Annotated in this window: 103 protein-coding genes and 3 pseudogenes (1 of these 106 running past the window's edge); 49 read left to right on the top strand and 57 right to left on the bottom strand. The window is 67.7% G+C overall.

Features of this window, described 5'->3' with window-relative positions; translation table 11 throughout:
• From ACZK5D_RS10385 to ACZK5D_RS10310, 16 genes are all read right to left on the bottom strand, one after another.
• On the bottom strand, positions 1-1,070 hold the 5' portion of the coding sequence (locus tag ACZK5D_RS10385) for a YhjD/YihY/BrkB family envelope integrity protein (protein ID WP_463665237.1). 115 nt of this gene lie to the left of the window's left edge; only the first 1,070 of its 1,185 coding nucleotides appear in the window; its start codon is at positions 1,068-1,070; the stop codon falls past the left edge of the window.
• A 40-nt stretch (positions 1,071-1,110) separates the two neighbouring features.
• Positions 1,111-1,659 carry a MerR family transcriptional regulator gene (locus ACZK5D_RS10380; RefSeq protein WP_463665236.1) on the bottom strand — a complete coding sequence of 183 codons (549 nt, stop codon included), beginning with the start codon at positions 1,657-1,659 and terminating at the stop codon, positions 1,111-1,113.
• A gap of 172 nt (positions 1,660-1,831) precedes the next feature.
• Positions 1,832-2,296 (bottom strand): bifunctional nuclease family protein, encoded by a 465-nt coding sequence (locus ACZK5D_RS10375; protein ID WP_458994028.1) that lies wholly within the window; start codon positions 2,294-2,296, stop codon positions 1,832-1,834.
• A gap of 13 nt (positions 2,297-2,309) precedes the next feature.
• Positions 2,310-2,993, bottom strand: a complete 684-nt coding sequence (ftsR, locus tag ACZK5D_RS10370) for a transcriptional regulator FtsR (RefSeq protein ID WP_458994027.1) — start codon at positions 2,991-2,993, stop codon at positions 2,310-2,312.
• Positions 2,993-3,481: an FHA domain-containing protein gene (locus ACZK5D_RS10365; RefSeq protein ID WP_458994026.1), complete on the bottom strand. Its 489-nt coding sequence runs from the start codon at positions 3,479-3,481 to the stop codon at positions 2,993-2,995. The genes ftsR and ACZK5D_RS10365 overlap by 1 nt, the downstream gene beginning before the upstream one ends.
• Before the next feature lie 84 nt (positions 3,482-3,565).
• Complete coding sequence (locus ACZK5D_RS10360; protein WP_463665235.1) at positions 3,566-4,312, bottom strand: DUF881 domain-containing protein; 747 nt, start codon at positions 4,310-4,312, stop codon at positions 3,566-3,568.
• A complete protein-coding gene (locus ACZK5D_RS10355) occupies positions 4,305-4,637 on the bottom strand; it encodes a small basic family protein (protein WP_458994024.1) in 333 nt (110 codons plus the stop codon). The genes ACZK5D_RS10360 and ACZK5D_RS10355 overlap by 8 nt, the downstream gene beginning before the upstream one ends.
• Before the next feature lies 1 nt (position 4,638).
• Positions 4,639-5,397 carry a DUF881 domain-containing protein gene (locus ACZK5D_RS10350; RefSeq protein WP_463665234.1) on the bottom strand — a complete coding sequence of 253 codons (759 nt, stop codon included), beginning with the start codon at positions 5,395-5,397 and terminating at the stop codon, positions 4,639-4,641.
• Between the two features lie 17 nt (positions 5,398-5,414).
• Positions 5,415-6,002, bottom strand: a complete 588-nt coding sequence (locus ACZK5D_RS10345; protein ID WP_458994022.1) for a CDP-alcohol phosphatidyltransferase family protein — start codon at positions 6,000-6,002, stop codon at positions 5,415-5,417.
• A 4-nt stretch (positions 6,003-6,006) separates the two neighbouring features.
• A complete protein-coding gene (locus ACZK5D_RS10340; RefSeq protein ID WP_463665233.1) occupies positions 6,007-7,050 on the bottom strand; it encodes a glycosyltransferase family 4 protein in 1,044 nt (347 codons plus the stop codon).
• The gene (locus ACZK5D_RS10335; RefSeq protein WP_463665232.1) at positions 7,047-7,862 is read right to left on the bottom strand and encodes an LpxL/LpxP family acyltransferase; all 816 of its coding nucleotides are present in this window, start codon (positions 7,860-7,862) and stop codon (positions 7,047-7,049) included. Before ACZK5D_RS10335 ends, ACZK5D_RS10340 begins: the two co-directional genes overlap by 4 nt.
• Before the next feature lie 7 nt (positions 7,863-7,869).
• Positions 7,870-8,406: an HIT family protein gene (locus ACZK5D_RS10330; RefSeq protein ID WP_463665231.1), complete on the bottom strand. Its 537-nt coding sequence runs from the start codon at positions 8,404-8,406 to the stop codon at positions 7,870-7,872.
• Complete coding sequence (thrS, locus tag ACZK5D_RS10325) at positions 8,399-10,435, bottom strand: threonine--tRNA ligase (protein WP_463665230.1); 2,037 nt, start codon at positions 10,433-10,435, stop codon at positions 8,399-8,401. Before thrS ends, ACZK5D_RS10330 begins: the two co-directional genes overlap by 8 nt.
• 82 nt (positions 10,436-10,517) lie before the next feature.
• Positions 10,518-10,802, bottom strand: coding sequence for a GNAT family N-acetyltransferase (locus ACZK5D_RS10320; protein ID WP_463665229.1), 285 nt, complete (start codon positions 10,800-10,802; stop codon positions 10,518-10,520).
• A 9-nt stretch (positions 10,803-10,811) separates the two neighbouring features.
• Positions 10,812-11,297: a Cys-tRNA(Pro) deacylase gene (gene ybaK, locus ACZK5D_RS10315; protein WP_463665228.1), complete on the bottom strand. Its 486-nt coding sequence runs from the start codon at positions 11,295-11,297 to the stop codon at positions 10,812-10,814.
• Complete coding sequence (locus ACZK5D_RS10310) at positions 11,254-12,132, bottom strand: EamA family transporter (RefSeq protein ID WP_463665227.1); 879 nt, start codon at positions 12,130-12,132, stop codon at positions 11,254-11,256. Before ACZK5D_RS10310 ends, ybaK begins: the two co-directional genes overlap by 44 nt.
• 167 nt (positions 12,133-12,299) lie before the next feature.
• Here ACZK5D_RS10310 and ACZK5D_RS10305 point away from each other — a divergent pair, with 167 nt between their 5' ends.
• The gene (locus ACZK5D_RS10305) at positions 12,300-14,060 is read left to right on the top strand and encodes a hypothetical protein (RefSeq protein ID WP_463665226.1); all 1,761 of its coding nucleotides are present in this window, start codon (positions 12,300-12,302) and stop codon (positions 14,058-14,060) included.
• A gap of 9 nt (positions 14,061-14,069) precedes the next feature.
• On the opposite strand, the gene ACZK5D_RS10300 is transcribed toward ACZK5D_RS10305, so the two are convergent.
• Positions 14,070-14,513, bottom strand: a complete 444-nt coding sequence (locus tag ACZK5D_RS10300) for a PTS sugar transporter subunit IIA (RefSeq protein ID WP_458994013.1) — start codon at positions 14,511-14,513, stop codon at positions 14,070-14,072.
• 131 nt (positions 14,514-14,644) lie between these two features.
• Between ACZK5D_RS10300 and ACZK5D_RS10295 the strand changes: the two genes are divergently transcribed.
• The gene (locus tag ACZK5D_RS10295) at positions 14,645-16,519 is read left to right on the top strand and encodes a beta-galactosidase (protein ID WP_463665225.1); all 1,875 of its coding nucleotides are present in this window, start codon (positions 14,645-14,647) and stop codon (positions 16,517-16,519) included.
• Positions 16,520-16,527: 8 nt separating this feature from the next.
• Here the strand turns inward: ACZK5D_RS10295 and ACZK5D_RS10290 are convergent, their stop codons facing one another.
• Complete coding sequence (locus ACZK5D_RS10290; RefSeq protein ID WP_463665224.1) at positions 16,528-17,478, bottom strand: aldo/keto reductase; 951 nt, start codon at positions 17,476-17,478, stop codon at positions 16,528-16,530.
• A gap of 52 nt (positions 17,479-17,530) precedes the next feature.
• Positions 17,531-18,931, bottom strand: a complete 1,401-nt coding sequence (gene lpdA, locus ACZK5D_RS10285; protein ID WP_463665223.1) for a dihydrolipoyl dehydrogenase — start codon at positions 18,929-18,931, stop codon at positions 17,531-17,533.
• Positions 18,932-19,021: 90 nt separating this feature from the next.
• Here lpdA and relB point away from each other — a divergent pair, with 90 nt between their 5' ends.
• The gene (relB, locus tag ACZK5D_RS10280; protein WP_463665222.1) at positions 19,022-20,560 is read left to right on the top strand and encodes a type II toxin-antitoxin system RelB family anti-toxin; all 1,539 of its coding nucleotides are present in this window, start codon (positions 19,022-19,024) and stop codon (positions 20,558-20,560) included.
• Positions 20,561-20,566: 6 nt separating this feature from the next.
• On the opposite strand, the gene pdxY is transcribed toward relB, so the two are convergent.
• Positions 20,567-21,421 (bottom strand): pyridoxal kinase PdxY, encoded by an 855-nt coding sequence (gene pdxY, locus ACZK5D_RS10275; protein ID WP_458994008.1) that lies wholly within the window; start codon positions 21,419-21,421, stop codon positions 20,567-20,569.
• A 106-nt stretch (positions 21,422-21,527) separates the two neighbouring features.
• Between pdxY and ACZK5D_RS10270 the strand changes: the two genes are divergently transcribed.
• Both ACZK5D_RS10270 and ACZK5D_RS10265 read left to right on the top strand, forming a co-directional pair.
• Entirely contained in the window at positions 21,528-22,298 is a 771-nt protein-coding gene (locus tag ACZK5D_RS10270; protein ID WP_458994007.1) for a glycerophosphodiester phosphodiesterase family protein, read from the top strand.
• 57 nt (positions 22,299-22,355) lie between these two features.
• The gene (locus ACZK5D_RS10265; RefSeq protein WP_458994006.1) at positions 22,356-22,697 is read left to right on the top strand and encodes an RNA polymerase-binding protein RbpA; all 342 of its coding nucleotides are present in this window, start codon (positions 22,356-22,358) and stop codon (positions 22,695-22,697) included.
• On the opposite strand, the gene ACZK5D_RS10260 is transcribed toward ACZK5D_RS10265, so the two are convergent.
• The 3 genes from ACZK5D_RS10260 to lnt are packed head-to-tail and all read right to left on the bottom strand — an operon-like array spanning position 22,691 to position 25,574.
• A complete protein-coding gene (locus ACZK5D_RS10260; RefSeq protein ID WP_463665221.1) occupies positions 22,691-23,236 on the bottom strand; it encodes an FxsA family protein in 546 nt (181 codons plus the stop codon). The genes ACZK5D_RS10265 and ACZK5D_RS10260 overlap by 7 nt on opposite strands.
• Positions 23,237-23,244: 8 nt before the next feature.
• Positions 23,245-24,024 (bottom strand): polyprenol monophosphomannose synthase, encoded by a 780-nt coding sequence (locus ACZK5D_RS10255; RefSeq protein ID WP_463665220.1) that lies wholly within the window; start codon positions 24,022-24,024, stop codon positions 23,245-23,247.
• On the bottom strand, positions 24,021-25,574 hold the full coding sequence (lnt, locus tag ACZK5D_RS10250) for an apolipoprotein N-acyltransferase (RefSeq protein ID WP_463665219.1): 1,554 nt from the start codon (positions 25,572-25,574) through the stop codon (positions 24,021-24,023). Before lnt ends, ACZK5D_RS10255 begins: the two co-directional genes overlap by 4 nt.
• A 52-nt stretch (positions 25,575-25,626) precedes the next feature.
• Between lnt and ACZK5D_RS10245 the strand changes: the two genes are divergently transcribed.
• Positions 25,627-26,517, top strand: coding sequence for a 5'-3' exonuclease (locus tag ACZK5D_RS10245; protein ID WP_463665218.1), 891 nt, complete (start codon positions 25,627-25,629; stop codon positions 26,515-26,517).
• On the opposite strand, the gene metW is transcribed toward ACZK5D_RS10245, so the two are convergent.
• The 5 genes from metW to ACZK5D_RS10220 are packed head-to-tail and all read right to left on the bottom strand — an operon-like array spanning position 26,507 to position 31,188.
• Complete coding sequence (gene metW / locus ACZK5D_RS10240) at positions 26,507-27,109, bottom strand: methionine biosynthesis protein MetW (protein WP_458994001.1); 603 nt, start codon at positions 27,107-27,109, stop codon at positions 26,507-26,509. The two genes, ACZK5D_RS10245 and metW, sit on opposite strands and share 11 nt — an antisense overlap.
• A complete protein-coding gene (gene metX / locus ACZK5D_RS10235) occupies positions 27,106-28,248 on the bottom strand; it encodes a homoserine O-acetyltransferase MetX (protein WP_463665217.1) in 1,143 nt (380 codons plus the stop codon). Before metX ends, metW begins: the two co-directional genes overlap by 4 nt.
• Before the next feature lie 55 nt (positions 28,249-28,303).
• Positions 28,304-30,028, bottom strand: a complete 1,725-nt coding sequence (locus tag ACZK5D_RS10230) for a potassium channel family protein (RefSeq protein WP_463665216.1) — start codon at positions 30,026-30,028, stop codon at positions 28,304-28,306.
• A 2-nt stretch (positions 30,029-30,030) separates the two neighbouring features.
• Positions 30,031-30,429: a DUF6394 family protein gene (locus ACZK5D_RS10225; RefSeq protein ID WP_458993998.1), complete on the bottom strand. Its 399-nt coding sequence runs from the start codon at positions 30,427-30,429 to the stop codon at positions 30,031-30,033.
• 45 nt (positions 30,430-30,474) lie between these two features.
• On the bottom strand, positions 30,475-31,188 hold the full coding sequence (locus ACZK5D_RS10220; RefSeq protein ID WP_458993997.1) for a VIT1/CCC1 transporter family protein: 714 nt from the start codon (positions 31,186-31,188) through the stop codon (positions 30,475-30,477).
• 85 nt (positions 31,189-31,273) lie between these two features.
• Between ACZK5D_RS10220 and ACZK5D_RS10215 the strand changes: the two genes are divergently transcribed.
• The gene (locus tag ACZK5D_RS10215; protein ID WP_458993996.1) at positions 31,274-31,453 is read left to right on the top strand and encodes a hypothetical protein; all 180 of its coding nucleotides are present in this window, start codon (positions 31,274-31,276) and stop codon (positions 31,451-31,453) included.
• Positions 31,454-31,459: 6 nt separating this feature from the next.
• Here the strand turns inward: ACZK5D_RS10215 and ACZK5D_RS10210 are convergent, their stop codons facing one another.
• From ACZK5D_RS10210 to ACZK5D_RS10200, 3 genes are all read right to left on the bottom strand, one after another.
• Positions 31,460-32,740 (bottom strand): O-acetylhomoserine aminocarboxypropyltransferase/cysteine synthase family protein, encoded by a 1,281-nt coding sequence (locus ACZK5D_RS10210; protein ID WP_458993995.1) that lies wholly within the window; start codon positions 32,738-32,740, stop codon positions 31,460-31,462.
• Positions 32,741-32,872: 132 nt separating this feature from the next.
• Positions 32,873-33,568 (bottom strand): alpha/beta hydrolase, encoded by a 696-nt coding sequence (locus tag ACZK5D_RS10205; RefSeq protein ID WP_463665215.1) that lies wholly within the window; start codon positions 33,566-33,568, stop codon positions 32,873-32,875.
• Positions 33,569-33,636: 68 nt separating this feature from the next.
• Positions 33,637-34,968 carry an L-serine ammonia-lyase gene (locus ACZK5D_RS10200; protein WP_463665214.1) on the bottom strand — a complete coding sequence of 444 codons (1,332 nt, stop codon included), beginning with the start codon at positions 34,966-34,968 and terminating at the stop codon, positions 33,637-33,639.
• A gap of 186 nt (positions 34,969-35,154) precedes the next feature.
• On the opposite strand from ACZK5D_RS10200, the gene sqr reads away from it, so the two are divergent.
• The 3 genes from sqr to ACZK5D_RS10185 are packed head-to-tail and all read left to right on the top strand — an operon-like array spanning position 35,155 to position 37,600.
• Positions 35,155-36,636, top strand: coding sequence for a type III sulfide quinone reductase, selenoprotein subtype (gene sqr, locus ACZK5D_RS10195; protein WP_463665213.1), 1,482 nt, complete (start codon positions 35,155-35,157; stop codon positions 36,634-36,636).
• Positions 36,637-36,647: 11 nt separating this feature from the next.
• Positions 36,648-36,965: a TusE/DsrC/DsvC family sulfur relay protein gene (locus ACZK5D_RS10190; RefSeq protein WP_463665212.1), complete on the top strand. Its 318-nt coding sequence runs from the start codon at positions 36,648-36,650 to the stop codon at positions 36,963-36,965.
• 14 nt (positions 36,966-36,979) lie between these two features.
• Entirely contained in the window at positions 36,980-37,600 is a 621-nt protein-coding gene (locus ACZK5D_RS10185; RefSeq protein WP_463665211.1) for a DsrE/DsrF/DrsH-like family protein, read from the top strand.
• Positions 37,601-37,657: 57 nt separating this feature from the next.
• Here ACZK5D_RS10185 and ACZK5D_RS10180 read toward each other — a convergent pair whose 3' ends face one another.
• The 3 genes from ACZK5D_RS10180 to ACZK5D_RS10170 form a co-directional block, all read right to left on the bottom strand.
• Entirely contained in the window at positions 37,658-37,801 is a 144-nt protein-coding gene (locus ACZK5D_RS10180; protein WP_182799952.1) for a GPGG-motif small membrane protein, read from the bottom strand.
• A gap of 27 nt (positions 37,802-37,828) precedes the next feature.
• The gene (locus ACZK5D_RS10175) at positions 37,829-38,239 is read right to left on the bottom strand and encodes a CsbD family protein (protein ID WP_458993989.1); all 411 of its coding nucleotides are present in this window, start codon (positions 38,237-38,239) and stop codon (positions 37,829-37,831) included.
• 122 nt (positions 38,240-38,361) lie between these two features.
• Positions 38,362-38,988, bottom strand: coding sequence for a sigma-70 family RNA polymerase sigma factor (locus ACZK5D_RS10170; RefSeq protein WP_458993988.1), 627 nt, complete (start codon positions 38,986-38,988; stop codon positions 38,362-38,364).
• A 130-nt stretch (positions 38,989-39,118) separates the two neighbouring features.
• Between ACZK5D_RS10170 and ACZK5D_RS10165 the strand changes: the two genes are divergently transcribed.
• On the top strand, positions 39,119-40,036 hold the full coding sequence (locus tag ACZK5D_RS10165; protein WP_458993987.1) for a TIGR01777 family oxidoreductase: 918 nt from the start codon (positions 39,119-39,121) through the stop codon (positions 40,034-40,036).
• A 25-nt stretch (positions 40,037-40,061) separates the two neighbouring features.
• On the opposite strand, the gene ACZK5D_RS10160 is transcribed toward ACZK5D_RS10165, so the two are convergent.
• The gene (locus ACZK5D_RS10160; RefSeq protein WP_458993986.1) at positions 40,062-41,525 is read right to left on the bottom strand and encodes a CYTH and CHAD domain-containing protein; all 1,464 of its coding nucleotides are present in this window, start codon (positions 41,523-41,525) and stop codon (positions 40,062-40,064) included.
• Positions 41,526-41,596: 71 nt separating this feature from the next.
• Here ACZK5D_RS10160 and ACZK5D_RS10155 point away from each other — a divergent pair, with 71 nt between their 5' ends.
• The 8 genes from ACZK5D_RS10155 to ACZK5D_RS10120 all read left to right on the top strand — a co-directional run bounded on the left by ACZK5D_RS10155 (position 41,597) and on the right by ACZK5D_RS10120 (position 48,226).
• Positions 41,597-42,406, top strand: a complete 810-nt coding sequence (locus ACZK5D_RS10155; RefSeq protein ID WP_458993985.1) for an ABC transporter ATP-binding protein — start codon at positions 41,597-41,599, stop codon at positions 42,404-42,406.
• Positions 42,403-43,077, top strand: coding sequence for an ABC transporter permease (locus ACZK5D_RS10150; protein ID WP_458993984.1), 675 nt, complete (start codon positions 42,403-42,405; stop codon positions 43,075-43,077). The genes ACZK5D_RS10155 and ACZK5D_RS10150 overlap by 4 nt, the downstream gene beginning before the upstream one ends.
• On the top strand, positions 43,074-43,766 hold the full coding sequence (locus ACZK5D_RS10145) for an ABC transporter permease (protein WP_458993983.1): 693 nt from the start codon (positions 43,074-43,076) through the stop codon (positions 43,764-43,766). Before ACZK5D_RS10150 ends, ACZK5D_RS10145 begins: the two co-directional genes overlap by 4 nt.
• Positions 43,767-43,788: 22 nt before the next feature.
• Positions 43,789-44,730 carry an ABC transporter substrate-binding protein gene (locus ACZK5D_RS10140; RefSeq protein ID WP_463665210.1) on the top strand — a complete coding sequence of 314 codons (942 nt, stop codon included), beginning with the start codon at positions 43,789-43,791 and terminating at the stop codon, positions 44,728-44,730.
• Between the two features lie 149 nt (positions 44,731-44,879).
• Positions 44,880-45,632 carry an amino acid ABC transporter ATP-binding protein gene (locus tag ACZK5D_RS10135; protein ID WP_463665294.1) on the top strand — a complete coding sequence of 251 codons (753 nt, stop codon included), beginning with the start codon at positions 44,880-44,882 and terminating at the stop codon, positions 45,630-45,632.
• Between the two features lie 81 nt (positions 45,633-45,713).
• Positions 45,714-46,577 carry a glutamate ABC transporter substrate-binding protein gene (locus tag ACZK5D_RS10130; RefSeq protein WP_463665209.1) on the top strand — a complete coding sequence of 288 codons (864 nt, stop codon included), beginning with the start codon at positions 45,714-45,716 and terminating at the stop codon, positions 46,575-46,577.
• A 69-nt stretch (positions 46,578-46,646) separates the two neighbouring features.
• Entirely contained in the window at positions 46,647-47,294 is a 648-nt protein-coding gene (locus tag ACZK5D_RS10125) for an amino acid ABC transporter permease (protein ID WP_463665208.1), read from the top strand.
• Complete coding sequence (locus ACZK5D_RS10120) at positions 47,291-48,226, top strand: amino acid ABC transporter permease (RefSeq protein WP_463665207.1); 936 nt, start codon at positions 47,291-47,293, stop codon at positions 48,224-48,226. Before ACZK5D_RS10125 ends, ACZK5D_RS10120 begins: the two co-directional genes overlap by 4 nt.
• 30 nt (positions 48,227-48,256) lie before the next feature.
• Here ACZK5D_RS10120 and ACZK5D_RS10115 read toward each other — a convergent pair whose 3' ends face one another.
• Entirely contained in the window at positions 48,257-48,931 is a 675-nt protein-coding gene (locus ACZK5D_RS10115) for a potassium channel family protein (protein WP_463665206.1), read from the bottom strand.
• Complete coding sequence (locus ACZK5D_RS10110) at positions 48,921-50,264, bottom strand: TrkH family potassium uptake protein (RefSeq protein WP_458993977.1); 1,344 nt, start codon at positions 50,262-50,264, stop codon at positions 48,921-48,923. Before ACZK5D_RS10110 ends, ACZK5D_RS10115 begins: the two co-directional genes overlap by 11 nt.
• A 191-nt stretch (positions 50,265-50,455) precedes the next feature.
• Between ACZK5D_RS10110 and ACZK5D_RS10105 the strand changes: the two genes are divergently transcribed.
• The 10 genes from ACZK5D_RS10105 (at position 50,456) to ACZK5D_RS10060 (ending at position 59,724) form a co-directional block, all read left to right on the top strand.
• Positions 50,456-50,659: a cold-shock protein gene (locus tag ACZK5D_RS10105; RefSeq protein WP_458996536.1), complete on the top strand. Its 204-nt coding sequence runs from the start codon at positions 50,456-50,458 to the stop codon at positions 50,657-50,659.
• A 204-nt stretch (positions 50,660-50,863) separates the two neighbouring features.
• Positions 50,864-51,397, top strand: a complete 534-nt coding sequence (locus ACZK5D_RS10100; protein WP_458993976.1) for an HdeD family acid-resistance protein — start codon at positions 50,864-50,866, stop codon at positions 51,395-51,397.
• Positions 51,398-51,791: 394 nt separating this feature from the next.
• The gene (locus ACZK5D_RS10095; RefSeq protein WP_458993975.1) at positions 51,792-51,944 is read left to right on the top strand and encodes a hypothetical protein; all 153 of its coding nucleotides are present in this window, start codon (positions 51,792-51,794) and stop codon (positions 51,942-51,944) included.
• Between the two features lie 31 nt (positions 51,945-51,975).
• Positions 51,976-52,371: a hypothetical protein gene (locus tag ACZK5D_RS10090; RefSeq protein WP_458993974.1), complete on the top strand. Its 396-nt coding sequence runs from the start codon at positions 51,976-51,978 to the stop codon at positions 52,369-52,371.
• A gap of 102 nt (positions 52,372-52,473) precedes the next feature.
• Complete coding sequence (locus ACZK5D_RS10085) at positions 52,474-53,748, top strand: MFS transporter (protein ID WP_458993973.1); 1,275 nt, start codon at positions 52,474-52,476, stop codon at positions 53,746-53,748.
• Positions 53,749-53,852: 104 nt separating this feature from the next.
• Positions 53,853-54,944 (top strand): S1C family serine protease, encoded by a 1,092-nt coding sequence (locus ACZK5D_RS10080; RefSeq protein ID WP_463665205.1) that lies wholly within the window; start codon positions 53,853-53,855, stop codon positions 54,942-54,944.
• Positions 54,945-55,031: 87 nt separating this feature from the next.
• Positions 55,032-56,306, top strand: coding sequence for an acyltransferase family protein (locus ACZK5D_RS10075; protein WP_458993971.1), 1,275 nt, complete (start codon positions 55,032-55,034; stop codon positions 56,304-56,306).
• A 28-nt stretch (positions 56,307-56,334) separates the two neighbouring features.
• Complete coding sequence (locus ACZK5D_RS10070; RefSeq protein WP_458993970.1) at positions 56,335-57,051, top strand: M50 family metallopeptidase; 717 nt, start codon at positions 56,335-56,337, stop codon at positions 57,049-57,051.
• A 96-nt stretch (positions 57,052-57,147) separates the two neighbouring features.
• Positions 57,148-57,951 carry an alpha/beta fold hydrolase gene (locus ACZK5D_RS10065; protein WP_458993969.1) on the top strand — a complete coding sequence of 268 codons (804 nt, stop codon included), beginning with the start codon at positions 57,148-57,150 and terminating at the stop codon, positions 57,949-57,951.
• 618 nt (positions 57,952-58,569) lie between these two features.
• Complete coding sequence (locus ACZK5D_RS10060) at positions 58,570-59,724, top strand: tyrosine-type recombinase/integrase (protein WP_463665204.1); 1,155 nt, start codon at positions 58,570-58,572, stop codon at positions 59,722-59,724.
• 367 nt (positions 59,725-60,091) lie between these two features.
• Here the strand turns inward: ACZK5D_RS10060 and ACZK5D_RS10055 are convergent, their stop codons facing one another.
• From ACZK5D_RS10055 to ACZK5D_RS10040, 4 genes and pseudogenes are all read right to left on the bottom strand, one after another.
• Positions 60,092-61,999, bottom strand: a complete 1,908-nt coding sequence (locus ACZK5D_RS10055; RefSeq protein ID WP_463665203.1) for a hypothetical protein — start codon at positions 61,997-61,999, stop codon at positions 60,092-60,094.
• Positions 61,992-63,320, bottom strand: a complete 1,329-nt coding sequence (locus ACZK5D_RS10050) for a lipase/acyltransferase domain-containing protein (protein ID WP_463665202.1) — start codon at positions 63,318-63,320, stop codon at positions 61,992-61,994. Before ACZK5D_RS10050 ends, ACZK5D_RS10055 begins: the two co-directional genes overlap by 8 nt.
• On the bottom strand, positions 63,320-64,822 hold the full coding sequence (locus ACZK5D_RS10045) for a WD40 repeat domain-containing protein (RefSeq protein WP_463665293.1): 1,503 nt from the start codon (positions 64,820-64,822) through the stop codon (positions 63,320-63,322). The genes ACZK5D_RS10050 and ACZK5D_RS10045 overlap by 1 nt, the downstream gene beginning before the upstream one ends.
• Positions 64,823-64,894: 72 nt before the next feature.
• A pseudogene (locus tag ACZK5D_RS10040) lies at positions 64,895-65,395 on the bottom strand (WD40 repeat domain-containing protein); the annotation flags it as partial.
• Between the two features lie 754 nt (positions 65,396-66,149).
• Between ACZK5D_RS10040 and ACZK5D_RS10035 the strand changes: the two are divergent.
• The 5 genes from ACZK5D_RS10035 to ACZK5D_RS10015 all read left to right on the top strand — a co-directional run bounded on the left by ACZK5D_RS10035 (position 66,150) and on the right by ACZK5D_RS10015 (position 69,762).
• Entirely contained in the window at positions 66,150-66,980 is an 831-nt protein-coding gene (locus ACZK5D_RS10035) for a tyrosine-type recombinase/integrase (RefSeq protein ID WP_463665201.1), read from the top strand.
• 262 nt (positions 66,981-67,242) lie between these two features.
• Positions 67,243-67,485, top strand: coding sequence for a helix-turn-helix domain-containing protein (locus ACZK5D_RS10030; RefSeq protein WP_463665200.1), 243 nt, complete (start codon positions 67,243-67,245; stop codon positions 67,483-67,485).
• A 276-nt stretch (positions 67,486-67,761) separates the two neighbouring features.
• The gene (locus tag ACZK5D_RS10025) at positions 67,762-69,048 is read left to right on the top strand and encodes a site-specific integrase (protein WP_463665199.1); all 1,287 of its coding nucleotides are present in this window, start codon (positions 67,762-67,764) and stop codon (positions 69,046-69,048) included.
• A gap of 95 nt (positions 69,049-69,143) precedes the next feature.
• Positions 69,144-69,374, top strand: coding sequence for a FitA-like ribbon-helix-helix domain-containing protein (locus tag ACZK5D_RS10020; RefSeq protein WP_463665292.1), 231 nt, complete (start codon positions 69,144-69,146; stop codon positions 69,372-69,374).
• Positions 69,361-69,762: a type II toxin-antitoxin system VapC family toxin gene (locus tag ACZK5D_RS10015; RefSeq protein WP_463665198.1), complete on the top strand. Its 402-nt coding sequence runs from the start codon at positions 69,361-69,363 to the stop codon at positions 69,760-69,762. Before ACZK5D_RS10020 ends, ACZK5D_RS10015 begins: the two co-directional genes overlap by 14 nt.
• A 42-nt stretch (positions 69,763-69,804) precedes the next feature.
• On the opposite strand, the gene ACZK5D_RS10010 is transcribed toward ACZK5D_RS10015, so the two are convergent.
• The 4 genes from ACZK5D_RS10010 to ACZK5D_RS09995 all read right to left on the bottom strand — a co-directional run bounded on the left by ACZK5D_RS10010 (position 69,805) and on the right by ACZK5D_RS09995 (position 72,054).
• Positions 69,805-70,458 (bottom strand): hypothetical protein, encoded by a 654-nt coding sequence (locus ACZK5D_RS10010; protein ID WP_463665197.1) that lies wholly within the window; start codon positions 70,456-70,458, stop codon positions 69,805-69,807.
• A gap of 57 nt (positions 70,459-70,515) precedes the next feature.
• Positions 70,516-70,794: a GNAT family N-acetyltransferase gene (locus tag ACZK5D_RS10005; protein ID WP_463665196.1), complete on the bottom strand. Its 279-nt coding sequence runs from the start codon at positions 70,792-70,794 to the stop codon at positions 70,516-70,518.
• 340 nt (positions 70,795-71,134) lie between these two features.
• Positions 71,135-71,416 carry a MazG nucleotide pyrophosphohydrolase domain-containing protein gene (locus tag ACZK5D_RS10000; protein ID WP_463665195.1) on the bottom strand — a complete coding sequence of 94 codons (282 nt, stop codon included), beginning with the start codon at positions 71,414-71,416 and terminating at the stop codon, positions 71,135-71,137.
• 104 nt (positions 71,417-71,520) lie between these two features.
• Positions 71,521-72,054 (bottom strand): hypothetical protein, encoded by a 534-nt coding sequence (locus tag ACZK5D_RS09995; protein ID WP_463665194.1) that lies wholly within the window; start codon positions 72,052-72,054, stop codon positions 71,521-71,523.
• A gap of 215 nt (positions 72,055-72,269) precedes the next feature.
• On the opposite strand from ACZK5D_RS09995, the gene ACZK5D_RS09990 reads away from it, so the two are divergent.
• Entirely contained in the window at positions 72,270-72,788 is a 519-nt protein-coding gene (locus tag ACZK5D_RS09990; RefSeq protein ID WP_463665193.1) for a hypothetical protein, read from the top strand.
• 436 nt (positions 72,789-73,224) lie between these two features.
• On the opposite strand, the gene ACZK5D_RS09985 is transcribed toward ACZK5D_RS09990, so the two are convergent.
• The gene (locus ACZK5D_RS09985) at positions 73,225-73,572 is read right to left on the bottom strand and encodes a hypothetical protein (RefSeq protein WP_463665192.1); all 348 of its coding nucleotides are present in this window, start codon (positions 73,570-73,572) and stop codon (positions 73,225-73,227) included.
• 1,087 nt (positions 73,573-74,659) lie between these two features.
• On the bottom strand, positions 74,660-74,842 hold the full coding sequence (locus ACZK5D_RS09980; protein ID WP_463665191.1) for a hypothetical protein: 183 nt from the start codon (positions 74,840-74,842) through the stop codon (positions 74,660-74,662).
• Between the two features lie 2 nt (positions 74,843-74,844).
• Here ACZK5D_RS09980 and ACZK5D_RS09975 point away from each other — a divergent pair, with 2 nt between their 5' ends.
• Positions 74,845-75,123 carry a hypothetical protein gene (locus tag ACZK5D_RS09975; RefSeq protein ID WP_463665190.1) on the top strand — a complete coding sequence of 93 codons (279 nt, stop codon included), beginning with the start codon at positions 74,845-74,847 and terminating at the stop codon, positions 75,121-75,123.
• 653 nt (positions 75,124-75,776) lie between these two features.
• Here the strand turns inward: ACZK5D_RS09975 and ACZK5D_RS09970 are convergent.
• Positions 75,777-75,953, bottom strand: coding sequence for a hypothetical protein (locus ACZK5D_RS09970; protein ID WP_463665189.1), 177 nt, complete (start codon positions 75,951-75,953; stop codon positions 75,777-75,779).
• Between the two features lie 292 nt (positions 75,954-76,245).
• Positions 76,246-78,891, bottom strand: a complete 2,646-nt coding sequence (locus tag ACZK5D_RS09965) for a DEAD/DEAH box helicase (protein ID WP_463665188.1) — start codon at positions 78,889-78,891, stop codon at positions 76,246-76,248.
• A gap of 109 nt (positions 78,892-79,000) precedes the next feature.
• Between ACZK5D_RS09965 and ACZK5D_RS09960 the strand changes: the two genes are divergently transcribed.
• From ACZK5D_RS09960 to ACZK5D_RS09950, 3 genes are all read left to right on the top strand, one after another.
• Positions 79,001-82,408 (top strand): helicase-related protein, encoded by a 3,408-nt coding sequence (locus ACZK5D_RS09960; RefSeq protein ID WP_463665187.1) that lies wholly within the window; start codon positions 79,001-79,003, stop codon positions 82,406-82,408.
• Positions 82,409-82,538: 130 nt separating this feature from the next.
• Positions 82,539-85,307, top strand: coding sequence for a DUF1156 domain-containing protein (locus ACZK5D_RS09955; RefSeq protein ID WP_463665186.1), 2,769 nt, complete (start codon positions 82,539-82,541; stop codon positions 85,305-85,307).
• 87 nt (positions 85,308-85,394) lie between these two features.
• The gene (locus ACZK5D_RS09950; protein WP_463665185.1) at positions 85,395-88,766 is read left to right on the top strand and encodes a Swt1 family HEPN domain-containing protein; all 3,372 of its coding nucleotides are present in this window, start codon (positions 85,395-85,397) and stop codon (positions 88,764-88,766) included.
• A gap of 80 nt (positions 88,767-88,846) precedes the next feature.
• Here the strand turns inward: ACZK5D_RS09950 and ACZK5D_RS09945 are convergent, their stop codons facing one another.
• Entirely contained in the window at positions 88,847-92,215 is a 3,369-nt protein-coding gene (locus ACZK5D_RS09945; protein ID WP_463665184.1) for an NACHT domain-containing protein, read from the bottom strand.
• A 219-nt stretch (positions 92,216-92,434) separates the two neighbouring features.
• On the opposite strand from ACZK5D_RS09945, the gene ACZK5D_RS09940 reads away from it, so the two are divergent.
• Positions 92,435-93,511 carry a hypothetical protein gene (locus ACZK5D_RS09940; protein WP_463665183.1) on the top strand — a complete coding sequence of 359 codons (1,077 nt, stop codon included), beginning with the start codon at positions 92,435-92,437 and terminating at the stop codon, positions 93,509-93,511.
• A gap of 17 nt (positions 93,512-93,528) precedes the next feature.
• On the opposite strand, the gene ACZK5D_RS09935 is transcribed toward ACZK5D_RS09940, so the two are convergent.
• Positions 93,529-93,756 (bottom strand): hypothetical protein, encoded by a 228-nt coding sequence (locus tag ACZK5D_RS09935; RefSeq protein WP_463665182.1) that lies wholly within the window; start codon positions 93,754-93,756, stop codon positions 93,529-93,531.
• Here ACZK5D_RS09935 and ACZK5D_RS09930 point away from each other — a divergent pair.
• Together ACZK5D_RS09930 and ACZK5D_RS09925 are read left to right on the top strand one after the other, a co-directional pair.
• Complete coding sequence (locus tag ACZK5D_RS09930) at positions 93,745-93,936, top strand: hypothetical protein (protein ID WP_463665181.1); 192 nt, start codon at positions 93,745-93,747, stop codon at positions 93,934-93,936. The two genes, ACZK5D_RS09935 and ACZK5D_RS09930, sit on opposite strands and share 12 nt — an antisense overlap.
• Positions 93,937-94,031: 95 nt before the next feature.
• Positions 94,032-94,175, top strand: coding sequence for a hypothetical protein (locus ACZK5D_RS09925; RefSeq protein WP_463665180.1), 144 nt, complete (start codon positions 94,032-94,034; stop codon positions 94,173-94,175).
• A gap of 109 nt (positions 94,176-94,284) precedes the next feature.
• Here the strand turns inward: ACZK5D_RS09925 and ACZK5D_RS09920 are convergent, their stop codons facing one another.
• Positions 94,285-95,676 carry an ISNCY family transposase gene (locus ACZK5D_RS09920; RefSeq protein ID WP_463665179.1) on the bottom strand — a complete coding sequence of 464 codons (1,392 nt, stop codon included), beginning with the start codon at positions 95,674-95,676 and terminating at the stop codon, positions 94,285-94,287.
• A gap of 924 nt (positions 95,677-96,600) precedes the next feature.
• Here ACZK5D_RS09920 and ACZK5D_RS09915 point away from each other — a divergent pair.
• The 7 genes from ACZK5D_RS09915 (at position 96,601) to ACZK5D_RS09885 (ending at position 109,046) form a co-directional block, all read left to right on the top strand.
• On the top strand, positions 96,601-97,323 hold the full coding sequence (locus tag ACZK5D_RS09915) for a nuclease-related domain-containing protein (protein WP_463665178.1): 723 nt from the start codon (positions 96,601-96,603) through the stop codon (positions 97,321-97,323).
• A 195-nt stretch (positions 97,324-97,518) separates the two neighbouring features.
• A complete protein-coding gene (mobF, locus tag ACZK5D_RS09910; RefSeq protein WP_463665177.1) occupies positions 97,519-103,227 on the top strand; it encodes a MobF family relaxase in 5,709 nt (1,902 codons plus the stop codon).
• A gap of 258 nt (positions 103,228-103,485) precedes the next feature.
• A complete protein-coding gene (locus ACZK5D_RS09905) occupies positions 103,486-104,535 on the top strand; it encodes a LacI family DNA-binding transcriptional regulator (protein ID WP_463665176.1) in 1,050 nt (349 codons plus the stop codon).
• A gap of 182 nt (positions 104,536-104,717) precedes the next feature.
• Positions 104,718-106,031 (top strand): ABC transporter substrate-binding protein, encoded by a 1,314-nt coding sequence (locus ACZK5D_RS09900; protein WP_463665175.1) that lies wholly within the window; start codon positions 104,718-104,720, stop codon positions 106,029-106,031.
• A gap of 68 nt (positions 106,032-106,099) precedes the next feature.
• A complete protein-coding gene (locus ACZK5D_RS09895; protein WP_463665174.1) occupies positions 106,100-107,017 on the top strand; it encodes a carbohydrate ABC transporter permease in 918 nt (305 codons plus the stop codon).
• A gap of 11 nt (positions 107,018-107,028) precedes the next feature.
• Positions 107,029-107,922, top strand: coding sequence for a carbohydrate ABC transporter permease (locus ACZK5D_RS09890; protein WP_463665173.1), 894 nt, complete (start codon positions 107,029-107,031; stop codon positions 107,920-107,922).
• A gap of 26 nt (positions 107,923-107,948) precedes the next feature.
• A complete protein-coding gene (locus ACZK5D_RS09885; RefSeq protein ID WP_068752801.1) occupies positions 107,949-109,046 on the top strand; it encodes a glycoside hydrolase family 172 protein in 1,098 nt (365 codons plus the stop codon).
• Between the two features lie 609 nt (positions 109,047-109,655).
• On the opposite strand, the pseudogene ACZK5D_RS09880 reads toward ACZK5D_RS09885, so the two are convergent.
• The 5 genes and pseudogenes from ACZK5D_RS09880 to ACZK5D_RS09860 all read right to left on the bottom strand — a co-directional run.
• Positions 109,656-109,998: pseudogene (locus ACZK5D_RS09880) on the bottom strand (IS30 family transposase); the annotation flags it as partial.
• Between the two features lie 706 nt (positions 109,999-110,704).
• Positions 110,705-111,620, bottom strand: a pseudogene (locus ACZK5D_RS09875) (IS5 family transposase).
• Positions 111,621-111,666: 46 nt separating this feature from the next.
• Entirely contained in the window at positions 111,667-113,016 is a 1,350-nt protein-coding gene (locus tag ACZK5D_RS09870; RefSeq protein ID WP_463665172.1) for a hypothetical protein, read from the bottom strand.
• The gene (locus ACZK5D_RS09865) at positions 113,013-114,062 is read right to left on the bottom strand and encodes an ABC transporter permease subunit (protein ID WP_463665171.1); all 1,050 of its coding nucleotides are present in this window, start codon (positions 114,060-114,062) and stop codon (positions 113,013-113,015) included. The genes ACZK5D_RS09870 and ACZK5D_RS09865 overlap by 4 nt, the downstream gene beginning before the upstream one ends.
• 8 nt (positions 114,063-114,070) lie before the next feature.
• Positions 114,071-115,343 (bottom strand): sugar ABC transporter ATP-binding protein (locus ACZK5D_RS09860; protein WP_463665170.1); only part of this gene is annotated, 1,273 nt, incomplete at its 5' end.

Below are 115,343 nucleotides of genomic sequence, written 5' to 3'. Positions count from 1 at the left end.
ACGTCCTGCCGGACCGGCCGCGCCGGATCCGGTGGCGGCAGGGTGACCGGATCCGCCCGGCGTAGATCGTCGAGGCTCCTGGTGGCCGCCCACCTGCGTGAGGCCTGATGCGACGCCGCCACGGTCTCCTCCGCGAGGTCGATCCCGGCGTGGTCGGTCACCTCGGAGGTCCGCCCGGCGTGGCTCGTGGCAAGCTCTGCCGCCCACACCTCGTCTGTGCCGATCCAGGCGGCGGACATGAGGATGATGGTGGCGAGCAGATTCAACACCAGCATCAGGACGATGACGGGGCCGAAGATGGCCGAGGCGGGATTGTTGGAGAACAGGCCCACGAGACGTCCCGCCACCTGCTGGAGCGCCGTGATGAGGACCGCGCCGATCAGGGTCCCGATCAGCCAGACGCGGGGCCTCGCCCGCTTCCGGGGCATCGCCACGAACAGGAAGGCGATGAGGATCCAGCTGGCCAGGAGCGTGAGCACGACGCTCACGGCCTGGAAGAGGAACTCGATCCCGGGAAGATGGCTCCAGCCCAGCCACTCGATGACCTGCCTGGAGAATCCGCCCCCCACGGAGGCCACGCCGAGGCTCACCCCCACGCACACGAGGAGCCCGAGGAAGATCACCAGATTGAGCGCGATCTCGACGAAGAAGTTGCCCCTCCGTGCCGCGTCGGCGAACTTCTCCGACCACATCACCCGGACGGCGCGCTTGAGGTTGCCCACCCAGTTCGAGCCGGAGTAGGCCGCCGTGACGACGGCCACGCTCGCCACCGAAGCCCAGTTCTTGAAGGCGTGATCCACGACCTTCCCGAGGCTCTTCGAGAGGTCCGTGGCCCCGAGCTCGGCATCCAGGAGATCCTTTACCTGGTCGAGCAGGTCTGGGCGCAGCACGGTGAGCGTCATGCCCAGCATCGAGAAGGCGAACATGACGATGGGCACCATGGAGAGCACGGAGAAGTAGGTGATGCCGGCCGCGAACTGCGGCCCCAGACGCTTGTTGTAGCGGTTCATCGCGGCCATGGCGTGGGCAACCACAGGCCGCTGCATCACCCTGGCGATCCAGTCCTTCACGGACGAGACCTTACCGGCGGCTACGCTGCGCCGGGAGGCTTCAGACGGCTCGCGTCCGCCGTCGGGCCGCGAGCTCATCAGAGGGGTCCAGGGTCTCGGCCGTGCGCTCGCCGGGGAGCGCGGCCAGGGTGCCCTCCAGCTCCCGCCAGACGCTGCTGACGGAGATCATGAACATGCCCTGACCACCGCGGCTCAGGTCGAACAGCTCGTTGGCTGAGGTCACCTCGTAGACGCTGAACCCGTCGCTGACGAGCGTGAGCTCGGTCAGGTCGTCGACGCCGCGGGCGTGCAGGTGATCGATGGCCACCCGGATCTGCTGCAGGGAGATGCCGATGTCCAGGAACCGCTTGACCACGCGCAGCAGCAGAATGTCGCGGAAGGAGTACAGGCGTTGGGTCCCGGAGCCCTCAGCGTTGCGGATGGACGGGACCACCAGCCCGGTGCGGGCCCAGTAGTCGAGCTGCCGGTAGGTGATGCCGGCCACGCGATGGGCGATCGGGCCGCGGTAGCCGGTGTCGCTGGGCACGGGCGCGAAGTCGCCGTCGAAGAGCAGGGCTTGAAGCGGCTCAGCCTCTGGCGTCTCAGTCACGTTCCCTCACTTCTTCCGCGGCGTTGGTGCACCGGCAGACCCGACGCTAATCGGGTGCGCGTCGAGAGCGGGACGACACGCTCGAGCATGCCGGAGAAAGTTCGCGGGCGCGGCCGGCCGTGGCCCGCTCCGGGGCCGGTGTCGAATCCCTCGAATGGGGTCTGACCAGGCATTATTCGTCTTCGAAGTCGTCGGCGTTGACGCTGTCGAGGAACGCCCGGAAGGCCTCAACCTCGTCGGTCTGGGCGGCCTCAACCTCAACCCCTACTTCATCCATGAGGGCGGCCGGGCACTGGATGGTCCACCCCAGGCGTACCGCCACGGCGACGCAGTCGCTCGGCCTCGCGTCGACGACGTGCTCTCCGAGCCGCAGCTCTGCCCGGTAGACCCCCTCCTCCATGCCGGTCACGACGACCACGCCCCCGTCGGGCGCGATCATCGGGAGCAGGGTCGCGAGGAGGTCGTGGGTGAGGGGCCGGGCGGCAGCCGTGCCGTCAAGGCCGCTGGCGATCGCCGCGGCCTCGATGTTGCCGACCCAGATGGGCAGGCACCGCGACCCGCCCTGCTCCTGCAGCAGGAGCACCGCCGGCTCGTCCGGCGAGATGAGGCGGATGCCGAGGACGTCGAGACCGATCATGGGCTCAGCCTACTCAGTGGATCTGGCCGTGGAGGAGGGCTGCGTGGGCCTGCATGACAACCCGGTAGAGGTCGACGACGACCTCCTGGGGGGGTCCCGACCGGCGCCGGTACTGGTCGAGCGCCTGTTCGACGACGGCCGCCTCCATCGCCGCCGCCTGCTGCATCACCCTGAGTTGCCGGAGGTCCACGCCGTAGCTGACCAGCTTCTTCGCCGAGACAGCCAGGGCCACCGCCTCGCGGCCGTAGAGCTGGGACCCTCGGCGCGGCTGAATGATCTTGAGGCGCTCGAGATGGATCAGCGACGCCTCGCCGAGTCCCGATTCGGCCAGGACCTGCCGACGCGTCAACAGCCCCTGCGCGGCGGAGACGCGGGCCGCCTGGCGGGGTTCGGAGGCCGGCTCGTCGTCGGTGGACGACGGGGTGGCGAGCGATGCGGGCTGTTCCCCGCGGTCGAGTGCGTCGAGTTCCTCGCGGATGACCTTGAGCGGGAGGTAGCGGTCACGCTGCGCGCGCAGCACGTAGAGCAGCCGGTCGACGTCCTCCTGGCTGAACCGCCGGTAACCCGAGGGCTGCTGACGGTCCGGAGAAATCAGACCCTCCGTCTCGAGATACCTCAGCTTGGATACGGAGATGTCCGGGAACTCCGCCCGGATCATCTCCAGTACGCGGCCGATGGTGCGCGCCGCGCCAGGCATCAGCTCAGACCGGGCTCACTCAGCGAGATCGTGGCGCGGTACTTCCCGATCTGGATCTCGTCGCCCTCGCGGAGCACCGTCCGCCCGTCGAGCAGAGTGCGGTTGACGTAGGTGCCGTTGAGGCTGCCCAGGTCCTCCAGGTAGAGCTTGCCGGCGCTGCGCACGAACTTCGCGTGATGCCGCGACACGGTGATGTCGTCGAGGAAGATGTCCGACTCCGGATGCCTGCCCACGTTGGTGATGTCGTTGTCGATGAGGAACCTGCTCGAATCACCCGGGCCGCGGTTGACCACCAGAAGGGCGTTGCCCGCGGCGAGCGTCTTGGCCTCCGCCCGCTCCTGGTCCGTCAGCTCGACCACGGGCCGGTCGTCTGCGGTGACCGGGATCATCGTCGTGGTGTCACCCGTCGGGTCTGCCAGGGGGGCCCCGCACACACTGCAGAACCGCGCCTCCGATGAGCTGTCAGATCCACACTGTCGGCACTTCATGAGTCAACACTCCTGGTTCGTCATCGACGGGGCGCTTGGGACTTCTACGCTACCTGAGGAACTTATCACCCGCTATCAACTGCGTTACCGCGGTCTGGCGAACTCGTTCTCCCCCGGGGTGGCCACGGAGTCGATCGCGACGGACTCCTCCTGGGTGATGGTGACCCGCCCACCCACGCGCTCGCCCTCCACCTCGCTGACGAGGCCGCCACGGAAGCGCGCGCCCGCCTCGAGGGTGGCGGGGTCCCCGATGGCCTCGATGAGGTAGGGGGCCTCGAGGGTGACCCCGTCGGCGGTGAGTATGCCCGCCTGATCGGTGCCGAACCAGGACCGCATCACCAGACGCACGGTGTCGTTGAGCTCGATGACCTCTGCGCCCGCATCGCGCAGCTCCTCGACGGCGTCGAGCAGCAGCTCGGCACTGACCCGGCCCTGCGGGTCGTCTATCTCGATGCGCACTCCCGGGCCGCTGACCGGCACCGTGCCGGCGATGATCTGTGCCTCCTCCAGCCGCCGGGCCGCCTCGGCCCGCGCGGCCTCGTCGCGGTCCGCCCCGCTCAGGAGTTCGGAGCGTGCCTGCTCGAGGTCGCGCACCTCGTCCTCGAGCCGTCGGGTCTCCGCGGTCACGTTGTCCAGCAGCTGGATGAGGTCAGCCTGGCGCACGTTGGCGAACTCGGGCTGGTTCGCCTGGGAGCGCAGCGTCACCACCACGATCAGCGCGGTGAGGAACAGGGCCACGCCGACGGCGAACTGGCCCCGGCTGGGCCGGAAGAAGGCCTTCAGCAGGGCCCCCGGGGGGCGACGGGGGGTGGCGCGCCTCGGCTCAGGCATGGAGCAGCGCCCGTCGGATGGCGGCGGCGTTGGTGAAGATGCGGATCCCGAGGACGACGACGACGCCGGTCGACAGCTGCGATCCGACCCCGATCTGGTCCCCGACGAAGACGATGAGTCCTGCGATCACCACGTTCGACAGGAAGGACACCAGGAACACCCGGTCCGAGAAGATCCCGTCCAGGTAGGCGCGGGTGGCACCGAGGATGGCGTCGAACGCGGCCACGATGGCGATGGGGAGGTACGGGACCAGGACGGGAGGAAGGGTGGGCTGCAGGAGCAGACCCACCACGACGCCGGCCACCAGGCCCAGGATTGCGAACACGTCAGTTCTCCTCGTCGCTGGTCGTGGCGTGGCGGATGGCCATGCCGGGATCCGCCGGGAGGTCGAGGTCACCGTCGGACGCCTCGATCTCCATGGTGAGCCCGTAGTTCATGGTGAGGAACTGCCACCAGGCGGCGGCCGGGGTCTCGTTGAACCGGGCCGGGAGCGTGCCCGGGTCCCCGATGACCTCAAGGCGGTAGGGAGGGCTGAGGGAGACGAAGTCCACAGTGATGGCCGCCCCGGCCGCCCGGATCGGGGTCAAGGCGCTCAGCCGCCTCCCGTTGATGGACACGGCTTCGGCGCCGGCCTGCCACAGCCCGTTGACGAGGCGGCTCAGGTCGCTGTCGAGCACGAGGCCCTTGGCCTGTGTCGCGGCGGGCGCGTCGTCCACCGTGACGACGATCCCGGGACCCGTCACGGGCAGGGTGCCGGCGGCCAGTTCCGCCTCGGCGAGCCGTTGCCGGTCCTCGGGGGAGCCGAGCGCGCCCCCTGCAAGCTCGCGGACCTCCGCCTCGAGCTGCGCCGACTGGCTGGTCAGCTCGTCCTGGCGGGCCCTGGCTGCGGCCACCCGGTCCAGGAGTTCGGAGCGCTGGGTGGCGGCGGCCCCGGCCCCCCGGGTGGTCTGGAGAACGGCGACGGTGAGGAGGACGGCGACGAGCGCCACGCCGACCAGGAGCCGCCCGCGTCCCACCTGGGGGCTCGTCTGCAGCCGGTATTCGGGCTCGAGCGCACCCTCCTGGAGGTCGGTGAGCAGGCTCATGCTGGCGTCGGGACGCCTCACTGAGCGCTCCGCTGCAGCCGCACGGTCTCGCGGACGTAGAGCAGGCCGGCCGCCCAGTAGACGAGGGCACCGAGCGAGCCGAGGACCCAGCCCGCGTAGTGGGCCCAGGCCAGGTCGAGGGAGGTGGGAGAGCCCAGCAGGATCAACGGGAGCGCCAGCAGGAGCAGCATGGTGCCGGCCTTGCCCACGATGTTGACCGGCAGGGCCAGCATCCCGTGGCGCCGCAGAGCCGGAATCAGCGCCGCGAGCATCACGTCGCGGGCCACCAGGATGACCACGAACCACCACGGGACGATCCCGCGGACGAGGAGGACCACCACCGCGGCCAGGATGTAGAGCCGGTCGGCGATGGGGTCCAGGCGGGTGCCCAGCCGGCTTCGCTGCTTCAGCCTGCGGGCGAGGTAGCCGTCGAACCAGTCGGTCACGCCGAACACGGCCAGCATGATGACCGCCGCCACGTCCTGCCCGTCCAGGATCAGCCAGCAGAACACCGGGATGCCGAGGAGACGGATGAACGACAGGACGTTGGGCACCGTGAGGACGGCGTCGGTGTCCCAATCGGGGACCACGGGCGAACTGGTCACGCACTCAGCCTACGTCAGCCCCGTTGCGCCGCGCCGCCACGCGCCGGTAGGCGGCGGCGATCTGCGGCCCGACGACCGGCCACGTGTAGCGCTCGACGAGGCGGCGCGCGGCGAGCGGATCGACGGGGTCGGCGAGCCTGCGGAGCAGGGCGGCACGGGCGGAGGCCTCGTCGTCGACCGGGAACCAGGACACGAACCCCGGGTGGTCCACGACGTCGCGGAAGGCGGGGAGGTCCGAGGCGACGACGGCGCACCCGTGGGCGAGCCCCTCGACCAGGATCATCCCGAAGCTCTCCCCGTACCGGTTGGGGGCCACCAGGACGCTGGCGGAGTGGAGCATGCGGGCCTTGTCGTCGTCGTCGAGCTGGCCGAACTCGTGGACGACAGGGTCGCCGTGGCCGCCGGGACCGACGGCCACGAAGTCCGCCTCCGGCACGCGGCGCGCCAACGCCTGGAAGAGCGGGTACCCCTTGCGGGGTTCGTCGAGGCGACCGAGGAATGCGACGGTCGGCCTGCCGAGCCGCCGGCCCGACGCACCGGGCGCCGCGATGGCGTTGGGGATGACGACGGCGTCGACGCCAGTCAGGGCCCGCGCCGTGGCGGCGGCGGCCTTCGAGACGGCGATGGAGATCCGGTCCGGGAGCAGCGCGGCCCGCGGCCGGACGAGCGCGGCGAGGGGCCAGGGGTCGAAGGATGCGTGGTGAGTGACGACCAGCGCGCGGGCGGCGCGCGCCGCGGCGAACGCGGCCCCGGGCGTGAGGGGCTCGTGGACGTGGACCACGTCGGCCCCCTCCACCGCTGCGGCAGCCAGGCGGGACTGGCTGGGACCGACTGCCAGCTGCGCCACCGAGCCGTTGAAGCGGAAATCCCGCGGGGCCCCGAGCAGCGTGACCGGCACACCCCGGTCCCGGTGGACCGTCCCGGGGGCCACGACGACGGGGCGGTGGCCCTCATCCTGGAGCCACCGGGCAAGGCCGAGGACGTGCGTCGCCACTCCCCCGGGCCGGTCGAGCGAGTAGGGGCACACCAGGGCCACCTTCAGCGTCACAGGAACACCCGGCGAAGCATCAGCCAGTTCTCGGGGCTGCGCCGCACGGCGGCCGCGAACCGGTCCACCACGCCGCGCATCATCGCCTCGGGATCCTCCCCCGCGACCGGGTCGGACACCTCCAGCCGCAGCCGGTTCCCGTGGAAGGCCGTGGTGACCACACGGAGGTCGGCGCCGGTCCGGCGGGCCAGCAGCGCGGGCCCGGCGGGCACGCTGACCAGCCCCGAGCCCGGCCATGGCACCTTCACGCCGCGCGAGGAGAGGTCCCGGTCGCTCAACAGGCACACCAGCCGCCCGGCACGCACGTCCTCGGCGAGCGCCGCCATGAGCTCGGGCCGGTCAACGGCGTAGATCTCCATCCCCATGCCGCGACGGGCGTCGCGGAACCGCTCGAACAGCCCGTCGGGCAGGCGTTCGGCGACGCTGACCACCCGGATGCCCACGCGGGCGGCCCACGCTCCGGCGAAGTCCCACGAACCCATGTGCGGGAGGGCGACCACCAGGCCGGGGCCCGCCAGCGACGAATGCAGCTTGGCCTCGTCCTCGGCGCTCACGTCGATGGTGGCGAGCACCTCGCCGTCCGACCATCGGGCCAGGCGGAGGGACCACAGGGTGTTGCGGAGCCAGTTCTCGACGAGGAGGCGCCGCTGCCGCCCGGTCGGCCGGCGCCCTGTCGCACGTTCGATCGTGGTCTCCCAGGCCGCAACGCCCTTCAGCGGCAGCAGCGCCGCCACCGGTGCGATGCCACGGGCCAGCGCGTCGCCCCAGGGGCGCGGGAGCCGTGCCCCGACGGCCCAGAGGGCGCCGCTCATCCCCACGTCAGGCGTGCCAGGCCTCGGCCAGCAACGACCTGGCCTCGCCGATCAGCTGGGGCAACGCACGGGTCTGGGCGACGATCGGCAGAAAGTTCATGTCGCCCGACCACCTCGGGACGATGTGCTGGTGCAGGTGCATCCCGATGCCGGCGCCCGCCACCGCCCCCTGGTTGATGCCGATGTTGAACCCGTCCGGCCGCGACACCTGACGCACCACCGTCATCGCCCTCTGCGTGAGCGCGGCCACGTCCGTGGCCTCCTCCCGCGTCAGGTCGGTGTAGTCGGCCACGTGCCGGTACGGGCAGACGAGCAGGTGCCCGGGCGCGTAGGGGAACAGGTTCATCACCACGTAGGCGTGCTCGCCGCGCGCGACGATGAGCCCGTCGGCGTCGTCGCGGCGCGGCGAGGCGCAGAACGGGCACTCATGGTCGTGCTTGGGCTTGCCGTCGCCCTTGATGTAGACCATCCGGTGCGGGGTCCAGAGCCGTTGGAAGGCGTCGGGGACCCCGGCGAAGTCGTCGCTCGTCTCCGCCTCAGGCATCGGCCGTCGGGGACGCGTTCGAGCGTGAGGCGATGAACTCGACGATGGTGGCCACCGCCTCGGCGGCGGGCACCCCGTTGCGCTGGGAGCCGTCGCGGAAGCGGAAGGACACGGATCCGGAGTCGCGGTCGTCGCCGCCGGCGATCAGGACGAAGGGCGCCTTCTCCTTCGAGGCATTGCGGATCTTCTTCCCGAAGCGGTCGTCGGAATCGTCGAAGTCCACCCGCACGCCCTTCGAGCGGAGCTGCGCGACGATGTCTGCCAGGTAGGCGTCGAACTCGGCTGCCACCGGGATGGCGATGACCTGCACGGGCGAGAGCCAGGCAGGGAAGGCGCCGGCGTAGTGCTCGATGAGCACGCCCATGAACCTCTCGATCGAGCCGAACTTCGCCGAGTGGATCATCACCGGCTGCTGACGGCTGCCGTCCGGGGCCGTGTACTCCAGCTCGAAGCGCTCGGGCTGGTTGAAGTCGTACTGGATGGTCGACATCTGCCAGGTCCGGCCGATGGCGTCCTTGGCCTGGATCGAGATCTTGGGGCCGTAGTAGGCGGCGCCGCCGGGGTCGGCGACCACGGGCAGCCCGGACTCCAGGGCGATCGCGTCCAGGATGGCGGTGGCCTCTGCCCATTGCTCGTCGGAGCCGATGAACTTGTCCTTCTTCTTGCCGTCCTCGTCGCGGGTGGAGACCTCGAGCACCACGTCGGTCAGGCCGAAGTCGTTGAGCAGGGACAGCACGAACCTGAGGAGGTGGCGCACCTCGTCGGGCGCCTGCTCCTTGGCGCAGTAGCTGTGGGAGTCGTCCTGCGTGATGGACCGCACCCGGGTCAGACCCTGGACCACGCCTGACTTCTCGTCGCGGTACACGGTCCCGAACTCGAAGAAGCGCAGCGGGAGGTCGCGGTAGGAGCGACCACGGGAGGCAAAGATGAGGTTGTGCATGGGGCAGTTCATCGCCTTGAGGCGGTAGGCCTGTCCACCGCGGACGACGTTGCCGTGCTCGTCGCGCTCGGCGTCCTCCAGAAGGGGCGGGAACATGCCCTCGGCGTAGTACGGCAGGTGCCCGGAGGTGTAGAAGAGCTCCTCCTTGGCGATGTGGGGGGTGCCGACGTAGTCGAAGCCCTCCTCGATGTGACGGGCGCGGACGTAGTCCTCCATCTCGCGCTTGATGACGCCTCCGCGGGGATGGAACAGCGGAAGCCCGGAGCCGACGATCTCGTGGAAGCTGAACAGGTCCAGCTCGACGCCCAGCTTGCGGTGGTCCCGCTTCGCCGCCTCCTCGAGGCGCATCCGGTACGCCTGAAGGGCGTCCTTGGTGGGCCAGGCGGTGCCGTACACCCGTTGCAGTCCCGCGTTGCGCTGGTCCCCGCGCCAGTAGGCGGCGGACGTGCGGGTCAGGGCCCACCCGTTGCCGAGGTAGCCGGTGTGGGGGACGTGCGGGCCGCGGCAGAGGTCCTTCCAGGCCACGGTGCCGTCGCGCCGCACGTTGTCGTAGATGGTGAGCTCGCCGGCCCCCACCTCCACGCTGGAACCGTCATCGGCCGATGATGACGCCTTGTCCGCGACGAGTTCGAGCTTGAACGGCTCGGCGGCGAGCTCGGCGCGTGCCTCGTCGTCGGTGACCACCCTGCGCACGAAACGCTGCCGCTCCTTGACGATCTGGCCCATGGCCCTCTCGACGGACTTCAGGTCCTCAGGGGTGAGCGGCGCCGTCGCGAAGTCGTAGTAGAAGCCGTCGGTGATCGGCGGGCCGATGCCCAGCCTGGCCTCGGAGAAGAGCCCCTGGATGGCCTGCGCCGTGACGTGGCCCGCCGAGTGACGCAGGATGCTGAGACCGTCGGGGCTGTCGATGAGGACGGGCTCGACCTCGTCCCCGGCGGCGAGTTCGCGTGCGAGGTCGCGCAGCTCACCCCCCACGCGCATGGCGACGACGCTGCGATCCTCACCGAACAGGTCAAGGCCCGTCATGGTGGTGGTCAGCGTCACCTGTTCCGCGTCATTGTTGCGGCGGACGGTGATGGCTCCACTCATCGGGGCTCCCTGGGGTGTGTCGGTGCGGTTGGCTGACGCCCATTCTGCCCCTCCGCGCCGTGGCCGTCATCTCAGGGCTTGCTCAGGCGCGAAGATCCCAGAAGTCCTCATGCCGGTGGATGTACTTCGCGATGAAGGGACAGGTGGGGCGGACCTTGAGCCCAGCCTCGCGGGCGTCGGAGAGCGCGAACTCGACGATGCGGTTGCCGTGCCCGTTGCCGCCGTGGGCCGGGTCGACCTCTGTGTGGTACATGTCCACGACGCCGCTGTCGGTGCGGTAGTCGATCAGGCCGATGAGCTCATGGCCCTGAAAGAGCTCGTAGCGGTTGGCGGCGGCGTTCTTCGTCAACGTGAGGTTCTCGGTCATGCCGCGAGACTACCCGGCGGCGATGGGGCCGACGGTGGCCCGGGTGAGCCTGACCAGGTCGTGCGCGGCGAGCTCGACGTCCAGGCCCCGGCGGCCGCCCGAGACCAGCACCGTGTCGTGACCCATCGCGGACTCGTCGAGCACCGTGGGCAGGGCTCGCTTCTGGCCGACGGGGCTGATCCCGCCCACGACCATCCCCGTGCTGCGCTCCGCCACGGCGGGCTCGGCCATGACCAGGCGCTTCACCCCGACGTGGGTGGCGAGGGCCTTGAGGTCGAGTGTCCGGTCCACGGGCACGATGCCCACCACCAGGGCGCGGCCGTCGGAGGCCAGCAGGGTCTTGAAGACCCGCGCCGCCGGGACGCCGAGGGCGGCGGCGGCCTCCATCCCGAAGTTGGTGGATCGCGGGTCGTGCTCGTACTCGTGGACGCGGTACGTCACCCCCGCCGCGTCAAGCGCCTTCAGCGCCGGGGTGGCTCCGTGCGTCCTGGCCATGGGTCTCCCTTCGGGCGGTGCGGATGGCCCCGATCGACGCGGCGATGACGGCCGCCATCGCCAGCCACTCGACCGGATGGAGCAATTCTCCCAGCACCACCCAGGCGAAGAGGGCGGCCGCGGCCGGCTCGAGGCTCATCAGGATGCCGAACGTTCCGGCGGCGATGCTGCGCCGGGCCCGCAGCTCGAGGCCGTACGGGATGACCGTGCTCAGGAGGGCCACCAGAGAGATGACACCGAGCACCCTCGGGTCTGCCAGCGCACCGTCGGCCAGGGCGAGGCCGGGGCCGGCGAGCGTGACCGCTCCGATCAGTGAGCCCACCGTCAGGCCGCTGGTCCCCTCCCATCGCCGGCCGAGCGGCCCCGCCAGCACGATGTAGCAGGCCCACAGGGCGCCCGCCCCCAGCGCCAGGGCCATGCCGATCAGGTCCGGGACCGTGGGGCCGGACCCCAGCAGCACGACGCCGACGGCGGCCAACGCCACCCAGATCAGGTCCACCGCCCTGCGCGAGCCCAGCACCGCCAAGGCCAGGGGGCCGACGAACTCGAGGGTGACGGCGAGGCCGATGGGGATCCGGGCGAAGCTGAGGTAGATGAGCAGGTTCATCCCGGAGAGGCACAGCCCGTAGCCGGCCGCGACCAGCCAGTCTCCACGTGACCGGCCCCCGAGGCGGGGGCGGGCGATGAGCAGGAAGATCAGGCTGGCGACGGAGCCGCGGAGGAAGGCCAGCGTGGCCGGATGCGCGGCGTCGAACACGCCCTTGGCCAGTGCCGCCCCGAACTGCACCGATGCGATGGCGATCAGCACCAGGACGACGGGATGGGGGCGGCTCACTCCGGCGAGCCTATCGACCCGCGCCCATCGCCGCCGTCGGCGGGCCCGGCACGGGGCGGCGGCCACTCACCTTCGGGTGCGGGCTGCATTCACCATCGGCCAGACCTCCGATGAGGGTCGGGGTAGACGGCTCGGGGTCCCTCGCCTCAGGTCTACCTTGAGGGCTCGTGAACAGGAAATCCGCGACCGCCCCAGCACTGGTTCTGGCGGCCCTGCTGCTGGCCCTGGGCTCTCTCCCCGCCCCGGCGGGTGCCGAGACGGTGGGCATCCCCAGCGGCCTCGACGAAGCCCGGGGCTGCGTCTACAACGGTTTCCCCTACGCCCCCACCGCGGGAGTGATCGCGGCGGGGCCGCACTGCTTCTCCACTCCTGACGATTCGGGCCGTCCCGTGGTGGCGGGGGTCGACCCCTCGAAGACCGCGGCGGACCTCGCCTCGATTCAGGGGTGGTCCCCGCTGCATCCTGATCACTACGTCGCGCGGGGGACCTTCGCCACCAGGTTGATCGGGGACGCGCCTCGGGCCGCGAACTCGGCGGCGATCGCGACGTTCGTCTCCGACGCCCTCCCCCGGATGTACCTGCCCGACACGTTCGATCCGTGGCTGAGGATGGGCGCCAACGTGGGCGACGGCGTCCACGCTCACGACAACATCCCGATCTACACCGTGGACTCCTCCAATCCGTACCAGGAGTTCGCCGTGTTCGCCTCGACCGATGCGCGCGTGGTGAACTTCCCCCGTCTCAAGGCGGTGACCACCGGGCGGCTGCCGATCCCCTCATGGGCCCGCGCCTCGGACGGCGGGGACCGGGCGTTCGCCACCTTCGACGTGGCGACCGGCATCATGCGCGGCTACTACAACGCCGTCAAGGCGGGGCCGGACCTGAGCGAATGGCACTTCGCCGCCTCCGGCTACTGGTACGGGGACCCCGAGACCCGCTCGGCAGGGGCCGACAACTACTGGTTGGGCTATCTCACAGGCTCCAACTCGGTCATCGGCATCAGCAACGAACTCACGCAGATCGGCGCGGAGGAGGTTCGCCGTGGTGAGATCGGCCACATGGTCTCGTTGACGTTCCCGGACTACCAGCGCGGCGTCATCTCGTTCCCCGCCAAGCAGACCGACGGCGGGCTGGACCCCGCGGCGTATCCCGACGCCCCGGCCGCGGGCCAGGTGTTCACCTTTCCCAAGGCCTTCGACGTCGAGGCCTACGTCAAGGCCAACGGCATCGACCCCACGATGGCCGCGGTCATGCGCGCCGTCCAGAAGTACGGCGGCATCGTCTCCGACAAGAACACCTTCGTGATGGCGCTCAACTTCGAGAGCCCCTACGGGATGGGCAATGGGGTCAATCCCTGGAAGTCCGACCCCGAGCTGGCGTCCAGGATCAACAACCTGACCAAGGACAAGTTCCCGTGGGCGCTGACCGAATGGCTGCCGATCGGCTATGCGGCCCACCTCACCAACGCGGCCGATCAGCCGGCTCCTGCTCCCCCGGCGGTTCCGGAGACATCCACGGCGCCGAGGCCGGAGGGCGTCTACTACAACCCTGGCTACGCCACCTCGGGTGGACGAAGGTGGTTCACGCGGTGCGAGGAGTACACCGCCGAGCTCGAGCGCTGCTTCGCCTACATCTGGGCCACCGAGGCCGTCCAGTCCGGCCGGGGCTGGACCACTCGCGACGCGTGGGTGTTCAACAACCTGTCCTACCTGCCCGCTCCGCGGGCGGCCTGGGGAGGCAATCCCCTGGCCGTCAGCGGGTCGTTCACGTCAGGCGGCCGTCAGTGGAGGACGTCCTGCGCCGACGACTGGACGGGATCCAACGGGTGCAGATCGTTCATCTGGGCGCGCGTCCCCGTGTTCCGGGACGGCTCGTATCGTCTCGAGTGGATGTGGGTGTTCAACAACGTCGTTGCGTTCACCGGCTGACCCAAGCCCTCAGCAGGTGAAGAGCGCCTCGCCCGCGGCGACGGCGCGTCCCACGGCGTCGGTGCTGACGGAGTCTGGCGCGCCGTCCATGACGACCACCACGACGGTCCGCTTCATCCCCGGGGCCGTCACCGTGTCCGGGTCCCAGGCGACGATCGGCGTCCCGGCCGTCACGTCGCCGCCCTGGGCCGCGAGCACCTCGAAGCCCTCGCCCGCCAGCTTGACCGTGTTGATGCCGATGTGCACCAGGATCCCGGTCTCGCCGTCGACGAGGAGGATGAAGGCGTGGGGGCTCACCTTCAGCAGGTGGCCGTCCGCGGGCGCGACGACGACCTGCCGCCCACCGTCGGGCTCGATCCCGACGCCCGGACCGACGGTCTGGGCGCTGAACACCGGGTCTGGGACGTCGACCATGTCGATGACCCGGCCTGCGCACGGGGCGAGAATCTGCATCACACATGCTCCTTCGGATGTCGATGTGCTCCGCACACTAGCGCCGCGGGGAGGGCTCCGGGTCGTCGGGAGCCAACTCCCCTATCCTGGGCCCGAGCGGCTTGTCAGGGCCGGAGACACGATCAAGGACGATGGCGATGTATTACGGCGGCGACTACAACCCGGAACAGTGGCCCGAGGAGGTGTGGGCGGAGGATGCCCGCCTGATGCGGGAGGCCGGCGTGAACCTGGTCAGCGTCGGGATCTTCGCCTGGGCGAGGATCCAGCCGGCGGAGGGCGTCTTCGACTTCGACTGGCTTGACACGGTCCTGGACCTCCTGCACGACAACGGGATCGGCGCGTGCCTGGCCACCGCGACCGCCTCGCCGCCGCCGTGGGCGGGGATGCGTTACCCGGGGATGTTCCCGGAGGACCGCGACGGCAGCCGGTTCTGGCACGGCAGCCGCCAGGCCTACTCCCCCACCTCCCCGGACTACCGCCGCCTGGCGGGCGAGCTGGTGACCGCGATCGCCGGCCGCTACGCGTCCCATCCGGCGGTGCGGATGTGGCACGTGAACAACGAGTTCGGCTGCCATCTGCCGGCGGACTACTCCGACAACGCGGCGCGGGCCTTCCGGGTCTGGCTCGCGGAGCGCTATGGGCACATCGACGCGCTCAACGAGGCCTGGGGCACCCAGTTCTGGTCCCAGCGCTACGGCGGCTTCGACGAGATCGTCCCGCCGCGCAAGGCGCCCTACAGCCTCAACCCCGCCGGGGTCCTGGACTTCAAGCGGTTCACCTCCGACGCGCTGCTCGATCTGTTCCTCATGGAGAAGCGGATCATCCGCGAGGCGGGCGCCGAACAGAGCGTGACGACCAACTTCATGGGCGCCTTCGAGCCGCTCGACTACCACCGCTGGGCGCCGCACCTCGACGTGATCGCCGACGACAGCTACCCGGACCCCAACGATCCGCGCGCCTGGCAGGCGGCGGCGTTCACCAGGGACCTGATCCGCTCCCTCAAGCCCGACACCCCGTGGCTCCTGATGGAACAGGCCACCAACGCCGTCAACTGGCGGCCGAGCAACGCCCCGAAGGCGCCAGGTCAGATGGCGGCCCTCAGCATGCAGGCCGTCGCCCGCGGCGCGGACGCGGTGATGTTCTTCCAATGGCGGCAGTCCCGCGCGGGGTCGGAGAAGTTCCACTCCGCGATGCTCCCTCACGCCGGGACGGGAACCGGCACCTGGCGATCGGTGGTCCGGCTGGGCGCCGACCTGAGTGCGCTCCCGCCGCTGGGACGGGTCACCGCCCGGGTCGCGGTGGTCTACGACTGGGAGAACCGGTGGGCCGTCGAGCAGCCCGACCATCCGGTCGTGCTGGACTACCTCGGCCAGGTGCAGCGCTGGCACGCGGCCCTGCTGGAGGAGGGCGTCCTCGTCGACGTCGTGGACGCCGAGGCTGATCTGAGCGGGTACGACGCCGTCTTCGCCCCGCTGCTCTACCTGCTGACCGAGCGGGCGGCCCACGGGCTGAGGGCCGTCGTGGCCAGAGGCGGCACGGTGATGACGGGTCCCTTCAGCGACGTCGTGGACGAGCACGACCGGTTCCGCGACGGCGGGTTCACCACCCAGCTCGGCGACCTGCTCGGAGTGCGGGTCGTCGAGTTCGGCGCGCTGGCGCTCACCGCCCCGGGACAGCAGCGCGCCTGCGTCGACGGTGGTGGTCTCGGATCATTCGACGGCACCCACTTCGCGGAGGAGCTCGTCACGGACGCGGCGGAGGTCGTCGCGCGATTCCAGGGTGGGCGCACCGACGCGATGCCCGCGGTGACGATGCGGGCCCACGGTGAGGGGAGGGCGTTCTACGTGGCGACGATCCCTGACGACGCCGGCATGCGGGCACTGGTGCGCCTGGTCGCCCGTCCGTCGGGACCGGCACCCCGCCCGGGCACGGAGAAGGTGCGCCGGGGCGACGTGACGTTCGAGATCGACCACGAGGCGCACACGGTCACCGTGACCGGGCACTGAGCGGCGGGTCAGGCGAACAGCTCGTCGACGGCGTCGAGCACGTCGTCGGGCACCGTCGTGGACCCGGCGGCGGCGTTCTGGGTGACCTGGGTCACCTGCGTCGCGCCCGCGATCACCGAGGAGATGTTGGGCTGGCCGAGCAGCCACTGGAAGGTCACCTCGAGCATCGTGTGACCGGCATGCTCGCAGATCAGCCGGTAGCGCTCGAGCAGATCCCAGTCCACGCCTGCCAGTTGCGCGGCCTTGATGGAGCGCATCCGGCCCTCGCCACCACCGTCGGCGGTGTACTTGCCGGTCAGCAGCCCGTTGGCCAGGGGGAAGTACGGGAGGACGCCGAGCCCGAGCTCGACGGCGACGGGGAGAAGGTCGTACTCGATGTCCCGGGCAAGCAGCGAGTACTCGTTCTGGGCCGAGATGAACGACTCGTACTCCTCGGCGAGGGCGACGTCGGCCGCCTCCCGCGCAAGGTCCCCGGTGAAGTTCGAGTGCCCGATGTAGCGCACCTTCCCCTCCCCGACCAGTTCGGTGAGGATGCCCAGCGTCTCCTCGATCGGGGTCTCGGGATCGGGGGTGTGCATCTGGAGCAGATCGATCCGATCGGTCTTGAGCCGCACCAGCGACGCCTCGACGGCGGACCGGACGTACCGCCTGGCCCCCTTCGGGCCCCATGCCTCGGAACCGGGCATCTCGAAGTCCTGATGACCGAACTTCGTGGCGAGCACCACGTCGTCTCGCCGCCCCTTCAGCGCCTCGCCCAGGAACTCCTCGCTCCGGCCGGGGACGCCGCCGTAGATGTCGGCGCCGTCGAAGAACGTGATCCCCTGGTCGATGGCCGCGTGGATCACCTGGATGCTCTGTTCCAGGGACTGCGTCGCCGTCCGCGGGCGGGAGAAGTTGTTGCACCCCATCCCCACGACGCTCACCCGGAGGTCCGACGTTCCGATGTTGCGCTGCTCCATGCCACCACCTTAGGCAACGCGGTGCCCGGATGGGCACCGCGTCGCCGACCGGTCAGTAGTTGATCATGTGGCCGGCGATCCCCTCGACGGCCTCCTTGAGCGCCTCCGACAACGTGGGATGTGCGTGGATGTTGCGGGCGACGTCGTCGGCCGTGAGGTCGTAGGCCTGCGCCAGCGTCAGTTCGGGCAGCAACTCGGTGACGTCGGGGCCGATCATGTGGGCGCCCAGCAGCTCGTTGTAGCGCGCGTCCGCCACGACCTTCACGAACCCGGTCCCCTCGCCGAGGCCCCAGGCCTTGCCGTTCGCGGCAAACGGGAACTTCGCCACCTTCACGTCGTAACCCTTGTCGCGGGCCTGCTGCTCCGTGTAGCCGAACGACGCGATCTGCGGCTGGCAGTAGGTGGCGCGCGGGATCATGTCGTAGTTGATCGGGTGGGTCTCCACGCCGGCGATCGTCTCGGCCGCCACGACCCCCTGGGCCTCGGCGGTGTGGGCGAGCATCATCTTGCCGGTGCAGTCCCCGATGGCGTAGATGTGCGGCACCGACGTGCGCATGTACTCGTCGATGCCGATGGCCTTGCGGTCGGTCAGCGCCACGCCGGTGTTCTCGAGTCCGAAGCCGTCGACGCGGGGCGCGAAGCCGATGGCGGACAGGAACCGGTCCGCCTCGAGGACCCGCTGCTCACCGCCGGCGGCGGGGCTGACGGTGACCTTGACCCCCGAGCCGGTGTCCTCGATGCCCTCGACCTTCGTGGAGGTCAGGACCGTGACGCCGAGCTTCTTGTAGGCCTTGGCGAGTTCGGCGGAGATCTCTGCGTCCTCGGTGGGCACCATGCGGTCCAGGTACTCCACGATGGTGACCTTGGTCCCGAACTGGCTGAGCACGAACGCGAACTCGGTGCCGATGGCGCCGGAGCCGCCGATGATGATCGAATCGGGGACGTTGTCGGCGAGGATCTGCTCCTCGTAGGTGACCACGTTCTCGGAGAGCTGCGTTCCGGGCAGCAGGCGGGTGGTGGCGCCCGCCGCGATGATCGCGTTGGTGAACGTGACCGTCGACTTCTGGCCGTCGTTGCCCGCCACCTCGATCGTGTGGGCGTCGATGAACGTGCCCCAGCCGTCGATCTCGGTGATCTTGTTCTTCTTCATCAGGTAGTGGATGCCCTTGGTCATCCGCTCGGACACCTGACGGCTGCGCTTGAACGCCTTGCCGTAGTTGAAACTCACCTCGCCCTCGATGCCGAACGTGTCGGCCTCGTGGGTGAAGATGTGGGCCAGCTCGGCGTTGCGCAGGAGGGACTTGGTGGGGATGCAGCCGATGTTCAGGCACACCCCGCCCCAGTACTGCTTCTCGATCACGGCCACCTTGAGTCCCAGCTGGGCGGCACGGATGGCGGACACGTAGCCGCCGGGGCCGGCACCGAGGACGACGACGTCATATTCAGAGCTCATGTGAGCCACTCTAGTGCCCGGTCGACGGGGCGCCGATGCCCTGCCTACGAATCCAGGGACGTTATCTCACACATGAGATACCCTGGCCGGATGAGCGCAACGAGCGAGTCAATCGGACGGATGATCCGCGAGGCCAGGCTGGCCCGCGGCTGGTCGCAGCAGCGGCTGGCAGACGAGCTGGGCACGGTCCAGAGTGCCGTCCACCGCATCGAGAACGGGCAGCAGAACCTGTCGCTCAGTATGATCAACCGGCTGGCCGAGGCGCTGGAGATGCCGCTGATCCAGACCGCCACGCAGGGCAGCGTGAACTTCGAGATCCAGGGGCCCACCCGGCTCTCCGGGGACATCGACGTGCGCACCAGCAAGAACGCCGCCATGGCCATCCTGTGTGCGAGCCTGCTCAACCAGGGACGCACGGTCCTCCGCGGGATCGCCCGGATCGAGGAGGTGGACCGCATCAGCGAGGTGCTGACCTCCATCGGGGTGAACCTGACCTGGATCGGGGACAACGACCTCGAGATCGTCCGCCCCGCGGAGCTGACTCCCCACACCATCGACGCCCGCGCCGCCAAGCGGACCCGCAGCATCCTCATGCTGCTCGGCCCGCTGATGCACGATTTCGACCAGTTCCTCCTCCCCTACGCCGGCGGCTGCGACCTGGGCGCGCGCACCGTCCACCCGCACATGTCGGCCCTGCACAAGATGGGCCTCACGGTGGAGGCCACCGAGGGCAACTACCACGCGGTCGTGGAGAAGATCCCCGCGGGGCACCGCTCCATCACCCTGATCGAACGCGGCGACACCGTCACGGAGAACGCGATCATGGCCGCGGCCCGCACCCCCGGGGTCACGACGCTGCGCAACGCCTCAGGCAACTACATGGTGCAGGACCTGTGCTTCTACCTGCAGCAACTGGGGGTGAAGATCGACGGGGTGGGCACCACCACGCTGACGGTCACCGGCCAGGAGCACATCGAGGCAGACGTGGAGTACTGCATCTCCGAGGACCCCATCGAGGCGATGAGCCTCCTCACAGCGGGGATCGTCACCAGGTCCGAGATCACCGTGCGGCGCTGTCCGATCGAGTTCCTCGAGGTGGAGTTCGCCATCCTCGACGAGATGGGCCAGGTGCTTGAGATGTCCGAGGAGTACCACAGCCGCAACGGCAAGACCCGCCTCGTGGACGTCACCGTCAAGCCGTCGGAGCTGGTGGCGCCGCTGGACAAGATCCATCCCATGCCGTTCCCCGGCCTCAACATCGACAACCTGCCGTTCTTCGCAGTCATCTGCGCCACCGCCACGGGCCAGAGCGTGATCTACGACTGGGTCTACGACAACCGGGCGATCCACCTGAAGAAGCTCTCGGATCTCGGCGCCAACATCCAGTTGATGGACGCTCACCGCCTGCTCATCCTGGGGCCCACCAGGTGGCGGGCCCGCGAGATCGAGTCGCCGCCGGCGCTCAGGCCGGCCGTGTGCCTGCTGCTGGCCGCGCTCGCGGCCCGTGGCACCACCAATCTGATGGACGTCTACGTGATCAACCGCGGGTACGAGGACCTGCCCCAGCGGTTGAACAAGCTCGGCGCCAGCATCAACGTGTTCTGGGGCACGCCCGACACGGACGCCTGAGGCGGCTCAGCGCAGCGGTTCGGCCTGGAACACGAAGCGCGGGTCGACGATGTCGGACTGCGCATCCACCAGGCGCAGCTCGGGATGACCGGAGCGTGTGGTGGCCTCCAGCACCGAATAGACCACGGATGCCGTCACGCCCAACGCCGCGCCGACGTCGCGGCCGCGCAGCCAGTTGGCCAGGAACATGGCGGTGGTCAGGTCCCCGGATCCGGTGAACTTCCGATCGAGGACGGGCGTCTCCACCTGCCACGCACCCTCGGGGCCGACGCCGATCATCCGCATCACGTCATCGGCGGCGTCCGATCCCACCACCGATGTGACCACCACCACCTCCGGACCGCGGCCGCGGAGCTCCTCGACCGCCGCGAGCACGTCGCCGGTGGTCCGGGTGGGGTGCCCGGTGAGGAACTCGAGCTCGAACAGGTTGGGGGTCATGATGTCGGCGTGCTCGACGACATGGTCGCGCCAGAACTCGGGGATGCCGGGGCGGGCGTAGAAGCCGCGGTCGACGTCGCCCATCACCGGATCGGCGCAGAACACCGCGCCGGGGTTGCGCTCCTTGATGAGCCGCGCGGTGTCGAGGATCACCCGCCCCACCTCCGGCGTGCCCTGATACCCGCACAGCAGCGCGTCGACGGCGCCGAGCACGCCGCGGTCGTCGATGCCCTGGACAACCTCCCAGACGTCCGCCGAGGGGATGAGCGGGCCGCGCCAGGCGCCGTATCCGGTGTGGTTGGAGAAGTTGACGGTGTAGACCGGCCACACGTCGATGCCGGAACGCTGGAGCGGGAAGACGGCGGACGAGTTGCCCGCATGGCCGTACGCGACGGCGGACTGGATGGAGACGACCGTGGTCATGGGGACATCCTTGCATCCGGGAGCCGGTTCGCCGATCTCGACGGTCGCCGGTGGAGAGTAGTAACTATTGGCGAAACAGGCAGTCAGACCGTTATGCTGCGGACCTATGGCCGGAGCGCACGAGGACTACCTGTCCCCTGAGTTCATCCCGATGGCCCACCGCGGAGGCGCGCTCATGACCGCCAACCTGGGCATCGAGAACACTGTGCGCGCCTTCTCCAACGCCGTGGCCCTGGGGTTCCGGTACCTGGAGACCGATGTGCACGCCACCAGCGACGGACGGCTCGTGGCCTTCCACGACGACGACGTCTCCCGGGTGACCGACGTGACCGCCTCGCTGCGAGAGGTGCCCCTGCGCGAGGTGCAGAAGCTGCGGGTGGGCGGGCGCGAGCCCATCCCGACGCTCGACGAACTGTTGGAGACGTTCCCCACGTGCAGCTTCAACATCGACATCAAGCACTTCTCGGCGGTGGAGCCCCTGGCGCTGAGCATCCGCAAGCATCGCGCCCAACGGCGGGTGTGCGTCGGCTCCTTCTCCCGCGCGAGCATCAGGCGGTTCCGGGCACTTGTCCCCGAGGTTCCCACCGCGGTCTCGACGGCCGGGGTGGCCGCGATGTCGGCTGGCGCGGTGGTGGCGGGCGGGCAAGTTTTCCAGGTGCCGCTCAGCCACCCCGTCGGTCCGGTGATGATGGACATCGTCACGCCGAAGAACATTGCCCGCATTCATCGTGCCGGCAGGAAGATCCACGTGTGGACCATCGACGAGCCCACCACCATGCATCGGCTCATCGACTGGGGCGTGGACGGGATCGTCACGGATCGGCCCGATTTGCTCAAAGAGGTTCTCCGCGCCCGGGGTATGTGGTCTACTCGATAGCGGCTGGGGAACGAATCGGCGCCCCGATTCGTTGGGCTGGCAGACGAAGGAGGCAACATGGCTGATCGTGCACTGCGCGGTATGGGGCTGGGCTCCAAGACGTTTGAGGACGAGCAGGGAATCGAGTTCGCCGAACGACGGCAGCTCGGGTTCGACTGCCCGAAGGGCCACCACTTCTCGGTGACGTTCGCCCTCGAGGCGGATCTCCCCACGGAGTGGGAGTGCAAGAAGTGTGGATCCACGGCGGTTCGTTCCGACGGTGTCGTGGGCGAGGAGAAGGAATCCAAGCCGGCACGTACCCACTGGGACATGCTGCGTGAACGACGCTCCATCCCCGAGCTCGAGGACATCCTGAACGAGCAGCTGACCAAGCTGCGCGAGTCTGACAGGATCTACTGACCCGTACCACCCTCACGGTCCGCGGACCGGTCGTCCTCGACGACCTCTCCGCGGATCGTGGCATGTCCGGACCCTGCAGGGTCGATCCGAGGGATCAGCGTCTCGGTGTCTGGCACCACGTCACCCTTGACGACGGTGGGGGTCACGCCTGAGCGCTGCAGCGCCTTGGACGCCCACCACGCGATGCCGGACCGGATGAACGGCCTGGTGAACGGCAGGAGCAGCAGCAGGCCCAGCACGTCGGTGAGGAGGCCGGGCATGACGAGCAACACTCCACCCACCAGCACGAGCGAGGCATCGGCAAGGCGCCCCGACGGCAGCTGACCGGAGCTGAGGGCCTCGGCCAGCGCCCCCCACGCCTTGCGCCATTCGCGCTGGAGCAGGAAGAGGCCGAGCAGGGTGGTGGCCAGGAGGATGGCGAGGGTCCACCAGCCGATCTCCCCCGCCACCCAGAGGATGGCGGCGATCTCGGCGAAGACGAGGACGAAGACGGTGAGGATGACCAGGCCCAGTTGAACGGCCCCCGCACGAGCGGCCATCGGGCGCGTCACCCGGCCTTGCGTCCGCCGAGGGCGGACTTGGCGAGGCCGGCGAGCTGGTGGAGCCGGTGGTCGACACCCCACAGGGTGGTGCGGATCAGCGCCTCGACGACGATGTTGCGGCTCATCTTGGAGTCACCGAACTCCCGTTCGACGAACTCGATCGGCACCTCGACGACGGTGAAGCCGTTCTTCAGCGCGCGCCAGACCAGGTCGATCTGGAAGCAGTAGCCGGCCGAGGCCACCTCGTCGAGGCTGATGCCCCGCAGGGTGGAGGCCCGGTAGGCGTTGAATCCTCCAGTGGCGTCCTTGACCGGGATCCCGAGCCACAGCCGCGTCCACAGCGACCCACCCTTCGAGATGAACTCCCGCGACTTGGGCCAGTTGACCACGGAGCCGCCCTTCACCCAGCGTGAGCCCTTCACCATGTCCGCGCCGTCATCGATGGCCCGCAGGAGCTTGGGCAGTTCCTCGGGCTGGTGCGAGCCGTCCGCGTCGTGGGAGACCAGCACGTCGTAGCCCTGGTCCAGACCCCAGTGGAAGCCGGCCAGGTAGGCGGCCCCCAGCCCCTCCTTGCCCTTCCGGTGCATGACGTGGATGTGATCATCTGTCGAGGCGAGCCTGTCGGCGATGGCCCCGGTGCCGTCGGGTGAGTTGTCGTCGGCGATGAGAATGTGCGCCTCCGGGACCGCCCGGCGCAGCCTGGTGACGATGCTCTCGACGTTCTGGGACTCGTTGTACGTCGGGATGATCACGAGCACCCGGCGGGGCGCGTCCTGGCTGGTCATGGCACTTCTCTCTGGTGGGTCTCTGTCGTCGCCATGCTACCGGGCGCCGCGCTGCGACGGCCGGAAGCGGCGGCCAGGCCCACGAGGGTGGCGGCACACGCCGCCCAGGCGAGCCAGGGGTTGAGGATCACGGACAGGTTGACGTTGGACCTGAGCGGGAGGGTGGTGATCAGGCTCCCAGCGTCGTACTCCGTCGTGACGGCCTCGACGCGGCCGCGGGTGTCGATCACCGCGGACAACGAGTTGAGGGTGGAGGCGGCCACCTCGCGGCCCAGCTCCATGGCGCGGACCCGGTTGATGACCAGCTGCTGGTGGGGCTCGAACGTGCCGGCGTAGGTGTTGGTGTTGGACTGCGACACCACCACCTGGGCGCCCCCGCGGACCACGTCGTAGCTCGTGTCGTCGTAGGCCAGTTCGAAGCAGATGATGGTGCCCACCGCGAGGTCCTGGAACGTCTGCGTGGGGGCGTCGACCACGCCGGGCCCTTCACCGGGGATGGACTGCCGGCCGATCTGCTCGAGGATCGGGAGCCGGGGCAGGAGCACGTCCCGGAACGGGATCCACTCTCCGAACGGGACCAAGTCCCGCTTGTGGTAGATGTCCCCAGGCCCGTCCTCCGGGTCCCACCAGATGCTCGACGTCTGGCGGGAGTCGGGCACCGGCCCGTCGGTGACCGCGCCCACGAACACCGGAACGCCGGCCAGTCGGGCGGAGAGTTCGACGAGGCCGCGGGTGGTGGCGTCGGCCATCGGGTCCACGTCGGTGGCGTTCTCGGGCCACAGCACGAAATCGAGCTGCTCTCCGTCGCTGCGTGCCGAGGCCAGAGCGAAGACGGTCTCGCTCAGCGCGTTGTTGGTGACGGACCTGGCATAGGTTCCGGTGCCCTTCTCGGCCCGGTTGACGCCCGGTTGCACCATCGCGATCGTGACGCTGTCCGTGGGCTGCTCGTGCGGGCTGAGGTGCGCGAGCGCGCCGATGGCGAAGACGGCGATCGCCCCCGCTGCCGCGGCGATCCTGTGGGACCTCGACACGGCTGCGAGCAGGAGCAGCTGGCCCACCGCGGCCACGAGGTAGCTCACCCCGGCCACGCCCACCCACGCGAACAGACCGGACATCGGTTGATCGACCGTGGTGTAGCCGAGCCGGGCCCAGGAGAACCCGCCGAAGGGGATCCTGCCGGAGAGGTACTCCATGGCCACCCAGGCGGCGGGGACCAGGAGCGGCCAGGCCCGGAGCCGCATCAGCCTCGACACCACCACTCCCAGCACACCCCACCACAGCGACAGGAAGGCCACCAGCGCGACCCCCACACCGACGCCGAGGACGGAGATCCAGGACACCGTGAGCGTGTTCATGGCCAGACCGGCCACGTAGCCCAGGCCGAACACCGCCCTGGGCCGCTGCCCCGCCATCAGCCAGCTGAAGAGCGCCACCCCCACCAGCGTCGCGGGCCAGAGGCCCATCGGGGCCTGCCCTGCGCCGATGAGCAGACCGGCCGCGACAGCCAGGGCCAGCGAGGCCGGCACCGGCAGCGGGGGGCGGGAGATCACGAGGCCCAAGAGTACCCGCCGCCCGGCTGCGGGGCTGTGCGAGGATGAGCCGATGAGCACGCTGATGGCCTTCGACACCTCATACCTGTACTTCCGCGCGTTCTTCGGCGTGCCCGCCACGTTCAGGGCCCTCGACGGCCGGCCGGTCAACGCGGTGCGCGGCACTCTGGACTTCATCTCCCGGCTCACCGCCCAGTACACCCCGGACGCGCTCGTGTGCGCATGGGACGACGACTGGAGGCCGGACTGGCGCGTGGATCTCCTCCCCAGCTACAAGGCCCACCGGGTCGTCGAGGTGCCCGGGGCCGAGGCCGAACTCGTCGACGACGACCTCACGGTGCAGGTGCCCCTCATCCGGGAGTGCCTGGACGCGCTTGGCATTCCCGTCGTCGGGGTTGCCCAACACGAGGCCGACGACGTGCTGGCCTCCCTCGCGCGGCAGCACGACGGCACGTCGCTGGTCGTCACCGGTGACCGCGACCTGTTCCAGCTCGTCGACGACGACACCAGCATCGTCTACGTGGCCCGTGGCGTGGCCAAGCATGAGCTGGTCACCCGCGAGTGGCTCGCGGCCAGGTACGGGCTCAGCCCGGAGCGCTATGTCGACTTCGCGGTGCTCCGCGGCGACCCGTCGGACGGCCTGCCGGGGGTCAAGGGCATCGGCGAGAAGAGCGCCGCGACCCTGGTGATGGCCTACCCCACGCTCGAGGCGATGATCGAGGCCGCCGTGGACCCGTCGTCGGGGATGTCACCGTCGGTGCGGGGGAAGCTGCTGGCCGACGTCGACTACCTGGGGCGCGCCCGCGAGGTGGTGACGTGCGTGGACACGCTTCCGCTGCCCGGCCTGCAGCGCGCCCCGCTCGACTCCGCCCGGCTGGACGAGCTGACGGAGACGCTGGCCCTCGGCGGGGCGGCCACCAGGCTGCGCGCCCTCATCTCCTAGCGTGCAGCACGTACAGGGAGGAACTGGCCAGAAGATTGGCCGCCACGTTGCCCAGCGGGTGGGCCCGCCCCGTTGCGTCCAGAGCGACGCGTGAGTCGATCTCCATGCCCAACCCGCCGAACAGCGGCTCGAGGTCCGGGATGGACGAGTGGTGAAGGTTCGGGGTGTCGTACCACTTGAACGGCAGGTCCTTCGACATCGGCATCCTGCCCGACAGCAGCCTTACCCGGTTGCGCCAGTGGGCGAAGTTCGGCATGGACACCACCGAGTGCACGGCGATCCGGCCGATCTCCGCCAGCACCTGGCGGGGGCGGCGCACCGTCTGCAGCGTGCGGGAGAGGACCACGAAGTCGTAGCTGTCGTCGGCGAACTCCCCCAGCTGGGTGTCGAGGTCCAGCTCGATGACGTCGACTCCGCTGCGCATCGCCGCCACCAGGTTCCCAGGGTCCATGTCCACCCCGGTGCCGGAGCAGCCCTTGAGCATGAGCAGGCGCAGGAGTTCCCCGTCGCCGCAGCCGAGGTCCAGGACGCGGGACCCCTCCGGGATGAGCTTGGTGATCAGCCACAGGTCCCGTCGCAGCGTGTCGCTCATGCCATCTCCTCCGCAGCGCGCTCCAGGTAGGCGCGGACGCTGGCGTGGTAGTCCGCGACGTCGAGGAGGAACGAGTCGTGTCCCCAGGGGGAGCGGATCTCGCGGAAGGAGGTGGGCAGCCGGGCCCCCTCGAGGTGCCGGACGATGCGCCGGGAGTGCGCCGTCGAGAAGCGCCAGTCGGTGTCGAAGCTCACGATGAGGAACCGGACGGGGTCGTCGATGAGCGCGGCCAGGGCGTGCTCGTCGGCGAAGGGGTCGAAGTAGTCCATGACCCGGGTCAGGTACAGGTAGCTGAGGGCGTCGAAGCGTGACAGGAACCGCTCGCCCTGGTGCTCCAGGTAGCTCTCGACGGCGAAGTCCACCCCGAAGTTCTTGGCCAGTTCCCCCCGCTGGGCCGTGCGGCCGAACTTCTCCTCGAACGCGGCCTCGGACAGGTAGGTGATGTGCGCCATCATGCGCGCCACGGACAGACCGCGCCGCGGTGAGGTGCCGGCGGTGAGGAACCTGCCGTCCATGAAGTGGGAGTCGCGCATGATCGCCTGGCGGCCGACGGCCGAGAAGGCGATGTTCTGGGCAGTGAGCCGCGACGACGCCGCGAAGATCAGCGCCCGGCCCACCTCGGTGGGGTGGCTGATCGCCCACTGCAGCACCTGCATCCCGCCCAAGGACCCACCGACGACGGCCGCCCAGCGGTCGATCCCGAGGTGCCGCGCGAGCCCGCGGTGCACCTCGACGAAGTCGGCCATGTCCAGGAGGGGGAAGTCCAGGCCGTACGGCTCCCCCGTGGCCGGGTTGATCGACGAGGGCCCGGTGGTGCCCTGGCACCCGCCGAGGAGGTTGGCGCACACGACGAACCAGACGGTGGTGTCGATGGGTTTGCCGGGGCCGATCATCGTGTCCCACCAGCCGGGCCGGGTCTCACCGGCGTGCAGGCCGGCAGCGTGCGCGTCCCCGGTGAGGGCGTGGCAGATGAACACTGCGTTGCTGCGCTCCGCGTTCAGGGTGCCGTAGGTCTCGTAGGCCACGTCGACGCGCTGCAGGGTGGCGCCGCTGCGCAGAACGAGGGGGTGTTCGGCGTCGAAGACACGAGCCGACAGCGTCTCCACGACGCCGACGCTGGATTCGAGGGGGCCGTTCACGCCCCCATTGTTGCAGGAGCAGGCGGGGGCTGGTCGACGGCGGCGGGTGCGGCCCTCACGCGTCCTGGATCCGCGGGCTGAGCCTGCGGAAGATCCAGGTCTCCGGGACGACGGTGCCTGTGGCGAGATACTCCACCGCTCCCGCGTGGAAGAGCGTATGTTCCAGCGCCACCATCGCCTCGTCGTGTCCGGCCACCACGATCTCGTCACCCAGGAGCACCTCGATGTCATCGCCGGGCACGAACTCGTCGCGCTCCCCTCGGGTGAGGATCAGCGGCACCACACCCAGGTCGTGGTCGCGGTCGTGCGGATCGCGCAGCAGGTCGCCCAGGGTGAGCCGGTGGTGGATCAGCCAGGTCGCGACGCCCGGTGCCGTCGCCGGGTCGATGCTGACCCGACGGCTGGTCGGCGAGCCGGTGCCCTGGCGTCCGACGAGGCGGTCCAGGAGCGCCGCCGACCATGCCTCGTCCTGGTTGAAGGCGAACTGGAAGAACGTCCAGAAGTCGGGAGTGATCACCCTCGCGATCGCCTCCTCCGCCGTCAGGCGGGAGGGGATGAACACGCTGTCCGGGTCGAATGCCGTCAGCAGCGGGGTCAGCGCCTCGGAGCCGGCACGCACGGAGATGAAGATCCGGGGGTCGGCGAGGCGGGCGTGGGCGGCGAGGGCGAGGTTGCGGTTCTCGTCGGTCGAGCCGGCCACGAGCCCGACGACGCCCGCCAGCGGGGGCAGTTCCTGGGTCGGGTCGACGGTCTCGACCTCTGCGCCGGTCCTGGCCAGGTCCTCGGCGATCTCGGGGCCGAAGTGGTCGTCGGCCGCCACGAGCCACCGCCCAGGCGGCAGCGGGGCCTCGCGCTCACCCAGGGGCGCGTCGTAGGGGGCGAGCAGCCAGGAGACCAGCTGATAGGTGGCGGGACGTTCCAGGCGGAGGGCGAGGTACTCGCCGTAGCGGTCGAAGGGGTTGATGATGCCGTCGACCTGGAAGTCGCGCATCGCGGCCACCACTGTCCGGTCGTTGGCGCGCGCGTACACCGGCACCTGGGGGTGGAGCAGCTGCACCGCCATCGCCACCGCGAGGTTGACCGAGTCGTCGTGCGTGGTGGCCACCACACCCTCGCAGTGGGGGTGGTTGAGCCCGGCGAGGGCCAGGATGCCGGGATCCCTGGCGTCGCCGTCGATACCGGGAACGTCGATCGACAGCCTCCCGCCCTCCAGCTGGTCGAGGGCGTGGGTGTCGGAATCGACCACCACCAGACGTCGGCCCTGGGCGTCCAGGGCGTCGGCGATCCGCCTGCCCATCTGCCCGTAGCCGGCGATGATGAGGAAGGGCTCGCGGAGGCGGCGGACCTGCCGGCCGATCCGCTGGGCGCGTACGGCTTCTGTGAAGGCCCGGTCCTGGAACAGGCTGAACAGGGAGCCGAGGGCGTAGGCCCAGCCCACCACCGAGCTGTAGATGGCGAAGGTGACCCACATCCGCTGAGCGGTGGAGAACGGGAGGGGCAGCTCCCCGAAGCCGATGGTGGTGGCCGTGTAGCTCATGACGTAGAAGGCGTCGAAGATGGTCAGGCGATGAGGCTCGCCCGCCGCGTCGGTGCCCGGCATCAGGGTGAGCCCGAAGACGTCGACGGCGAAGATGCTGATGAGCACCACCAGCGGGCCGCGCATGCGCCGCATGAGGATGAACAGGGCGTCGGTCGACGCAGACGCCGGCGGCGGGGCGACGACGACGCGGCGCACCTCGGTGCCGGGCAGCCGCGACCCGGGGGACGCGCCGACGGGCACGGTCAGGCCCGTCGCCGGAAGTTGGCGGTCTCGATCACCATGAGCACCACGGAGACGACGTTGGCGAGCAGCGCGCCCAGGGCAAGCGACACCACCACGCTCATCGCCTGTTCTGACAGCTCGTGCGGGTCGACGCCGAGGCCCTGGGTCTGCCAGATCCAGGTGCCGGCCGCGAGCAGCAGCTGGATGGAGGCCACCAGACTGGACGCCAGGTGAACCGCGCCCATCTGGGTGCGGTCCCCCAGCTTGAGCACGGTGGCGATGAGGTTCACCACGACGGCGGCGTACAGCTCGATGGCGTTGTGGTGCAGCGGGTTGCCGATGTCGCCGGTGACGTACCCGAAGTTGAGGGTGGCGGCGAGGAGGACGAAGAAGCCGAAGACCACCTTCTCGGAGTTCATGACGCCACCCTAGGCTCTTCCGGCGCCGCCCGGACGGGCTGCGCGTCAGATGCCGGAGACGCCCAGCATGAGGCCGATGGCGTAGGTGGTGCCGAGAGCGAGCAACCCACCCGTGACCACCCGCAGCACCGCGCGGCCGACGGGGGCGCCTCCCAGCCGGGCCCCGACGCCACCTGTGATCGCCAACGCGACCAGGACGGCGACCACCGTCACCGGGATCCGCATCGGGATGGGGGTGAGCAGGATGGTGAGGAACGGAAGGATGGCGCCGGCGAGGAACGCCACCGCCGACGCGATCGCCGCGTGCCAGGGGTTGACGATCTCGTCCTCGGCCAGGTGGAAGCGCTGGGACAGGTGCGCCTTGACGGCGTGCCCCTCCCCGATCTCCGCGACGACCTGCTCGGCCGTGGCCCGGGTCAGCCCCTGGCGCTGGTAGGCGGCGACGAGTTCGTCGTCGGCGGCCCGCCGGTCCGTGGTCAGCAGTGCCCTGAGGGATGTGATGAGGGAGCGTTGCGAGTCTGCCGCGCTGGACACCGAGACGTACTCCCCCAGGGCCATCGAGATGGCGCCCGCCACGACGGCCGCGACACCGGCGAGGAGGACCGGGGTGACCGTGTTGGTAGCGGCCGCGACACCCACCACCGTCGCCGAGATGGACACGATCCCGTCGTTGGCGCCGAGCACGCCGGCGCGCAACCAGTTCAGCCGACCGGACAGCTCGGCCGACTCGACAGCCTTCTGGGCAACAGCGGCGCTCATGGCACCATTCGACACCCGTTTCCGCGGCGAGTCCACGCAGGAAAGGCTACCCTGACAAGCACGTTCTGTACGTCAAGGAGGACCCATGAGCGATCAGAATCCCAGGCCCGCCGATGAGGCGGCCGTCGACGACGCCGAGCTGCGGCCCACCGGTACCGAGGGGCCCGACGAGGGCGAGCACCTGCACTCGTCGGACCACGCGGTCCCCGAGGAGGACATCGAGGCGGACCGGCGCCATCAGGAGACGACGCCGACCCAGCCGTAGACCTCGCTAGATCCGGTCCAGCGCCTGGGCCAGATCGGCCAGGATGTCGTCGATGTGCTCGATGCCCACCGAGAGGCGCACCATCTCGACGGGGACTCCGGCAGACCGGAGTTCCTCGTCGGACAGCTGGGAGTGAGTGGTGGACGCGTTGTGGATGGCCAAGGACTTGGCGTCACCGATGTTGGCCAGGTGGCTGAACAACTCCAGCGCCTCGACCAGGCGCGTTCCCGCCTCGCGACCCCCTTCCACCCCGAACGAGACCAGGCCGCCGAAGCCGCCCTTGAGGATGCGCGTGGCGATCTCGTGGGTGGGGCTCGACTCCAGGCCGGGGTAGTTGACCCAGGACACCTTCGGGTGATCGGTGAGGTATTCGGCCACCTTCATGGCGTTCTCGCTGTGGCGCTCCATCCGCAGGTGGAGCGTCTCGAGGCCCTGCAGCAGCAGGAAGGAGTTCATGGGGGCGATCGCGGCGCCGGTGTTGCGCAGCAGCACGGTCCTCGCGCGGATCACATAGGCCGCGGGGCCGGCGGCGTCGGTCCACACCACCCCGTGGTACGCGGCATCGGGCTGTGTGAGGCCGGGGAACCTGTCCGCGTGCGCCGCCCAGTCGAATCGACCCGAGTCCACCAGCACGCCACCCAGCGACGTGCCGTGCCCGCCCATGTACTTGGTGGCCGAGTGCACCGCGATGTCGACGCCGTGGTCGAACACCTTGGTGAGGTGCGGCGTGGGGACGGTGTTGTCGACGATGAACGGCAGGCCGAGCTCGTGCGCGGCGGCCGACCAGGCGTCCAGGTCCACGACGTTCAGGGCCGGGTTGCCCACCGTCTCACCGAACACCAGCTTGGTTCGCTCGTCGACGTGCTGCGCCAGCTCCTCCGGCTTGGCCGGGTCGACGAACCGGGCCTCGATGCCGAACTGCTTGAGGGTGTGCGCGAACAGCGCGTAGGTGCCGCCGTAGAGGGTGGACAGGGCCACGATGTTGTCGCCGGTGTAGGTGAGGTTGAGCACCGCGTAGGTGATGGCCGAGGCGCCCGAGGCGGTCGCCAGCGCTCCAATGCCGCCCTCCAGCGCGTTGACCCGCGCCTCGAACACCGACTGGGTCGGGTTCATCAGGCGGGTGTAGATGTTGCCCGGGCGCGCGAGCGCGAAGAGGTCCGCGGCGTGCTGTGCGTCGTCGAAGACGTAGCTGGTGGTCTGGTAGATGGGCACGGCCCGCGAGTTGGTGGCGGAGTCCGGGGCCTCCTGGCCGGCGTGGACGGCGAGCGTTTCGGGGCGGTAGGTCATCGGTGACTCCTCTGGGGCCTGGGGTTCTCGCCCCAAGGTATCGGCCGCGGGGGGTGCCGGGAAGGGCGTCCGGTTTCGCCGTCGGCGGACGCCAGGCTGCCTTGCGCCGGGTCAGGCCCCGCCCGCGCGCTGTTACACCACCGTCGCGGCGCGGAGGATGACCTCGGCCAGGTCCTCCGCCCTCGAGATCTGGGGCCAGTGCCCCGACTCGAGATCCGCGTAACCGGCGTGCCGGAGCTTGCGCAGCTCGCTAACCGGGGGGAACCCCTTCTCCACCCAGCCCCGGAGTTCGTCCGCGCTGTACTCGGTGCAGACGTTGACCACGGGCAGCCCGTAGCGGCGGTCGTCACCGAGTTCCTGGATCCCGACGGCGTACTCCCCTGGGGCGGGGGTCATGTGGCTCTCCAGCTCCGCCCTCGCGGCGTCGTCGAGATCGGCCGAGTCCGGGCCCTCGAACGCGGCCCAGCCCGGGAATGCGATGACGCCGTCGACCGGCTCGAAACCGTCGAGGATCGGTGAGCCGCTGGGGATCGGGAAGCCACCGACGAGCACGACGCACGCCACCTTGTCCGCGCGGCGATCGGCGGCGGCCCAGGCCGCCGCGCAGCCGGCCGAGTGCCCGACCAGCATGACGTGACCCGCCGACTGGTCGACCTCGGTGACGACGGCGCCCACCAGGTCACCGTAGGTGACCGTCGAGGGGTCCTGGCCGTCGTGACCCGGGGGCGTGAGCGCCACCACGCGGTGCCCTGCGCGTTCCAGGAATGGGACCACCTTGTGCCACGACGACCCGTCGAGCCAGAGCCCTGGGATCAGAATGATGTCCACCGCCGCCACCTCCTGACCGACACGCTAGCCCGGTGGCCGATGACGCGCCAGGTATGTCCCGAAGCGGTCTAGCACTCGACCACGTTGACCGCGAGGCCGCCGGTGCTCGTCTCCTTGTACTTGCTGTGCATGTCCAGCCCGGTCTGGCGCATCGTCGCGATGACCGCGTCGAGCGAGACGATGTGCCGGCCGTCGCCGTGCAACGCGAGCCGCGCCGCCGTCACGGCCGTGCTCGCCGCGATGGCGTTGCGCTCGATGCACGGCACCTGGACGAGGCCGCCGATGGGGTCACAGGTGAGGCCCAGGTGATGCTCCATGGCGATCTCGGCGGCGTTCTCCACCTGCGCCGGGGTGCCGCCCAGCACCGCGCACAGCCCGGCGGCCGCCATGGCGCACGCCGAACCGACCTCCGCCTGGCACCCACCCTCCGCCCCGGAGATGGAGGCGTTGGCCTTGATCAGGCTGCCGATCGCCGTCGCGGTGAGAAGGAACTCGCGCACCTCCGGAAGGCCGGCGTCCGGGTGGGAGTCCAGGTAGTACTGCGCGACGGCGGGGATGATCCCCGCGGCGCCGTTGGTGGGTGCGGTCACCACCCGCTCGCCCGACGCGTTGGCCTCGTTGACCGCCAAGGCGTAGACCTGCAGCCACTCGGCCCCGCGCCGGCGCCCCTGCTCCTCCGCCTCCAGCTGCCTCATCACACCGGCCGCCCGTCGGGGAACGTGGAGCGGGCCGGGCAATGTCCCCCGGGCCGAGAGCCCGGCGGCGATGCAGGCGCACATCGCGCCCCAGATGGCGTCCAGTCCGGCGTGGGTCTCCCTGTCCGGGCGGTGGGCGCGCTCGCACCGGAGCGCGACGTCTGCCACGCTCAGCGAGAACTCGCTGCAGATCCGCAACAGGTCTGCGGCGGTGTCGAACGTCACTCCCCCGCCGGGGCCGCGACCCTCCGCGGGGGTGGCCCCGCCCTCGCGGCTGATGAACCCCCCACCGATCGAGTAGTAGGTCTCTTCGGCCACCGGTGCGCCGTCGGGCCCCGTGGCGCTGAGGCTCAACGCGTTGGGGTGACCCGGCCGGCGGGTCAGCGGCGCGAGCCGCACGTCGTCGCGGGTGAAGGGCACGGTGCCGACGCCGGGCACGTCGAGGGTGTCCGCGTCGCGCAGGTGGGACCACGCCCCCCGCACCCGCGCCGGATCGCACGTCTCCGGCCGCATCCCGCGCAGCCCGGCCACCACGGCGTCCGGGGTGCCGTGCCCGATCCCGGTGGCGCCGAGCGAGCCGAACAGCACCACCTTGATTCGCCCCACCGCGGCCTGGGAGGCGGCCAGCCGGTCCGCGAAGTCCGCCGCCGCCCGCATCGGGCCGACGGTGTGCGACGAGGACGGGCCGACACCGATCGAGAACATGCTCAGCGCGGAGACGTAACAGCCTTGTCCTCCCACAGGTGGGCCTCCCTTCCAGGGCCGCTTCGCCCGGAAACCAGCCTAGCCGTCGCCGGTCTCCTACATTTGGTCGTACTAAATGGGGGGTCGGTCCACACGTATACCCCGACGGGTATAGGCTATTTCCACCAACACTTCGGAGGAGCCTCAATGAGGAGACTTGTCATCCTGGGCGGTGGGACCGCGGGCACGATCGTGGCCAACAAGCTGCGATCCGCCTACCCCGCCTCGGAACTTGAGATCACGGTCGTGGACCGCGACGACGAGCACCACTACCAACCCGGCTACCTGTTCCTGCCCTTCGGGATCTACGACGAGGGCAAGATCGTGCGGTCGCGCCACCACTTCATCCCGGACGGGGTGCAACTGGTGCTCGCTGAGATCGACCGGGTCGACGCGGCCACCAAGGCCGTCCACCTCGCCGACGGGCGTGAGCTCGGGTACGACACGCTGGTCATCGCCACCGGCGTCGAACCCAGGCCCGACCTGACCCCCGGGCAGGACGGCGACGGCGTGCACCACTTCTACGATCTCCCCGCCTCGATCGCCCTGGCGGAGGCGTTCAAGGAGTTCCGCGGCGGCCGGCTGGTCGTGCACCTCACCGACATGCCGATCAAGTGCCCGGTCGCGCCGCTGGAGTTCACCTTCCTCGCCGACGCCCACTTCCGGGAGCGCAAGACGAGGAAGAAGGTGGAGATCGTCTACGTCACGCCGCTCGACGGCGCGTTCACCAAGCCGATCGCCTCGCGCGAGCTCGGCACGATGTTCCACGACCGCGACATCCACCTCGAGGCGGACTTCGCCGTCGAGCGGGTCGACACGGAGAACAAGGAGCTCGTGTCCTTCGACGACCGGCACGTGCCCTACGACCTCCTGGTCTCCATCCCGCTGAACTACGGCCCGGAGTACGTGGCCCGGTCAGGGCTCGGGGACGAGGCCAACCTGGTGCCCTGCGACCAGCACACGATGCGGTCGCTGGAGCACCCGGACATCTTCGTCCTGGGCGACGGCGGCACCCTGCAGACATCCAAGGCCGGATCGGTGGCCCACTTCTCGGTGGACGTGTTCATGGAGAACTGGCCCTACTATCTCGCCGGTCAGGAGCTGCCGCACAGCTTCGACGGGCACGCCAACTGCTTCATCGAGACCGGCCACGGCAAGGGGATGCTCCTCGACTTCAACTACGGCACGCAGCCGTACACCGGCGGGTTCCCCCTCCCGCTGGTGGGGCCCATGACGCTGCTCGGCGAGTCGCGGTCCAACCACCTGGCCAAGCTCGCGTTCCGGTTCGTGTACTGGGAGTTCCTGCTGCGCGGACGACCCCTCCCCTTCACCACCGACATGCACCTGCTGGGGAAGAACGTCGAGGGCGAGGCGTCGGGGACGTCGAACAAGGACCTGTTCCTGAGGGCGCTCGGCAGGCGTGGTCATGCCGCGCCGGCCTCGAAGGCGCCCGCGCTGCACCGCCCGCGCCCACAGGCCTCCGCACCACGGGCGGCCAAGCCCAAGCCCAGGCCGGCACCCGCGCAACGCGAGGCCGCGCCCGTGCCGGAGTACGTCGCGGCGGCGGGCGTGGACTCCACGGCCGACGCCGCCTCCGTCCTGCCAGATCCGATCATCCCCAAGTTCTAAGGAGACTCCACGTGCCCACCACCCGCATCGGGGACCGCGCCATCGACGTCAACGACGAGGGCTTCCTCACCGAGTACAACCAATGGGACGAGAACCTCGCCCCGATCCTCGCCGGATACGCCGGCATCGAGGAGTTGACCGACGAGCACTGGCAGGTGCTGAAGTTCCTCCGCGCCGACTACCCGGCGCGCAAGGAGACCGCGACGCTGCGTCGCGTGTCGAGCGTCGGCGGCTTCGACATGAAGCAGCTGTTCCGGCTGTTCCCCGGGAAACCGGCCAAGAAGATGTCCTACATCGCCGGGCTGCCCAAGCCCAAGGGCTGCGTCTAGGAAGGGACTGCGCCATGACCACCATCTCCGACACCCCGATCATCCCCGACTTCGGCGGCACGCCCCGCGCCACGCCCGCCCACACCGACCCGGGCGCCCCCCGCGCCAAGGCCAAGCCGTCCGACTTCGCGGCCCCCGCCACCGGCGAGGACCGTCCGCGCAAGATCTGCTTCATCGCGTCCAAGGGCAACCTCGACATGGCCTATCCCGCGCTCATCATGGCCAACGCCGCGCTGGGCGAGGGCATCGAGACCCACATCTTCTTCACGTTCTGGGGCTTCGACCTGGTCACCGAGCGCACGATGGACGACCTGAAGTTCACGATGCTGGGCAACACCGCCATGCACCTGCCCATGGCGCCGAGCATGCCGCTGTGGGCGGGGATGGGCGCCATTCCCGGCATGACGAAGATGGCCACGAAGATGATGCGCAAGCAGCTCGACGACCTGGAGATACCTGGCGTCCGGGAGATGCTCGACATCATCGTGGCCTCCGGCGGTCACCTGTGGGGCTGCAAGCTCAGCTTCGACATGAACGGGCTCACCCTGTCTGACCTCTACGAGGGGGTGGAGGACGTGATCAGCGCCGCCGACTTCATCGAGTTGTCCGAGGGCGCCCAGGTCATCTTCGTCTGAGCAGACGCCGAGGCGCCCTCCCCAGATGGGAAGGGCGCCTCGGCGCGTGTCGGATCGTCAGGTGAAGAGGCTCACTCCGCCCGGGCCGACGAGGAGGCCCAGGATGATGAGGACGATGCCCCACACGAGCTGGCTACGGACGATGGCGAGGATGCCGGCGATGACGAGCACGGCGGCGATGATCCAGAGGATTGTTCCCATGATGTTCTCCTGATGTGGTTGTGGTGGTCAGATGTGATCGCGACGCGGGGTGGCGTGGCCGTGGAGGCCCTGTCCCATGTCGTCTCGGAGGTTGTCGCGGAGGGTGCCGTCGTCGCCCGGCGTGCCGGGCGTGGGGTCGCCCGCAACGGAGTCGGGCCCTTGGCCCATGTCGTCACGGAGGGCGTCGCGCAGGCTGCCGTCGTCGCCGACGTTGGGCCTGAGGTCGTCGCCGACCCCGTCGTTGCGGCGATCGAGGCGGGTCTCATCAACCCCGTCGTCCCTGAAGCGCTCGTTGGCGATGCGGTCGTCGTCCGCCGAGGTGTGCTGAGCCCGGCCCTCCGCCTCGAGGCGCTCGTTGTCGGTGAGGTCACCCCACACCTGCTTGGCGCGCCCGGCGACCTCGTCGCCTGCCCTGCGCATGCTGTCTTCGATCCCCATGGTTCCTCCTTGGATTCGAATCGGCCCCATCCGCTGGTGCGAATGGCGTCTCTCCCTCTACGTACCCGGTACGGCGGGTTTCAAACAGCGGGCCTCGAACACGGCCGCTGGTGGCCGTCGGCTCACGCGGCCGCGGGCTCCATCTCCTCGCGGAGACCGGCGAGCACCCGGCTGAGAATGCGCGAGACCTGCATCTGGCTCACGCCCAGCCGGCGGCCGATCTCGGCCTGGGCGAGGTCGTCGACGAATCGAAGCCGAAGAACCTCGCGCTCCACCTCGTCGAGGCGATCGACGGCGGAGTGGAGCGTGAGCAGATCGGGAAGCAGCTCCATGTCGTGGTCGGTCACCGGCAGTTCGACGGCATGCCCCTCGTCTCCGACGGGGGAGCTGTCGAGGGACACGGGGCGGAACGCGCTCAGTGCGTCTGTTTCGCGCTGGTGATGCGCCGCGTCGTCGCTGCGCTGCTCCTGGAGGCGCCGCGGGGGACGCACCATCCAGCTGGAGCGGAAGTGCCGCTTGATCTCTCCGGTGATGGTGGCGACGGCGTACGGCACGAATGCGCCGGCCTCCGGGCGGAACCGCTGCGCCGCGCAGACGAGGCCCACGCGGGCAACCTGAACGAGGTCGTCGAGGTCGATGCCCCGGTTCGCGTAGCGCCGTGCGAGGGCCTCGCACAGGTCCAGGTGGTCCAGGACCAGGCTCTCGAGCTCGGGGGTGGGGGACGGGATGGTGGTCAGGGCACGTGACATGACTTGACTCACTTTCGGACAGTTGAGTCGGAGTCGGCACGTGGTTTGAACCGCTTCGTCTGACGCTAGCTTCGCACGGGCCGCGGCGATTGACAACCATTCCCGTGCGAAAAGTGGCAAGGTCTGCTGCATGGCAGGAACCGGCTCGACGGCGCAGAGAGTGATTGTCGCGGGGGCCTCCGGGCTCATCGGGCGGGGGCTGGTGGCTTCCCTCAGGGGCGACGGGGTGAACGTGGTGACCCTGGTCCGGCGGCCTCCCCGCGGCCCTGACGAGGTCCGATGGGACCCTGGATCCGAGGCTCTGGACCCCGAGATCCTGCGGGGAGCGCTCGCGGTGGTGGTGCTCAACGGCGCGAGCATCGGGCGCCTCCCCTGGACCCGCCGGTACCGGCGCATGCTGTGGGAGTCGCGCCTGGTCCCCACCCGGTCGGTCGCGACGGCGGTGCGCAGTCTGGGCGCCGACGCCCCTGCCCTGATCTCGGGCTCAGCGGTGGGGTACTACGGCTCGGCGCCGGGACGCGTCCTCACCGAGGCCTCTCCAGCCGGGGACACGTTTCTCGCCCGGCTGTGCGTGGCCTGGGAGGCGGAGGCGTCGCTCGCGGGCCCGCACGCCAGGGTGGCGACGCTGCGCACGGCCCCCGTCGTCCACCCAGAGGCGGTGCTCAAGCCGCTGATCCTCCTGACACGATTCGGGCTGGGGGGTCGCATCGGCGCCGGTAACCAGGTCTGGCCCTGGATCTCCCTGGACGACGAGGTCCGCGCCATCCGGCACGTCATCGATCACGACGTCTCGGGGCCGTTCAACCTGTCAGGTCCGAGCCCGGCCACGGCAGAGGAGCTGGGCCGGGCCGTCGCTCGTGCGCTGCACAGGCCGTTCTGGCTCCCGGTGCCGGGCTTCGCGCTCCGGCTGGTCCTGGGGCGGGACGCGGCGGACTCGCTGCTGACCGCCGACGCGGACGTCCGGCCGGCGGCGCTTCAGGCGGCCGGATTCACCTTCCGCCACCCCACCGTCGGTGAGGCGGTGACCGGCGCTCTGGTGAGCCATTGAGGGTGGGGGGTCACAGGCCCGCTGGTCAGGGCGACACGGCCACGAGCGCGGTCTGCGCCTCGCCCAGTCGCTGTTCGGCGAGGGCGTCGAGGCCCGCCAGCAGCGTCGCCTGGTCGGAGGAGCCGTCCGGGGTTGCCGGCGCCATCTCGGCGATCAGTTCCCTGGCGATCGCGAGGTCCTGGAACCGGCCCAGCGCGTCGGTGACCTCCTTCCACGCATCGGCACGCTCCCGCTCGGACCTGCCGGCGCCGGGCAGGTCGGCCGTCACCTCCCGCGCGTAGCGTGCCGCCTTCGCCGCCTTGCGGGCCGTGTGCCAGAGGACGGGGTTCGCCGGATCGAGGACGGCACGCGTCCGCCGACGTTCGACGCGCCTCTCCGCGCGACCGGCCAGCAGTCCCAGTTGTCGAGGCGCCCGGTCCTTCCCTGCGCGGGCCGGCTTGGAGGTCACGAGTAGGCAGACGATGCGTTCGTGCAGCGCGTCCCAGCGTGGCGTGGCCATAGCGGTCAGCAGCCGGCCCCGGGCCTCGTCGTGCCGGGCGGCGAGGTGGGCCGCGACACGTTCGTGGATCGCGGCGGTCAGGGCGGTGTCGGTGTCAGCGGCCAGCTCGTCGACGAGCTCGAGGAGGACCTCGGTGTCCCGCGGCCCACCGAGGAGGGCCCCCGCCCAGCGCAGCTCGTCGAGCAACGCGGTGGCGTCGGCCGCCTTCAGCGTGCTCCCGAAGACCATCAGGACGCTGCGCATCCGACGCAACGCGACCCTCGCGCGATGCACGGCGTCCGGCTCGTCGGACGCGATCAGCGCCTCGAGCGCCTGGAACCGGCCGTACTCGCCGCGGAGAACGTGCAACACCGCAGCGGCTGCTGAGTGGCCGCGAGCCGGCCCGAGAGCGACGGCCGGTCCGAGGGCCTCCAGCACAACCGGCGCGCGCGTGGCGGGACGCAGACCAGCGCCCGCCAGCAGGCGTGCGGCGTCCTCCAGCGTGCTCGGGGGTTCTCCGGGGGACAGGCTCAACCCGAGCTCGCACCAGTGGGCCGTCCCTCCACCGGGGCGCGCCGTGATCCGGTCCACGGCCACCGCCAGCCGCATCCGGCCGGCGTCCGAGAAGTGATACACGAGGCGACGACGCGCCCTGAGCCGAAGTACCGGGAGGAGGGGCTCCATTCCCACGATGTCGGCGACTGGCGCGCGGAGCGCCGCGGGAATCCGGCGCAGGGGGCCGGCCGGGAGGTTGTGTTCCAGCACTCCCCCGTCGCTCATCGTCGTGGTCAGGCGCCACCCGTCCTCGGCCCCGCCGGTGCGGCGCCTGAGGGCTGCGCCTGCGCGCGCGAGGGCACCGTCCGGCGTATCGAAGTACTCGGCCGTGAGGCGCAGCCTCTGGGCTGGGCCTGTGGCGCCGAACTGCTCGAGGCTGGGCGGTGACGCGCCGTCGGGCACCACGAATCTGCGCTCCCGCCCGAGCGCCGGATCCGCCTCGTCGCTTCCGGTCATCGTCCCGCCAGTCTACGGGCGGGGCCCTGAACAGGGCTGGTGCGGGCGCAATCAGTTCGTATGCTGGCCACGTGATCGAGTTCGAGCGAGTCGCCAAGCAGTACCCCGACGGCACCGCCGCCGTGCGCGAGTTCTCGCTCACCGTCGAGTCGCACCGGTCGGTGGTGCTGTTGGGTTCCTCGGGCAGCGGCAAGACCACGTTGCTCCGGATGGTCAACCGCATGGTGGACCCGACGGCGGGCCGGGTGCTGATCGACGGGAGCGACGTGCGCGAGGCGGACCCCGTCAGGTTGCGCCGCTCGATCGGCTACGTCCTGCAGAGCGGTGGGCTCCTCCCCCATCGCACAGTGGCGGACAACGTGGCCGCCGTGCCGATGCTGAGCGGGGTGACACGCCGCGTGGCCCAGGCCCGGGCGGCGGAGCTCCTCGAGCGCGTGGGGTTGGACCCGGTGGTGGCGCGCCGCTATCCCTCCCAGCTTTCAGGCGGTCAGCAGCAGCGCGTGGGGGTGGCCCGCGCGCTGGCCTCGGACCCCAACATCCTGTTGATGGACGAGCCGTTCGGGGCCGTGGACCCCATCGTCCGCAGGGAGCTGCAGGATGAGCTGCTCCGGCTCCAGGCGGAGTTGGGCAAGACCATCGTCTTCGTCACCCACGACGTCGATGAGGCCTTCCGCCTCGGCGACGAGGTGGTGGTGCTGCGCCGCCATGCCCAGGTGGCCCAACGCGGGACCCCGGCGGAGATCCTTGCCCGGCCCGCCGACGACTTCGTGCGTGACTTCATCGGCGTCACCCGCGGCCAGCGCAGCCTCAGGGTCGAGATGGTCGACGGCCGGAGGATCGCGGTGGATCCCGACGGCCGCCCGGTCGGGGTGCTCGAGTGACCTGGTTGACCAACAACTGGGAGCAGGTGGTCGAACTCTCGTTCGGGCACCTGCTTCTCACGGTGCCGGCAGTGGCCGTCAGCCTCCTCGTGGCCCTCCCGCTTGGCTGGCTCGCCCACCGTCGGCCACGCGTGGGCGGCCCCGTGCTCGCCACCGCCACGCTGCTCTACGCGGTGCCGGCGCTCCCGCTGCTGATCGTGATCCCGGTGGTCTTCGGCACCCCCCTGCGCTCGTCCGCGACCATGATCGTGGCCCTGAGCATCTACGGCGTGGCGCTGCTGGTGAGGAGCGTGACCGACGGCTTCGGGTCCGTGGACCGGCAGGTGCGCGACGCCGCCGTGGCCATCGGACACTCGCCCTCGGGCGTCCTGTGGCGCGTGGACCTGCCGCTGGCCACGCCGGTGATCCTCGCCGGCCTGCGCGTCGCGACCGTCTCGACGGTGGGGCTGGTCACGATCGGTGCCCTCATCGGGGTGCCGAGTCTCGGCACGCTTCTCACCGACGGGTTCCAGCGGGGCATCGTCGCCGAGGTGGCCACCGGCGTGGTCATGACCGTGGCGTTGGCGCTGGCCCTGGACGGCCTGCTCATCCTCGCGGGCCGTGCGCTCACACCATGGACCCGGGCGACTTCCCACTCCCGCGACCCGGTGCTGCTTGAGGTGCGGCGATGAACCTCCTCGCCGAGGCGCTCGCCTGGCTGGCCGATCCCGCGCACTGGAGCGGCGCGGCGGGCATCCCGACGCGCGTGGGCCAACACATGGCCATGACCGCCGCGGCGGTGCTGCTGGCCGCGGCCGTCGCCGTTCCCGCCGGGATCGCGGTCGGCCACACCCGGCGGGGGTCCGGGGCAGTGGCTGCCGCGACCGGCGCGGCCAGGGCCATCCCCTCCCTCGGCCTGCTCACGCTGTTCGGGCTGTGGCTGGGGATCGGGCTGGAGGCTCCCCTCCTCACGCTGGTGGTGCTCGCCGTCCCGTCGCTGCTGGCCGGCGTCTACTCGGGGTTCATGGCCGTCGACCCGGCGATCCCCCAGGCCGCGCGGGCCGTCGGCTTCTCCGGCGCGCAGGTGGTGTGGCTCGTCGAGACGCCCTTGGCCCTGCCGGTCATGCTGGGGGGGCTTCGGGCGGCCACGCTGCAGGTCGTGGCGACGGCCACCCTGGCCGCCTACACCGCCGATTTCGGCCTCGGCCGCTACCTGTTCGCGGGCTTGAAAACCCGCGACTATGCCCAGATGCTGGGAGGGTCGATGGTGGTCATCGCCCTCGCGCTCCTGCTGGAGGTGGCGCTCGCCACCTGCCAGCGACTGTCCTACCGCATCGCCGATCCCGCCGGTGCCCGCCTGACCACCCCGTCGACCACGTGAGAACCCAGCAAAGGACCATGCCATGCCCCGTCGCCCGTTGAACCTGCTCCTGCCGCTCGCCGCGTCAGCTCTCCTCCTGGCCGGCTGCGCCGGCAGCGATCCGCTCGCCAGCGGCTCCGCACCCGGGTCGGCCTCAACGCCGGGCTCGGCGTCCGCGCCGTCGGCCGGCCCCATCGTCGTGGGCTCGCAGGACTACTACTCAAACGAGATCATCGCCGAGATCTACGCACAGGCACTCGAGGCCCAGGGCTACGATGTGGATCGTCAGTTCCGCATCGGCCAGCGCGAGGCCTACCTTCCCGAGATCGAGGCCGGCGCGATCGATCTGTTCCCCGAGTACACGGGCCCGCTCCTGCAGTTCTGGCAGCCGGACACGGAGGCGCGCCTGTCGGACGACGTGTACGCCGAGTTGGAGGGGGCGGTCCCCGAGGGCCTGCGGGTGCTGGCCCAGTCCGATGCCACGGACCAGGACTCCTACGTGGTGACCCGCGCGTTCGCGGACGAATGGGACCTGGTCACGGTGGCCGACCTCGAGAAGGTGACCGAGCCTCTGACGCTCGGGGCCAACTCGGAGGCCGAGACGCGCCCGAACGGGCCGATGGGCCTGGCCGACAAGTACGGCATCGAGGTGGGCTTCACACCCATCGAGGACGGCGGCGGCCCGCTGACGGTCAAGGCGCTCCAGGACGGCGACATCCAGTTGGCCATCATCTACACCGCTGACCCGACGATCGCGCAGAACGATCTCGTCTCGCTGGAGGACAACGAGGGCCTGTTCCTCGCCTCGCACGTCGTGCCCCTGGCAAGCGACGACGTCGACGAGACCGCCGAGGGGATCATCGACGCCGTCAGCGCCGCCATGGGCGCAGACGACCTGATCGCGCTGAACGACCGCAGCGTCACCGAGCAGCTTCCTGCGGCCGACATCGCGGCCGACTGGCTCGCGGAGGAGGGCCTCGCCTGAGCCGGCGACGCCGTCCGGCCGCGATCGCCCCGGACGTTCCCTTTCTGTAACAGGTCGGTAAACAGGCCCGTCCGGCTATGTCGGCACCCGCATGATGCTCGTAGGGTGCTGCCATGGCCACACCGGAGACACCACCGCCCATGTCGCAGATGAACGTGGGTCGCCGCGGACCGCTGGTGGTGATCGATCACGTCGACAAGCACTTCGGCGACCTCCACGTCCTGCGGGACATCACCACCACGGTCAGCCGCGGCGAGGTCGTCGTCGTCATCGGCCCTTCCGGATCCGGCAAGTCGACGCTGTGCCGGGCCATCAACCGGCTGGAGACCATCGACTCGGGCACCATCAGCATCGACGGCAGCGCGCTGCCCGAGGAGGGCAAGGACCTGGCACGGCTGCGCGCCGACGTCGGGATGGTCTTCCAGTCCTTCAACCTCTTCGCCCACAAGACGGTGCTCGAGAACGTCACCCTCGGGCCCATCCGCGTGCGCGGAATGAAGAAGAAGGACGCCGACGAGAAGGCGATGCGCCTCCTCGAACGCGTGGGCGTGGCCAACCAGGCACGGAAGATGCCCAGCCAACTCTCCGGCGGCCAGCAGCAGCGCGTGGCGATCGCGCGGTCCCTGGCGATGGACCCGAAGCTGATCCTCATGGACGAGCCCACGAGCGCGCTCGACCCGGAGATGATCAACGAAGTGCTCGACGTCATGGTCGGCCTTGCCTCCGAGGGCATGACCATGGTCGTCGTCACGCACGAGATGGGCTTCGCCCGCAAGGCCGCGGATCGGGTCCTGTTCATGGCCGACGGCGCCATCGTCGAGGAGGCCACGCCGGAGGAGTTCTTCACGCACCCCCGCAGCGACAGGGCGAAGGACTTCCTGTCCAAGATCCTGCAGCACTGACCAGACCCCTCCGCCCCCGGGCGGAGGCCCTAGAGCGGCCGTCACCATGGCGGCCGCACACCAGGAAGGAAAGGAAGAGGCATGACGAGAATGAGGAACTCCCTGATCGCGCTGAGCGCCGCCGGCGCGTTCGCGCTGGCCGGCTGCGCGGGAGAGACCGCGACCGAGACCACTCCCCCGGCCGCCGAGGGGGTGTCGTTCGAGGACGGCACGACGATGGCCACCCTGAACGAGGCTGGCAAGGTCACGATCGGCACCAAGTTCGACCAGCCGCTGTTCGGCCTCATGGGCCCCTCGGGCGTGCCGGAGGGCTTCGACGTGGAGATCGGCAAGATCATCGCGTCCAACCTCGGCATCGCCGAGGAGAACATCGAGTGGGTCGAGACCGTCTCGGCCAACCGCGAGCCGTTCATCGAGAACGGGCAGGTCGACTTCGTCGTGGCCACGTACACGATCAACGACAAGCGCAAGGAGGTCGTGTCCTTCGCGGGCCCGTACTACATGGCCGGACAGTCGATCCTGGTGCTCGCCGACAACGAGGACATCACCAGCGAGGCCGATCTGGTGGGTCAGCCCGTCTGCTCGGTGACCGGATCCACTCCGGCCGCGAAGCTCGAGGAGATCGGCGCCACTCCGGTGCTCACCGATACGTACTCCAACTGCCTTGAGCCTCTGCGCAACGGCACGGTGGTCGCGGTGTCGACGGACAACGTGATCCTCGCCGGGCTCGCCGCCCAGAACGAGGGCGAGTTCAAGGTGGTCGGCGAGCCGTTCACCTCCGAGCCCTACGGCATCGGACTCGCGCTGGAGGACACGGACTTCCGCATGTGGATCAACGACGTGCTCGAGGCGAGCTACGCCGACGGCACCTACGAGGCGGCCTGGAACGAGACGGCGGGGACGGTCCTGCCGTTCGTCGAGCCGCCCGCACCTGACCGTTACTGATCCCCTCGGGTGGGCCCGGCCCGGCAGAGCCGGCCGGGCCCACCAGCCCAATCCGAAAGGGGCAGTCCATTGACGCAGCTGTGGTCACTGATGCCGCAGTTCTGGGAGGGGCTCCGCGCCACCCTGCTGCTGCTGGCGGTCTCGGGCGGGCTCGCGCTCGTCCTCGGCACCGTCATCACCGCCATGCGGATCTCGCCGGTCCCGGTCCTGCGCTGGTTCGCGGCGGTCTGGACCGAGGTCGCGCGCAACACTCCCCTGACCCTGGTGTTCTTCTTCACGGCCTTCGTCCTGCCGATGCTGGGCTTCCGCGCTCCGTTCCTGCTGCTGGCCTTCGTCGCGCTGACGTACTACACCTCACCGTTCGTGGCCGAGGCCCTGCGCTCGGGCATCAACGGTGTGCCGGTCGGGCAGGCTGAGGCGGCCCGCAGCATCGGCCTGGGCTTCGGCCAGACGGTGTCGCTGGTGGTCCTGCCTCAGGCGTTCCGCATGACGATTCCGCCGCTGATCAACGTCTACATCGCCTTGACGAAGAACACCTCCGTCGCGGGCGGGTTCTTCGTCGTCGAGCTGTTCGCCTCGACACGCCAACTCGTCAACGACAACGGCAACATCGTCATCCCGATCCTGGTGCTGGCGGCTGCCCTCTACCTGGTCATCACCGTTCCGCTCGGCCTGGCAGCCGTGCAGCTCGAGAAGAGATGGGTGGTGTCGCGATGAGCGCCAACAGCGTCCTGTTCGACGCGCCGGGCCCCCGGGCCCGTCGCGCCTCACTCGTCGGGTCGATCGTGTCGATCGTCGCAATCCTGGCGGGCGCGTCCTGGATCGTGTCCCTGCTCGCCGCACCGCGCCAGTCGGCGGGGATCACGCTGCCGGGGATGTTCGACGAATCGCGGTGGGACATCTTCCTGGACCCGGAGGTGTGGAGCTTCATCGGGGCGGGCGTCGTCGCCACCCTCCAGGCCGCGGCCGTCGCGGCCGTCGGCGCCATCGCGCTGGGCGTCGTGTTCTCGCTGATGCGCAGTTCGCGCCTGCCGTGGGTGCGCGTCCCCACCGCCGTGATGCTGGAGTTCTTCCGCGGGATGCCAGTGCTGCTGATGATGCTGTTCATCCTGCTGGTGGCCTCGACGGGCGCCTTCTGGGCCGTCGTCATCGCCCTGATCATCTACAACGGCACCCTCATCGGCGAGGCCCTACGTGCAGGCCTCGCCGCCCTGCCGCGCGGGCAGAGGGAGGCGGCCCTGAGCTTGGGGATGCGCGAGTTCCAGTCGAAGCTTCTCGTCGAGTTCCCGCAGGCGTTCCGGCAGATGCTGCCGATCATCGTCGCCCAGCTGGTGGTGCTCCTCAAGGACACGTCGCTGGGCTACATCGTGGGGTACAACGAGATCATCCGCAGCAACATGAACAACCTCGCGAGCTTCTTCGGCAACCGGTACCTGTTCTCGCTGTTCATCGTCACCCTGGTGATCTACCTCACCATCAACCTGCTGGTCTCGTGGTTCGCCCGGTGGTTGTCCTGGCGGACGGGAAGCGGCGGTCACCTGGCCAAGGACGGCGGGGCCGCCCCTGGTACGGCGGATCCGACGTCGACGATCCGCCTCATGCAGGCGAGCGCCGCGGCGCGCCAGTCGGAGGACAACCGGCACGCCTGATCCAGCCGAAGGGGCGCACCACGCCCAGCGTCAGCGGAGGCGACAGAAGGCGTCCACGTGCTCGACGCGGCCCGACACGATGAGCACGTCCCCCGCCTCGATGACCATCTCCGGGACGGCGTAGATGAAGTCCTGCCCTGGGCGTTTGGCGCCCACCACCGTCACCTTGTTCTGCGTCCGCACCAGGGCCTCGCGCAGTGTCTTGTCCCAGATCACCTTCGGGGCCCGAGTCCGCGCCATGGCGAAGCCGTCCTCGAACTCGAAGTAGTCGATCATGTAGCCCGACACGGCATGGGCGACACGCTTGCCGGTCGAGGCCTCCGAATAGACCACGTGGTGCGCCCCGATGCGTTCGAGGATGGCGCCGTGTTCCCGTGTGGCGGCGCGCGCCCAGATCTCCTTGACCCCCAGCTCCGAGAGCGCCAGCACGGTCATGATCGACAGCTCCACCTTGCTCAGCGCCACCACGGCCTTGTGGATCTGCTCGATGCCGATCTGCTCGAGCGCCTCGCGGTCAGACGGGTCCATCTCGATGACGTGGGTGAACTCGTCGGCGTGCCTGGTGGCCTGGGCGTGGTCGTCGGTGACGGCGATGAAGGGGACATCCATGTCGTGGAGGGCGTGCGCGGTGGCCGTGCCGAAGAGACCCAAGCCCACCACCAGCACGGTGTCGTCGCTGATCCGACGCTCTGATCTACCCAACAATTGGCTGCTCCTCCGGTAGGACGTAGTGACGGTGACGCGCACGGAGGGCGAGCGCCGCGGCGACCGAGACGGTTCCGACCCTCCCCAGATACATCAACAGCATAAGGACCACCAGCGATTCGGGCCTCAGCTGCGGGGTGATGCCCGTCGACAGGCCGACGGTGCCGAAGGCCGAGATGGTCTCGAACAGCACCTGTTGGAGCGTGAAGCGGTCGTCGACGAGGATGAAGAACGTCGCAAGCGCCACCGTCGCCGAGCCGAGCATCACCACGGCCAGGGCGGCGCGCTGCACCGTCGCCGGGATGGCGCGGCTTCCCACCACCACCTGACTCTCGCCTCGGAGTTCGGCGACCACCGTGGCCAGGATGATGCCGACGGTGCCCACCTTGATCCCGCCCGCCGTTCCGGCCGAGCCTCCCCCGATGAACATGAGCACGTAGTACAGGGCCAGCGTCATCTCGTTGGCGTCGCCGTAGTCGATGTGGTTGAAGCCCGCGGTGCGAGGGAAGACCGCCCCGGCGAGCACGGCGAGGGCGCGGTCGTCGAGTGGCATGGCGCCGAGGGTGCGCGGGTTGTTCCATTCGGCGAGGGCGAAGATCACGGCCCCCAGCACGAGCAGCGAGACGGTCCCGGCGATGGTCAGGCGCGTGTTGGCGCTCCAGCGGGCCTGCCGCCGGCCACGGCGGAACATCCTGCGGCCCACCTCGAACAGGACCGGGAACCCGAGCCCACCCAGCACCACGGCCAGGCAGATCGGAACGATGACGGCGGGATCCCCGACGAAGCCGATCAGGTTGTCGCTGTAGAGGGCGAAGCCCGCGTTGTTGAAGGCGGATACCGCGTGGAAGGCTCCCTGCCAGGCGGCGGACGCCCAGCCGTCGGTGTACGGGCGGAAGGCCAGCGTGAGCACGGCGGCGGTCACGGCCTCGGCCGACAGCATCACGACGGCGATCAGCTTCGGCACGCGCAGCACCGACCCGAACCCGGTCCGGAGCTCCTGCCCGGCGATGAGCGAGCCCTGCAGGGAGATGCGTCCCGTGGCGACGAGGGTGAGCAGGCTCGCCAGCGTCACGATCCCGAATCCGCCCACCTGGATCAGGGCCATGATGATGAACTGCCCGAATGGGCTCCAGAACGTGGCGGTGTCGACGGTGGTCAGGCCCGTGATGCAGATCGCCGACACCGCCGTGAAGGCGGCGTGGATCAGGGGCGCCGATTCGCCGCCTGTGGTGGCGGCCGGAAGAAGCAGCAGGCCCGTGCCGACGGCGATGCCCACCAGGTACACCGCCGGGATCACCCTCGCCGGGTGGCCCAACCACCGTGTGAGGCGCATGGCGCAGATCATATTCCCAGGCGCCCGGGTTGTGCTCATATCGGCTCTGATGGGCCCTTTCGCCGGGCCTTGGGCGGAAAAGTGCGTCGGATTCCGACTCGCTCATCGCAATGGATCGCCTACTTGGCGCTCAATGGCCTAGGATTGTCTGAGTGACCACGCCCGTGGTCCAGGCAAGAAGGAATGACGTTATGGCCACTGGCACCGTCAAATGGTTCAACTCCGACAAGGGCTACGGCTTCATCGCTCCCGATGATGGCTCAGCCGACGTGTTCGCGCACTTCAGCGCGATCGCGGGTAGCGGGCACCGCAACCTCGAGGAGAATCAGAAGGTTGAGTACGAAACTGAGCGTGGGCCCAAGGGCCTCCAGGCTGCGAACATCCGCGCTCTCTGAGGTTGGCGTCCGGAGGTAGACCTCCAGGGCACCAAGGCTGCGACCCCCACCGGTTCCGGTGGGGGTCGCAGTGTTTTTCCCCGCAGACCCACCGCGGCCTCCCCGTCGCGGGCCCTCTGTCACTCTGGGATCACCCACTGCGGGTGAACCGGGCGGGGACGCACCGTCGCGATACTGGTGCCACCACGTGAGAGAGGATCGCGCATGTCCACCCTTGAATCCGCACCGAAGAGGACGGCCTGGGACATCATCCTGGGCATCATCCTGGTTGTCGCCGGCTTCTTCCTGCTCGGCAACGCGGTGTTCGCCACGGCGATGTCGGTGTTCGTCATCGGTTGGACCACGCTCTTCTCCGGGGTCGTGCTCCTCGTCGGGTCGTTCTTCCGGATCAAGTCGGGCGGCTTCCTCTCCGCAGTGCTCGGCGGCGCGATCCTGGCGGTGATCGGTCTGTTCGTCCTCCGCAACCCCGTGGTCGGCGCCGTGGCCCTCACCCTGGGGGCGGGCGTGACGTTCTTCGTCAGCGGCCTCACCCGCATGGCGTGGGCGTTCAGCGCCGACAAGGGCCGCCTCCTTCTCATCATCAGCGGCCTGATCTCGCTCGGACTGGGGTTCTACGTCCTCTTCAACCTCAGCACCGCCACCCTCGTGCTGCTGGGGGTACTGCTGGGCATCCAGACGGTGCTCGAGGGGCTCAGCCTGATGCTGATCGGCCGGGTCCGGCCCGTGAAGGGCGACTGACCGCCAACCTGTAGGAGCCCGGGAGCGCGTCCCTCCCGACACGCCGCGTCGGCCCACCGACTCACGACGCGGTGTCGTCATACGAGGGCCACGCAGCCGGTCGGGGCGTAGGCTGATTCACGCAGAGCCCTTCCTGGAGGCGTGATGAACTCTCCGGCCAGTGGCCCGCGGCCTCGTCGCCCGGGTGCCTGGGCCACCGTCCTCGCCGTAGGTGCAGCAGTGGTGCTGGTGCTTCCCGTCGTCCTGCTTCCGCTGTCGACGGCCGTGCCGGCCGTGGTCTGGCTTCCCCTGCTGGCGGCCGACCTTGCGCTGCTGGTCTGGCTGATCGGCTGGCGGCGGCGTCGCGGGGTCCGCGCACTCGCAGTGGGCCGTCGGCCGCGACGACGTCAACGCGATGGCCTCACTCGTCGAGAAGTATTTCGCGACGCTGACCACACCCCACAAGGAGCTCATCTGGCTCGACGGGGGGCACGGCCTCTCGGGTGAGACCCCCGATCAGTTCGTCGAGGTGATGGTCGAGCGGGTGGCGCACGCCTCTGGCCGTTGAACACCCCGCACGCCTGAGGCGATACTTGAGCATGCGGGAACGGACGCCCGGCGATTCCTTCGACGACCTCTTCGACGAGGACCTGCACGCCGCACTTGATGCTGCGGCGGCGGAGCACCGTGCCGACCTGGCCAGCCACCTGCTCGCCGCCCTCTCCCGCGTCCAGAACCGGGGCACTCCGCTGCGCGGCGCCGAGGGCTACGGCAGCGGCGGCGTGGTCAGGCTGCGTTTCGCCGACGGGACGAGCGTGCTGGCGAGGGGCGATGGGAGGGGCGGCCTCGGGTTCGCCGCGGTGGCCGTGCTCCGAGGCTCAGCCGTCCTGCTGAAGGACGTCCGCAACGACGGCGCCCACGTGCACGCGCTGCTGGTGTGGGATCGGCGCCATCACGTCGAGATCGACGTCCTGGGCAGCGATCAGCCGGACTGAATCGGCCGTGACCGCGCGGGTCCGCCACGCCGGTGAGCGTCATTGGACAACGCCCCGATACCGGGGTTGACTGGGGCGGTGTTCCGCCTGCGCTCCAACCCAATGATCGTGACCCTGCTCGGGCTACGCGGCAACGGCCGCGCCTCCGTCTACACCGAGCCCCTCTGGGGGCTGTCCATGATGCTGGTGCTCCCCTACGCCTCGGTGTTCATGCTGGCATTGGGGGTCCAGGACACGCAGATCGGCCTGCTCGCGACCATCTCGATGCTGTCCCAGGTGGTCTTCGGGCTGCTCAGCGGCGTCATCACCGACAAGCTCGGCCGACGCATGACCACCGCCGTCTTCGACATCGTCGCCTGGGCGATCCCCTGCCTCATCTGGGCCTTCGCGCAGAACTTCTGGTGGTTCCTCGTGGCGTCCGTCATCAACGGTGCCTGGCAGGTCACGCAGAACTCGTGGGACTGCCTCCTGGTCGAGGATGTGGACCGCGCGGAGATCCCGAAGGTGTACTCGCTGATCAAGGTCGCGGCTGAGTTCTCCGCGCTCTTCGCGCCCATCGCGGCAGTGCTGGTGTCCAACCTGGGGCTCGAGCTGGCGGTGCGGATCCTCTACCTCAACGCCTTCTTCATCATGTCGGTCAAGATCTGGATCCTCTACCGCTACACCACGGAGACCGCCACCGGCGTGGTCCGGATGGAGCAGACGCGTGGCGTCAGCATCTGGACGTCGCTGAAGGAGTACCGGGGGGTCCTCGGGCTCATCGTCCGGTCCAAGGGCACGCTCTTCTCGCTCGCCATCGCCGCCGTCGTGGGCGCCGTCGCGCTGGTCAACGCCACGTTCTGGCAGGTGGTGATCAACCAGCGGCTGGGCGTGCCGGACGCGCTGCTGCCGTTCTTCCCGATGGTCCGCTCGCTGCTGTCGGTGCTGTTCTTCTTCACCCTCATCCCGCTCCTCACGCACGCCAAGCACCTGAAGGCGCCCACGCTGATCGGCTTCGGGGTCTACCTGGCGGGCCAGCTGCTCCTGGTGGGGATCCCCTCCCCCGACGGCGGGGCCACCCTGTCCACGTACGCGCTCCTCGGCGTCTGCCTGGTCCTCGACGCGTTCGGTGGCGGAATCCTGTTCATGCTGGCCGAGTCCTTGGTGGCGCTGCATGTCGACGTCAACGAGCGCTCGCGCGTGATGGCCATCCAGCGCACCGTCGTGATGCTGGCCACGGCGCCCTTCGGGTGGATCAGCGGCTGGCTGTCGAGCATGGACCGCAGCTGGCCGTTCCTGCTCACCTCGGCCCTGCTCGTCCTTGGGCTGCTCGTCGCAGGCCTCTTCTGGGTGACGACGCACGACGAGATCCACGACGATGCCGCCACGCCCGCCTGAGGCGCCGGGCCCGCGGGGCATCAGGTGAGACCATGCGCCGCGTCTCTGTCGACCACGCCGACGCCTGCCACTGAACCGCCACCCACCCGGGAAGGACAACCATCGTGACGAACCCTGCCGGACAGGATCGCCCCACGGAGAGGAGTTGGTGGGGACAGCGCGGTGCCCTCAACCGGGCGCAGCTCGTCGGGCTGGCGGCCCTCGTCGCGGTGGCCGGTGGCGCCATCGGGGCGGCCGCCGTCCGCGTCATCCCGGCTTCGGGGCCGTGTGACATCGTCCGGGTGGCCAACGGCGCTCTGCCCTCAGTGGTGACCGTCTACGCCGAGGGCCCTGGCGGATCGGGCTCGGGGAGCGGCGCGATCATCAGCGCCGAGGGGCTGATCCTCACCAACGACCACGTGATCGCCGCAGCCGCCTCCACCGGCACCCTCGAGGTCCTCCTCGACAGCGGCGCCCGGCTTCCCGCGGATCTGATCGGCACGGACCCCGTCACCGACCTCGCCGTCCTGCGGATCGACGACGCCGACCTGCCGGTGCTGCGCATCGCCCCACGCGCGCAGCTCAGCGTCGGCCAGCCGGTGGTCGCGCTCGGCGCTCCGCTCGGACTCTCCGGCACGGTGACCAGCGGGATCGTCAGCGCGCTCGGGCGCAACGTTCCCGCGCCCACGGCCGGAGGGGGCACAACGGTGCTGGTGGGATCCATCCAGACCGACGCGTCGATCAACCCCGGGAACTCCGGCGGCCCGCTGGTGACCTGCGACGGGGATCTCGTGGGCGTCAACACCGCCATCTCGACGGCTCCGAACGTCGAGGGGGTACAGGGGGGCGGCAGCGTCGGCATCGGGTTCGCCGTGCCGGCCAGCACAGCCCAGCGCATCGTGGACCAGCTGGTGGCCGACGGCCGCGCGACCCACCCGTGGATCGGCGCGCAGACCGCGGAGATCACCGAGGAGTCGGCCGAACGCTTCGGCACCCAGGCGGGCCTGTTCGTCCAGGCCATCGCGCAGGGTGGGCCCGCCGCGGCCGCCGGACTGAGGCCGGGCGATGTGATCACCGAGCTCGACGGCGGGCCGGCCACCAGCTTCGCGCTGGCGTGGCTCCTGGCCACGGCCCAGGTGGGTGACGAGGTGCCGGTGACGCATCTGCGGGACCAGTCGGTGCAACAGACCACGATCACGCTGGCCGAGCAGCCCTGATCCGAGCCGTCCACCCGCGCTTGCGCTCACGCAGGCCTATCCCGAATTGTGGGACGCCGTGGCTCCTGGGAGAGGACAATCCTGTGCATGCGCACATCCCGGCGGGCGGCTGAACCGGCCGAGGCCAGCGGGCGGCACTACGACATGGACTGGCTCCGGGTCGCCGCGATCCTGGTGATCTTCGCGTACCACGTGGGCCGGCTCTTCGACGGATGGTCGACGATGGGGCCCGCGCTCGGGCACGACATGCAGGCCTGGCACGTCAAGTACCACGAACTGACGCCCTGGCCGATCTACCCGATGGCCGTGGGGGCCCAGTTCACGATGCCCCTCTTCTGGGTCCTCTCGGGCATGGCGACCTGGTTCGGGTTACGCAGCCACGCGGTGGGCGCCTACATGCGCCGCCGCGCCTTCAGGTTGCTCGTCCCGGTGGTGACCCTGGGCTGGTGGGTGTTCGGGCCGATCCAGGTCTACATCGAGGCCACGACGGGCCAGCACTACATCGCTCCGCCGTTCGAGGGCTCCTTCTGGGAGTTCCTGCCCCACTACGTGAGCGACGGGGTCTACGGCTTCGGCGGCTACTTCCCGTGGGACGGTCTGCACCTGTGGTACCTCACCCACCTGTTCCTGTTGACGCTGCTCTCCCTGCCTCTGTTCCTGTGGTTGCGCACCCCTCGCGGGCAGCGGGCGTCGGCGGCTGCCGCGGGCTTCCTGTGCCGGCCCGCCGCGATCTACCTGCTGGCCGTACCGTTGGCGGTGGTGGAGACCTTCCTGCCGCGCGGCGTCCCCCTGCTCACCACGGAGGAGGGCGGTTGGCTTCTCGTCTCGTACTGGGTGTTCCTGGTGCTGGGCTTCTTTCTCGTCAGCGACCCCCGGCTGCGGGCGACGGTCCAGCGGCACAGGTGGCCCTCGCTCATCGTCGCCGCGGTGACGACCGTCCCGTTGCTGGTCCTCGCCTCGGGGATCGCGTCCTTCGTCGTCGGCTCCCCCGGGTTCATCGGTTTCATGGTTCTGCGCAGCCTCAACGGCTGGCTCTGGATCGTGGCCATCCTGGGCTTCGGCTCCGCCCACCTCAACAGGTCGCGGCCGGTCCTCGGCTACATCGGGGCTGCGGTGCTGCCCTTCTACATCCTCCACCAGCCGCTCATCGTCGTTCTCGGCTACCTGACCGCCGACTGGGGGCTGCCGATCCCCCTCATGTACGTGCTGGTGGCACTCACCGTCATGGCCGTGAGCCTCTGCCTGTACGAGTTCGCCATCCGGCGGGTGGCGCTCCTCCGGCTGTTGTTCGGCATGGGTGGGGCACCGCCGACCTCGCCGACCGGGCCGACGATCGCGGCCGTCGACGCGGCCGGTCGCTGAGCCTTTGCCCGGCTGGGACACTGGCCACATGTCTCTGCTGCAGGAGCTGTGGCGTCGCGCCTCGGCCACGACCCCCGTCCCGGAGACGTCCACGCTCCTGGTGATCGCGTTGGCCGCGCTGGCCTGCGTGATCCTCGCCTGGCCGGCGGTCCGGATGTCGGTCACGGTCTGTCACGAAGCCGGACACGCCGTCGCGGCCACCCTCACCGGCCGATCGCTGCAGGGCATTCGGCTGCACTCCGACACTTCGGGGGTGACCCTCACGCGCGGCAAGCCGACCGGTGCGGGCATGGTGATCACGCTGCTCGCCGGCTACCCCGCAGCCTCGCTCGTCGGCCTCGTCGCCGCCACGGTCGCGGGTGCCGGGTACGCGGTGGCCATGCTGTGGCTCCTCGTGGCGCTGCTCGCCCTGATGCTGCTCAAGATCCGCAACGTCCACGGCGCACTCGTCGTCCTCGGTCTCGGCGCCGCTCTGGCGCTGGCCACCTGGTACGCCCCCACCCACATCCTCGGGTGGCTCGCCTACGGGCTCGCCTGGCTCCTGCTCCTGGCCGGCCCGCGTCCCGTGATCGAGCTGGCGCTCAGCCCCCGCCGAACCACCGAGGGCTCAGACGCCGCCCAGCTGGCCCGACTGACCCACCTGCCCCGAGTCCTCTGGATCACGCTCTGGCTCGGAGGCACGGTGGGGGCCCTTGCGCTCGGCACCGCCCTGATGCTGCCGGGCGTCCTGCCCGGCTGGGCCTGACCCGTTTCCACGATTGCGGGAGTTGGAGGCTGCGAGTGACTGCAGCGTCGCCAGGTGCCCCTTTCCGCCTGCCTCGTGGGGTGCCACAGTGGGTCCATGACGACTACGTGGGTGCCGGTCGCCGGAGGGGTGCTGGCGGCCGGCGTCGAGGGCTCCGGTGATGCGGTCCTGGTGGTACAGACCGCACTCTCCGTGGACGAACTCGTCCCGCTGATCCGCAGGCTTGGCGACCGGTACCGGGTCATCACATTCGACCGCCGTGGGTACGGGTCGAGCGCCGGTGTCGGAGGCGCCGCGTCGGTCGACACCGACGCGCAGGACTGCCTCGCCGTCCTCGGTGCGCTCGAGGACGGGCCCGTCCACGTGGTCGGAGTGAGCTACTCGGCGGCGGTCGCCCTCGGGCTGGCCGAGCTGGCCCCGGCCGCGGTCCGTTCTCTCACGCTCGTCGAACCACCGCCCAGGCACGTTCCCGCGTCGGCGGAGTTCCTCGCTGCAACTCGGCACCTCATGGGCCTTCACCAACGTCAGGGCGTCGCCGTCGCGCTGGACGCCTTCATGGGCATGCTCGTGGGCCCGGACTGGCGTCCCCGGCAGGAGGTCTTGGCGCCGGGTTCCGTCGCCCGGATCGAGCGCGATGCCGACGCCTTCTTCAGCCGGGACATCCCCGCTCTCGTGTCCTGGGCGTACGGCCCCGAGCAGGCAGCGCGCGTGAACGTCCCCGTGCTGTACGTGGGAGGGACGGAGAGCGGGCCGTGGTTCCGCCAGACCCAGGCCTGGGTGTCAGACCTCTTCCCCGCAGCCCAGAGCGTCACCATCGAGGGAGCGGGCCACGACCTGGCCCTCACCCACCCCGGTGAACTCGCCAACGTTGTAGCCCGGTTCCTGGACACCCAGAGATGACTCCCGTCCAGACCGCCCAGCAACCAGCCGCTGCGTCCACCGCGGAAACAGTCCCCCAGTGCAGCCCCGCACGCTCAGCCGCGTCGTTGGTCACCCCCACTACCGGCACCACTCCGCGGCCAGGGCCACACCCCGGCGCCAGCTGACACCCCTCCCCCCGCGGAAACGTGTCCACAGTGGCATCCGCTGCTCCAAACCCTGAGCGTGGACCCCGGCACTGGAGTCCCGTTCCCGCGGGGTTTGCTCCTGCCCGGGGACACCGAGGGTGCCAGCTCGCCGCGCGGGCGCATGGGGCGTCAAGCCCCGATGACGACGGAAGAGGCGGCCCCCGTCTCCAGGAACCGCCTCTGACTACCTATTTAACCGTCGGGCTGACAGGATTTGAAAATGACCGATACCGCTTGGACATCCGCGGACATTGGTGCCCAACAACGCCCCTGACTACGTGCTGTCCTCAGATGTCGCAGAGGTGATCTTCGTCGTCCACACCCCTGAATGGACTTCAAAGTACACTCGATCTGGCACGTATCTGGCACGGGTTTAGGGGTCCCTTTGAGCAACACTGTCAGCCTAGGCAAAGCAGCCTCAACGGCTCGCGGCGGCGGCAACAAGCGAGGCGTGAAGCGCGGCTTCGGTAGCATCCGCCAACTGCCATCGGGCCGATATCAGGCACGCTACACCGGCCCCGACGGAACGGAGCACCGCGCTCCCGTCACATTCGCCGCCAAGGTCGACGCCACCGCCTGGCTCTCCATGCAACAGGCCGCCATCACTGAACACCGGTGGAAGCCTGCTCCCCCACCAGACCCCACCACCATGGTCTTCGGCGACTATGCCCGCGCATGGCTCGAAGCAAGAGAGCTGGGCCCCCGGACACGTTCGGAATACCGGCGCCTCATCGAAGGCAGGCTCAGGCACTTCGATCACCACACCTTGGACCAGATCACTGCGGCCGCCGTGAAGAGGTGGTGGCAGGACCAGGGCCCGCAGTACCCGACAGCCCGGCGGCGGGCCTACGACTTGCTGCATGCCATCCTGGACACTGCCACGAAGCCCGATGAGGACACCGACGCCCCTCCCCTGTTGGCCACCAACCCTGCACGCCTCACCGCCAAGACCCTCAGGACGAGCCCGACCAAAGCCGGGGCCAGGATCAGGCCGGCCACCCTTGCCGAGCTCGATGCCATCGCCTCAGCTATGCCAGAGCGCTACCGGGCCATGCTCCTCCTCGCGGCTTGGTGCCAACTGAGGTTCGGCGAACTGACTGAACTGCGCCGCGGCGACATCGCACTCACCGTCGACAAGTCAGGAACCCCCGCGGCAGGAGTGCTCCACATCCGGCGTGCAGTCGTATGGACCGACCCTGACACACCAGTCGTCAAGGAGCCCAAGAGCGCCGCTGGCATCAGGGACGTCGCGATCCCACCGCATGTACTGCCCCCGCTCATCCAGCACCTCGACGAGTGGGCCGCTGAAGGCTCCGACGGGCTACTCTTCCCCGCTGTGGAGTCCGGCGGCAATATGAAGCACGGTGCGCTGTACAAGGTCTACCGACGAGCCCGAAATGTCGCCGGCCGTCCCGACCTGCGTTGGCATGACCTCCGCCACACCGGCGCCACGATGGCCGCCCAAGCCGGCGCGACACTGGCCGAGCTCATGAACCGACTCGGACACTCCGACGTTCGCGCAGCACTGATCTACCAACACGCCACAGCCGACCGGGACGCCGAGCTTGCGCTCAAACTCTCCAGGATGGCCGGAGGATCCGAGTGAGGCCTGATCACTCGCCAGCAACCCATCGGGCGCGGTTACTAGCTATAGCTAGCAGTGACCCAAGAAGCAGAACAGCGCCGAGAGCTTCAGTTGCTCTCAAGTTCGAGACCGATCAGGATGACCGGCGCGGTTCGTGCTCGATGACCGGTCTCCTGCGGAGCTGTTCAGAGCGCTGCTAGCCTCACAGAATCCGTCGGTGTTGCGACGTTGACTAGAACCCGCCCCGGCGCCGACATGAACGCGGCCGCGCGATGGCGAAGGCTGAGCACGGCGCGCGTACCCGCTAGCCGCCAAACCTCGGTGTGGACCGTTGAAATCAACGCTGCACGGTTTGACGAGGAACTCGTCCAGAATAGTTGGGTCCCCTCTACCGTTCAGCGCGGTCGCGGTCGAGGTAGTAGTCGCGATAAGTTCGGTGCGCTAATCGGAAAGCGGCTTGCCCAAACTCGGAGTCCATCATGATGTAGGGCGCGGCCTCCTCGAGCGCTTGGGTGATGTGTCTTTCGGTGAGGCGACTGCCGTGTAGAGCTGTTGCTGCGATGCCCCAGATGCCGTCGACTCGTGGGAAACCACGTCCACGGGCGTAGGCGAGCGACCACAGGAGGGCGGCGGTTTCGGGGCTGCTCTGTTCCAGTCGGGTGACGGCCTGCGAAAAGACCCCTCGGTGACCGCTGGAGAGGAGATCTGGTAGCCGCCCCCTATCCTGCCACGTTGGATCCGCGAGAATTTCATGTACTGCCAGCCGCGCGAAGAGAAACGGTTTGTCACAGGCACCGATCAGGACCCCGAAGTCTTCAGCTTCCACTCCAAGTGTCTCCCGCAGCCTGTTGGTGACGTAGGTGACCACCGCCGTCTCATCCTTGGGTAGCGTGAGTTGATCTGTGGGGGTCAACGCTGGCAGCAGCGCTTGAGCCGTCGGTGTCGGTTGGTCTGGATCCTCATTGAGGGATTGGCGGGTACCGACGACAACCCGCACATGTGGGATCTGACTGAGACGGCGCAGGATCCCTGACGCAATCGTGAAGGGATCCCGAGATTCATCCAGAGCATCCGCGAGGAACGTCAGCCTGCGGTATGCCGCGAGGTCGCGGATGTTGGCAAACAGGGAGTCGATGCCCCGGGTGGCGTTGAGTGATAAGGAAGAGACGAGGCCTTGGACAACGTCGCTCACGTCCTGTCCGCTTAGATGCATCGTCGCATCAAAGCGGACATCCGGATCAGGGCTCAGACCCGGCCCTTCCAGCGTGTAGCCGAGGGCCTTTAGCGTCCTCATCAGCTCTGGTTGGGTACTGGCATACAGCATGCCTAGCAGGGCGGACTTCCCTGATCCCGCCACTCCGGTGACAGCGAACAGACCCTGATCGGTGCGGTTGAGCCATCGTGAGAGTGTTCGACGTTCGTTGTGCCGACCCTCAAAGTGCCAGGCAAGCTCCCCGATCTCTCCCCCCTGGGCCTTCGGGATGAAGTGGGTCAGCGCCGCCTCGGGTTGTTCGGCGAGGATTTTCCGGAGCTCGGTGCGGTCGCTCACCGTCGCAGTGACGCCCCGCAGCGGGTCGGCAGGTGGGGGAAGCGTGGCGCGGTCCGTGACCTGTCCAAGCACTCGATTGTCATCGAGCCAGTCGGCTAGCTGGCGGCGTAGTTCCTTGACCCGGATGGGTCCGTCGTGGTTCGGGAATGCCTCCATGATCATTCGAAGAGTCGAGGGAAAGTCTCCAGTGAATGCCGAACCCTCGGGTGTGGTCCCGACGAGGATCAGATTCTTGGGCGGCGCCGCCCTATCGAAAGCGGCGAAGACATCGCGAACGCCTGGGCCCGACTCGCAGGTGTCGAGGATCACGATCCGCCACGCATCCGGATCGTGGACCAGTCGGTCCTTCTGCTCCTGGATCAGCACCGCGGCTAGGTCGGCGGCTGTGATGCACTCCAGATGCTGGAGTGTCTTGGACGTCACCGACGTTGTGGCGAGAAGGAAGCGATGCTCGTTCCCGACGGTGGGGCGTGCGCCATGGCCGACCCAGTACACAATCGCCGATTCGATCTTGCCACCGACTGGATCGCGGGAGCCGCGCGACCACCCCTGCATTCGGTCGGCCAGGGACGCCCTGTCGCCAGGCCATTCGTCGACTTCAATCCCTAGTCCCGCTAGAGACCGTGCGACTGAGTCTCGGGAGCTGCAAGCGTCCTGCCCCAGATTGAGTGCCGGGCAAAGGGGGTACTCGTCGATGCACACGGTGAACAAACGAGGGGCCAGCACGCTCCTCTGGCCTTCACTCATCGAGCTCCTTGGGGTCAACGATGTTGATGATCTTGGTCACGGGAGTGCCGCCTTGCGAGACGGATATGCGGTGATATCCGCCGCCCAACGCTGCCGTGAAGTGGAGGCTGCCGTCGCGCACCTGCGCAGACCAAAGCCGGGTGGTCCCGTCACTGAGATCCTCACTGGTGAAGGAGACATCACCGACGGATTCGACGCCTGTGATACGCGCCGTGGCTTGTCCAACGGGCAGAGTGTCAGGCACGTCGACGCCCAACGCGTCGCCCGCTCCGAGCTGCCGTCCGATCCCCTGACCCAGCATCTTCTTTCGGGCGAACAACCTTCCCTCGGCGGACTTCGCGAGCGCCTCGTGTTGCTGAGGCAGGTAGAAAGCTTCGATCCCCGGCGGTAAGGCGCTTGACTCCGCGACAGTCCCGTCGCCATCTGTGGAGTAGCCCATCTCCGTAAGTTTGAGATCTGAGCCGTTCAGGGCCACGGTCATCGCTGTGGACTGGTCGCTTCCCGCCATGACGGACATCGGGATCCAATACTGAGGGTCGTCCATCCGCAGTTTCTCCCAGCGTGCCGTCGACTCCTCAGCCATCCGTACGGATGCCCCGATTGATGCGAGATCGGACGCCTGAAGCCGGCGGGGGGTGACCCCTGCCTGGGTTACGCACTCTGAACGGGGCAGCAGGTCATAGACCCCTGGGCAAGTAACGGCCAACTCCCGCGCGGCTCGGGCTGACGCAAGGGGGGGAGTCCCCTCTCCCGTCGCCAGCACCCGTAAGGACTTGGCCGATCCGTAGAACGGTGTCCCGAGAGTGATCAGACGACGCACCACTGTGTGCAACCCCAACTGCTCAATCGCGTACCGCGCGACAAGTCCCCCCATCGAGTGGGCCACGATCACCAGCCTGATCTCAGTGCGGTCAGTTGGGAGCTGTTCGGCCGCGACCAGCTTCTTCCATGAGTCGAGGTGCTCAGCAGCCTTGGAGACGAGCGCCCGTGCACTCGAGGCGATCGACAACCTCCAGTCATAGGGAGCCTCTACCACTGACCGCGAATCTGGCACATGGTCTCGCAGATCGGCCAAGAGGGAGCTGTAGGGCTCTAGACCCCCGAGGCCAGGGAGGAACCCGACTCTACGCAACAGACGGGTCGCTCTTATACGCCCACCACCCGCGAGGTCATCCTCACCCACCTTCAAGTCCGCGAGTGAGTGCAGGAGCCGGCCACGAACCAGAGTCCCCAGGTTCATTCCCCAGACGACTTCCCCTGTGAGCTTATCCGTTAGCTCACTGCCCATAATCCCTGGAACAACCAGAACGGCGTCGTACATCAGAGTCCTTCCTCGTCGCGCGGCAGATGTAAGGCGATGACGCCCCCGTTCAGGGCGATGTATAGATGGTTCTTGCCGAGCGAGATGGCCTCGGGGGTCAGTGAGCCCAACCTGTAGGTTGCGATGAGAATAGCGGGGTGTGGATCCCCCTTCCGCAGGCTGGTGATGTCCCACAACCTGACTGTCCGATCCTCGCTACCCGTGGCCAAAAGGGTGCGCCCGCTTGGCAGGGTCCCAAACGCCGCCCCAGTCAATGGGCCTTCGTGGCCGGTGAGTGGGCTCCCGATTGCGGAGCTGGTGACGGGGTCCCACAGGCGAACCGTTTGATCCCTACTCGTAGTGGCAAGCAAAGTGCCTCCACCGGGAAGCTGCCCAAACACCACCCCCGTCACCTCGCCGCTGTGGTCGGTGAGAGGTTCCCCAGCGGGAGCGCCCGTGGCTGTGTCCCACAACCGGACTGTCTGGTCAGTGCTGCCACTGGCGAGAAGGGTACGACCGTCGGAAAGGGTCCCGAAAGCCAGCCTGGTCACCTCACCCGCGTGGCCGGTCAGCACGATGAGCCCTTCAGTCGCTGGTCGGGTCCTCCAGGCCCTCATCACGGCTGTGTCCCTCAGTTCGACGACTCCGCCAACGGCTGTGGCCTCCAAGGTACGGCCGTCAGGCAAGGCTCCGGTCGCGACCACCCAGTCACGCGAATGTACGACCCTGTTCCCTAAATGGGCGTCGGTAGTCGGGTCGCTCAGCCTAAGTCCGTGCGGTCCTGCGCTGGGGGCGAGCTTCGTTCCTCCATCGGGCAACGTGACCAGCACGACCTCGGTCGACGTGCCGTTCTCGCCACCGAGAGAGAAGGCGCCAGGGATACCGGCGATCGGGTCCCAGAACCTGACTGTCCAACCCTCATGGGTGGTGGCCAGCATGGTGTGTCCATCCGGCATCGAAACCAACGCCATCCCGATAACTGCGCTGTTGCGACCTTTGCCGCCGAAGTTCCCTGCCGTGGCGCCAATGGTTGGATCCCATAATCGAACCGTCCGATCCTCACTGCCGGTGGCGAGCAGGGTGCGCCCATCGGGCAACCTCCCGAACGCCACAGAAGTGACGCTCTTTGTGTGACCGCTGAGTGGAGCGCCGACCATGGTTCTGGTTGTCGCGTCCCACAGGCTGACGGTGTGGTCCGTGCTGCCAGTTGCGAGGAGGGTGTGTCCGTCGTCCAAGGTCCCGAATGCCACTGCCGTGACTTCTCTGTGAATGGTGCGGGGGGCCGCGGCCGGGGTGACGGTTGTAGGATCCAACAACATCACGGTCCCATACGCGTTGCCGGTGGCGAGCAAAGGGCGTCCGTCGACCATCCGCCCGAACGCAATGGTGGTCGCCGCCTCGAAATGGCCCGAGAGTCGCTGTCCGACAGAGGTGCCGGTGATCGGGTCCCACAGTCGAACGGTCCCTGCGTAGTCAGCTGTAGCCAACAGGATGCGTCCGTCGGGCAGCGTCGCGAACGCCACTCCGACAACCCGGCGGACTGAACCAGGGAGAGGGATTCCCTCCGGGCGGTCGACACTCAAGTCCCACAATCGGACTGATCGGTCTTCGCTGGATGTAGCGAGCAGAGTACGTCCGTCTTGCAGGGTCCCAAATGCCACAGCTGTGACCTCTCTGCTGTGACCTGTAAAGGGGGCCGCGGCCGGGGTACCGGTTGTCGGGTCCCACAACCTCACGGTCCGATCCTCGCTGCCGGTGGCCAGCAGAGTGCGTCCGTCGACCAGCCGCCCGAACGCCACTGTGGTCACCGCGTCGGTATGGCCCAAGAGTGGCTGACCGACAGAGGTGGCGGTGATCGGGTCCCACAGTCTGATGGTCCTATCTCTGCTGGTGGTGGCTAGCAGAGTGCGACCGTCGGGTAAGGTGCCGAAAGCCACCCCTGTCACCCAGTTGGTGTGACCTGCCAGGGGCACGTGCGCCGTGATCGGTGTTAACTGGGCCCACGCCAGACGCCTATCGCTGAATGCTGCAGCGGACCCCAATCGCGACCGAACCAGATCCAGAATGAGTGCGCGAGCGTCGTCGCCCACCCCCATCAACTCGACGCGGGCCACCACTGCCGCCTGCAACTCAGGTACGAAGTGACTACCCCCGAATACATCCCGCACAACCACATCAGCTAGCGCAGCCGGATCCAGACGATCCAAGACGCTGACGTCGTCACCCACCACACCCCACAACCCCGCACCATTGACATGCTCCGCCCCATATCGGGCAACGTAAGGCGGTGGGCTGTCGGAATCACGAAAGACGGCCAAGAGGGATTCCAATACAGCCCTTTCGGGCGACAGGTGCGGCACTCGTGGCATGGATGCTCTCTCCCGGCAGGGGCGGTGTCACGCCACCGCGACCTCGTATACGCCCGAACCTACTACGCCGGTGGCCTACTTACCTGCTCCCTCAGTGTGGTCGGCGTGTTTGTCGCCTTCATCACCAATGGCGGCTCTCGTCTATCGGCACGACACCGAAGCCAGCCACCCTCCCGGACCTCCCTGGTGGATCCCCGTAGCTGTTGCGGCGGCCAGCGGCTCCTCGCCTTGGGCTTCGGTGATGCCCGCTGGCCGCTGCTTCTGCACAGGCCCCCTCTGTCCGTCAGGTAGAGGCGCTGTGGGCCCCGTCAGACCGTCGCGGTCAGGTCCAGTACAAGCTCACATTGTGAGGTCGAGGGGAAGATCGGCTGTGTCCTTCAGCCTGCGCCCCTCGACCATCATGTGACGGAGGCCCTGCACCGTCGCCCACCACAGGGACCTGCTCGAGGCGAGGATCCTCGCTCAGCTTGGGGACATAACCATGCCCCAACTCACGGAAGGCGTCATCACGGATTGGCACGACCGTCTTCCCAGCACACCCGTGTTGAACGCCCACGCATACGCACTCCTCCGCGGCATCTTGTCCGCGGCCGCGATGAAGGACCCCCGAATCAAGCCGCCCACGATCGCTGGTGCCTCGAAGTCCCGCACAAAGCACAGGTCTGAGCCCGCCACTCTGGAGGAGCTGGCCGTCATCGTGGCCCACATGCCGGATCGCTTCCAGCTCGCCATCCTGCTGATGTCGTGGTGCGCGCTCCGTTTCGGAGAGGTGAAGGAGCTCCGATGCCAGGACATTGATCTTCGGGGTTCCCGGATACGCGTTCGGCGTGCGGTAGTGCTCGTCGAGAAGCATCGCCTCGTCTCAACCCCGAAGTCCGAGGCCGGCATCCGAGATGTCACGATCCCACCGCACCTGTTCCCCCTCGTTAAGGAGCACCTAGTCGAGCACGCTCAGACCGGTCCCGCCAGCCTGCTGTTTCCGTCTGCGAGCGGTGGCCATCTGTCTCAGTCGACGCTCAACGGCCGATCGGCTCGCCGACGCATCATTAAGGGGCTCGTGGTCAATGAGTCCGCTACCGGCTTCTACCGGGCCCGCGAGGCCGCCGGCAGCGCGGATCTACGGCTTCACGATCTTCGACACACCGGCGCTGTTCTCGCCGCGCAGACCGCCACCACCTTAGCTGAGTTGATGGCCCGGCTTGGGCACTCAACCCCGCAGGCCGCGATGCGCTCCCAGCACGCGGCGCGGGATCGGGACGCTGAGATCGCCCGGAGACTATCCGACATGCCCCAAGGCTCAGGCGGGGCATGAGCGTCCGGAGTTCATGAGCTCGGCATCAACCCGACGCCCGAGGCTTGCAGCCCGGGACGCCCGAGGTACGGCTCTGGCAACCGAGCGAGTACGCCCAATCGCCATTCAGGGGCCGAGAGCGGTCACGCGGTGACACCGGCCACCCCGGGTTACTACAAATGCACTCCCCCGACGTGCCATCTTCGAGGGGAGCGGACAGCCAGAACCCCATCGAAGGAATTCGGGCCCACCGTCACGGGTGCCCGGGAAAGGGCCGGTCAACATGCCCACCACGAAGCGCCCACGACGTGAGCTCGCGTCGCCAGCCGAAGTCGCCGAGTTGTTCGGCCTCGACACCAAGACGGTCCGCCGCCGCATCGCCGACGGCACCCTCCCCGCATTCCGTGTGGGCCGTCAGATCCGAATCGACTTGGCCGCGGCCGAGGAAGCGCTCATGAGGCCCATGAACGCCGCAGCGGCGGCCCTTCTGAGAGCTGACGCCAGGAACCGCCCCGTCCTTAGGTGAGGCCACGACTACCCCCGTCCGGGCGGCTCTGATCTGCACCGAGGCGAAGAACGGCATGTCGATCTGAACCTGCCAATGGTGCTCCTTCTGCAGCAGGCGAGTCGAGAGCCGCGAGATGAAGGCATGCTGCAGCACCGTGCGGCTCGCCAGAGAGGCGCAAGTCCTCTCTCGGACACAGCTGGGAATCCCCAGTCAAGTCGGCGAAAGCCGCACTGACTGGGGGTTTTTCATTTTCTCCGTCACGCCACGCTTCGCCAGCGTGCACCACTCTGTAGCATGTTCATCGCACGTTCATCGCACGAAATCCCACGACGGGGGCATGCCATGAGGTTTGGCTACATTCGTCAGTTGCCCAGCGGCAGGTACCAGGCGAGCTACCAGGCTCCGGACGGTTCGCGCCATAACGCCCCTGCAACATACACGCACAAGGCCGACGCCCAGGCCTGGATCACCGCCGAGCGTCGCCTCATCGAGTACGGCACCTGGACCAGCCCCAAGGCGCGAGCCGAGGCGGTCGAAGCGGCTGCCCGAGCCGAAGCTGAACGAGAAGCCGCAGAGGCGTTGGCCGCTGAAGCGCTCGCGAGGGTCCCGACGGTCAGCGAGTGGCTTGAGCAGTGCATCACCGAGCGACAGACGCGGACCAGGCGTCCGATCAAGCAGACCACCGCAGACAACTACCGCAAGCTGGCACGCCTGAACGTCGACGGCACCGAGCTCGGCGACATGCGCGTCACGGACGTGAGGCGATCCGACGTGCACGCGTGGCGCTGGAGCGGGCCTCCCAGCAAGACCCGCACCCAAGGGGGCAAAGCCTACGAGCTCCTCGTCTCTGCCTTTGATGACGCCGTAGTGGCGGAGCTCATCGACGCGACACCCTGCACCTTGCGAGGAGCTGGCGCTCCTGACCGCGCCCGCGAGCCCGAGTCGCTGTCCCTGCACGAGGTCGACAGCTTCCTCGCCGCAGTTGAGGAACCCTGGGCGAGAGCCGCCCTGACCATCCAAGTGACTTGCGGGCTCCGGATCGGCGAGGTCCTGGCGCTGCGGTCGAAAGACCTCGACCTCCAGGCAGAAACCGTCACGGTCGCCGGGACAGTGGCGAAGGTGGGGGAACTAGGGATGAGGACTCGAGTCGTTCAACACCCAAAGACGCGGGCATCGATGCGCACCATCTCGCTCCTCCCCGGCACCGTCGCCGAGCTGAAGGTCTGGCGCCAGTCCAGAGGAACATTGCGGGCAGACGCCCTTCTCTTCTGCGACGCGTTCGGCAAGCCACTCAACGACGACGTGCTCCGCCGCATCCACAAGAAGGCCGCGGAGAGGATTGGGCGCAGCGAACTCAAAGACCACGACCTCAGAGCAACCGCGGCAACCCTGGCCGCATCCGCTGGAGCATCGGTACGCGAGATTCAGGCGATGCTCGGGCACACGACGCCGACCATGGCGCTGAGCTACCAGACAGCCACCAGGGAACGAGACGCCGAGCGCGCACGCAAGATGTCAGCCCAACGCACGAGTGCACGCCGTGAGGCCACCCTGACCTCCAGGGCCCCGACCGCTACCTGACTCAGATGGTGGGGACGCAGTTTCATGGCCGGGTAACCGGATCTGCCGAATAGCGTGCGCTTCCATAGCGGCGCGAGTGGCGCCATAATGGCTCCATACCGAACATTCAGATCAAGGACGTGCCAGACGACACCCACGCTGCGCTGCGACAGCGGGCGGCCGCGGCGCACCAGTCACTTCAGGAGTTCCTGCGCTCGAAGCTGATCGCCGAGGCCTCACTGCCGACGCTGGACGAGGTGTTGGCCAGGGCCGGTGGGCGGGCCGGTGGATCGCTGCCGCTGGCCGACGCGGTAAGCACGTTGCGGGTGGACCGTGCTCGTCATTGACGCCAGCGTCCTGGCTGTCGCCCTGCTTGACGACGGCCGGGACGGTGACACAGTGCGGGACAGGCTGCGCGGTGAACAACTCGCCGCACCCGCACTGATCGACCTCGAAGTGGCTTCGGTGTGGCACGGCCTGGCCCGCGGCGGCCACCTGGACCCGCGCCGGGTCAGGCTTGCTCTTGACGACCTGCAGGAACTGCCACTCCAGCGCGTCGAGCACACCTCGCTGCTGTGGCGCTGTTGGGAACTGCGGGACAATCTCACTATCTACGACGCCGCCTACGTTGCCCTCGCCGAAGCACTCCAGGCGCCCTTGCTCACCGGCGAGAGGCGCCTCTCACGATCCACCGGCCCACGCTGCACCATCGAGGTCGTCAAGACCCATCGTTGACGTCGCGGTTGGCGCGGAGATCGAGGATCTGGTGCTTGCGCTTCAGGCCTCCTCGGTGGCCCTTGGGGCACCGCCATGGATCCCGCGCGGGAGCGGCATGTAGATGACTTCTTCGGTCGACCGAGAACCAGCGTCGTTGAGTGGTGCGTCCACCTCGTCGCGGTAGAGCGGAGCCTCTTCCCCGTACCGCACCCGTCGAACCCTGCCCGGGAACGCGCTGGCAAGGGCATGGGCTGCCCGATTGGAGCAGCCGACGGTGAACTCGATTTCCTCGTCGACCTCGCACGCCAAGCACCAAATTTGATCCGCGGGCCACACCAGGTGAGGGGGGACATGGATGCCTGACGTCTCTCCCCAAGCCAGCGCCGGAGCATCACGCAGCATCTCGAGAGGGCCGGTGAAGAGCAGCATCTTTCGGTTGGGAATCTCCAGGCGCGGCGCTGAAGGTGGGTTCGGGTGGCCGTTCCAGCCTTCCCACACGGCCACGTTGCCCCTGTCCGGTGTGGACGTGTGGGAGGCCAAGGTGACCAGAGCTGCGCGGACGGTGTCTTGTTCCTCGTCGTCTTCTGGGAAGGCGACGCGCACATAGACGTCAAACCCCGGCGGCCCATAGCGCACGAGATGCCACCACTCAGCACCTGGTTGCAGCAGCCACTCAGCCGACTTCGCGTCGCTCGCGGGCACTATGTTCGTCACCCCAACCAGTCTGCCCCACAGACCGTCGTGCGCTCATGATGCCGCAAGGCGCGATCCCTACTGGGAGCCGGACCTTGGAAGGCGCCACGCGCGGGTTGGGCGGCCGTGCGCACTCGGTGTGGTCGGCTCAGCGACGAAGCCACAGCGCCGGTGGAGATGCACGGCATCGAGTTGACCGTCCTCGAACTCGTTGATGGCCGCTGCTGCTTCAGTGTCTTGCCAGATCCGTTCGAGCAGGTGATTCATGAACCTCATGCCAAGCCCAGTTCCACGTCGAGCAGGTATCACGTTGAGCCCGATGTGAGCCGTGCCGTCGGAGGAGTTCGTAGTGGACATGGCCCAGGAACTCGCTGGTCTCATCTTCTTGAACGAAGTAGTAATCCTGCTCTGATGCCGGACGCGCGAGCCGCGCTTCGAATGCCGGCCAGGCACCCTCGGGCCAGTCGATACAGCCTGTGGCGGGGTCATACCCAGCGTATGAGATGGGCCAGCCGGCGTTGTAGGCCATCATTTCTGGATCAAGCAGCCACGCCTGCCGGATCGTGAACTCCTCTGGCGATGGAACGTGAAGCCGAAGCACGTCGTCAGGCTAGCAAGAGTGCATCCTTGACGCCTCGAGGAGGTGGTACAGACATGCGTGATGCCGCCGCAGATCGATCGCAGGGCGGAGGGTTGCTCACGGCCTTACGGAACGTCGTGCTTCGCGGCCCGTGTCCAGTTCGCACTTTGCTCGAATCGCTTCCTCAACGGTGAACCCGTGGTGGTGCGCTACCACTGCGGCGGCCAGGACGACATCTGCCAACTCATGCATGATGGCCTCCCGGTCGGGGTCACTTCGGCTGCACACCTCGACAAGCTCGATCGACTCCTCTGCAACCTTCCGTGCGCTCGCGCCGCTTGGCATCGGGATGCCTCTCTCCATCAGGTAGAGGTCCAGGAGGGCACGGATCGAGCTCACTTCTGGCACGCTACCCGATCAGATCGCGGCTGCACGCTCGTGCCGCGCCTTGCGAGAGTGCGAGTCGGCTCTGGGCTGCGATGCGCACGCGTGCCGCCGCTTTGTCATACACGGATCACTAGACGCTCTTCCGCCTTGCGCCAGAGCCATCCGGAAGCCGGCACGGTGGCCGCGCTCGCCACCAGTCGTTGGGCTAGGGAGCCCAGAAGTCCGTCGTAGTCGTTGGCCGCGAACTCGAGGATGAGCGGCACATCCAGAGGATGGAAGCCCAACTCCCGAGGCACCTGCCAGCCGAAGTGGGACCAACGCACCGTGGTGGCGTCCCGGCTGACATCCACGCTGAGCGCGCCACACTCGAGGTCGCCACAATCCTGGCAGACGAGCACGGCCGCTCGGCCGTCGGGGAACTCGCCGGCGCCCGCGGATCTGAGGCTCTCGAGCCAAGCCAGCCCAGCCGCTAGGTCCCAACCCGTCACCATGCAGGTGGTGTCACTCGGGGGCTTCTCCCAGCCGAGCATGCTTCGCAGTAGTTGGCCGTTCACCGTCCAGTCCAGGAATGCGTGCTCGTTGGCCTGAACTGTGTCGCCATTCAGCAGCGTCGTCGCCGTTGTTGCTTCGACTACGGCGAGGAGGTCCATGTTGCCAGCCTAGAACCCGTCGCACGGATGAACCCCAGACGCCCGGATCTGCCGCGTCTCGGGCATACGAGACGGCCCACGACAAGGCCTGCCGGTAGAGTTTCGGTACACGAAGGATCGGCATCAACAGAAGGGTGTCGTTGATGGTCAGTGGCGGAGCGGGGCCTCGGGCAGCGTTGCTCAGGTGGGTCCGCTGGTTGTGGATGGTGCCGGTCGTGCTCTGGCTTGTTCTGACGTGGGTGACTTTCTCGCCTGGAGCCAGCGTGTCTAGCGTCGCGCTCTGGCTTGCCGTTGCCAGCCCGGCCCTGATCGTCGGCTACCGGGCGCTCTTCATCGCGGGAGTGTCGGTGTCGCAGTCGGGGCCGCAGGTCATTTACCGCGGTCTGGTCGCTGCGAGGAGCGTTGATGTCTACTCGATCGAGGAGTTCGAGATTTGGGACGTGAACTTCTTCTCGGGGATCTCGGCGGGGTTCGTCCAGGTGCGTCGGACGGGCAAGCGCCCCGTGGTGTTGTGGGCATTGGGATACGCGACGCCTGACGCCCATGACATTCTGCTTCGCGAGATCGAGGGGACGTGTGCCGAGCTCTGGGGATGGGCCGCGCGGGACTCGGGTCAGCCGCGGAGGGCTGAGTCGCTGTCCCCAACGCGGATTAGTCCCAGCGTCATCGAGGTCGTGTCGACGGACATCCTCGGCCGTCGAACCGTTTGGTCGGGGTCGATCCGATCGAAGTGACACAACCGGCGGCGGCGATCCCTCCGTCTCGCCCACGCAAGGGGTAGCGACGACGATCCGTGTGGCCCTGAGCCTCGAGCCGACATCCGCACATGCCGCAGAGTGCGCTTGTGGGTCAGGTCTATTCGGGGTCGGCGGGTCACCGCGCAGAGTCACTACCAAGGCTCCGATCGAGGACACGGTCACGCCGGCCGAAGCCCACCATCGCATGACCCGGGGAACAACGGAAGCGCTCAACGACGATCACCGCGGAGCAGGGAGTCGATCTCGTTCAGGTCGACCAGAACGCGGAAGCCGTTCTTGTACCGCGTGAGTTTGCCCTCAGCCATCCGGCGCTCAAGCGACCGACGGGAACTCCTGCAGTACTCAACAGCCTCCGGCAAAGTCGCGTACCGAGGATGGAGCTTCGTCGTGGTCTGTGGACGGACCATGCTGCTCACCCCTCCCCCGCGTTGCCAGCATCCATGACCAGGGGTTCCGCTGGGCGTGCCAATCCCGTGCCGTCAAGGCCCGCCCGAAGCAGACGGTTGACCTCGCGGATGTCCAGCCCGCACAGGGCAGCAGCCTCACTGACTGGCAAGGCCTCGACGACGGTGAGCGCATTGACGGCGCGTCCGATCCGTCTCGCGCAGTCAGCGACGATTCGGTCTCGTTCGAGAATGGCTGCGGTGGCCTCAAGAACATGCTCACTGATCCTCGCCTCTCTGGCGGCCAGAACCTCTCGGCGACGGACAAGCTGATCCTGCGCCATGAGGCGGGCCTTCTGACGAATGCTGCGTGACATACCTTCTACTCCCTCGCGCTCCTCCTACCACCCATAGAACCCCGACTGGCCGCCATCAAAGCGTGAACCGACAAGCCACCGCCGGAGCCAGCAGGAGACCGGGCCACCTGGGAGCCGACTGAGAGCGTCCCTGCCCGCGTGGCCGCTGGAGTTCATAGCCGTGGGGACGGCATCCCGCCGGAGCGACTCTTCGAACGCCGACGCTGCGGCGCACGCAGTGCCAGAGACAGAGTCGACGGCAAGCCGGGTGAGGCGGGAGTTGATGGCGGGAAACTCCACCAATACCATCTGACAAGGTATATTACATGCCCTCAATGGTCAGGTACCCTCCGGGTACCGCTGCCAGGGCCTCATCATCGCCGTCGAAACGTCTGCGATCTGGGTGTTCGACTGGAGCCATTATGGCGCCGGACGGACCAACAGAGACGTACCTCGGGGCGATCAACCACGCCGTATGCGGCGGCTCTGGGTGTGCAGGCTCGGGTACAGCAGCCCGCCCAGACACCTCGATCACCGCCGTGAGCGTGGGATGGGACCCCAACCAGCAGCAGTGCGTCCTCCAGTGGCGAATGGCGATGGGGGCTAGTGGCCCCCCTGCCGGTAGGCTTCTCACCATGACGCGGGAGTCCAGGGTTTCAGTTTGGTTCGGATCAGGAGGCCATGCCCACGTCGACGCATTCAGCTGCCAACCCACCTATGAGGGCTGGGCCGAGGGCTATCCGAACCCAAGACTGAATTCAAGAGTCGTAGAGATGGCAGTCGAACGAGCGCGGAAGCTCACGCCCCACCAAGACACCGCCGTGCACGTGATCCAGCCGGCCAATGACCCACGCGACCGCTCTCGGCCCCAGGGCGGTCCCCACGACTATGAGCCACTTCCCAACTACTGCTGTGTCGGACGATTCACCAGCGACTTCGAGGAGCTACTTGTCGTCTGGTTCACCGATGAACCCCCGCTTGAGACGAAGTGGCTACAAGCGCAAGTTGGCTCCGTGCCGTGGGACAAACTCGCCGTTGCGCACGGCAACGATGACCCCTACTGAGCGCTGGGCCCCGGGTCGCTGGCGCGGATCGGCGCAAGCTACCCCTACGTCGGGAGCAGGGACGACGCGGTGCCGCTGTAGGTGACCACCAGCTCGTCGCGGGCACGGGACGCAGCGACGTAAAGCAGCCACCGCTCCCGCAGCTTCGCCTCGCTGAGCTCTTCGTCGTAGTCGTAGGCCTTCGGACCCACCGGCATCGAGTCGTTGCTCAGCCCGAACAGCAACACGGGTGACCTCGGTGCCCTTGGCGCGGTGCACCGTCAGCACCACCGGGAAGCCGGGCTTGACTGTGCCGGAGTCCAGCGAGCGCACGTCGATGCCGCGCTCCCCCAGCCCTGAGACCACGCGGTCACGGGTGGCCTCGTCTCGCACCGGGAGCGCGACCGTCTCGGCCTGCACGCCGTCGGCGCTGGACCAGGTGCCGATGAGCTGCGCGGCGTGGTCGAGTTCGGCAGTGAGCGTCGGGAACGAGCGGACGATGGGCTTCAGGCCGGTGCGGGCGGAGTAGTAGCCGTCCGTGATGTCGGCCTCACAGTCAGAGTCGATGACCTCCTGACTAGTGAGGACGCCGACGGCTCACGCGAGGTTCTGCGCGGTGGTGCGGTAGCTGAGCCGCAAGCCTCGGGAGCGACCCTGGGTCCAGATGCCGTAGGCGGACAGCACAAGCCTCTGCCCATAGATGCGTTGGTTCGCTCGCCGGCGACGGGGACGAGGCGAAGGGGGAGCTGCTCCGCCAAGCCCTCAAGCGGGACCTGATAGATCAGGGCCAGGGCGGTCACGACCCCTCTGGCGGCCGACGCCAGACTGCCGCTCGTTGCCGTCCTCCACCCCGATCCACCAGTTGGGCATATCGTCGTCGGGACGGGTGAACCCGAGCCGCAGCAGTCCGTCCCGCTGGGGCGGTGTGAGAGAGACGGAGGTCGGCAGGCAGGAACCTCTCGCCTGTGACCTCGACGAGGACCGCGTCCCCCTCGAACGACGCAGCCTGGACGAAGGCGTCGCCGAATGTCAGAGTGAAAGGCCCTCTGCGTGCCGCGGAGACCGCTCAGCTTGTTTGTGAGGCTCGCCGTGAGCCGTGTGGCCAGGCGTTCGCTTGGATCGCTCGTCACCGAATCCCCTCGCCATAGAACACCCCAAACCCCCGTCGGCCACTATGCGCTCTCAGCTGGACGGGGAGGCCTGATCGGTATCGCCGCCGTGCTCACGAAGATAGGCGACCACGTCCGGCCAGGTCTTGTGGGTTCCGGTCTTGCCGAAACGGATCAGTTCGCCCTCGGACCGGTCGGCGCCGTTGTGTCCCGGCCGGTCGTCGACGAGATAATCGCCGCGGTTCGGCACGCTGCTCGATTGATGACCTGACCGTCGTGATCTGCTGGGCCTGAGCGACCCAACGGCCGACGACCGCGGCCGCTGCACGTGCTTGATCGAGTTGTGCAGCGTCCATGAGTCCAGTGCCCCCTTGCTCAGCCGTCACAATAGTGAAGCGGCACGAGTGCTGTCCCGAGTCTGCGGCATGGCTGGCCGCTGACACCCCTGGATCCACACGATTGTCGCCTGAACCAAACGACCCGATCCTGTATTCGGGTCCTCAGCCAGGCCGGTAGGCCTCGCTGCCCTTCGGCGCCGAAAGTCACACAACAGGGGAGGCCGCGACGGTGCGCGCCCGGAGGCGTTGGCGTTCGGCTGAGATGACTTCGCGGGCGAGGTCTGCTTCGGAGATGTCGTAGGCCTCTGGGGCGTGTTGGGCGATGTCGCTGTCTCGGGCGAACGCATCGAATGTCTGCGCCTTCTCGCGGAGGATCTGGGTGATCCGTTGGTCGACGCCTTCTTCGCTGATGAGGCGGTGCACCTGGACGGAGTTGAGTTGCCCCATCCGTCTGGCGCGGGCGATGGCCTGCCACTCCGTGGTCGGTTTGAGTTGTGGTTCGCAGATGACGACGACGGAGGCGGCTTGGATGTTGAGGCCGACGCCGCCGGCGATGATCTGGGAGACGAGGACGGCGCCGTCGCCTGCTTTGGTGAACTGGTCGACCATGCGTTGCCGTTCGGCGGGTAGCACGCGGCCGCTGAGTGGTCCGAACACCTGGCCGGGGAGGTGGCGGGTGACTTCTTGTAGGACGGCGAGGAAGTGGGAGAAGACGATGACTTTGCGGCCGTCTTCTTCTGCTTCTTCGACGAGTTCGAGGAGGCGTTGGACCTTCGTTGAGCGTTGTCCTTCGAGTATGGCGGCCTGTCGGAGGGCCATGAAGTTCCCTTCCTCCACGGCCTCCCTGTAGCGCCGGGAGTCGTCGCGGGAGAGCGGCAGGGTCTCGTCGACTTCGACGAGTTCGGGTAGTTCCTGGAGCACGTCTTCCTGGTTTCGGCGCAGGTAGACGGGGGCGACCTGGCGGCGGAACATGCGGGGGGAGAGCCCGGCTGCAGCGATGTTGAGGGTGGGGCGGATGTAGTGGACGAGGGTTCGGAACTCGTCGAGCCGGTTCTCCATGGGGGTGCCGGTCATGAGGACCGCCCGACTCGTTCGGGTCAGTAGATCTTGGGTGCGGTGGGAGCGTTTGGCGTGGGGGTTCTTGATGTAGTGGGCTTCGTCGATGACGACGCATCCGATGTCGATGGTGGGGTCGATCCGGTCTTCGAGCCAGGCGAGGGTTTCGAAGGTGGTGATGGCTACTCCGCCGCGGTGGGTCCAGGATCGCAGGGCGGCGTCTCGGCCGTTGCCGTGGATGCGGTGCGCGGTGAGGTGGGACTTGGTGGTGACCTCTCGGGTCCAGTTGGTGACGACCGCTGCTGGGCAGACGACGATCGTGTGGTGGTGGCCCTTGGCTCTGAGGTGCGCGAGGACGGCGAGGGCTTCGATGGTCTTTCCGAGGCCCATTTCGTCGCCGATGATGACCTTCTCCTGGGCAAGGCAGTAGCGGGCGGCGAATTGCTGGTAGCCGCGCAGGCTCGCGGTGAGGTGGCTGGTGTCGAGTTCGATGCGGCGGACCGCTTCGATGATCTCGGTGGGGATGTCGGCGTGGGTCTTGGTTTCGTCTTCGACATTGAAGCCGAGTTCGGCGATGAGGGCGAAGTAGTCGGCTGGGCGGGCTTGGAAGTCCTGCCAGGGATCCTGGGCCGGCCCGCTACGGGGATCGGCGCCGACGAGGCGTGTCTGTTGCGCGAGTGCGTTGACGGCCGCGTGGAAGTCCGTGGCGGGGCGCTGGTCCGGGATGACGACGAAGTGGGTGGCCTGCTTCTCGAACACATGGACGAGGAGCTGTTGGGCGTCCAGGGCTCCGTCGGGGTTGCCGCTGCCGCGGAGTCGGCGGATGGTGTCCCAGGCTGCCAGGGCGCGGAGGAAGGCGGTGGTCTCTGGGGCTCGGCGTTTGATGTCGATCCTGAAGGGCAGTTCCTCGAAGGTGGTGTGCCACAGGTTCTGCGCGGCACCGGCCATCCGTGTGGCGTTCGTGGGGCCAAGCCCGGGCAATTTCTCAAGCTGGTCCCTGGCGTCGAGGACCTGCAGGACGTTGCGGAATCCCTCCTTGTCGAGGACGCCGAGGCTGAGACGGCCGGCCGTTGCGTCGCGGAGTCTCTCGACGGGCATCTCGGCCAGGATGCGTCGCACCTCGGCATGACGCACGGTCCGCCCCGCGCTCAGTGCCGCCTCGCGGAGTCCGACCTCCCGGTTGAGCGCGGCACGCAGGCGTTGAACGGGCGCTTCGAGGGGCGCGAACCGGTCGACGTCGTGCAACTCGACGCCGAGGTCCGTCCAGCCCATGGCGGATATGAGACCGGTGTCGTCGTCGAGCGCCTGCGCCGGTTCGATCTGGTGGGGCCCGGATCGCTCGGAGCCCCGCTCGAGGACCGCGTCGACGTCAGCGTCCTCAAGCCATGCGCGTCGCTCAAGCAATCGCTGGACGGCGTCTTCTGCTTTCGCTCGGACGGCGCGTCCGGTGAAGTGCCGGCGGAAGCCCAGCGCCGGCTTGGTCTCCCCCACGAGCGTTGGCGCCTCGTCGAGGAGCCAGGTCAGGAGTTCCCGATCCTCGTTCGAGGGTGGGGCCAGGGATGCTCGGCGGGATATCTCGCCGAGCGCCGTTGAGTCGCTGTGTCGCAGCGCCAGTACTTTCCAGGAGGGGGCGGTGCGGCTGGTCGGCTGGCATTGCGATTGGAATCTCTGCTGGGCTTCCTTGGCACGCCTGTCGATGTAGGACCTGATGGTGCTCAGCTTCTTGGCCTGTTCGGCCCACCTGGCGACGACAGCCGCGGCTGCGCGTCCTTGGTCGAGTTGTGCCGCGTCCACGAGTCCCGTTGCCTCCCCTGTCCTGCCGATACAGTAGTGAAGCGTCCTCGGCGTTGTCAGTGGGGTCAGCGATGATCAGACCCACAAAGGGGAAGAAGGGTAGCGGGCAGTGCAGCTTGAGCAGATCCAGGCCGGCAGTCGGATCGACGGGGTGATCCCGGGCCAGGTGATCACGGTCATCGCTGCGCAGTGGCACGGGACAGGATCGGTGGAACTCACCTTCACCACAGAGTCCGGCAGCCTCGATCAGCAGCTACTGTTCCGCTCCGACGAACCCCGACTGCGACCAGCCGAGTCGGGATCCAGAGCGTTCACCGCCAACGCCACGGACTTCAAACTGGCCGCCGAAGCCCAGCGGATCTCTCTGGCGGGCCTGTTCGATCCGATGCTCGCGGTCGCGACCAGCGACGTGCAGCCCCTCCCCCATCAGATCCGCGCCGTCTACGGCGAACTCCTGCCCCGCGCCCCGCTGAAGTTCCTCCTCGCCGACGATCCCGGCGCCGGCAAGACCATCATGGCCGGCCTCTACGTCAAAGAACTGCTGCTCCGCGACGACGTCAAGCACTGCCTCATCGTTGCGCCGGGCGGTCTGGTAGGTCAGTGGCAGGACGAACTGTTCCTCAAGTTCGGGCTCCGCTTCGACATCCTCAGCCCCCAAATCGTCGACGCCCAACCCAACCTCAGCCCCTTCGAAACCCATCCCCTCCTCATCGCACGGATGGACCAACTCTCACGCAACCCGCAGCTGCAAGACCAGCTCCGCGAAACCGAGTGGGACCTGATCATCGTCGACGAGGCCCACCGGATGGGTGCCCACTACTTCGGCGGCAAGCTGGAAAAGACCCAACGATTCCAACTCGGCGAACTGCTCGGCGGCATCACCCGCCACCTGCTCCTGATGACCGCCACCCCCCACTCCGGCAAGGAAGAAGACTTCCAACTCTTCCTCACCCTGCTGGACCGGGACCGGTTCGAGGGCAAACGCAGCCACTCGGTCGACACCAGCGGCATCATGCGCCGCATGGTCAAAGAAGACCTCCTCACCTTCGACGGGAAGAAGCTGTTCCCCGAGCGGATCGCCGAAACAGTCCCCTACACCCTCACCGACCTGGAGAACGCCCTCTACGAGGACGTCACCCACTACGTCCGAGAGGGCATGAACCGCGCCGAGAAACTCGGCGGGAAACGCAAGAACACCGTCGGCTTCGCCCTCACCGTGCTGCAGCGGCGCCTCGCCTCCAGCCCCGAGGCCATCTACCAAAGCCTCAAACGCCGCATCACCCGACTCCAACGCAAGCGGCAGGACATCCTCGACGGCACCTACACCGAACCCACCGCCACCATCGACCTCGACTCTGTCGACGCCGACGACTACAGCGCCGACGAAATGGAGGCCATGGAAGAGGAACTGCTCGACGAGGCCACCGCCGCCCGCACCATCCATGAACTCGACGCTGAACTCGCCGAACTCGACACCCTCCTGGCCCTCGCACGCCGGGTCCGTGACTCCGGGACCGACCGGAAATGGTCAGAACTCTCGACGATCCTCCAAGACCACGTCCTCACCACAGATGCGAACGGTTGGCCCCGCAAGCTGATCATCTTCACCGAACACCGCGACACCCTCGACTACCTCATAGGCCGGATCGGTTCGCTGCTCGGCCGGCCGGACGCGGTCAGGGCCATCCACGGCGGTGTCGCCCGGGACGAACGGCGTCGGATCACCGAGGAATTCACCAAGAACCGCAACTGCCAGATCCTCGTCGCCACCGACGCCGCCGGTGAAGGACTCAACCTGCAGGCCGCACACCTCATGGTCAACTACGACCTGCCCTGGAACCCCAACCGCATCGAACAGCGCTTCGGCCGCGTCCACCGCATCGGCCAGACCGAGGTCTGCCGGCTCTGGAACCTGGTCGCCGACAACACCCGCGAAGGAGCCGTGTTCACCCGGCTCCTCGCCAAACTCGACCAGATGCGCGAAACCTACGGCGGGAAGGTCTTCGACGTCCTCGGTGAATCGTTCACCGAGACCCCGCTTCGAAACCTGCTCATGGAGGCCATCCAGTACGGCGAACGCCCCGACGTCAAGGCCCGCATGCACCAGGTCATCGACGCCAGCATCGGCGACGGCCTCGTCGACCTCATGAACGAACGCGCCCTGGCCGCAGATCACCTCGCCGACGCGGAACTCCACCAACTCCGCGCCGCCATGGACGAAGCACGCGCCCGCCGCCTCCAACCCCACTACATCGAAATGGCCTTCAAAGAGGCCTTCACCAAACTCGGCGGCCGGATCGTCCGCCGCGAGCAAGGCCGCTACGAAATCACCAACGTCCCCCAACCCTTGCGCGCCGCAGCGAAGGCACCCGTCGCGACCAAGTACGACCGCGTCACCTTCGACCTCGCCAGAGTCGACGGCGACAACCACCGGGCCGACCTCCTCGCCCCCGGACACGCCCTCCACGACATCGTCATGGACCAGACCATCCGCCGCTACCAGGCAGCCCTCAACACCGGCACCGTCCTCGTCTCCGCCACCATCGACACCCCCACCCTGCTCGCCGGCGTCGTCGAAGAAGTCACCGACGCCACCGGAGCATCCGTCGCACGCCGCTTCCGCTACATGTTCGTCACCCCGGACGGCACCGTCCAACCCGCCGGCCCGGCCCCCTACCTCGACTGTGTCGCCGCCCCCGACACCCCGACCGTCCACGAGGCCCGGCGGCTGCCCTGGCTCGCCGACGCCGAACAACAAGCCCGCAGCTGGATCATCTCCGACCAGTCATCGAACTACCTCACCGAAACAACCCCCCGCCGCACCGCCGAACTCACCAAGACCCGACAACTCGTCAGCCAGCGCCTCACCAGCGAAAGCGAACGACTCCTCCTCGACGCCGCCGTCGCCGCCGAGAAAGAACGCGCCGGCGACAAACCCAAAGAATCCTCCGACAGCCTCCACCGCAAAGCCGTCGAACTCGACCGCCGCCTCCAAGAACGCCTCACCGTCATCGAGCGGCAACTCCAGATGTCCGCCAAACCCCCGAGGCTGGCCGCGACCGCGCTGATCCTGCCGATCGCCATGGTCGCCGACCACATCCCGCCCACAGCGCCCATGCATGCCAAGGAAACCAAGCAGGTCGAACGACGCGGCGTCGACCTCGTCATGGCCCGCGAGCGCGAACTCGGCCGGCGCCCCGTCGAGCAGGCCTTCAACAACAAGGGCTTCGACATCCTCTCCACCGACCCGGACGGCAACACCATCCGCATCGAAGTCAAAGCCCGCATCGACGGCGCACCCGACTTCTTCATCACCCACAACGAAGTCGTCCTCAGCAAGAACGCCGCCCCCCACTACCGACTCGCACTCGTCCGAGTCCACCCCGACGGCCCCCAACACGACCAGGTCCGCTACCTCGACACACCCTTCGCCACCACCGAACTCGGCAGCTTCGACGCCACCGGCATCAGAGGCGACTGGCACAAGACCTGGGTCAAGGGAAGTGAGCCGTTCTGATGTCGACAGAGAACAGGTCACGTGACCGAGCGGCTCAGCCAGATTCGCTGGTAGGTTCTTGTCCACCTCGCAAAGCGACCTCGCTGCGAGGGAATGCCCATGTTCTCGGGCGCGGAAGGTTGAGGTGCCAGTGCACAAGCGCAAGCTAATCGAAGTGGCGTTGCCACTAGAGGCAATCAATCGGGCTTCGTTCGCAGAGAAAAATCGAAAGGTAGGAAAGCCCCAGAACTTGCATCAGTGGTGGTCTCGGAAGCCCGTGACCGCCGCGCGCGCCATGCTTCTAGCCCAGTTGATCGATGACCCTTCGTCGGATCCCGCTGCATTCCGGACCGAAGCGGCAGTTCAGGCCGAACGATCGCGGCTGCACCGGCTAATCGAGCGAGCGGTGGATTGGGAGGAAGTAGTGCGCCCAACTGAGCACTTCCTCGCAGAGATCCGCACTGTGCTTCCAAACGTGACGGTCACGGACCCGTTTGTGGGCGGGGGTTCGCTCATACTCGCAGCCGCCCAGATGGGCATCAATACCTCGTCCAGCGATCTCAATCCAGTGGCTGCTGCCCTGTCCCGTGCTCTCGTCGACGTGCCGAGCAGGTTTCTCAACCGCGAACCACTCCACCCAGGCAAGCGCGGCGTACAACTCACCGACAGTCGAGACTGTGCAGGCCTTGCCTCCGATGTCGAGGCCTATGGCGAATGGATGCTGACTGAGGCGCGTGCTCGATTGGGTTCACACTACCCAAAGATCGAAGGCCGGACAGTCCTCGCTTGGGTTTGGGCGCGCCAGATTGCGTGCCCAAACCCTGCCTGCGAGATCCAGGTGCCACTCGTCAGCAAGTGGACGCTCTCCAAGAAGCGCGGCAAAGAAGTTGTGATCGTCCCGAGTATTGCCCCAGACTCCGACGGTGATGGCACCAGTCGATTCAGCTTCTCCATCAGCCAGAACCGCCATGAACTACTGGATCGCGGAACCATGTCTGGACGCACTGGAACAGTGTGCCTGAGCTGTGGTACCTCCATTCCAGTCGCACATGTCCGTGATGAGGCTATGGCCGGACGCATGAGTCTTGTGCTAACCGCGATTGCCGCAGACGGCGGGAGGTCGCGAGAGTACTTCTCGCCAAGACCCGAGCACGCGCTTGCCGCACAGGTCACGCGTCCCGCGGACCCAATCTCGGGCACGATTGCGAATAATGCGCGCTGGTTCTCACCCCCGCTATACGGAATGGCAAACTTTGCGGACCTATTCACAGATAGGCAACTTCTCTCCGTCACCACTTTCAGCGACCTAGTGCATGAGGCGCGCCAGCGAGTCTACGCCGACGCAGTGGCTTCTGGACTAACCGAAGGCAGAACTCTCCTTGAGGGGGGAGACGGAGCAGTCGCATATAGCGAAGCGGTCGCCGTCTATCTGGCTCTCGCGGTTAGCAGACTGGCCAACTGGTCCAACAATCAATGCTCATGGGAGTCCACAGGGGAGGTCTCACAGCAGATGTACTCAGGTCAGGCGATGGGGATGGCCTGGGACGTGTCGGAGGCCAACGTGCTCGGTGACGGAAACAGTGGGTCCTTCCTCGCGTGTTTGCGCAACATCGTCTCACCGTTGAAATTGGCCGCATTGCACGGTCAGCACCGGGTAGTTATGGCCGATGCGCGCAACGCGCCGATCCAAGGCCTCGTGGTTGCCACTGATCCACCCTATTTCGACAATATCGACTACTCCGACCTGTCAGATTTCTTCTACGTGTGGCAACGTCGCATGTTGGGAGATATCTTCCCGGACCTATTTCAGACCATCCTAGTGCCAAAGAGCGAAGAACTCGTCGCTAACCCTGAGAGATCGGGCAGCAGCGAGGCCGCCGCGACTGAGTTTCTCTCAGGATTCCGAGATGTGTTCGCCCATTTTCGAGAGGCGGGCGCATCTGAGTTCCCGGTAGTCGTCTATTACGCATCCAAGCAGGCCGAGAATCTCGGAGAGGGGAACAGTCGGTGGTCTACCATCCTCCAGGCCATCGTGGATGAGGGCTGGTGCGTGGTTCGGACGTGGCCAATCCGGACGGAGAATGTGAGTAGACGCGTCGCGATCGGCGCGAACTCGATGTCAACCTCAAGCGTCCTAGTACTTCGGCCGAGACCGGCTGACGCATCACGAGTTGCTGTCCAGACTTTTCTGTCCAGTCTGCGCCTCCAACTCACGCGAGCAATAAGTGAACTCGAAGCCTCGGGCGTTGCTCCCGTCGACATCCAGCAGGCGGCCATCGGGCCTGGAATTGAGGTCTTCAGTCGATTCAGCGCGGTCCTAGAAGCAGATGGCACCTCCATGTCGGTAGCAGCGGCCCTCGTTCGGATCAATGAGGTACTCGACGAGATTCTCAACGAACAGGAGGGGGACTTCGATGCCCCCACACGCTTCGCCGTTCAGTGGTATCGCTACCACGGCTACGAGGCCGGTCCTTTCGGGGATGCGGACGATCTTGCACGCGCGCGCAACACTTCCGTAGATGGCATGGAACGCGAGGGAATCTTGACGAAGCGAGGGGGGCTAGTGCGCTTGATCCGCCCTGAAGATCTCCCTGCGGGCTACGAAGTGGCCCAGGACAGCCGTACAAGCGACTGGGAGGCCCTCCAACACTTGATCCAACTGCTCGAACGTGACGGGATTGCCCCGGCGGGCGACTTCCTCCAGGCTGCACTATCCCGTCCCGACGGCGCGGTAGCCCCCCACCGTGTGAAGGAATTGACACACCTCCTATTCCACATTGCGGAGGGCGAAGGTTGGACCAAGGATGCCCTCAAGTTCAACACCTTGGCGACAAGCTGGCCGGAGATTCTCCAAGCCGTTCGTCGTCGCAGAGGGCCCTCCGCCGAGCAGGGCGCGTTCGACTTCGACGAGGAGACCTGATGCAAAGCCTGCGATTCCGAAGGGTGATGTCCTCACCCCAGCCCGACAAATCTGACTTCGCTGCATTCGAGAGGAAGTTCGCCTGACATGGCACCGAGCAACCGGGACCGGATCGACAAGATGCTCCAGTTGATGGCGCCTCCGCTGGATGACTTCATCGCCTCTGTCATCGGGCAGGGCGATCAGGAGTTGGGGGCCGCCTGGACGAAGCTGGTCCAACTGCGGGATCAGAAGTCACACGGCGGCGGAACGTCGCAGACGTATGAGCCGTCTGATCCACAGGTCCAGTTCCGCATGCTCACCGAGGGCAGCATCACCAACAGCTTCAAGCCAGGCTGGTATCCGTTCCGCGAAGCCCTCGGCCGCGCCGGCGAGACGTTTGCCAGTGAGCTGCGCGAGGTTCGCAACACCTGGGCGCACAACGGTGCCTTCACTGACGACGATGCCTACCGCGCCCTAGACACGGGTGAGCGGCTGATGAAGCTCATCGGCGCCAACGACGAAGCCGGCGAGATCCGCGCAGTCCGGATGAATCTGCGCCGGGTGACCGCCGAGAAGGATGACAAGCGCACGCTCAAGGCCGCCGTCGACACTCCCGGCTCGGCCGGCATTCGTCCCTGGCGGGAGGTCCTTCAGCCGCACGATGACGTGGCGACCGGTAACTTCCACGCATCCGAGTTCGCCGCAGACCTGTACAAGGTGGCCTCCGGTGACGAGAGCGACGCCGACTACGCCGACCCTGTCGAGTTCTTCCGCCGCACCTACCTCACAGAAGGCCTCCGCGACCTCATCGGCCGCTCAGTCCGCCGCCTCACCGGTGATGCGAACGCGACCCCGGTGATCAACCTGCAGACCAACTTCGGCGGCGGGAAGACCCACTCGATGCTGTCGCTGTGGCACATCGCCGCCGGCCTCCCCCTGGGCGACTTCCCACAGGAGACCCAGGAACTCCTCGCCGGCAACGGCTACAAGGGCGAACGCATCAACCGGGTCGCGATCGTCGGCAACCACCTCAGCCCCTCGGGGGTCGTCAAGGACGACGGCACCAGGATCAACACCATCTGGGGTGAACTCGGCTGGCAGCTCGGCGGACACGCCGGCTACTCGATCGTCGCGACCGCCGACATCAACCGCACCCACCCCGGCAAGGCGCTCCACCAGCTCCTCGAGGCGTGCAGCCCTGCGGTGGTCCTCATCGACGAATGGGTGGCCTACGCTCGCTCCCTCGTCGGTCGAGACGACCTGGCCGGCGGTACCTTCGACGATCAGTTCACGTTCGCCCAGTCCCTCACCGAAGCGGCCAAGGGCACACCCGGCATCCTCCTCGCGATCTCGATCCCCGCCTCCGAAAGCGGCGACGACTCCGCGATCGTGGCAGGCAGCGCGGAAGAGGTCGGCGGCGCCAACGGCCTCGAAGCCCTCAAACGCCTGCAGAACGTGGTGCGCCGCGTCGCGGACCAGTGGCGCCCCGCCTCCTCCGATGAGGCCTACCACATCGTCAAGCAGCGGCTGTTCAAGCAGCCCGACGCCGCCGCTCTGGCCGCGATCGGCGCGACCGCCCGGGCCTACTACGACATGTACATCAAGTACTCCGACGAGTTTCCCCGCCAGGCACGAGACACGGCCTACGAGGAACGGATCCGCCGCACCTACCCCATCCACCCCGAGCTGTTCGACACCCTCTACGAGGAATGGTCCTCCCTCGAACGATTCCAACGCACACGCGGCGTCCTCCGATTGATGAGCACCGTCGTTCACGCTCTCTGGAAGGGCGAGGACGCCTCCCCGCTTATCATGCCTGGGGCGATCCCGTTGGCCACGTCGCAGGTGAACTCCGAGCTCACCCAGTACCTGCAGGACTCGTGGAAGACGATCATCGATGCTGATGTCGACGGTCCGAACTCCGAACCCGTCAAGATCGACACGGAGCGCCCCTTGTTCGGGCAACGCGCTTTGACCAAGCGCCTCGCCCGCACGGTGTTCTTCGGTTCCGCGCCCACGATCGCGCCTGGGTCTCCTCACAAGGGGATCAGCACCCAGCGGGTGTTCCTCGGCACCGCGATCCCCGGCGACGTGCTCGGGAACTTCCATTCCGCGCTGTCCCAGCTCGGGGACCGGGCCACCTATTTCTACTCCGGCAGTGGCCGCTACTGGTACGACCTGCGCCCCAACATCACCCGCACCGCAAGAGATCAGGCAGAACGGCTCCACAAGGAAGACGTCTGGAAGGAGATCGTCACCCGACTCGCCGCCCAGGCCAAGACCCGCGGCGACTTCGCCGGTGTCCACGTCTGCCCCGAAGGCCACGCCGACATCCCCGACACCGACGAAGCCCGACTGGTCATCCTCCACCCCAAGGTCGCCCACAAACGCGGAACCGAATCAGCCGCGAAGGAGTTCGCCGAGCAGGCCACGGCCCACCGCGGCACCTCGAACCGCACCCACCGCAACACCATCGTGTTCCTCGCCGCCGACGAGGCCCGACTTCAGGAACTCGACACCGCCACCCGTGACTACCTCGGGTGGACACACGTCCTGCAGAACGAGGCCGACCTCGACCTCACCCAGAACCAGCGCAACCAGGCCATCCAGCGCCGCGGCCAGGCCGACCAGACAGTCACAGCACGGCTGCTGCAGACCTTCACCTGGGCCCTGGTCCCCGACCAGCCCGATCCAGCAGCGCCCTTCCTCATCCGCGAAACCAAGGTCGAAGGACAGTCCGACTCTCTCGCTGAACGAGTGTCGCGCCGGCTCGGCAACGACGGAACGCTGTTCGTCCGCCAGTCCGCGGCCAACATCCGGCTCGCTATCGGACGGATTCCCCAGATCTGGCAGGACGGCCACGTCACCCTCGGCGCACTCTGGGACCTCTATTCCCGATACCCGTACATGCCACGCCTGCGCGACCGTCGAGTCCTCACCGACGGAATGATCGACATGCCCATGCTGTGGCAGACCGACGCCTTCGCACTCGCCACAGGCCACGACGACACAACCGACCGCTACATCGGACTCTGGACCGCCGACGACGGCGGGCTACCCCCCGCTCCAACAGACTCGCTACTCATCGTGCGCCCCGAAATCGCCGCCATCCAAAGGGAACGCGAGAAGACACCCCCAGCCCCCTCACCCGACTCAGGACAACCCACAGACACCTCGCCAGCGCGTCCGGTTCCTCGGCCGGGCGATCCCGTTCCCCCACCACCGACCCACGTCGACCTCGTCTACACCCGGTTCTTCGGCGTCAAGACACTCAACAGCGACCGGATCGCCGCCGACTTCCGCAACATCGCCGACGAAGTCATCGCCCACCTCAAATCCGACCCCAACGCCCGACTCACGATCCGCCTCGAAATCGAAGCCACAGACACCGGCGGCTTCGATGACGGACGCATGCGAACAGTCTCCGAGAATGCCCGAACGCTGAAGTTCGACCAATCTGGATTCGAGGAGTCCTAGGCTCAGACCGCAGAACGGTCGGAAGCGTGCGTTCCCCAGAGACGTCACGCTGTGCCACTGTCATGATCCAACCTCACCTTCTATCGGTAGGTGGGCCTCGCGTCGACCTTCAGCCACTTCCCTTCCCGGGCGACGCTGAGCAGCGAGGGCGCAGACTCCAAACCGTCACGTGACGCGGGCACTACACCGTCGCGCACGGTCGCTGACGATGCCGAGGTACGGAGTTGGTTCAGAGCGGCCAGTTCTGGATCGTCCGTGGCCGCTGTGACTGGTCGGTTGTTCAGCCAGCCGTAACGAGCGATCCGCTCGGCGGCTTGAAGGACCCTGCTCCGGCGCGCCGTGGGGAGTTGGCTGAGCACCGACTCCAGCGTGGGCAACAGTTCAGTCACGATGGGCTCGGAGGCGACGCACCATAGAGCGAGCGCCCACTCGGCTTTGGCCAGATCGTCTTCGAGAGCATCGAGCTGTTCCCGCCACCATTGGGCGGTGCCGCTGTTGGCGCGGGCTTGGGCGAGGAGCTCGGACGGGTGACTCGTGGTTCCGAACGGCGTTGAGCCGGGCTTCTTCGTTGACGCGGGCAGGAAAGGCGACGAGGCCCCGATGATCGCAATCTCGGACACGAGCCAGCGACGTCCGACGTGGGCGTGTAGTGCTGCGGCCGTCTCAGCCCAGGGGAAGGTACTGCCCTTCTGGCCCGTTCTGAAGGCTCGCTGCTGGGCAATCTGGGTGTACTCAGAGCCTGCCCGCCGGAGCTGGTTGATCGCTTCGTTTCGACGCCGTTTCGTCTGCTCATCACCGCCGGTGAAGCCGGTCATGGAACTCGTGAGGAAGTCGCCCGGAGACAGTGCCACCGCGACCTGTGCCGGCATGGATCGCGTTGACGTCACACAGGGGCACTCGCCTTCCAAGACTGCGTCGAGAAGTGCCGCTTCGAGTGAGCTTCCGGACGGAGGGATGAGCCCGGCGCTGAGGAACAACTCGGCGGCACCTTCGGCGAGGTCGATGTGCTCAAACGACGCAGCGACGCCGGCACCGGCCTCGCACTGGGCACCGATCTTGAGCCATGCGTTCTGCTGCGGCGTGCCGATGGCTGCGGTGAGCTGCGCGGTCCACCATGTGCCGAACTGGCTGCGTTGGTTCAACAGCTCACGCAGCGCGCGTACCCGGTGAGTGTTGCCGCTGTCGGTTGGGTCCTTGCAGATCAGAGTGGTGAGCCGGATCCAGGTTGGGTCAGGGCCGTCCTCGTCTGGGAGGTCGGGCACTTCGGGCAACGCGATGATGTCGCGACGGTCGAGTGCCGAGAGCAGGATCGTGATCCCGACGTCGGAGCAGAGTGCTGCGAGTATCTTGCGTGCCTCACGGGGGCGGCGCAGAAACACGCCGTCGGTGAGCAGCGCCCATGCTGCGAGGTAGGAGGCGGGCGAGGTGCTCTGCGACAGCTCTCGCTCGATCCCGGCGGTCAAGGGGTAGATGCCGTTGCCCTTCGCGTTGCCGCCGTAGAACCTTGCCGTGTTGAGCCAGTACGGCCGACGGAGCAGTTCGCGCAGCACGGTCGTGCTGTCGAAGTCTGCGTTGTCCTCGCCCGAGTTGTGGTACAGGAATCGGGCGGCGAAATACTCTCGCAGGGAGAGGACCTCGAACTCGTAGGTTCCGTCGACTTTGCTGGTCAGCGCCCACAGGCGGTCGCTGGCGCCCTCGAAGAGCTGGTCGACGATCGACTCGCGGTTGCCGTAGGTGCGCTGGAAGTGCCGCATCGCCTCTTTGAGCTCATCCACGCTCATGCGGCCGTTGATCTGCGATTCCTCGGTGTGCGCGTGGAGGTACCAACCGAGGAACGGGATGATCTCAAGAAGTTCTTCCTTGTGGTCACGAACCGCTTTGGGGTGCTTGTTTGCCTCGCGGGCCAGGAGAAGCTCGACGTACTTGTCGTAGAGGTCGGTTCGTTGAGTCGGAGTCGCTGCTCCTTGCTGATGGAGGAGATCGAGCAGGATCGTCAGCTGCATCGGATTGCCGGCGAGTTCGTTGATGTAGGGCTCGCGGCTCTTCTCCTTGAAGCTCTTGCGCAGGGCGCGACCGTCTTTGCCCTTGATCGCGCGGACCGTGCACCACTTGCGCAGGTAAAAGTCTCGCTGCTCGATGGTGAGTTGGTTGAGGGTCACGACCTCGAACAGGCTGGGCGACGGCTCGGGAAGCTCGCCGGCGCTGGGGCGCGTCGTGACGACAACCTTGGGCGGGTCGGTGTAGGCCCTTCCACGACCGACGAACTTGTCGATCTCTTTGACGATCCTGCCTCGTATCGCGGCGCTGCCGACCTCATCGAGTCCGTCGAGCACGATGAGGCTGGGCACTCGTTCGAAGATTTCCTGCACGGTCTTCGCACTGGTGGTGATGCCACCGCTCTCGTGTGTCATCAGGTCCGCGAGGAAGCACTCGACGGTGGCCTGCTCCCCCTTGCGCGCCGGGGTCCTGCGTTGCTTACGGTCCTCGGTGTGGTCCCACACGTCGTTGCCACCGAGCCAGAGCGCGTAGTCGCTCAGGTCCAGCCTGATGGGGAACCGTGGCTGATCCAGCTCGGGTAGTGAGTTGGGTCTGTCGTTCTCGGGGATGAACGAGCTGCGATGGACCTGGCACACGTACTGGCTGAGAGTCGACTTGCCCTGCCCGGGCGCGCCCCGCACGAGGGTGAAGGGCGCCGATGCACGCAACAGGTAGGCAGCGGCACCGCCCAAGGTGGTCGGTGGTTGTGCTTGCAGTGCTTTGCTGGCCACGGTGTGGACGCGATCGGCCGTGACATCAACGAAGAGGTCAACGACCTTCTCTCGGTCGACATCGGACTGGCTGAACTTGACGCGCTTGTCGTCCTCCCACTGGGCCGCGGCGACCTTGCGGATCAGATCACGATGAGCCTTGTCTTTGCCTGCACCGACGTGCTCGGCAACGAGGTATCTGACCAAGTCCCACCCTGCGAGCATCTCGGCGTAGGCCCACTTCGTCTCGGTCGGGGCGTTGTCGACCCACGGGTTCAGAGCCTCACGCCAGATGCAGGTCATCTGCTCGTAGCCGAAGTCCTTCGCATACGCCTGGAGCTCCTTGTCCAGCCGGTCGAAAGTGCCCGAGTCGTCCTTGGCCGTGCTGCCCACGTTGGTGACCAGCGTGTAGTGGCGGACTCCCTGCGCGGCCAGACGCTTCAGACTGGCTTCCTCGTTCTTGACGACCTGATCGAGCCAGGTAACGGGGTCTTTCTGCTTGCCGCTGACCGACCACTTGACCTGGTAGATGAGCACCTTCGAGGCGTCGACCTTGCGCAGACCGTCGCGGCCGCCATCAGCCTGACGGAGTGCCATCGGGATGTAGTCAGGGAACTGGTTCGCAAGCAGAGCGCTGACGAGCTGCTGGAAGTCGTGGTCGCCGAGGCGCTCGTAGAGATAGCGGTGTCGACTCTCGGGCATGGGCTATCTCTCCTCTGCTCCTCCCGATCGTGTCGTCACTGCCGTCGGGGACCTTCTCCAGTCGGGTCTATTCAACCCGTCGCCACCGACGCAAGCGTGGAGGACGCGCGAGTGCTCAGACCTGTGGTAGATCCTTCTCCGTCAGCTGCAACGGGTCTGCGCGGGCTGGCGCGCGTGGAGCGATCGCTCGATACCGTGGTGCTGACAAGAGGAGACCTCGTGACCCTGCCCACGCACATGGCCATTGCGTCCGACGAGCTCCCGGCCCTCCAAGCAGCCATGCGTGACGCACAGACTGCCACCGCTGACTATTACGGGCAGACCGCCCGAAACAACAGCATCGACGATCTCGGCACGCCCGTGCGCAGGTTCCTCGTCGCCGCACAGACAGTCAATGACCTTCTTACGAACAGCGTGGGTGACTCTGCGACGTACGGGAGCATCACGAGTTCAGGTAGCCACCCCAGCACGGGCGTCATCCGAGGTGTGAAATACGTGCGAAACGTTGCTCAGCACCTCGCCCACGTGATCCGACCCCGGGACGAGCACGTGCTCATCGGAGGCGTTCTCGGCCTACGGATCTACACGTTCTGGGACGAGGTACCTGCCGCGGTCCATGCCCAACTGCGCCCGAGCACGCAACAGCTCAAGGCGGACTACGACGCGCTGTTGCTGGGTACGAACGTCACCGACACGATGCTCGACACACTGAGCTTCTTTGCCGATGTCGCTCCCGATATCCCTCATCGGGACCAGCGGGGCGAATGGACCGGATTCCCGCTGATGAGCCAACCCGGCGTGGGCGATCGGCTCCACCCCGAGGAACCTGCCGACGAGCCAGCCGCGCGTGCATGGCTGGACGAGCGCAGACCCAACGGCGACGTGCGAGTGATCTGTGGTCAGCTCACTGCGGACGAGACTCGGCACGTCATTGGCCACACGTTTGTAGGAGGACTCTCTTATGCTCCGTTCGTCGAGACCGTGGAGCAGCTTGGCCGTGATGTAGCGGCCGGATACCCGTACGTTGCGGGCGATGTGCTGGCGAATACGGTCGACCGCACCGAGGACATTCCTCACGTGGTCCAGGGCGCCGTACTCGAAAGCCGTAGTGATATCGCGACGTGGACGACTCCTGTACCCAGCGGTGGCTGGGATGAGGACTGGATTGATGAGAGAACGGCAGGAACCTGGCACGGAGTGGTGGAGAGGGAGCAAGGGGAAGGAATTTTCGCGAGTTCGGCGTACCTCATCCGTCGCGCGCGGCGCTTGAACGCCGTCGTGCCGTACTCGCCGTAACCACCGCAGAATCGGTTCTAGCCGGGCGGCTCGACCGGGCCTTCGAGGGTCGGGGTCGGGCCGCTGCGGGTGATGCGGAACCGTGGTGTGCTGTCGGTCATCCGCTCGGGAGCGGTCGAGCCGTATGAGGCGAGCTGGCCGTCCGGCGTGACGATGTGTTCGCTGTAGCGCGCGCCGACCGCGATCAGGATGGTGCCGTCGATGTGGGTCGGAGGCCAGCGGACGGGGTTCAGATGTCCGCTCACTTCGAGGACGCCATCGGGCGCGACCTTGGGGACGGCGCGGATGTAGCCGGAGGCGTGGCAGGCTCCGCCGGTCTCGATGACGAGGCGTTGGCGGATGATCCCGGCGACGATGAGCGATCCGCCGGCCAGGACGTGGACGCTGCCGTGTGCTGCGCCGAGCAGCCGGGGCGGGGCCGGTGACGCGCAGGAGCGTGTGCTGGTCGTCGTAGAGGATCAGCTCGTCGCCGGTGTTGCGGATGCGCTCGGTCATGCCTTCTCCACGGTAGCCCGCCTGGGTGACGTTCACAGTCGGCGTGCCACCCGTTGCAGCGAGTGAACTCTCCCTCAAGGCATTCGGCGCCCTCATCACCGACACGATCGACCAGCCCGAGCTGACTCCGCTGGAGGCCAGTGGCGACCAGCCGATGCTGCCTCTCTAGCTACTTCGACCTGAAGAAGTCGGTTGGGCGGGATCCGGTGAGAGCGGGTACCTGAAGTTCCGCCAAGGCGTTTCGGATCGGATGAGATCAGGGTGGTCCCCGGGGCTTGTCAGGCGGCCATTTTGGAGATCTTGACCAGGTTGTGGGCGAAGACGCCGTGTCCGCACCAGGTTCGGGCGCCTTCGATGGTGACCAGTCGGGTGCGGTTCCATCCGTAGTTGCGTTTCAGGTGGCTGATCCGGCCTTCGGAGCCGGTGCGCCATTTCACTTTCTCTTGGAACGCGCGGCGGTGCTCGATCTGGCGGCGGGCCTGGCTGGGTTTGCCTTTGCGTGGGATCGCGACGTAGCTGACGCCGAGGTCCTCGAGGCCTTGCTGGACGGCTGCGTCTCCGTAGCCGCGGTCAGCGGTGACCGCCCGGGGTGTCTTCCGGGTGAGGCGTGTGATGCGGTCGATGGCGGGCGCCAGCTGGGGGCCGTCGGCGGGGTTCCCGATCTCGACGCTGTGGTCGAGGATGATCCCGTCGACGTTGTCGACGACCTGGGCTTTGTAGCCGAACTCGACTGGTTTCCCGAGCCGGCCTTTCGCGATGGGTCGGGCGTCGGGATCGTGCAGGCTGACCAGCCGGGTCGCGCTGTCGGGGGTGTCGCCGGCGATCCGGATCCTGGTCTGCGCGACGACCCGGGCGGTGCGCTGGAGCAGGATGTCGAGGTCCTTGACCGCCCGCTTCAACCGGCCCTTGGCCTGCCCGGATGCCTTCTTCGCGGCGCGGCGACCGTTACGGACCACTGCTTGGGCCTCGGCGATGGCCTGCTCGGCCAGGCCTGCCAGTTCGCCGGTGATCCGCCGCAACGCGGTCTGGGCTTGCCCGCGCTGCTCGGCGCCACGCAGTTTCAGCTTCGCGGCGATCGCGCGGACCCGGCGTCCCGCGGCCCGACCCCGATCCTTTGCCTGGGTGCGGGTCGCGCCACCGGCGGCCTTGACCCTGGCGATCGTGGCCGCGATCCGGGTCACGCCCTTGGCCAACAGACCCGAATCGGTGGGGTAGGACACGTCGGCCTCGACCACCCTGGTGTCCGCGCGGACCTTGTCGGTCTTGACCAGCTTCGCGTCGACGGCCTTGGCCAGCAGCGCCTGATTCAACCCCGACACCGCCGCGTCGCCGCAGCGGGTGGTGATCTTCATCAAGGTGGTCGGATGCGGTACCCGGGAGCCGAAACTGATCCGGCAGAACCGCTGCCAGGAGATCGAGTCGGCCACCTCACGGCACACGGATTCGAAGCTGAGCTGGTAGCGGAACTTCAAGAACATCATCCGCAGGTAGGTCTCCAGCGGGATCGACGGCCTCCCCAGTCGCTCGTCGAAGAACCCGACGAACGGGGTGAAGAACACCGGATCATCCAACAAGGCATCCACCCGAGCCAGCTCGACCGGTAACACCAGCAGTTCGGCCGGCAGCAGAGACTCCCACAACGACGGCTGATCGCCTACAGTGCGTAACACGATGGTCTCGTTCCTTCTCCCCAGAAGACGAGACCATCATCTCACCTAGTCAGACCCTAATTCAGCACTGACACTCTTTGGACTTTTTCAGGTCGAAGTAGCTAGTAGCGCGGCCCTCGGCTGCTGATCACCCGCACTCTGAGACTTGCTCGCTGGTTCACAGCGTCGCCCCTCAGGATCGTCCCGTCGCGCGCCCGCCATCGCCGATCCCAGGGATCCGCCCGGCCCCCGAGTCCGACACACCTCTTGGGTCTGTCAAACGAAAGGTGTAACTGGGTTGTGTTGTCATGCTGGTCTGGGGCTGCTGAGGCGGCCGTCGAATCGGATGTCGAAAGCGTTGAGGGCTTCCTTTCGTTTGACAGACCCGGCCGTGACGTGCTGGCCATCGGATGCGGTGCCGACCCACTGGCCGAGTTTGCTGGTGCAGCGGGGCCCGCCTGTCGGGAGCCAAGAGCTCAACCAGGTCGTCGACCACAGCAAGTCGCTTCTGTCAGATCGACCCGTCGCCGGCCTTCGGCGGCCTTTGGCAGTGGCCTGCGCTCACCGTGGGCCAGAACGAATGCATACGCACGCAGCCTCGGAGGCGATCCAAGCTTGGCGGCGCACTGCGGCCGCTCACTGATCGGCGCGTCGCCACCTGCGGGAGAACCAGGGCGAGTCGCTAGGGTGTCGAGTGTGCAGGTGACGCGGTGGCGCCGGTTTGGCAAGGACAGGCTGTACGTGAGGGATGCCGGGGGCCATGACCTGGGCTGGTGGGATCTTCACACGGACGTCGCGCATCCAGCCACCGCCGAGACCGAACCCATTCTCCGTGAAGCGGTGGCTGCGTGGTCCGTGGCCCAGAGCCCCGCGGAACCCCACGAGGGTCGACGGCCCCCCGAGCCGAACGCGGATCTTTCGAGGGGCTCCGGCTTTCTGGCGCCCGTGCCGGCACCTGCCCTGGCCCAGTCCTCGTGGTCAGCGCGTGCCGATGAGGAGGCCGACTCGTCCGCGGCGCTTCAGGGCCCGCCGGTCACCGACCTTGCGAGCAACCGTCCAGGGGAGCAGTTGGCCGACAAGGTCGCGGCAGCCCGTGAAGCTGGTGAACGCCCCACACTGTGGCGACGATTCTGGCTCGGCAAGAACGCCTACTCGACCTGGGAACGGGGCGAGATCGGCGAACTCCTGGTCGCCGAGCAGGTGTCACGCCTCATCCGCTCCGATCCGCGCTGGAGACTCATCAACTCGATCCCTGTCAGCGAGGACGTCGACATCGACGCCCTGGTCGTCGGCCCCGGCGGGGTGTTCACGGTCAACGCCAAGTACCACCGCGGAGCCAGGATCTGGGTCGGGGGCGACACCCTGATGGTCAACGGCAACCGACAGCCCTACGTGCGCAACAGCCGTCACGAGGCACGCAAGGCGTCCCGGCTGCTGACCCTCGCCACCGCCACGCCCGTCAACGTGCAAGGCATCGTCGTCCCAGTCGACGCGAACGCCTTCACCGTGAAGAACCAGCCTGCCGATGTCCACGTCATCAACCGCGTCCGACTCACCCAGTACCTGCGATCCCGCCCCCAGGTCCTCGGCCCGGAACTGATCGCGTTGGTGTACGAAGCCGCCCGCCTCAGCACCACCTGGCTCGCCCAACCTCAGGGCGAGCACTAGACCGCAACTGCTCCCCGCGGCTTGATCGTCCAGCAGACCGCAGTAGCAGCCCCGTCCTTCCCCCTCCTACGACGAGCATCCGACGCTCCCGTACCAGTCCTGCGCGTGGCCCGGTACCCCTGCCCTCGAAGTCGAACACACCTCTTGCACTGTCGGACCAGCTGTGGGCGCCTCGGGTTGGGGTTCTTGGGGGGTATGACGGCGTCGTTGCACAAGCTGACGGCCGGGTCGGGCTATGACTACCTGACCCGGCAGGTCGCCGCCATGGATTCCACTGAGAAGGGCCACGCATCGCTGACGTCGTACTACACGGAGAAGGGTGAGGTGCCGGGACGGTGGGTCGGGGCCGGCCTTCAGGCGCTCGAGGTGGAGCCGGGGTCTGCGGTGTCGGCGGAGCAGATGCAGTCGCTGTTCGGGGCAGGGTTCCACCCGGATATGGCCGCTCGTCTGGCTGCTTTGCCGGTCGGCGCGACCCGTGAGCAGATCCGTGCCGCGGCCCGGCTGGGGGCGCCGTTTCGGGTGCATGCCGCGGCCAGCGCGTTCCAGCAGGATGTCGCGATGCGGTGCGCGGTGTGGGCGGCCGAGCACGGTCTCGCGGCGGACGAGGAAGTGCCCTTGGATGTCCGCGCGCGGGTCCGCAACGAGGTCGCGACCGAGGGTTTCGCTGCGCGGATGGGTCGGCCGCCGAGCGGGTTGGAGCTGTCGTCGGAGGTGGCCCGCCTGACGCGGAACGCCACGACCGCGTGTGCCGGGTTCGATGTGACGTTCACGCCGGTGAAGTCGGTCTCTGCGCTGTGGGCGGTCGCGCCGCAGCAGGTGGCCGCGCAGATTGAGGAGGCTCATAACGCCGCCGTCGCTGACGCTCTGGCCTACCTGGAGGAGCGGGTCCTGTTCTCGCGCAGGGGTGCGGGTGGGGTGCGGCAGGTGGAGGTGACCGGCCTGATCGGAGCGGCGTTCACGCACCGGGATTCGCGGGCTGGGGATCCGAATCTGCACACCCATGTGGCAATCGCCAACAAGGTCCAGACGCTGGACGGGGCGTGGTTGGCGATCGACGGCCGGCCCTTGTTCGCGGGGCTGGTGAGCATCTCGGAGGTGTACAACACCCAGTTGGAGGCCCACCTGGCGGCCCGTCTGGGTGTGCGATTCGCGGCGGAACCAGCGACCGATCCGTCGAAGCGTCCAGTGCGGGAGATCGTCGGGGTCCCCGCCCAGTTGAGGGAGGCGTGGTCCAGCCGTCGGGCAGCGATCGTGGCCCGTCAGGCCGAGCTCGCCGTCACCTTCCAGCACGCGCATCACCGCCCGCCGACACCGGCCGAGGGGATCGCGCTGGCGCAACAAGCCACCTTGGAGACCCGCCAGGCGAAGCACGAGCCCCGCACCCTGACAGAGCAGCGCAGCGCCTGGGCAGCGCAAGCCGCCGCGGTCCTCGGCGCCGACGGGATAGCCGGGATGCTGGCCGACGTGGCCGCCGCTCACGGGGCGGGGCAGGCGCCGACGGCCGCGTGGATCGATGAGGTGGCCGACGAGATGGTGACCCGGATGGGCCTGTCCCGGGCCACGTGGACGGTGTGGCACCTGCAGGCGGAAGCCTCGCGCAGGGCCAGGGAACGGGCCACCAGCCCCGGGCAGGCGACCCACCTCACCGCCCAACTCCTGGCCGCGGCAACCGACCGATGCATCGCGCTGGAGGCGTGGGTCGACCCGATCAGCGACCCCCAGGTCCTGCGCCGCTCCGACGGAGAATCTGTCTACACCACGGTCGGGAGCCGACGGTTCACCTCCACCGCCGTGATCGAAGCCGAACGGCAGATCACCGACGCAGCGACCCTCCTCAACGGCCGACAAGCCAGCGAAGCCGACGTGTCCCTCGCCCTCCTCGAGGCGACCGCCAACCGCATCAACCTGACCGCCGGCCAGGCTGAACTCGTGCGTCGAATGGCCACCAGCGGACGACGGGTCCAGCTCGCCCTGGCCGCCGCTGGCTCCGGGAAAACCACCGCCCTGGCAACTCTCGGGCAGGCGTGGCGGAACAGTGGTGGGACGGTGGTCGGCCTGGCCCCCTCCGCCGTCGCCGCTCGACTCCTGGCTGATCACGTCGGCCACGCCACCACCCTGGCGAAGCTCGCCTGGGACCTCCACCACCATCCCCGCGCAGCCGAGAATCTGATCAGCCCTGACACCCTCCTGATCGTTGACGAGGCGGGCATGGCCGACACACCATCGCTGGCCGCAGTGATCGGATTCGCCATCCATCGGGGTGCGTCGGTGCGGTTGATCGGGGATGATCAGCAGCTCGCCGCGGTCGGTGCCGGCGGGGTGCTTCGCGACCTCGCCCACGCCCACCCAGCCGTCCACTTGACCGAGGTGCTGCGGTTCGAAGACCCAGCGGAGGCGGCCGCCTCGTTGGCGCTGCGCGATGGCCGGCCCGAGTCGCTGGGCTTCTACCTCGACCAGCAGCGGATCCACGCCGGCTCGGACGAAACCATCCTCCGCGACGCCCTCAACGCCTGGCTCAAAGACAAGACAGCCGGCCTGGACTCGGTGATGCTGGCCAGCACCCGCGACCAGGTCGCCCAACTCAACCAGTGGGCCCGCGACCACCGCCTGGCCGCCACCCACGGCGATGTTGAGGGTGCCGTTGCGGTGCTGTCGGACGGGAACCTGGCCTCGGTCGGGGATGTGATCGTCACCCGACTCAATGACCGCCGCCTCGCGATCAGCGCCACCGATTGGGTGAAGAACGGCGACCGGTGGACCGTCACCGAAGTGGACCCGACGGGCGCGATCCACGCCCACCACCTGAACAGCGGGCTGCGGATCACCCTGCCTGCAACCTACGTGACCGAGAACGTGGAGTTGGGCTATGCAGTGACCGTCCACGGCGCCCAAGGCATCACCGTCGACACCACCCACACTGTCCTGACCGGGACGGAGAGCAGGCAGCAGCTCTACGTCGCGATGAGCCGCGGCCGCCGCTCGAACCACGCCTACGTCCAGGTCGTCGACGGCGGCGGCGAAAACTCCCCCATCCACCCCACTACCCTGCGACCGGTCACCGCCGCAGACGTCCTCGAGCAGGTCCTAGCCCGTGACGGATCCGCCCGTTCCGTCACCACCGAGACCCGCCAAACCGTCGACCCCTACACCCGCCTCGGCCTCGCCGTGGCCCGCTACAGCGACGCGGTGAGTGTCGCCGTCGAGCAGCTCCACGCGGACACCGCACACGAGCTGGACCAGCACGCCGACGAGGTCGTGGATCAGCTCACCTCCAGCCCCGCCTGGCCCACCCTCCGCGCACACCTTCTTCTGCTCTCGGCCACCGGCGAGAGGTCCCACTCAGCGCTGCAGCTGCTGCGTGCCGCGGTCGACGCCCGGGAACTGTCGACCGCCCACGACCCGGCGGCGGTGCTCACCTGGCGGCTCCCCCACCCTGACACCTCGGGCCCACTCCCCTGGCTCACCGGCATCCCCCGAAGCCTCGCCGACCACGATCAGTGGGGCCCCTACCTCACCGCCCGCCACGCCCAGGTCCGCGCCTTCGCCGCCGAAGTCCGAGCCGCCGCCACCGCCATCAGCCAGCCGGTATGGGCTCTACCGGGCCAGACCCTCACAACGTCGACCGTGACCGAAGTCGAGGTGTGGCGGGCGGCCTGGCAAGTCGAACCCAGCGACCGCCGCCCCACCGGACCCGCCCAACTCGGCGCCCCCGCGCACCACTGGCAACAGAACCTCACGAACCGGCTCCGACCCGCCCACCCCGTCGCCATCTGGACAGACCTCCTGCGCGACATCCACCCCGACCTCCTCCGCGACCCCTACGCCACCGTGCTGGCACACCGCCTCGCCGCCCTCCACAACACCGACGTGCCCATCACCGAACACCTCGCAGCAGCCGTCGCCGACGGGCCCCTGCCGGCAGAACAGCCAGCCGCCGCGCTGTGGTGGCGACTCGTCCGCCACCTCACCCCCACCGACAGCCCCACCCTCCTCACCTGGGAAGAATCGCTGGTTGACCAGCTCGGCTACCAGGCAGCGGCCGACCTGGAATCCAGCCCCTGGTGGCCCCACCTGGCCGCCGCACTCACCGACGCCACCCAGCGAGGCCACCGCCTCGAGGACCTCATCATCCCCGTGCCAGACATCTCCGGATTCGACGACGCGTGCCAGGCCATGTTGTGGCGCACCCACCACCTCACGACGTCGCCACCCGACGACCAAGTGGAGCCGCCGCACCCCGACCAGCTGCCCCCCGACGGGATCGAAGACATCGACTGGACTACTCGGACCGCAGACCTCGTCGCAGCTGCCCGGCTGCGGGAGCGAACCGATCCGGACTTCACCGAGATTGAACTGCGCCAGGCCTTCGCAGCCGCCGACCGCTGGACCGAGACCCCCCACACCCCGAAACGCCTCGCCCACGTCACTGCGGCCGCGGCAGGGTTCTTCGAGACCCAGCTGCCCGACTCGTGGAGCCATTCCTACTTCCTGCAACGCTTCAGGCAGGATCTCGCCGGCGACCCCCGGTTCCGGATCGGCCACGCCCCAGCAGGCTGGACCTCCATGGTCAGCGCTCTGCGGAAGCAGGGATTCAGCACCGACGAGCTCCTCGCCGCGGGAGTGGCAACCACCACCCGCCAGGGCAACGTCATCGACCGATTCCGCGACCGCGCCATCCTCCCCATCACCCACGAAGGCGTCATCGTCGGGTTCGTCGGCCGACGGCACCCCGACGCCCACGACGACCACGGACCCAAATACCTCAACAGCCCGGCCAGCGCGCTGTTCGCCAAACGCGACATCCTCTACGGCCACCACCTTCTCACCCCCGATGCTGTTCCGGTGATCGTCGAAGGCCCTATCGACGCGATCGCCGTCACCCTCGCAGGCCAAGGCACCTACATCGGCGTCGCACCCCTGGGAACCGCGCTGACCCTGGAGCAGACCCTGCTGCTGCGCGGCGGACCCACACCGCTGATCGCCACCGACGCCGACAACGCCGGCCACGTCGCAGCCGAGAACACCTTCTGGCTCCTCGCCCAGCACCGCCTCGACCCACGCCGCCTGCTCCTGCCAGCCGGCAGCGACCCGGCTCAACTGCTCGAACAGCACGGCCCCGACGCCCTCCACGACACCCTGGCCACGGTCACCACCCTTCAGGGAGAACTGATGATCCGTGACCGGGTCACGTTCCTCTCCCCGGCCGAGGCTGGCCTCCAGGTCGCCGAGATCCTCGCCGCCCGCCCACCAGCGACATGGGAGCAGCACCTCACCGACGTGCCGGAGAAGCAGGCTCGGCACCTGGTGGCGCGGACACATGCCTGGACAGCCACCCCGACTGCCGCCGCGGACCACGCGCGACAGCAGACACGGCAGATGCGTGGCCGCCTCGACCAGACCCCAGCCCAGCGCTGGCAGCGCTGGGCAGACCTCACCGGCATGGCCGGGGCGCGGGAGTGGCCGAAGCTCGCCGCCCGGCTCGACGAACTCCACCACGCCGGGGCTGACACCACAATGCTGGCGAGGCGGCTTGCGAAGGCGCCGGCCGCAGTCGCCGCTGCGACCCTGGCGCACCACCGCCCGGGGCGGGCAGTGGAGGTCGACTGGCGTCCCTGGGCCGAGATCGTCAATGCCGGGTTGCTGGCGGATCAGAGGTGGCGGAGTGTCCAGACCGACCTGAGCCGGCTGCAATTCCTCGGCACCGACCTCGCGGCCCTGGCCGCCGCGATGGCTGGTCGCCACCCGGAGACAGTGCTGGTGACGTTGCGGAACGCGCTACGCGTCCACGTCGGCAAGTTCGGCCTCAACAGTGGCGCAGATCAACAATCTTCACCGGCCACTCGAGCCCAGCTCGGAATCGGCGGGCCCGACGAAACGCCGGGGCGCACGCCTCCCCAGCGATGAGCCCCCGACTGTTTGTAATGCCAGTGTTGGTGGACCTCTCGCTTAGCACTTGGCGAAAGACGAGGCCCATGGCCCCGGGGGATCGAAAGATCGAGTCCGTCACGGAGAGATCGCCCATCAGCAGCAGTCTGCTTCGCAGCTCTCCACCCCCACCCGGCCGTGATGTAACGATTCGATAACGGCGTTTGCGTCAAAGCGTTTGACGTTCTTACGGTGATGCAAACGTTTAACTTCAATCGTTTGACGAGAGGTATGTCGATGGTGACACTCAAGGACATCGCGGCCCATGTCGGGGTCTCGATCTCGGCGGTGTCACTCGTCCTCAACGACCGGGGCGAGGGGCGAGTTCGTCCCGACGTGGCCGTCCGGATCCGGACTGTGGCGGATGAGCTCGGGTACGCCCCTAATCTCTTGGCCCGCGGACTCAAGACCAACCAGTCACACATCATCGGGCTGCTGTCGGACCAGGTGGCCTCCGTCCCGTTCGCGGGCCAGATGCTGGGGGGCGCGCAAGTCAGCGCGGCGGAGGAGGATTTCCTTCTCATCGTCGTCGATACCGCCGGCAACCGGGATCTTGACGGGACCGCAGTCAAGACCCTCTTGCAGCGCAATATCGAGGCGCTCATCGTCGCCACCGACTTCCATCGGGAGGTGGATCTTCCGATGACGCCCCGAGCCATGCCTGTGGTAGTCCTCGATGGGCTGCCCAGGGATCGCTCGGCCGTCGCGGACTGGGTGATCCCGGATGAGACGGGCGGGGCGTACGCCGCCACCACCCATCTCATCCTGGCCGGGCATCGACGGATAGCGTTCTGCAACGTCGAGGACGAGCGGTTCGTGGCCCGCACGCTCCGCCGTGCCGGCTACGAGGCCGCTCTGTCCGCCGCCGGGCTCACGCCCGACCCCGCTCTGATAGTCGATGCCTCCGATCCGAGCACCGCGGCCGGTCGCGTCCAGGCCCGCCGCATCCTCTCAATGCAGGACCGGCCGACGGCGGTGTTCTGCTTCTCCGACCAGATCGCCTTCGGCTTCTACCAGGTGGCCCAGGAACTGGGTCTGCGGGTTCCCGACGACCTCTCGATCGTCGGCTTCGACGACCAGCCGTTCATCGCCGACAGTCTCCTCCCCGGGCTCACCACCGTTCGGCTTCCCCACCGCGACATGGGCACCTGGGCGGCACGCCAGGCGATCGCCCGCCTTCGCGGGGAGGCGCCGTCGGGCCCGGTGAGCACCCAGATGCCCTGTCCGCTCGTGGAGCGCGGATCCGTCGCTCCCCCCAACCCCGAAGGAGATACCCCACGCACCTGATGCCGTTCCACTGAACAACTCCGCCGTCGCTGACGACGGCGACACCGGCTGAGCGGCCACACCACTCAGCCCCTCTGTCGACGCGCCCATCGCGGCGCGCCCTCCTCCCATCCCATAAGCGCCCTCGCGGCGTCGGTCGACCCTGCCCTCAGGGCGACCCCCCCCACCCAAGGAGAACCCCCATGAGCACACGCTCCCCCCTCCGCCGGCTCGGCGCCCTCGCAGTGGCCACGGCCCTCGGCACCGTCGCCCTCACCGCCTGCGGTCAGGACCAGCCCGCAGATCCCGACGCGCCCCGCACTTTCACAATCCTCCAGTACGAGGACCCCAACAGCCCCCAGGCCCAGGGGTGGAAGAAGGCAGTGGAGTTGTTCGAGGCCGAGCACCCCAACGTCACCGTCGACTTCCAGCAGACGAGCTTCGACGCGATGCGTCAGAACGCGAAGATCACCCTGTCGGGCAACGATGTGCCGGACGTCATCGAGTTCAACAAGGGCAACGCCGACGGCGGCCAACTCGCCGGCCAGGGCCTCCTCGAGCCGCTCACCGAGCAGGTCGAGGAGCGCGGCTGGGACGAGAAGGTGACCGGGTCCATGGCCGCCTTCGCCCAGTACGACGAGAACGGCATGGCAGGCTCGGGCGACTGGTACGGCATCCCCAACATCGGCGAGTTCGTCATGCTCTACTACAACAAGGAGTTGTTCGCCGAGGCTGGCATCACCGAGGTCCCCACCACCCTGGAGGATTTCGAGGCCGCGATGGACCAGCTGATGGCCGCCGGCATCCTGCCGATCTCCAGCTCGGCCAACACCAGCCAGGGCTTCAACCAGATGTGGGTGTGGTACTCGCTGGTTTCCGCGGAGGCGTCGCGGGACCAGATCGACGACTTCATGTTCGTGCGCAACCCCGTCGACTTCAGCGCCGCGCCGTGGGGCACCGGCACGGCCCGCTTCCAGGAGTGGATCGACAAGGGCTACGTCGGCGACCAGCTCGGCGGGCTGTCCTTCGAGCAGGCCATCGTCAACTTCCTCAGCGGCGACGCCGCCATGGTGATGTGGAACGACCCGCAGTTCGCGCGGATCAGCAACGACGCACAGTTCGACTGGGGCTACTTCACGCTCCCCGGCGCCAACCTGAGCATGGGCTCGTCCGGCCACCTGTGGGGCGTCCCGGCCAAGGCCGAGAACAAGGATCTGGCCTACGACTGGATCGACATCACACTCAGCCAGGAGGTCCAGGACACCATCAGCGCCGCAGGCGGCCTCGCGCTGGCCGGCGACACCAGCAAGATCGAGGACGAGGCCTACCGGGGCCTGGCCGAGCGGTTCAACGAGCTGGTCGAGGCCGACACCCTGTCGTTCTACCCCGACTACCCCGTGCCCGGATTCCTGGACTTCATCCAGAACCACATGCAGGCCATGTCGAACAAGAACGAGACGGCCGACGAGTACATCGCCGCCCTGCAGGAGTTCTACGACGAGGGCACCCAGTCCTGAGTGACACCGGTCGGGGCGCCCACGCGGCGCCCCGACCCCACCCGACTCCCCACAGACAGGTCCGTCCCATGCCTCTCACCCGATCCGTCGCCCGGACGTCGCGCCGGCGCGAGCGTTCCTACTGGTGGTACCTGGTGCCGATCGGCATCTCGTTCACCGCCATCGTCCTGCTCCCGTTCGCCATGAATATCGGGTTCAGCCTCTTCCAGTGGAAGGGTGGCCTTGCCCCGATGCGTTGGTACGGACTCGGCAACTACGTCGACCTGCTGCAGGACGAGCAGTTCTGGCAGTCCTTCCAGAACTCGCTGTTCATGGTCATCGCCATCACGGTCGTCCCCACCGCCATCGGCATCCTCCTGGCCGCGATGCTCTTCGACTTCCTGGGCCGGACGTTCGGCTCGCGTGTCGCGTCCTTCCTCCGTGCCACCTACTACCTTCCCCAGATTCTCCCCATCGCGGTGGCCGGCTTCATCTGGAGCTGGATCCTTGACCCGGCCAATGGCTCGATCAACACGTTCCTCAAGTTGGTCGGGGTCACCCGTCCCCCGGACTGGCTGGGCGATCCCAACCTGGCGATCTATGGCCTGATGGCCATGCTCGTGTGGCTGCAGCTGGGCTACCCCGTCGTCATCTTCATGGCCGCCCTCTCCCGGGTCAGCCCCGAGCTCTACGAGGCGGCCTCCCTCGACGGTGCGGGCTGGTGGCGCCAGTTCGCCGCCATCACGCTGCCGACGATTCGCCCCGAGATGTTCATCGTGGTCCTTACCGCGACGGTGGCCGCGCTCAAGGTGTTCGCGCCGGTGCTCATCCTCACCGGCGGGGGTCCCGAGGGCTCCACCGTCGTGCCCTCCTACTACGCCTACCGCAACTTCTTCGAGCTCTCCCAGGTGGGCTACGGAGCCACCATCGCGACCGTGATGTCGCTTCTCATCTTCGTCATTGCAGCCGTGATGCTCACCTGGCAGCGCCGCAGCGAGCACTCCTGAAAGGACCGATGATGACCACCTCCTCCACCACCACTCCGGTTGGCGGCCGCCCCGCTGTCGATTCCGCGCCCCGGCGCCGCCGGCGCCACACCCCGATGCGCTGGGTGGTCCTGGGCGTCGCAGTCCTGGTCTCCGTGATCATGCTCGCGCCGTTCCTGCTCATGGTCCTCAACGCATTCAAGACCAGTGCTGATTACTCGTCCAACGGCCCCATCGCCTGGCCACAGTCGTTCACAGTCGACGCGTTCCTCCACTACCTGGGACTGGTCAACTTCCCCCGTGCACTGTGGAACTCGATCATCATCTCCACGGTGGTGGCCTTTGCCGGCGTCGCGCTGGCGCTGGTCAGCTCGTACGGGATCGGCATCGGTCGGGTCAAGGGCAGCGGCCCCATCCTGGCGGTCCTCCTGCTCGCCACCATGCTCCCGCACGAGGCCCTGATCTACCCCCTGTTCTACGGGGCGCAGGCCACGGGCACGTTCAACACCATCTGGTCTGTAATCATCGTGTTCACCGTCCTGCAGGCCGCGTTCGGGACCTACCTGCTCGCCAGCGTCATGGGCACGATCCCCAAGGAACTGCTCGACGCGGCCTCCATGGACGGCGCGACGCGCTGGCAGATCCTCTGGCTCATCATCGTGCCGGTGCTGCGCCCCACACTGTCCGTGCTGTTGGTGTTCTTCTTCATCTGGACCTGGAACGAGTTCTACATCCCCGTGGTCCTCCTCGCCGACCAGTCCTCACAGACCGTGCCCATCGCACTGGCCACCCTGCGCGGCCAACACTCCATCGACATCACCGTGCTCAACGCGGGCTCGCTGCTGTCCCTGCTGCCGACGCTGGTGTTCTTCCTCATCTTCCAGCGCACCCTCAGCCACGGCGTCACCGCCGGGGCCGTCAAGTAACCCCTACTCACCCAGAAGGATCACCAGTGTTCCACTCCATCTCCATCCCGCAGCCCACGCCCGGCGTTCGCAGCCGCAGCATCAACGCGGAGAACCCCACCGGTGCCATCGGCGCCGCCGCCCAGGCCGCGTCGAACCTCGGCCCGGGGCGCAAGGGCTCGGCCTACTACCCCCTCCCCGCGGGCGAGACCCTCACGCTCGCCGACATCGAGGGTCCCGGCGTGATCCGCCACATCTGGATCACCGTCGCCGAGACAACCGACGCCGGGCCCTTCGTGCTTCGCGATCTAGTCCTGCGCGCCTACTGGGACGGCTCCGAACACCCCTCGGTCGAAGTTCCCCTGGGTGACTTCTTCTGCAACGGCTTCGCCACCCGCGCGCTCGTCACCTCCGTACCGATCGTCGTAGCCCCCACCCGCGGCATGAACAGCTACTTCCCCATGCCGTTCCGCCAGTCCGCGCGCCTCACCCTGGAGAGCCAGCACGGCGGCGACCTTCCCCACGTCTTCTACCAGGTGGACTACACCACCGGCGACGACATCCCAGCCGACGCCGCCTACTTCCACGCGCAATGGAGGCGCTCCAACGGCACCACGGCGCTCGGAGAGGACCACGTCATCCTCGACGGCGTGGAAGGGTCGGGCACCTACATCGGCACCTACGTAGCGGTCGCCTCCCTCCAGCGCTACTGGTGGGGCGAGGGCGAGGTGAAGTTCTTCATCGACGACGACGACCAGTTCCCCACACTCTGCACCACCGGCCTGGAGGACTACGCCGGCGGCGCGTGGGCCTTCCAGGACGAGCTGCGGGCAGACCCGGAGCCCGAGGTGCTCACCTTCAGCGCCCCCTACTTCGGATACCCCTTCTACTCCGCCCAGGACCGAACCAAGGCCTCGCCCTTCGCCACCGCCATGCCCCAGATGCACGGCATGTACCGCTGGCACCTGCCCGACCCCATCTTCTTCACCGAGCGGCTGCGCGTCACAGTCCAGCAGATCGGGGCCTGGGACCACGGCCTGTTCGAGCGCAGCGACGACATCTCCACGACGGCCTACTGGTACCAGACCACACCGCACCAGCCGTTCCCCGGGCTGCCCTCAGCTCAGGACCGTCGACCCCGATGACGAGGCTGTTGGCGCACGCCGGGACTCTCAGATGAACCGTCTGCCTGCTTAGCTAGGCCTTCCCATGCGTGACGTTGCCGCACACTCAGGCGCCCCGGTCACTACCATCAACGCTGGCGGTGAGTGACAAGGTCCGGGCCTTGCCCACCCATCCATCGAGCCAAGGTCACGGTTGCAGTCCGTGACCTTGGCTCCGAACTGCCCGCCATCAACTCGAACCGAGTTGTCGTTGGCCGCATCACATTGAGACTCTCGAACGCGGCGAGCAGCGACGGGTTCATCGTCCGCGACATCCAAGTCGCCGCCACTCACCGCACCGCACCACGCTGCTGCACCTTCTCCATCCCAGTTGCGACCGCATCGCTGCTCTGCGAGCCTCATGGGACGAGGCGTCGATCCCGTGGCCATCTCGGGGGACATCCTGGAGGATGCGAATCTCGGCAGCCTCGTGCTCCCCGAGGGCCACTTGTCGATGACAGACGACTTTGATGCTGTAACGACGGGGTGGTTTCCAGCGGTCATCGCAATGGTGGGTGGCTCCTTTGAGGCCAGGCGGGCGTTGAACAGCTCGGCTGCGCTCCGGTGGCCAAGGACCCTTTAGGGTCGTCAGTTGAGTTCGGACTCGACCCTGGCGAGGTCAGCCGAGGTGTGGACCGGAGGGGTCGACCGACTTCGGGAAGTATTGGCGCAACAGCCGCTGGTGTTCTCGTTCGTGCCCCGCTGCCAGGGACTGGCGGCGTCACGGAAGTACACCCGGACGCCTGCCTCGGCAGCGACCTCAAGGTGACGGCCATCTCCGTGCCCTGGTCCAGGTGAGACTCCTTCGCAGTCCGGCGGGCAGCTGGCCGAGCGTTCTGACAAGGGCGGCGTGGACCGTGATTGAGTGCTGCACGGGCAGGTGGAGCTGCTTGGTGAAGCGGGTCTGTCGTTCCACCAGGGTGCCGATTCCGGAGCGGTGATTCGGGCCCGACGATCAGTGGAACGGGCGGTACTGCCTAGTCGTGTGGAGATTTCGGCGCAGATCTCGACGGCCTGGCCAGCGCGCGACCTATCACAATCGTCCGTCACCCCTGCTGGCCATGTCAGCGACCCGACCCGCTCCTCCTCCGACAGGAACCGGGGCGAGCTCGGACGAACAGGGAGGCGTTCCAGCGGTGGCACGAGCTTGGCCGTGCCGTCCTTCGGGCGCACCGTCGACCCTGACCAGCTCCCACGCGGCCAGCGTGCCGTTCTTCCAGATCTGTGCAGCGGACCGGCTCACTCCCACCTCGATGGCAGCGACTCGGAACGGCACGCCCTGGGCGATCAACTCCACGAACCGCTGCCGTGCCAACGACTTCGGCCGCCTACCAGGACCTCCGGGATACGACGAGTGGACAACGAGTACCTCTAAACACGGGTTTACGTTGCATCGTTCGCTGGAAACCAGCCCACCGCCACCTAACTCCCCACGCGACCACCCACTGAGTATGTTCAGGTTGTCCAGCCGTTGGATCTGGAGGTTCCCCATACCCGGCGCCAGTCCACAATCCGGCAGCAGCCCTTGCCTACCGGATAATAGGTGGTGGGCAGGTAGAGCTGTTTGAGCCGGGCCGCGCTCCAGACCGTTGGTGCTGCGAGCAGGTACTCGGCCGCCGGCTAGCTAGGCCGTGTCTCCCTTATGTGCGTAGCCAGGTGATGATCGCGAAGATCGTGGCAGCGGCGCGGTAGGTGATGGCGAGCTTGTCGTAGCGGGTCGCCAGGCCGCGCCACTGTTTGACCTTGCTGAAGGATCTCTCCACGACATTGCGGTCCTTGTAGGTCTCCGCGTCGAACCAGTGTGGTCGACCACCGGCACGGCCGCGCCGCTTCCTGGCGGCGACATGGTCGCTCTTGGCCGGGATCACAGCGGTGATCCGACGCCGGCGCAACTCCCCGCGGATGACACCGGTGGAGTAGGCACGGTCGGCGATCACCACGTCGGGCCGAGTACGTGGCCGGCCGCGACCCAGACGTGGAACGTTGATGTCGGCGAGGACCTCGGCGAGCATCGCACCGTCGTTGCGTTGTCCTCCGGTGACCACGATCGCCAGCGGGCGACCCTTGCCGTCAACAGCATGATGGATCTTCGTGGTCAGCCCGCCGCGAGAGCGTCCGACGCCGTGACCTGCGGGTTCAACCTCCTCGAACGGAGATTTCTTGTAGTTCGATGAAGCCCCCTGTGTCCTGCTCGGGGCGCTTGGTGTTCGTGGCGTGCTGATGAGCGCGCGCGATCGTGGCGTCGACCGACACCGTCCACTCGATCTTCCCCTCGGCGTCGGCCTTGGCCAGGATCCGCGCGAGGACCCGGTCCCAGGTGCCATCGGCGGCATAGCGGCGGTGGCGCTTCCACACAGTCTGCCAAGGGCCGAACTCCTCGCGCGGCAGATCACGCCACGGGATCCCGGTTCGGTACCGGTAGGCGATGCCCTCGACCACCCTGCGGTTGTCCCCGAACGGATGACCCCTGCGGCCCTCGTTCGAGGGAAGCAGTGACTCGATCAGCGCCCACTCCTCATCACTGAAGACCCGGAACCGCGATCGCTGATTCGTCACGACCTCACACTGCCGCGCGCCTCACCCGCAATATGGGAGACACGCCCTAGCTAATGGTGACCTGTGGCGGAGTTTCGAGTTGGTCAGCCACGTTCTCCCAGGTGGAGGCGTATTGACCGTATGCGGTCTTGATGAGAACTCCGACTGGAAGTTCAGGGCATTCGTTCTCGCCGTTTGTTCCCCAGTTGACCCAGCCTGATTGGCGGCGCTGGACGATCTGGAACTGGCCGGAGGGTTGGGATGTCCACCACACCATGGCTCGACCCAGTTCGGAGTGGTACTCCACGGTCTTCTGCGCAGCTCCGGGGAAGATGGTCTCGTGGCCGAGGTGCTGGATGTCGACGGGGCCGCTACTGATCTTCCAGGGACGATCGGGGAGATCCGCGAGCCGGTGCGAGGCTGTGCGGACGTGTCCGAGGCGTTCGCGGATCTCACTGTCAGGGATCGCTTGTTCCCAGGCGCAGAAGAGTCGCCAGTACAGATCCCAGTGAGCTGACTCGATGTCGCCGCTGAGTGCGTCTCGGAAGGCATGGAACTTCGGGTTGCGGTCCACTGGGGCGTCGAGTGTCCGGGCGACCATCTCCGCGAGCTGGCCTGCGTAGGGGTCGCCGTCGCGGTATCGCGTGCCGCCTGGTGTGTCGAAGCGGTCGAAGACCAACTCCCCTTGACCGCCTTCGAACTCGTCTCCGACGGTGATCTTGTTGACGACAGATCTTCCGTTGATGACGGTCTCGAAGGGGTCGACGAGGTAGCGGCGGCTGAACCATGGGGTGCCGTAGGTGAAGCGCCACTCGATGGAGAACTGCTTCCCCTTCAGTTCGTCGAGCAGGCCATCGGGGATCACTCCGCTCATCCGCAGCGTTACCAGGATCGGGCCCCATTCGAGGACTTCGATCGCGACGGTGGTGTGTTCGGGGGGGTTGATGAGTCCGTTCTCTGGTGTGAAGAAGGGGCCGTAGAAGCCGCCGATGGCGTTGTTGCCCGAGGGAAGGAGGTCGACGCCTTCGCTGGTAGAGGAGAAGTGTCGGATGCCCCACTTGGAGGAGCCTTCCCCTTGTGCTGTGCCGGTGCACATCTCCAGGTCGAAGTAGCCGGTGTCGAGTCGGGTGAAGGCGTCGGGTTCACGTGGTTCGAGGGTCGTGATCCCGCGGACTTGAGCATCGTCACCGAGTGGTCCTTCGAGGGTGAAGGTCAGTTGGGTGTCGAGTGAGGCGACGGTGATGAACTTGGTGCGTGTGGGGTCGTCTTGCTGGTCGAGCCGTTGGCAGACCAGTTCGGCGCCGGTGTCGGTGCGTGCACTCCACAGCTTTCCGTCGAGTGTCTCGTCGATGGTGAACTCGATGGGTTCGTTGAGTCGAGGGCCGTGGGTGTTGGTGACGACGATGGTGCGGCTCATGCGGCCGTGCCTCCTGCGGTGAGTTCGGTTGCGTCATTGGCGACGGGCTTCGCGGTCGCGGTGGAACGCTGCTTCAGAGAGTCGATGGCCACGGCGAGGATGATCACTAGGCCCTTGATGAGGAGCTGGGTGAAGAACTGGACGTTCATGAGGATGAGTCCGGTGGTGAGGACTCCGAGGATGACGGAGCCAACGAGGGTGCCGACGATGCGTCCCTTGCCGCCGGCGAGGCTGGTGCCTCCCAGGACGACGGCTGCGATGGCATCGAGTTCGTAGCCAGTTCCTGCGGTTGGCTGGGCGGAGACGACGCGGGCTGCGAAGATGACGCCAGCGAGGCCGGCAAGTGCTCCGGCGATGACGTAGACCGAGGTCAGGATCCACTTGACCCGGACACCGGCGAGCCTGGCGGCCTCAGGGTTCCCGCCGACGGCGTAGATGTGGCGACCGAACTTGGTGCGCTCGAGGACGAACCAAGAGATGAGGTAGACCACGAGCATGACGACGACGGGGACGGGTATGCCGGCGATGTAGCCGTTGCCAAGGTCCCGGAAAGGCAGAGCGCTGTCGACGATCGGCTGGCCCTCGGTCATGGTGTATGCCAGCCCGCGGAGGAAGGTCATCAGCCCGAGGGTGACGATGAAGGGAGCGAGGGACAGGTAGGCCGACAGAGCGCCGTTGATGAGGCCCGCGAAGGCGCCGGCGAGGATTCCGACGAGGACCGCGACTACGGCGGGCATTCCCGCGACGGCGGCGAGGACTGAGGTGACGCCGGAGACTGCGACGATGGAGCCCACAGAGAGGTCGATTCCTGCGGTAAGGATCACGAACGTCATCCCGGCGGCGATGATCGCGTTGATGGAGATGGCGCGGGCGATGTTGAGGAGGTTGTCAACGGTGGCGAAGTTGGGGGCTGCGAAGGCCATGAAGGCGGTGAGTATGGCGAGGACTGCGAGGATGCCTACACGGTCCCACCAGGTGGCGAAGTCGATGTTGCGCGGGATGAGTCGGAACTTTCCCGCTTCGGCGGTTTGGGTTGGGGGGGTCATGGTGGTTCCTACTCGGCTGTTCCGGTGGCGTGGCTCATTACTTGTTCTTCGGTGGCGGATGCAGAGGGCAGCTCCGCAACGATGCGCCCGTGTCTCATGACTAGGATCCGGTCGGATGTGCCGAGCGCTTCGGGAAGGTCGGATGAAACCATGAGGATGGCTTTGCCTTGTCCGACCAGTTGGTCGATCAGCTCATAGATTTCGCGTTTGGCGCCGATGTCGACGCCGCGGGTTGGTTCGTCGAGGATCAGGAGATCTGATTCGGTCAGCAGCGTCCTGGCGAGGATCGCTTTCTGCTGGTTTCCCCCGGAGAGGCTGCGGGACGGAAGGCCGATCGCGCTCTGGCGGAGGCGGAGGAAGTCCATCATCTCGAGGACGGAGCGGCGGATCTTCCCGCGTTGGAGGACCCCAGATGTGGAGAAGCGGTCGAGGGATGACAAGGCGATGTTGTCCTCGACGGTGTGGTCGAGGAACAGTGCCTCGGTCTTCCGGTTCTCGGGGACCATCGTGACCCCGTTGCGGATCGCGGCGAGTGGAGCGCCGGCGTAGTAGGGCTTCCCGCGGAGGGTGATTTGGCCTCCTTGAGCTTTCTCCGCTCCGAAGATCAGGCGCGCCATCTCTGTGCGCCCTGAGCCGATCAGGCCTGCGAGGCACACCACCTCACCTGCTCGGACTGTGAAGCTGACTGGGCCGACGCCGTTGCCGTGGAGATCCTTCACCTGGAGGAGGGGTTCGCCGAGTTGACGTGGGTGGTGGGTGTAGAGATCCTGGATGTCGCGGCCCACCATCATGCGTACGACGTCGGCCGGTTGAATGTCGGTGCGCTCGCGGGTGCCGACGTATCTGCCGTCGCGGAACACGGTGACCCGGTCGGCTAGCTTCCAGACCTCCTCCATGCGGTGCGAGATGTAGATCAGCCCCACTCCCCTGGCCCGTGCATCCTCGATGATTCGGTAGAGCTCTTCGGTTTCAGCGCGGGAGAGTGCGGCGGTGGGTTCGTCGAGGACGAGGATGCGGGCATCTTCGCTTGATGCGCGGGCGATCTCGACCATCTGCTGCATCCCGATACTCAGGGAGCCGAGTGCACGACTGGGGTCGATGTTCAGGCCGATCAGGGATAGCTTGGCCTGCGCGTCGCGGTGCATTCTCTTGCGGTCAAGGGCCCCGAACCGGGTGGGTTCGACTCCTAGCCTCGATATTTCATGACGGGCGTGTGTGGGGCTGGTCGGCGCCGGTGGCGTCGGGGTTGTTCTGATTCTTGCAGGTGGGTGTGACAAGACC

This window comes from Tessaracoccus yangjingae (assembly GCF_055326235.1).
Note: the sequence above shows the minus strand (reverse complement) of the source record. Positions and strands in the feature narration are given on the sequence as shown.

Bases quoted from the DNA above. Each gene is read 5' to 3' on its own strand.
- ACZK5D_RS10070 (WP_458993970.1), top strand. From the start codon at position 56,335: ATGTCTCTGCTGCAGGAGCTGTGGCGTCGCGCCTCGGCCACGACCCCC.
- ACZK5D_RS10030 (WP_463665200.1), top strand. From the start codon at position 67,243: ATGCCCACCACGAAGCGCCCACGACGTGAGCTCGCGTCGCCAGCCGAA.
- ACZK5D_RS09945 (WP_463665184.1), bottom strand. From the start codon at position 92,215: ATGCCCGAGAGTCGACACCGCTATCTCTACGAGCGCCTCGGCGACCAC.
- ACZK5D_RS10350 (WP_463665234.1), bottom strand. From the start codon at position 5,397: ATGAGCCTGCTCACCGACCTCCAGGAGGGTGCGCTCGAGCCCGAATAC.
- ACZK5D_RS10095 (WP_458993975.1), top strand. From the start codon at position 51,792: ATGGCCTCACTCGTCGAGAAGTATTTCGCGACGCTGACCACACCCCAC.
- ACZK5D_RS09950 (WP_463665185.1), top strand. From the start codon at position 85,395: ATGGCACCGAGCAACCGGGACCGGATCGACAAGATGCTCCAGTTGATG.
- ACZK5D_RS10105 (WP_458996536.1), top strand. From the start codon at position 50,456: ATGGCCACTGGCACCGTCAAATGGTTCAACTCCGACAAGGGCTACGGC.
- ACZK5D_RS10005 (WP_463665196.1), bottom strand. From the start codon at position 70,794: ATGTCCACTACGAACTCCTCCGACGGCACGGCTCACATCGGGCTCAAC.
- ACZK5D_RS10035 (WP_463665201.1), top strand. From the start codon at position 66,150: ATGCCCCAACTCACGGAAGGCGTCATCACGGATTGGCACGACCGTCTT.
- ACZK5D_RS10210 (WP_458993995.1), bottom strand. From the start codon at position 32,740: ATGACCTACCGCCCCGAAACGCTCGCCGTCCACGCCGGCCAGGAGGCC.
- ACZK5D_RS10290 (WP_463665224.1), bottom strand. From the start codon at position 17,478: ATGGAGCAGCGCAACATCGGAACGTCGGACCTCCGGGTGAGCGTCGTG.
- pdxY (WP_458994008.1), bottom strand. From the start codon at position 21,421: ATGACCACGGTCGTCTCCATCCAGTCCGCCGTCGCGTACGGCCATGCG.
- ACZK5D_RS09890 (WP_463665173.1), top strand. From the start codon at position 107,029: ATGACCACCTCCTCCACCACCACTCCGGTTGGCGGCCGCCCCGCTGTC.
- ACZK5D_RS09985 (WP_463665192.1), bottom strand. From the start codon at position 73,572: ATGTCACGCAGCATTCGTCAGAAGGCCCGCCTCATGGCGCAGGATCAG.
- ACZK5D_RS09930 (WP_463665181.1), top strand. From the start codon at position 93,745: ATGTCCGCTCACTTCGAGGACGCCATCGGGCGCGACCTTGGGGACGGC.
- thrS (WP_463665230.1), bottom strand. From the start codon at position 10,435: ATGAGTGGAGCCATCACCGTCCGCCGCAACAATGACGCGGAACAGGTG.
- ACZK5D_RS10320 (WP_463665229.1), bottom strand. From the start codon at position 10,802: ATGACCGAGAACCTCACGTTGACGAAGAACGCCGCCGCCAACCGCTAC.
- ACZK5D_RS10100 (WP_458993976.1), top strand. From the start codon at position 50,864: ATGTCCACCCTTGAATCCGCACCGAAGAGGACGGCCTGGGACATCATC.
- ACZK5D_RS09865 (WP_463665171.1), bottom strand. From the start codon at position 114,062: ATGACCCCCCCAACCCAAACCGCCGAAGCGGGAAAGTTCCGACTCATC.
- ACZK5D_RS10065 (WP_458993969.1), top strand. From the start codon at position 57,148: ATGACGACTACGTGGGTGCCGGTCGCCGGAGGGGTGCTGGCGGCCGGC.
- ACZK5D_RS10295 (WP_463665225.1), top strand. From the start codon at position 14,645: ATGGCGATGTATTACGGCGGCGACTACAACCCGGAACAGTGGCCCGAG.
- ACZK5D_RS10055 (WP_463665203.1), bottom strand. From the start codon at position 61,999: ATGAGTGAAGGCCAGAGGAGCGTGCTGGCCCCTCGTTTGTTCACCGTG.
- ybaK (WP_463665228.1), bottom strand. From the start codon at position 11,297: ATGGCCAGGACGCACGGAGCCACCCCGGCGCTGAAGGCGCTTGACGCG.
- ACZK5D_RS10140 (WP_463665210.1), top strand. From the start codon at position 43,789: ATGCCCCGTCGCCCGTTGAACCTGCTCCTGCCGCTCGCCGCGTCAGCT.
- ACZK5D_RS10260 (WP_463665221.1), bottom strand. From the start codon at position 23,236: ATGGCCGCTCGTGCGGGGGCCGTTCAACTGGGCCTGGTCATCCTCACC.
- ACZK5D_RS10330 (WP_463665231.1), bottom strand. From the start codon at position 8,406: ATGCCTGAGGCGGAGACGAGCGACGACTTCGCCGGGGTCCCCGACGCC.
- mobF (WP_463665177.1), top strand. From the start codon at position 97,519: ATGACGGCGTCGTTGCACAAGCTGACGGCCGGGTCGGGCTATGACTAC.
- ACZK5D_RS10180 (WP_182799952.1), bottom strand. From the start codon at position 37,801: ATGGGAACAATCCTCTGGATCATCGCCGCCGTGCTCGTCATCGCCGGC.
- ACZK5D_RS10110 (WP_458993977.1), bottom strand. From the start codon at position 50,264: ATGCGCCTCACACGGTGGTTGGGCCACCCGGCGAGGGTGATCCCGGCG.
- ACZK5D_RS10050 (WP_463665202.1), bottom strand. From the start codon at position 63,320: ATGTACGACGCCGTTCTGGTTGTTCCAGGGATTATGGGCAGTGAGCTA.
- ACZK5D_RS10255 (WP_463665220.1), bottom strand. From the start codon at position 24,024: ATGACCAGCCAGGACGCGCCCCGCCGGGTGCTCGTGATCATCCCGACG.
- lpdA (WP_463665223.1), bottom strand. From the start codon at position 18,931: ATGAGCTCTGAATATGACGTCGTCGTCCTCGGTGCCGGCCCCGGCGGC.
- ACZK5D_RS10200 (WP_463665214.1), bottom strand. From the start codon at position 34,968: ATGTTCTCGATCGGTGTCGGCCCGTCCTCGTCGCACACCGTCGGCCCG.
- ACZK5D_RS09900 (WP_463665175.1), top strand. From the start codon at position 104,718: ATGAGCACACGCTCCCCCCTCCGCCGGCTCGGCGCCCTCGCAGTGGCC.
- ACZK5D_RS10160 (WP_458993986.1), bottom strand. From the start codon at position 41,525: ATGACCGGAAGCGACGAGGCGGATCCGGCGCTCGGGCGGGAGCGCAGA.
- ACZK5D_RS10120 (WP_463665207.1), top strand. From the start codon at position 47,291: ATGAGCGCCAACAGCGTCCTGTTCGACGCGCCGGGCCCCCGGGCCCGT.
- ACZK5D_RS10170 (WP_458993988.1), bottom strand. From the start codon at position 38,988: ATGTCACGTGCCCTGACCACCATCCCGTCCCCCACCCCCGAGCTCGAG.
- ACZK5D_RS10145 (WP_458993983.1), top strand. From the start codon at position 43,074: ATGAACCTCCTCGCCGAGGCGCTCGCCTGGCTGGCCGATCCCGCGCAC.
- ACZK5D_RS10130 (WP_463665209.1), top strand. From the start codon at position 45,714: ATGACGAGAATGAGGAACTCCCTGATCGCGCTGAGCGCCGCCGGCGCG.
- ACZK5D_RS10365 (WP_458994026.1), bottom strand. From the start codon at position 3,481: ATGAAGTGCCGACAGTGTGGATCTGACAGCTCATCGGAGGCGCGGTTC.
- ACZK5D_RS10245 (WP_463665218.1), top strand. From the start codon at position 25,627: ATGAGCACGCTGATGGCCTTCGACACCTCATACCTGTACTTCCGCGCG.
- ACZK5D_RS09995 (WP_463665194.1), bottom strand. From the start codon at position 72,054: ATGGACCTCCTCGCCGTAGTCGAAGCAACAACGGCGACGACGCTGCTG.
- ftsR (WP_458994027.1), bottom strand. From the start codon at position 2,993: ATGCCTGGCGCGGCGCGCACCATCGGCCGCGTACTGGAGATGATCCGG.
- metW (WP_458994001.1), bottom strand. From the start codon at position 27,109: ATGAGCGACACGCTGCGACGGGACCTGTGGCTGATCACCAAGCTCATC.
- ACZK5D_RS10335 (WP_463665232.1), bottom strand. From the start codon at position 7,862: ATGAGCGGCGCCCTCTGGGCCGTCGGGGCACGGCTCCCGCGCCCCTGG.
- ACZK5D_RS10175 (WP_458993989.1), bottom strand. From the start codon at position 38,239: ATGGGGATCGAAGACAGCATGCGCAGGGCAGGCGACGAGGTCGCCGGG.
- relB (WP_463665222.1), top strand. From the start codon at position 19,022: ATGAGCGCAACGAGCGAGTCAATCGGACGGATGATCCGCGAGGCCAGG.
- ACZK5D_RS10215 (WP_458993996.1), top strand. From the start codon at position 31,274: ATGAGCGATCAGAATCCCAGGCCCGCCGATGAGGCGGCCGTCGACGAC.
- ACZK5D_RS10375 (WP_458994028.1), bottom strand. From the start codon at position 2,296: ATGATCGGTCTCGACGTCCTCGGCATCCGCCTCATCTCGCCGGACGAG.
- ACZK5D_RS09895 (WP_463665174.1), top strand. From the start codon at position 106,100: ATGCCTCTCACCCGATCCGTCGCCCGGACGTCGCGCCGGCGCGAGCGT.
- ACZK5D_RS10075 (WP_458993971.1), top strand. From the start codon at position 55,032: ATGCGCACATCCCGGCGGGCGGCTGAACCGGCCGAGGCCAGCGGGCGG.
- sqr (WP_463665213.1), top strand. From the start codon at position 35,155: ATGAGGAGACTTGTCATCCTGGGCGGTGGGACCGCGGGCACGATCGTG.
- ACZK5D_RS10220 (WP_458993997.1), bottom strand. From the start codon at position 31,188: ATGAGCGCCGCTGTTGCCCAGAAGGCTGTCGAGTCGGCCGAGCTGTCC.
- ACZK5D_RS09905 (WP_463665176.1), top strand. From the start codon at position 103,486: ATGGTGACACTCAAGGACATCGCGGCCCATGTCGGGGTCTCGATCTCG.
- ACZK5D_RS10085 (WP_458993973.1), top strand. From the start codon at position 52,474: ATGATCGTGACCCTGCTCGGGCTACGCGGCAACGGCCGCGCCTCCGTC.
- ACZK5D_RS10025 (WP_463665199.1), top strand. From the start codon at position 67,762: ATGTTCATCGCACGTTCATCGCACGAAATCCCACGACGGGGGCATGCC.
- ACZK5D_RS10270 (WP_458994007.1), top strand. From the start codon at position 21,528: ATGGCCGGAGCGCACGAGGACTACCTGTCCCCTGAGTTCATCCCGATG.
- ACZK5D_RS10265 (WP_458994006.1), top strand. From the start codon at position 22,356: ATGGCTGATCGTGCACTGCGCGGTATGGGGCTGGGCTCCAAGACGTTT.
- ACZK5D_RS09870 (WP_463665172.1), bottom strand. From the start codon at position 113,016: ATGAGCCGCACCATCGTCGTCACCAACACCCACGGCCCTCGACTCAAC.
- ACZK5D_RS10165 (WP_458993987.1), top strand. From the start codon at position 39,119: ATGGCAGGAACCGGCTCGACGGCGCAGAGAGTGATTGTCGCGGGGGCC.
- ACZK5D_RS10225 (WP_458993998.1), bottom strand. From the start codon at position 30,429: ATGAACTCCGAGAAGGTGGTCTTCGGCTTCTTCGTCCTCCTCGCCGCC.
- ACZK5D_RS10090 (WP_458993974.1), top strand. From the start codon at position 51,976: ATGCGGGAACGGACGCCCGGCGATTCCTTCGACGACCTCTTCGACGAG.
- ACZK5D_RS10360 (WP_463665235.1), bottom strand. From the start codon at position 4,312: ATGCCTGAGCCGAGGCGCGCCACCCCCCGTCGCCCCCCGGGGGCCCTG.
- ACZK5D_RS10185 (WP_463665211.1), top strand. From the start codon at position 36,980: ATGACCACCATCTCCGACACCCCGATCATCCCCGACTTCGGCGGCACG.
- ACZK5D_RS10300 (WP_458994013.1), bottom strand. From the start codon at position 14,513: ATGCAGATTCTCGCCCCGTGCGCAGGCCGGGTCATCGACATGGTCGAC.
- ACZK5D_RS10135 (WP_463665294.1), top strand. From the start codon at position 44,880: ATGAACGTGGGTCGCCGCGGACCGCTGGTGGTGATCGATCACGTCGAC.